The sequence below is a fragment of the Streptomyces capitiformicae genome, from assembly GCF_002214185.1.
In the GTDB taxonomy this organism is placed as follows: domain Bacteria; phylum Actinomycetota; class Actinomycetes; order Streptomycetales; family Streptomycetaceae; genus Streptomyces; species Streptomyces capitiformicae.
Genome location: NZ_CP022161.1, coordinates 1,544,971 through 1,658,268, shown reverse-complemented (window position 1 = coordinate 1,658,268; position 113,298 = coordinate 1,544,971). Strand labels below are relative to the sequence as shown.

The window sequence follows — 113,298 nt, the reverse complement described above, 5'->3', positions numbered from 1 at the left end:
CGTACCGCGCACGCCGCTGGGCGGGGTCCGTCGGGTCCCAGCGCAGCCCGGTGCCCGGACCGCCCTCGGGGCCCTGGCCGGGACCGCCCGGCCCGCCCTGCCCACCCGGGCGCTCGCCGAAGTGCCCGCCGGCCGAGCGGCCCGGCTGCCGGTCGCTCCACTGACTGCCCCACGGTGAATGACCACCGCCACCAGGGCCGTGACCGCCCCCGTCGGAGTCCTGTCCGCTCGCGGGCCGACGCGGCTGCCAGGGCCGGTCGGGCGCGCCCTCGGGCGGCGGCGCGAACGGGTTGTCGTCGGAGGAACCCGCCCCCGGACCCCGCCCACCAGCGGAGCCCTGGCCCCGTCCGGACTGCCCAGGCTGCCCGGACTGCTCGGGCTGTCCGGCGGCGTCCTCGCTCTCGCGCGGAGGCGTGGGAGAGGAGCTCCGCTCACGCAGCAGGAGCGAAGGAAGGCGGAGGCTGCGGTCCGGCATCAGGAGTGCGTCTTCCCCTTGGTGAGTACGAGGTCGAACAACGACGTTGAACGAGGTTGAGCGATGTGGAACGGCATGGTGCGTACGGCGGTGAAATCTGCTGCCACGGCATGAGCTGTCACTGCGTGAACGCCCCACACACCGACCGCGTTCCCGAGCCCGCTCCTCGCAGACGCTACCTTCCGGCCACGCCCCCGTCCCACGGGGGCCGACCGGTGTGCCGGTATCGTTGCTGACGGTCGGCCGTTTCGTAGACTTCCCCGTATACCGGGAAGCGAAGCATTCGTATGAATGTACAAACGGTCGCCCGCGCATCACCGCTCCCCCGAGAAAGGGCCCCACCGTGGCCGCCAAGCCCGTGGCCAAGCGCCTCGTCGTGCTGGTATCCGGATCCGGCACCAACCTCCAGGCGCTGCTGGACGCCATCGCGACGACCGGCATCGAGGCCTACGGCGCCGAGATCGTGGCCGTCGGGGCCGATCGCGGCGGCATCGAAGGGCTCGCCCGGGCCGAGCGCGCCGCGCTGCCGACCTTCGTCCGCCGCGTCAAGGACTACGGGACGCGCGAGGAATGGGACGCCGCCCTCACCGAGGCCGTCGCCGCGTACGAGCCCGATCTCGTCGTGTCCGCCGGGTTCATGAAGATCCTCGGCAAGGAGTTCCTCGCGCGTTTCGGCGGGCGGGTCGTGAACACCCACCCCGCGCTGCTGCCCAGTTTTCCCGGAGCCCACGGTGTGCGGGACGCGCTCGCGTACGGCGCCAGGGTCACCGGCTGCACCGTCCACTTCGTCGACGACGGCGTCGACACCGGACCGATCATCGCCCAGGGCGTGGTGGAGGTCCGGGACGAGGACGACGAGAGCGCTCTGCACGAGCGCATCAAGGAAGTCGAGCGAAGGCTGCTCGTCGATGTCGTGGGGCGGCTCGCCCGCAACGGCTATCGCATTGAGGGACGAAAGGTAGTTATCCAGTGACCGCCGACAGCACTGTCACGGCCGAGAGCGGCAAGCGGGGCATTCGTCGCGCGCTTGTCAGCGTCTACGACAAGACGGGCCTCGAGGACCTCGCGCGCGGCCTGAACGAGGCGGGCGTCGAACTCGTCTCCACCGGCTCCACCGCCGCGAAGATCGCCGCCGCCGGTGTCCCCGTCACCAAGGTCGAGGAGCTCACCGGCTTCCCCGAGTGCCTGGACGGCCGGGTCAAGACCCTGCACCCGCGCGTGCACGCCGGCATCCTCGCCGACCTGCGCCTCGAGGACCACCGGCGGCAGCTCGCCGAGCTCGGCGTGGAGCCGTTCGACCTCGTCGTCGTGAACCTCTACCCGTTCCAGGAGACCGTCGCCTCGGGCGCCACGCCCGACGAGTGCGTCGAGCAGATCGACATCGGCGGCCCGTCGATGGTCCGCGCGGCCGCCAAGAACCACCCCTCGGTCGCCGTCGTCACCAGCCCGGCCCGGTACGCCGACGTCCTCGCCGCCGTGCGTGACGGCGGCTTCGACCTCGCCACCCGCAAGCGGCTCGCCGCCGAGGCGTTCCGGCACACGGCCGAGTACGACGTGGCGGTCGCCGGCTGGTTCCTCGGGGAGTACGCCGGTGACGGCGAGGAGTTCCCGAGCTTCATCGGCGTGACGTACGAGCGCAAGCAGATCCTGCGGTACGGCGAGAACCCGCACCAGCCCGCCGCGCTCTACACAGGTGGTTGCGGCGGCCTGGCCGGTGCCGAGCAGCTGCACGGCAAGGAGATGTCGTACAACAACTACACGGACACGGACGCCGCCCGCCGTGCCGCGTACGACCACACCGAGCCGGCCGTCGCGATCATCAAGCACGCCAACCCGTGCGGTATCGCGATCGGTGCCGATGTCGCCGAGGCGCACCGCAAGGCGCACGCCTGTGACCCGCTGTCCGCGTTCGGCGGGGTCATCGCCGTCAACCGGCCGGTCAGCAAGGAGATGGCGGAGCAGGTCGCCGAGATCTTCACCGAGGTCATCGTCGCGCCCGACTACGAGGAGGGCGCCCTCGAAGCGCTCGCCAGGAAGAAGAACATCCGTGTGCTGCGCTGCCCCGAGGCGCCCGAACCGGTCGCGGAGTTCCGCCCGATCGACGGCGGCGGCCTCGCCCAGGTGACGGACGTCTTCCAGGCCGAGGGCGACGACCCCGCCAACTGGACCCTGGCGACGGGTGAGGCGCTGTCCGAGCCGGAGCTGGCCGAGCTGGCCTTCGCCTGGAAGGCCTGCCGCGCCGTCAAGTCCAACGCGATCCTCCTCGCCAAGGACGGCGCCTCGGTCGGCGTCGGCATGGGGCAGGTCAACCGCGTCGACTCCGCGAAGCTCGCCGTCGAACGCGCCGGCGCCGAGCGCGCCCAGGGCTCGTACGCCGCCTCCGACGCGTTCTTCCCGTTCCCCGACGGGCTCGAGATCCTGACCGCGGCCGGCGTCAAGGCCGTCGTCCAGCCCGGGGGTTCGGTCCGCGACGAGCTGGTCGTCGAGGCCGCTCAGAAGGCGGGCATCACGATGTACTTCACGGGCACGCGGCACTTCTTCCACTGAGCCGCACCCTGCCGCACAGGGCCCGCCGGTCGTCACCGACCGGCGGGCCCTCGCTGCTCTGTCGGGGCTACGTCGCTACGTCGACCTGCGCAGCGCAGCCCAGGTGTTGACGCCGACGTCGCCGTCGACGGAGAGGCGCTTGTCGCTCTGGAACTGTTTGACCGCGGCGAGTGTGTCCTTGCCGAACTGGCCGTCGACGCCCGCGCTGCCGATGCCGTAGCCGCGGTTGACCAGCATGCACTGGACCTGTGTGACGCGCTTGTTCTCGTCGCCGTACTGGGTCAGTTCGGTGCCGGAGTAGTACGTGCACTGGGTGAGCCACGGCGGATCGGCGGGCTTCGTCGCGGTCTTGGTCGGCGCGGTGCTGGGCGTGTTGCCGGTGCCGCCGCCGGACGTGGCGGTGACGGTGGCCGTGGGCCGGGCCCCGTCGTTGCCGCCGCCGGAGTCGGACGAGCCGTCCTGTCCGTCGTCCGCGGTCGATCCGCCTGTCTCCTTGTCCTCTTTCTCCTGCCGTTCCTTGCCCGACTTGGTGGGGGAGGGGGACGGCGAGGAGTCGGGCGAGGGGGAGGAGGCCGTCTCGTCGTCGGACGCGGTGGTGTCGGAGGTCTCGGATGTCTCGGATGTCTCGGAGGTGCTCGGGGACGAGGAGGCCGTGTCGTCGAAGAGCGGGCCGGTGACCAGGAAGGCGCTCACGGCCACGGCACACACGGCCAATCCCGCGAGGACGGCGAAGTACGGCTTCTTCCGCTTCGTCTTCTTCTCGGCCTGGTTCGCATGGGGCTGCTGGCTCGGAGCCACTGCCGGGTGGGGAGCGGGAGTTGCGGGCGCGCCGTACTGGACCGGTGCGGGTGGGGTCGGGGGGCCGTACGCGCCCGGGGGTGTCGGTGGGCCGAAGGCCGGGCCGGGGGTGGGGGCGGTGACGCGTTGGGTGGGGGTGCGGAAATGGCCTGTCTGCTGGGCGGTGGCGTGGGCCAGGGTCTCGCAGGCCTGGCGTCGTTCCAGCAGCCGGGCGTTCAGGGGCTCCTGCCACGCGGAAGCCCCGTCAGGACTGTGCCCGGCGGCCGTGGCCGCGTCGATCAGTTGCCGTGGGGTGGGACGCCCGCCGGGGTCCTTGGCGAGGCACGCGGTCAGCAGCCTGCCCAACTCGGCGTCCGCTGCGGCGACTTCGGCCATGATCTCCGGCTTGGGCTCCTCGAACGCGACCCGGTGCATCACGTCCACGCCGGTGCCGTCGCCGAACGGGGCGTGCTCGGTGGCGGCGTAGACGAGCGTGCAGGCGAGCGAGAACACGTCGGAGGCGGTGTCGCAGCGGCCGTCCCGCAGATACTCGGGCGACATGTACGCGGGGGTGCCGACCCGGTTGCCGGTGGTGGTGATGGCGCTGCTGTCCACAGCCTGGGAGATGCCGAAGTCGATCACATGCGCGCCCCGCGACGACAGGATCACGTTGGACGGCTTGAGGTCCCGGTGGACGACACCGGCGGCGGTCAGCGCCGTGAGGGCCCGCCCGAGTTCCGCCACCAGTCGCCACATTCCGGCCGGTTCCAGCTTGCCGCACGCGCGGACGGCGTCGGCGAGGTTCAGGCCGGGCAGATACTCCGTGGCCATCCAGAGCAGTTCGTCGTCGAAGCCGGTGCCGAGCAACTGTGGGGCGTACGGCGTGCGGACCCGTCCGTGCACGGTGGCCTCGCGCTCGAACCGCCGCCGGAACTCGGCGTCCTCGGCGTACTCCGGCCGGATCACCTTCACCGCGGCGAGTCCCGGCCGGTCGTCGCCGGGCCGCGCCAGATAGACCCGCCCCATGCCGCCGCTGCCGAGCAGCCCGAGCGGCGCGTACGGGCCGATGTGCGCCGGGTCGGCGGGGCGCAGCGGGGTCCCGCCCGCCTGTTTCAGCGCGGCCTCACCGGACGCAGGTGTGTAGGGCGGCGTGGGCCGCTGGTCCGACATGGATCCCCCGAGTGCTCTTCCTTCTCAATGTGCTCTGGCGTCACGCCAGTTGACGCGAGGCTACCGTGTCGGGGCCGCCGAGTGGCTCGGGCAGGGCGAACGGCACGGGAACGCCACGGAAGGTGAAGCTCCTGTGCGGCTGCGAAGCTTTGCCGGGGCTGGAACGGCGTGGAGTGGGCCGGAATGGCCGATACCCCGGTACAGAGTCCTCTGCTCCGCTGCGAGGGTCGGGAGGTCAGCGATTCCTCAGGGACTCAGGGGGCCCGTCATGTGGAGCAGTTTCCAAAGGATGCGCAGTTTCCAAGGGATGTGCAGTTTCCAAGGGATGCGCAGTTTCCAAGGGATGCGTCGTCTCGCCGTCGTCGGCGTGGCACTCGCCGGCGTACTCGGTACGGGGGCGGCCGGCACGGCCACCGCCGCCGGGGAGGAGACGGCGGTGTTCTGTCCGATCGGGTACGTGTGTCTCCAGCCGTTGTTCGGCTCTCAGCCGGTACTGGTCAGGCAGGGCGACAGAGCCACGTTCAGCCCCGCTCTGCGGGTCACCGAGGTCACCAACAGCACGAGCGTCACCTACTGCGTGACCGGCGGCCTCAACTACGCGCTTCCCGCCGGCGGAACCCAGACCTGGGACAGCACGGTGAACTCCGTGGCACCCATGCCGGTCCCCGGGGCCTGCCTGGCGTGAACGCGCTGAAGGGCCGTACCCCGCGGGAGGGGTACGGCCCTTCAGCGTGCTCGGCGGCTCAGTAGCGCGGGCGGTTGAACCACGCCTTGCCGTTCGCGTTGCCGACGAACACGGCGATCAGGATGCCCAGCACCAGGTGGACGAGGCCGATCAGGAAGAACGGGTAGATGCCCAGCACCGCGGTGATGATGCCGAAGACCAGCGCCGCGACACGTACGCCGTTGCCGCCGGTGTTGAACTTCACGGCGAGCATGATCGCGTAGACGAGCCAGGCCACCGCGAACACGGCCATCGCCCACATGAGGCCGACCGGGATGTCACCGAGCGCGTCCTGGAGCGCGGGGTCCTCGGTGCTGTCGCTGGCCGCGCTCACGGCCGCCGCGCCGATGCCGTACAGGAGAACGCCGATCACCTGGAGGCCGACGATGACCCAGAGCATCACGCGGGCCGAGCTGACCGTGCTGGGCATGGTCATGGGACCGGTCGGGTAGCCGCCGCCGTACCCCTGCGAGACCGGCGGGGCGGTCGGGTAGCCGTAGCCCGGCTGCTGGGGCGGGGTCTGCTGCGGGTAACCGTAGCCCTGGTTCTGCGGCTCCTGCTTGGGCTGGCCGTACGGGTTGTTCGGGTCGCCGAAGCTCATGGCGGGTCTCCTCCGTTGCCTTGTGCGGGGACGCGAGGCACGGTTCGGAGGAATGTCCTGAATTCTTGAACTGGTCACATCCCCCGGCAGTGCCCGCGGCACTGTGTCCCAATCGTTTTATGTGCCCGCCCGGATGTCCAGCCACATTTCACGGGTGTTGTGCAAGTGCAACACGTGCGATCTTGTCGGACACGGGCCGCTGTGTGTCACCGGGTGTGTCCAGGCGTGTCCAAGGGGCGGCCGGATTGGAACCGGGGGCGGGTCATCCGCGAAGATTGGGGCCATGACCGCCCAGATTCTCGATGGCAAGGCCACCGCAGCCGAGATCAAGTCCGAGCTGACCGCCCGTGTGGCGGCGCTGAAGGAGAAGGGCGTCACGCCCGGACTCGGCACGATCCTGGTCGGGGACGACCCCGGCAGCCAGAAGTACGTCGCCGGCAAGCACCGCGACTGCGCGCAAGTCGGCATCGCCTCCATCCAACGCGAACTGCCCGCGACCGCCACCCAGGAGGAGATCGAGGCGGTAGTGCGGGAGCTCAACGAGGACCCCGCCTGCACCGGCTACATCGTCCAGCTGCCGCTCCCCAAGGGCATCGACGAGAACCGCGTCCTCGAACTGATGAGCCCCGACAAGGACGCGGACGGTCTCCACCCGATGAACCTCGGGCGCCTCGTCCTGGGCGAGCCCGCCCCGCTGCCCTGCACCCCCAACGGCATCCTCACCCTCCTCCGCCGGCACGGCGTCGAGATCAAGGGCGCGGAGGTCGTGGTCGTCGGCCGCGGTGTGACCATCGGCCGCCCGATGCCGCTGCTGCTGACCCGGCGCAGCGAGAACGCGACGGTGACCCAGTGCCACACCGGTACGCGTGATCTGGCCGCCCACCTCAGGCGCGCCGACATCATCGTCGCCGCCGCGGGCTCCGCCCACCTCGTGCGCCCCGAGGACGTGAAGCCGGGCGCCGCCGTCCTCGACGTCGGTGTCTCCCGCTCCGCAGAGGGCAAGATCGTCGGAGACGTCCACCCCGGCGTCGCAGAGGTCGCCGGCTGGATCTCCCCCAACCCCGGTGGCGTCGGCCCGATGACCCGCGCCCAGCTGCTCGTCAACGTGGTCGAGGCGGCGGAGCGCAGTGTCGGCTGACGGCGGGGCCGAGGGGCTGCCGGAGGGGCTGTCGGCGAGGAACGGGGGGCCGGCCACGCCTCGGACGTCGGAGAAGGCCGAGGGGCCGCGGACATCGGCCGATGGGCGGACCGAGCCGTCGCGGACACCGGTCGGCGGACGGACCGACGGGTCGGCGGAGCCGCCGGGCGCGTCGGGGCGAGCCGGGAAGCCGGGAAGCTCCGGGAAACCGGGAAGCTCCGGGAAACCGGGAAGCTCCGGGAAACCGGGAAGCTCCGGGAAACCGGGAAGCTCCGGGAAACCGGGAAGCTCCGGGGCGTCCGGGAGCCCCGGAACGTTGGAGAAGGGGAACATGTCGCGGGCCGCGGACGAGATCGAGGTGCGGGACCCCGTGAGTGCTCCCGGCGCCGACGGTGAGCCCGTGCGCACCACCCGCCGGTTCCCGATGTTCACCAAGGACACGGCGCGACCCGAGGGCGGTGGCCGTGCGGCGCCCCGTGGCGCGCCCGCGCCCGCCCGGCAGTGGCCGATCCTCGCCGTACTGTGCACGGTGGCGCTCGGGCTGCTGGTCACGGCGTTCGACGCGTTCCGGGTCGGCACGATCCTGATCGGTGGCGCCCTGCTAGCCGGGGCGGTGCTGCGCTGGGTCGTACCGGACGTCGGCATGCTCGCCGTCCGCTCCCGCTTCACCGACATGGTCACGTACATCGCCCTGGGCACCGCCATCGTGCTCCTCGCGCTCATGGCGCAGCCCAAGCCGTTGCTGGAGATCCCCTTCCTCAAGGACGTGCTGCACTTCACCGTCGAGGAAGAGACGGAGTGAGGGGCGCACACGTGCGACGGCGGCCCATCCCCTCCCCCGAGTAAGGACGGACCGCCGCCGCGATCCACACTCGTGCACGTTGAACGCCCTGTTCAACACCTGTCAGGCCGCTGTGGCACGGAAGTGACCATTCCGCCAAGGTGTCCGTACGGGGCCACGACGACGGCACCCGCGCGTCATCACTCCGGGGCGCGACCCGTCTCACTCCGGGGCGCGACCCGTCCCACCCCCGGGGCGCCGTTGGAATCACTCCACGGCGCCGCCAGAATCAGCCCCGGGGGCGGCGTTCGCGCCAGTGGGAACCGGTCCGCCCGCCACCGTCGTCCCACGCTCAGACCCTTCACTCAGCCCCTTTCAGTCCCCTTACTCCTTACTCCTTACTCAGACCCTTGTCGCCTGGTCGGACCCCCGCCCGAAGCCGAGGAGGCAGCCGATGAGCGCCTGGCAGCCGCTGCCGGACGAACTCCCCCCGGAGGTTCAGCACTTCGTGGAGCAGTTGCGGCTGCTCAAGGACCGCACGGGACTCAGTCTGGTCGCGCTCGGCGCCCGTACCGCGTACAGCAAGTCCTCCTGGCAGCGGTACCTCAACGGCACCCAGCCCCCGCCCCGCCAAGCCGTCGTGGCCCTGTGCCGGGTCGCGGGGGAGGACCCCGAACGTTTCGGGGTGCGCTGGGAGTTGGCCGTACGGGTCTGGCCGCGCCCGGCGGCGGGGGCCGCGGGTCAGGCGACGGACACCGCCGGGGCGGGGTCGGCGGTGGCGGGGGCCGAGGCGGAGGTGTACGAGGACGACCCCACCCTCCCCTGGTGGGACGCCCCCGCCGAGGAACCGAGGACCAGGCCACCCGGCCGACTGGCCCTCTACGCCGCGCTCGCCGTCCTCGCGCTCCTCGCCCTCGTCGGCGTCGCACTGATAGGGGCCGTCACGCTGTCGTGACGGCCCCTGCCTCAACCGGCCCCTGCCTCAACCGGGCCCTCAGCTCCGCCAGTTGTACGCGGCGACCTTCCACTTCGAGCCGACCTTGACGTAGTACTCCCCGTCGAGCCGTTTGAAGGACACCTCGTACGCCACGCCCGTGTACGTGACCTCGCCGTCGCTGTACGGCCCGTACAGGTAGCCGTCGGCCTGCCCGAAGGTCTCCTTGCCGACGATGCCGTCGATGTCCTCCAGACCCTCCTCCTTCTGCCAGTACTTCGTCGCCGAGCGGGTCTTCCAGCCGAAGATCCCGTCGATGTCCGACGCGGTGAAGGTGTGCAGATCCCCGCCGGCGTCCTTCCACTTGGCGCCGTCGGCGTAGAGCACGGTCTGCCACAGCCGCGTCGCGTTGCTCCTGGAGTGCTTGCCGGTGGAGAGCGTGCCCTCGTCGCCCCAGTCGTTGGTGGCGTCGCCGGAGCCGTCGACGACGTACGACCCGGAGGCCGTGGCGAGCGGAGCGGCGGCGCCGAGCGCGAGCCCGGCCGAGGCCGTCACGGCGACGGCCGCGAGCAGCAGCCTGGCCTTGTGTTGCATGTGATCCCCCTGGTCCCTCGGTGTCCCTCGGTGTCCCTCGGTTCGACTCACGTGACTGTGCATGTGTGGTCGTTGTGTCGATGTGTTGACAAGTTCGAGAATTCACCGCCGATCCACTCAACACCAGGGCTAACGTGAGCATTTGGGATGGTCCGGGACGGTCCGGGACGTCCCGCGCGCGGACCGGCAATTCCGCCCGTCAACCCGGGATGCCGGTGGGACACTGGACCACAGACCGGTAGAGGGCGTGCAAAGGTGCATGTCCAGCCCGAAATGCTCCCGCACGCCCCCTTCCCGGGAACTGACATCCCGACCGGGCGCATCCCCATGGGTAGTCCAGAACGGGGCTCCGGAGAGGGGCTTCGGAGAGGGGCTTCGGAGAGAGCCTCGGGCTCGGTCCCGGACCAGGATCAGCGAGGGCATCATGCGCGGCACAGGGATAGTCGGCACGGGGGGAAAGTGCAGAGACGTTCGGGGGGAAGAGGGGGGAAGCAATGCCTCGTTGGAGGGCCTTGCCCGATGAACTCGATCCACAGGTCAGGGAGTTCGCGGGCCAGTTGCGCAGGCTCGTCGACCGCAGTGGAATGAGCATCGCCGCGGTGGCCGACCGCACGGGCTACAGCAAGACGTCCTGGGAGCGGTATCTCAACGGCAGACTGCTCGCGCCGAAAGGCGCGATCGTCGCGCTGGCCGAGGTGACCGGTACCAATCCCATCCATCTGACGACCATGTGGGAGCTGGCCGAGCGCGCCTGGAGCCGCTCGGAGATGCGCCACGACATGACCATGGAGGCCATCCGTATCTCGCAGGCGCGGGCCGCGCTGGGGGAGACGGGCGGCCAGTCGACCGTCAAGGGCGGCAAGAACGGCAGAGCGAGCCGGAGCGCGACCGTGACGCCGGGCGTGGCAGGTCCGGCGGGCGTCTCGCCGACGGTCCCGCCGCAGGCGCAGCCGCCGGGGGAGGAGCGCAGGTCGCGCCCGTCGTACGGCGGTTCGTCGGCCGCCCCGTCCTCCTCGTCACCGGCCCCTTCGCTCCCCGCGTCGCCGTCCTCCGCACCGTCCTCCGCCGCGGGCGCCTCTCGTGTCAGCTGGGGTGCCACCCCTTCGGCGTCGTCCTCGGGGGCGTACGGAGCATCGGCCTCCTCGGTGTCTCCGGCGCGTTTGCCCGACGGCGGGTCGTCGGCTCCGCCCGGTGTCTTCGGTCCGCCGCAGGGCGGTGGCGGTGCCAGGCGCCCCCACGACGGTGACTCGTCGGCCAAGCGGCGGGTGTTCATGTTCCTCGCGGGAGTCGTCGGCGCGCTCGTCGTGATCGCGGCGGCCTTCTTCCTCACGAACGGCGGCGGGAAGGACGACACGGCGGACAAGCCGCCGACGTCCCCGCAGACCACGGGCGTCACGAACCCCGACCTCCCGGACGGCGTCAAGTGCAGCGGCAAGGACTGCGACGGCAAGGACCCCGAGACCATGGGGTGCATCGGCAGCCTCGTGACGACCACCGACGTCAAGTTCGTGAACACGACAAAGGTCGAGGTCCGCTACAGCAAGACCTGCGGAGCGGCCTGGGCGCGCATCACCCAGGCGGCGCTGGGCGACGAGGTCCAGGTGATCGTCGGCAAGACCAGGCAGACGGCGGCCATCGAGGAGGCGAATGACAACATCGCCTACACCCCGATGGTGGCCGTGAAGGACGCGGGCGACGCCACGGCCTGCGTGACGCTGGCCACGGGGCAGGAGGGGTGCACGGGGTAGGCGTCGGTCCTGGAGGTCTGAAATGGGGGCGCGCGGCATGGATCTGCGCGCCCTCCGCGTGCGGAAGGGGCTCGTAACCCCTCGTTATGGGCCGTATCGGAAAAGTAATTGCCGTCGAGGAGGAATGCCTTCCGCGGTCCGGGGCAGGCGGACAGTACCCCCACGGGAATCCGGCCCGCCCGGGAGATCGACATCCCTCTCCCGGCCCGGTACCCCACCTGGCGGCCGCCTCGGTCCACCCCTCTCCCGGACCGGCGGCCGCCTCTTTCGGTCCATACGCGGCATGCTGTGGGGTGGGCCACATGAACCCGGACGTCCGGGCTCCCGGATGCGCGATAGCCTGACCAACGATCTCTCTTGACGCCAAGAGATCGATCGTTTGTACGTCCCACCAGGGGCAGGGACGCCCCACCGCCAGCTGTCATACGGAGAACGCCATGACCCGCACTCCCGTGAACGTCACCGTCACCGGCGCGGCCGGCCAGATCGGTTACGCCCTGCTCTTCCGCATCGCATCCGGCCAGCTGCTCGGCGCGGACGTGCCGGTCAAGCTGCGCCTGCTGGAGATCACCCCGGCACTGAAGGCCGCCGAGGGCACCGCCATGGAGCTCGACGACTGCGCCTTCCCGCTCCTTCAGGGCATCGACATCACGGACGACCCGAACGTGGCCTTCGACGGCGCCAACGTGGCCCTGCTCGTCGGCGCCCGCCCCCGCACCAAGGGCATGGAGCGCGGCGACCTGCTGGAGGCCAACGGCGGCATCTTCAAGCCGCAGGGCAAGGCCATCAACGACCACGCCGCGGACGACATCAGGGTCCTCGTCGTCGGCAACCCGGCCAACACCAACGCCCTCATCGCCCAGGCCGCCGCGCCGGACGTTCCGGCCGAGCGCTTCACCGCGATGACCCGTCTGGACCACAACCGCGCGCTGACCCAGCTGTCGAAGAAGACGGGCGTCCCGGTCTCCGAGATCAAGAAGCTCACGATCTGGGGCAACCACTCCGCGACCCAGTACCCCGACATCTTCCACGCCACGGTCGCCGGCAAGAACGCCGCCGAGGTCGTCAACGACGAGAAGTGGCTCGCCGAGGACTTCATCCCGACCGTAGCCAAGCGCGGCGCCGCCATCATCGAGGCCCGTGGCGCCTCGTCGGCTGCCTCCGCCGCCAACGCCGCCATCGACCACGTCTACACCTGGGTCAACGGCACCGCCGAGGGCGACTGGGTCTCCATGGGCATCCCGTCCGACGGTTCCTACGGTGTGGCCGAGGGCCTCATCTCCTCCTTCCCGGTCACCGTGAAGGACGGCAAGTACGAGATCGTCCAGGGCCTGGAGATCAACGAGTTCTCCCGCGCCCGCATCGACGCCTCGGTGCAGGAGCTGACGGAGGAGCGCGACGCGGTCCGCGCCCTCGGCCTCATCTGAGCAACTGCCCCTCCGGTCAGCCTCATAGGTCGCTCGCACAGGCTCTGTCCCCGGTTTCGCCGGGGCGGGGCCTGTTCGGCGTGTTACGGGGCTCAGATGCTGCTCAAGTCCCTTGAGCGGCACAGATGTTGTCGCCCACGATGATCCACATGTTCGGACTCACTTCCTCCCGCAAGGACCAGCTCGTGCTCTTCGTACGGGACCCGGACGCCATCGCCGAGACCGTACGCCGGGCCCTCGCCGAGGCGACCCCCGAGGAGCGCCCCGGTCTCGAACGCGCCGTCGAGCTCATCGAGGAGGCCGTCGCCACCTCCGACCAGGCCCTGCGGGCCCGCTGGGTGAAGGAGCGCCTGGCGGAGGTCGGTTACACGGGCCCGGTCGACTCCGTGGCGGCCATCAAGGCCCTGCGCGCCGCGGAACCGGGCCTCAGTCTCAGCTCGGCCGTCGCCCTGGCGAAGTCCGCGGCGGCGTTCCAGAAGTAGCCGACACGACCCGGCGTACTGGCGCATCGGCGCATCGGCGCATCGGCGCATCGGCGTATCCGCGTATCCGTGTATCGGCGTATCCGTGTATCGGCGTCACCGAGCAAGCCGCTTCTCGAAGAAGTGGGACGCGTACACGTCGTCGTTGTACCGGGGGATCTCGGTGTACCCGCACGCCCGGTACATCGCCTGGGCCTCCGCCAACGCGGCGTGCGTATCGAGTCGTACGACGTCGAAACCGCGCTCGGCGGCCTGCCGCTCCAGCCCTTCCAGCAGGCGGCGCGCGAGCCCGAGCCGTCGGGCCTCGGGGCGCACCCACACATGCTTGATCTCCCCGACCCCGGGCTCGAGCGTACGCAACGCACCGCACGCCACGGGCCGCCCCTCCTCGTACGCGACGAGCAGAACCCCCGCGTCCCCGGAGACCTCGTGCGGCGGGACGAGGGTGGCCGGGTCGTACCCCTCGGGAAAGCGTGCGTCGATGTCGGCGGCGTACGCGTCGAGGCACGCCCGGGCGTCGGCGGAATCCCCGTCGACGACCTCGACGCGGATCGCGGCCAGCCGCAGCAGCCGCTGCGCGGCCCTCAGGGCGCCGGTCAACTGCTCCCGCTGCTCCGCGCTCAGCCCCCGCAACAGCCCCTCGGCCAGCGCGTCGGACCGCCGATTCTGCTCCGCGACCTCGACCCGCCCCGCCGGTGTCAGCTCGGCGACCCGTACCCGGCTGTCCTCGGCATGGACCCCGACCCGAACCAGCCCCTGCCCTTCCAGCGACTTCACCATCCGACTCAGATACCCGGCGTCCAGCCCGAGCCGGGTACGCAGCTCACGGAGCGAGACCCCGTCCTTTCCGGCCTCACCGATCTCGAACAGCATCCGCGCCTCGGCCAGCGGCCGGTTCTGTCCGAGGTAGTGGTCGTCGAGGGCCCCGATCCGCCGGGTGAAGTACCGGTTGAACCGGCGCAGACTGCTGACATGCTTGGTCTCCATGGTTCTTTGACTTTAGTCAAAGAACCATGGAGGTGTCGATGGTTGGTGATGGCTTCAGATCTTCTCCAGCTCGCTCTGGAGCTTCGATACGTCGATCGAGTCGTCCGCCGACGGAGTCTCGGAGGGGACTGGCTCGTCGTAGTCGGTGAAGGCCATGGTGAGGTCGGTGTCGTCGCCCTTCTCGGTGGCCTTGACCAGGTGGTGGTCGGAGTCGGTGGTGATGTAAAGGGTGGTGGTCGTGCCGTCCTTCACGGAGGAGACGGGGATGACCTTGTCGCCGTCGACCGTCGTTTCGGCGCCCTTCTTCAGGGGCTCGGTGCCGGTGGAGTCGTCCTCGGTGACCTCGTCCTGGAAGGCGTCGAGGTCGCAGGTGTCGGCCATGCCCTTGAGGAGGGCGTCGGAGGTGGAGCCGTGGATGTAGCGGTTCTTGAAGAGCTCGGCGGCCGCCTCGCCCTCGGCGCCGGGGATCTGGGCCTTCCAGAAGTCGGCGTCCGGCTTCATCCACACCTCGTCGCCCTGTTTGACGATCTCGACGCTGCCGCCGTCGGAGCCCATCTCCATGGAGCCGGCGCAGTTGCCGTCCTGGTCGAGGGCCAGGTCCATCGAGGTCGGCCGGGTGGAACTGGTGTCGACGCCCGGGCTCTCGTCCTTGAACTCGAGATGCACTGACTTCGCCTCCCGCAGAGCTTCCTGCGCCCGGTCGGAGAGCTCCTGCGCACTCGGGTCCTCCACGTGGTCCGGGTACGACGGGGAGGGCGAGAGGAAGAGGGCTGCGGCCACCGCCGTACAGGTCACCACCGCTCCGGCGACGACTCCGTCATGCCTGGTCATGGCGTCACCTCCGCGTGGTGCGGCCCACTCTTCAGCGTAGGTTTCGCCCAGGTCCTTCGCATTTCCGGCGGGGATCCGGTTGGCCGATGCATGGAATCGATCACTAGTGTGGGCGCCGGTAAAACGCGGACAAGCCGACGGCCGGTCACGGTGCACCGGCCCGGTATGGCAGGGCATCAGCCCGACGGGGGAGCACACATGGGAGAGCAGCGCAGGCGCCTGCGGTCCAGCACGGTCGTACTCGGTGGGATGGGCGTCGTCGCGGCGGCCCTCACCTCCTGCGGATCCGACCCGGACCGCCGGTGCGTGGACCGCGACAGCTACGACATCGTCAACGGCTACAAGATCATCGCCGACAAGAACTGCAACTCCACCTCCTCCTCGTCGTACAGCAAGAACCGCAAGAGCAGCAGCAGCGGCAACCGTAAGCAGGCCGGCTCGGCCGACGCCGCCTGGTACTACGACGCCGATGTCAGCGGCAAGTGGGCCGACGACGGCACCTTCAGCCGGAGCGAGGCCGTCGACCGGGACGGCTTCGGCTGCTCGGGCTCCGGCTCCAGCGGCGGCTGACCCCGAGGGGAGGCAGAGCCATGGAACGCCGCACCATCGAGCCCCGCCCGGGCTGGCAGGAGACGGTCGAGGAACAGGGCCTCATCTACCCGCTGACCCGGTACCCGGACGGCTCCCTGCGCCCCTACTGGGACGAGAGCGCGTACTACGTCTTCTCCCTCCCCGAGGTCGAGGCCCTGGAGGAGGTCGTCGAGGAACTGCACGGCATGTGCCTCGCCGCCGCCGCGCACATCGTCGACAAGGGCCGCTTCGCCGACCTCGGCATCACTGATCCACGTCTCGCCCACCTCGTCGCCGAGGCGTGGCACCGGCGCGCCGAACTCCCGTCCGTCTACGGCCGTTTCGACCTTCGCTACGACGGGACCGGCCCCGCCAAGCTGCTGGAGTACAACGCCGACACCCCGACCTCGCTCGTCGAGGCGGCCAGCCCCCAGTGGTTCTGGATGGAGGAGCGCTTCCCGGGCGCCGACCAGTGGAACTCCCTCCACGAACGCCTCGTCGACGCCTGGAAGAAGCAGTCCCACCTCCTTCCACCGGGCAGCCCCCTCTATTTCGCGCACTCCGCCGCCGACGAGCTCGGCGAGGACCTGATGACGGTCGCCTATCTGAAGGAGACCGCCGAACAGGCCGGCCTCGACACCGACTGGATCTCCATGGAGGACATCGGCTGGGACCGCCTCTCCGAGCGCTTCGTCGACAAGAAGCTCCGCTTCATCCGCAGCATCTTCAAGCTGTACCCCTGGGAGTGGCTCACCACCGACCGCTTCGCCCCGCACGTCCTCGCCACCCTCGACAACGGCGGCGGCACCGGCACCACCCTGTGGATCGAACCCGCCTGGAAGATGCTCCTCAGCAACAAGGCACTCCTCGCCGTCCTCTGGGAGCTGTACCCCGACCACCCCAACCTCCTCCCCTCCTATCTCGACGGCCCCCGCGAACTGGCCGCCACCACCGGCTACGTGGCCAAACCGCTCCTCGGCCGTGAGGGCGCCGGCATCACCGTCCACGACCCCGGAACCGATCCCGTGCTCCGCGAAGAACCCTGCTGCTACCAGCAGTTGGCTCCCCTCCCCGCCTTCGACGGCAACCGCGTCGTCCTCGGCGCCTGGGTCGTCGAGAACGAGTCGGCCGGCCTCGGCATCCGCGAGTCCTCGGGCCTGATCACGGACGAGTACGCCCGCTTCCTGCCGCATGTGATCCTGTGACCCCCCCCGTGGCGGAACGCCCTCGTTCGGATGGTGGACGTCCGCGCCCGGTGCTTCTGGCCGCCCGATAAGGTGAACGCCGGGTCGTGACTGGCGCGCTGGGATGGGACGGACCATCGGGGAGCGGCCCGGGAAAGATGAGTGCCGTGCGCCTGGGCCGTACCGTGAACGCTGAACGCAACGTCCGGAGGTCCCCATGTCAGCCGAGTCCCTCTCCAACGAGTCCACAGCCTTCCGTGCCGCCCTCGATGTGATCCGCGCCGTCGAGCCGCGTGTGGCCGACGCGATCGGCCAGGAGGTCGCCGACCAGCGCGAGATGCTCAAGCTGATCGCCTCCGAGAACTACGCCTCCCCGGCCACGCTCCTGGCGATGGGCAACTGGTTCAGCGACAAGTACGCCGAGGGCACCATCGGCCGCCGCTTCTACGCCGGCTGCCGCAACGTCGACACCGTGGAGTCCCTCGCCGCCGAGCACGCCAAGGAGCTCTTCGGCGCCCGCCACGCCTACGTCCAGCCGCACTCCGGCATCGACGCCAACCTCGTCGCCTTCTGGTCCGTCCTCGCCGACCGTGTCGAGGCTCCCGCCCTGGAGAAGGCCGGTGTCCGCCAGGTCAACGACCTCTCCGAGGCCGACTGGGCCGAACTCCGCCAGGCCTTCGGCAACCAGCGCATGCTCGGCATGTCCCTGGACGCCGGCGGCCACCTCACCCACGGCTTCCGCCCGAACATCTCCGGCAAGATGTTCGACCAGCGCTCCTACGGCACCGACCCCGCCACCGGGCTCATCGACTACGAGGCCCTGCGCACCTCCGCCCGTGAGTTCAAGCCGCTGATCATCGTCGCCGGCTACTCCGCCTACCCCCGTCTCGTGAACTTCCGGATCATGCGCGAGATCGCCGACGAGGTCGGCGCCACGCTCATGGTGGACATGGCGCACTTCGCGGGCCTCGTCGCCGGCAAGGTCCTCACCGGCGACTTCGACCCGGTGCCGCACGCCCAGATCGTCACCACGACCACTCACAAGTCGCTGCGCGGCCCGCGCGGCGGCATGGTCCTGTGCGACGACTCCCTCAAGGACCAGGTCGACCGCGGCTGCCCGATGGTCCTCGGCGGCCCGCTCCCGCATGTCATGGCCGCCAAGGCCGTCGCCCTCGCCGAGGCCCGGCAGCCCGCCTTCCGGGACTACGCCCAGCGCATCGTCGACAACTCCCGCGCCCTCGCCGAGGGCCTGATGCGCCGCGGCGCCACCCTGGTCACCGGCGGCACCGACAACCACCTCAACCTGATCGATGTCGCCACCTCCTACGGTCTCACCGGCCGCCAGGCCGAGGCCGCGCTGCTCGACTCCGGCATCGTCACCAACCGCAACGCCATTCCGGCCGACCCGAACGGTGCCTGGTACACCTCCGGCATCCGCATCGGTACGCCCGCGCTCACCACGCGTGGTCTCGGCACCGCCGAGATGGACGAGGTCGCCGGGCTCATCGACCGGGTCCTCACCACCACGGAGCCCGGCACCACCAAGTCGGGCGCCCCTTCCAAGGCCCAGCATGTGCTCGACGCCAAGGTCGCGGACGAGATCTCCCGCCGGGCAACCGACCTCGTGGCCGGCTTCCCGCTCTACCCGGAGATCGACCTCGGCTGACGTCGGCCTCTGGCGAGCATGGATCGCACGGCACCCGGCGGTGCGGCTCGGGGAGGGCGAGGTTTCGCTCACCGGCGCTTGCCGGGTGCCGCTGCGCCCACCCTCCCCCACTCTCGGCCTCGCTCGAGCGGGAGGCACCCCCATCGCTCCAGCGGCACGACTGCCCGCAGCTAAGCGGTCGGACCGCAGCTAAGCGGTCGGACCGCAGCTGTGCCCTGTTGTTCAGGCGTCGATCAGCTCCTGACGTGGCGGTCCGGACTCGGTCCGGGCCGCCACGTGGCGTAGGAGCAGGGTGGCGCCGGAGCCCAGGGCCAAGCCCAGCAGCAAGGCGGGTATCGCCCACCACGCCCGGTCCCACAGGCTCGGCTCGCTCGCCTTCGTCGACGGCGGTTCGGTCTGTGCCGGGCTGTCCGACGGTTGCCCCGTCACCCCGAGGCCGGTGAGCAGCGCCCGCACAGCCTCCGGGGCCTCGGCCTTGTGCCAGACGCCGGGGTCCGACGAAGCAGCGGCGTCCTCAGGGGTCAGTGTCGTGTGGATCCAGACCTCCCGGCTGTCGGGCACGGCCAGGAACACCCGGTCCACGCGCCAGGGCGATATGTCATGGGCCATCCAGGTGGCCGTGACCGAGTCGCTTGGCTCCTGCCTCCACTTCTGCCCCCACTTCGGCTCCTCCTCCCTGCTCTGGTCGAGCTCGCGGCCCGCTGGGGCGAGGAGCTTCTCCAGGCGGCCGTAGGCCTCCTCCGTGTGGTACAGCGATGCCGTCCGCTCGCTGGTCGACGAGGCCAGCAGCACGCTTGTCGGTCCGCCCGCCGCGGAGGGCGGCGCCCCCAGCAGTACCAGGGCGAAAGCGGTCATCAACGCGCTGACCACCGCCGCCAGTTGACGCAATCCACGCATCCGACACCCCCCGATCGGTCCCGGTGCGGCCCTCCCGCACTCGCAGTGTCATTCCTGGTACACCGCCCGACGGGCCGGGGTTCCCATCGGAGACCAACCAATTTTCCGGGCCCGCACCAGGACCCGGAGACACCCGTCAGCCCAGCGACTCCGCGATGTCCTTCGCCCGGCTCTTCGACTCCACGCCCTCCAGCCGCAGCGTGAACTCGTCCCGGTGCACCCACAGGAGAGTGGGCCCCGCCGTCCGCTCGGAGCGGGTGAAAAGGGTGCCGTCCTCCGAGGTCATCCAGAAACGGAGCAGATGCGGCTCGGGGAACCACAGCGCCTCGTACGGGCCCGTGCTCAGCTCGACCCACTCCAGCTTCTGCCGACCCGCCACGCTCTTGCCGTACTCGGGTGCCAGCCGGGCCGCGTACTCGTCGAGCCGGATCGTGCGCCCCCGTTCCTGCCAGCACAAGGTGATCACGAAGCGGTCCTTCGGTGCACGGCTGACGGACACCGCGTCCGGAGTGCCCAGCGCATCCGGCACGAGGGGTGCGAACCCCGCCCGCCGCCCGGCCTCGGCGAGCGGGACCGGGTCCGTGCAGTCAGGCACCCGCGCTCCCGGTGACGGGGTCGCCGACGGGTCGTACCGCACCTCGACCCCGCCGAACTGGAACCAGTCGGCCACCGCCGCCCGTACCGGAGGGGTGAGGACGAGGGCCGTGAGCAGCCCGCACAGCACGGCGGTCAGCGCGCGCCACCGGAGCCGGGCCCACCGGCGGACCGCCCGCAGCCGCTCACCGGCCCCCGGCGGCTCAGCCACCGGAGTCGGTACCCGCTCGGCGAGTATCTGCTGCAGGACGCGCTCGACCATCGTCTCGCCCGTCTCGTCCCCGTCGGCCCCTGGTCGGTCCAGCGACCGTCCGAGTGCCCGCAGCTCCTGGGGCAGCCGGGAGACACGCCCGACACGCTCCGCCGCACCGTCCGTACCGCCGCGGACGCTGTCAGTGCCTCCCTCCCGGGGCGTGCCACCGTCGCCGTACGACTCACTCACCCTCATCACCCCCTTTCCTCCGTCCAAGGAGCTTGCCCGACACCGAAGACTTCCCAGGCCCCGGAGACTTCCCAGGCCCCGGAGACTTCCCCCGCCCAAGGGAACTCCCCGGTCCAAGGGAACTCCGCTGCTCGAAGGACTCGCCCGGTTCGAATTCCGGCAGCAGACGCCCCAGCTTGCGCAGGGCGCGGCTGAGCCGGGACTTCACCGTGCCCCGGGGCCAGCCCAGGGCTGCGGCCGTCTCGGGTTCGTCCATCTCCAGCAGGTAGCGGTAGGTGACGACCAGCCGGTGCTCCTCGCTCAGCTTCTCCAGCGCGCCCAGCAGCGCGACACGCCGCTCTATCTCCAGCGCGGCGACCGCCGGGTCCGCCGACGGCGGTATCAGCGGCTCGGCCTCCACGAAGGCCGCCTCGCGGTCGGCCAGGGACCGCTGACGCCCGGCCGTCCGCACTGTGTTCCTCGTCTCATTGGCCACGATCGACAACAGCCACGGCCGGAACGCCGCGCCGTCCCGGAAGCGGCCGAGGGAGCAGTACGCCTTGAAGAAGGCCTGCTGCACCACGTCCTCCGCGTCCGAACCGGCGCCGAGCGCCCGGGCCGCCCTCAGCGCGATGCCCGTGTGGGCGCGCACCAGCTCCGCGTACGCCTCCGGCTCTCCGGCGCGTACGCGTGCGATCACCGCGGCCTCATCGACGATGCGGCCCCCCTCCCGCGTTCTCACAGAATTGGTACACCGCCGGAGCCGGATCGGTTCCCACCCGTGTCACATCTGTTTCCGGTCGGTTCCGGAACGGGCCGCCACACCTGAGAGAATGGTGAACATGGCCTCAGATCGACCCCGCGTGCTCTCCGGCATCCAGCCCACCGCCGGCTCGTTCCACCTCGGCAACTACCTCGGCGCCGTGCGCCAGTGGGTGGCCCTGCAGGAGTCCCACGACGCGTTCTACATGATCGTCGACCTGCACGCGATCACGGTGGCGCAGGACCCGGCTGACCTGCGCGCCAACACCCGGCTCGCCGCCGCCCAGCTGCTCGCCGCCGGTCTCGACCCGGAGCGGTGCACGCTCTTCGTCCAGAGTCATGTCCCCGAGCACGCCCAGCTCGCCTGGATCATGAACTGCCTCACCGGCTTCGGCGAGGCGTCCCGCATGACCCAGTTCAAGGACAAGTCCGCCAAGCAGGGCGCCGACCGCGCGAGCGTCGGCCTCTTCACGTACCCGATCCTCCAGGTCGCGGACATCCTGCTCTACCAGGCCAACGAGGTCCCGGTCGGCGAGGACCAGCGCCAGCACATCGAGCTCACGCGCGACCTCGCCGAGCGCTTCAACGGCCGCTTCGGGCAGACCTTCACGATCCCGAAGCCGTACATCCTGAAGGAGACGGGGAAGATCTACGACCTTCAGGACCCGTCGATCAAGATGAGCAAGTCGGCATCGACCCCAAAGGGGTTGATCAACCTGCTCGACGACCCGAAGGCCACCGCCAAGAAGGTCAAGAGCGCGGTCACCGACACCGACACCGTGATCCGCTTCGACATCGCCGAGAAGCCGGGCGTCAGCAACCTCCTGTCCATCTACTCGACCCTCACCGGAGCGGGTATCGCGGAACTGGAGGAGAAGTACGTCGGCAAGGGCTACGGTGCGCTCAAGACGGACCTCGCCGAGGTCATGGTCGAGTTCGTGACGCCCTTCCGGGAGCGCACCCAGCAGTATCTTGACGACCCGGAGACGCTCGACTCGATCCTGGCCAAGGGTGCCGAGAAGGCGCGTGCCGTCGCCGCGGAGACCCTCTCCCAGGCCTACGACAAGGTGGGCTTCCTGCCCGCCAAGCACTGAGCCGCACCACCACGACACCCGAGCGCCGATCGCACCACCGGCCGCACCACCGACAGCGCCGTACATCACTACGGCTGCGCCTGCCCGGAACACCGCCGTGGCCGTACAGTCGATAGCCGGTGGCGCGCCTCGGCGGGGTCGTGCGACCCGACCCGCACGGCAGCGTCGTACGAGACGAGTACACAAGTATGTACGACACAAGTACGTACGGCACAACCACAGATGACAGACACGGACGCATGACACGACGACAGGAGACGACGTGGGGACCGTAACGATCGGTGTGTCGATCGCGGTCCCGGAGCCCCATGGCAGCCAGCTCCAGGAGCGGCGCGCGGGCTTCGGCGACGCCGCGGCTCACGGTATCCCCACGCATGTCACGTTGTTGCCGCCGACGGAGGTCGAGGAGGCGGATCTGCCGGCGATCGAGGCGCACCTCAGCGAGGTCGCGGCCGCCGGTCGGCCCTTCCCGATGCGGTTGTCCGGTACGGGAACCTTCCGGCCGCTGTCGCCCGTTGTGTATGTGCAGGTCGTCGAGGGGGCCGAGGCCTGCGCGTGGTTGCAGAAGCAGGTCCGGGACGCGTCGGGGCCGGTGGCGCGCGAGCTCAACTTCCCGTACCACCCGCACGTCACGGTGGCGCACGGCATCTCCGAGGAGGCGATGGACCGGGCGTTCGAGGAGCTCGCCGATTATGAGGCCGAGTGGCCTTGTGACGGATTCGCGCTCTACGAGCAGGGCGCGGACGGGGTCTGGCGCAAGCTCCGTGAGTTCGCCTTCGGTGGGTCGGTCGTGCCGCCACAGCCGGGCGCTCCGTCGGGGGACACGTCGCTTCCGGCCCACTGACGGGTTACAGCGGCAGTCGACGGAACAACCCCCTCGGGACGTGCCGCAGTGCCGACATCACCAGGCGCATCGCCCCCGGCACCCATACCGTCTCCGAGCGGCGGCGCAGGCCCAGTTCGATGGCCGTCGCCACCGCCTCCGGGGTGGTCCCCAGGCGGGTCTCCGGGTGGCCGTCGGTCATGCGGGTGCGGACGAAGCCGGGGCGTACGACCATGACGTGGACGCCGGTGCCGTGGAGGGCGTCGCCGAGGCCCTGGGTGAAGGTGTCGAGGCCCGCCTTGGCGGAACCGTAGATGAAGTCGGAGCGGCGGGCGCGCTCGGCGGCGACGGAGGACAGGACGACGAGTGAGCCGTGGCCCTGCGCCTGGAGGGCCCGCGCGCAGACCAGGCCGGCCGACACGGCGCCGGTGTAGTTGGTCTGGGCGACCCGTACGGCGGCCATCGGGTCGCGTTCGTCCCTGGCCTGGCCGCCGAGCATGCCGAAGGCGAGCAGCACCATGTCGACGTCCCCCTCGGCGAAGATCTTGCCGAGGGTCATCTCGTGGGACCCGGGGTCGAGCGCGTCGAAGGTGATGGTGTGGGTGTCGGCGCCCAGGCCGCGCAGATGGGCGGCCGCCTTCTCCAGATCGGGCGACGGGCGACCCGCCAGCCACACCGTGCGGGTGCGCCGGGCGATCAGGCGGCGCGCGGTGGCGAGCGCGATGTCCGACGTACCGCCGAGGACCAGCAGGGACTGGGGGGTGCCGAGGGCGTCCTTCATGACAGCTCCTGGGGAGGATGGGTGGGGGCAGGGGGTTCCAGGGGGTTCCAGGGGGTTCCAGGGGGTTCCAGGGGGTTCAGAGGGCGAGGCGGCGTGCCATGTCCGAACGAACACCCCGCGGGTCCAACTCCCGGCATGGTTCGCGGGATTCGGGCAGCCGCAGGTACAAGCGGCAGCCGTAGGTACAAGCGGCAGCGTTCGGTACAAGCGGCAGCGTTCGGTACAAGCGGCAGCCGTAGGTACAAGCGGCAGCCGTAGGTACAAGCGGTCGGAGGAGGCTGCGGCTGGCATGCTCGCGACCGTATCGCCGTAAATGTCCGTGCGGTGGGCGCACCGGCACGGCTGCTCCGCCGCCTCACCGAAATGGGTGATTGATGGGTTGTCGGTCAGGACCGCCGTAGTTCCCGGCCCTTCGGGGTACTCGGGTCATCCGGCCCCCGGGCCGTGACGCTTCGGGTCACTACGACGAGGGCAGAGTCGGATCATGGACTGGCTGAAAAAGCTTCCCGGGGTCGGCCCCTTGGCCGAGCGTTTGATGGCCACGCACGCGTGGCGGTCGTACGAACGGCTGGAGCGGGTGAAGTGGACACGGCTGGCCGCGGCGATGACCTTCATCAGCTTCCTGGCGCTGTTCCCGCTGCTGACCGTGGCCGCCGCCATCGCCGCGGCGACCCTCGGCAAGGACCGGCAACAGGAGCTGGAGGACAAGATCGCCGACCAGATCCCCGGCATCTCCGACCAGCTCGACATCGGCGGCCTGGTCGACAACGCCGGCACCGTCGGGATCATCGCCGGCGCCCTGCTGCTCTTCACCGGCATCTGGTGGGTCGGCGAGATGCGGGGCTGTCTGCGCGCGGTGTGGGAGAAGCCGGACCCCGACGAGAACCCCGTCCTGGCCAGGGCCAAGGACGCGGGCGTCCTCCTCGGCCTCGGCGGCGCGGTCCTCGTCTCCCTCGTCGCCTCCACCGTCGCCTCGTCCATGGTCGGCCGGATCGCCGACCAACTCGGCATCGACCGGGACGGCTGGGGCGGCGTCCTCCTCCAGATCGCCGCCTTCACCGTCGCCGTACTGGCCGACTTCCTGCTCCTCCTCTACGCCCTCACCCTGCTGCCGGGCGTCCAGCCACCCCGCCGCCGCCTGATCGTGGCCGCCCTCCTCGGCGCCGTGGGCTTCGAACTCCTCAAACTCCTCCTCAGCGGCTACATGCAGGGCGTCGCCTCGAAGAGCATGTACGGCGCGTTCGGAGTCCCCGTCGCCCTGTTGCTGTGGATCAACTTCACGGCGAAGCTGCTGCTGTACTGCGCGGCATGGACGGCAGAGGGTTCCGAGGAAGCACCGGCCGATGAAGGGGCGCGGGGCTGTGACACACGCGGCTCCGCCGCGCGGGCGCGACCAGCCACCAACGACCGGCAGCCCGCGACCGGCACCAACTAGGCAGACGCTCCCCGGTCCTTACTCCCAGGCCACTTCCGATTCACCAGATACGCCCCACCGGCCAGCAACACCAACACACCGCCGGTGATCCCCAGCGCAACCCCAACTCCGCTGGACCCTTCGGCGGTACCCGCGGCCACGGCCTTGCCCCCCGCCCCGCCGGAGGCAGACGCGGTGGCCTTCGGCTGAGCAGTCGACTCGGCGTCACCATCGGAGGTATCCGTGTCGGCCCCCTTGGGCGGAACAAGCTCCCCCACCGGGGTCGCCTTCCCCGCCGCCTTGAACCCCCAGTCCAACAGGCTCGCGGTCTCCTTGTAGACCTGGTTGTGCTCGTCCTTCTCCGGGTGCATGACGGTGACGAGCAGCACCCGCCCGTCCCGCTCCGCGACGCCGGTGAACGTCGCCCCCGCGTTCGTCGTGTTGCCGTTCTTCACACCCGCGATGCCCTGATAGGCGTCGAGACCACTGGCACCCGTGAGCAGCCGATTCGTGTTCTGGATCTCGAAGGAGGAGCGGGTCTTCTTCCCGTTCTTGCCCTTCTTGGTCGCACCCGGGAACTGCGCCCGCACGGTCGAGCAGTACTCCCGGAAGTCCTTCTTCTGCAGCCCCGACCTCGCGATCAGCGTCAGGTCGTACGCCGACGAGACCTGCCCCTTGGCGTCGTACCCGTCCGGGTTGACTGCGTGCGTGTCGAGGGCCTGGAGCTCCTCGGCGTGCGCGTTCATGTCCGCGACGCTCTGCTTGACGCCGCCGTTCATCGCGGACAGGACGTGCACCGCGTCGTTGCCGGAGCGAAGGAAGACGCCGAGCCACAGATCGTGGACGGTGTACGTCTCGTTCTCCTTTATGCCGACCATGCTGGAGCCGGAGCCGACGCCCGCGAGGTCGGCGTTGACGACCTTGTGCTTCTCGTCCTTGTTGAACTTCGGCAGCAGCGTGTCCGCGAACAGCATCTTCAGCGTGCTCGCCGGTGCCAGTCGCCAGTGCGCGTTGTGCGCGGCCAGCACCTCGCCCGACTCGGCGTCCGCGACGATCCACGAACGCGCGCTGATGTCCTTGGGCAGCACGGGCGCGTCGCTGCCCAGGTTCGCCTGCGTACCCGGCTTGCCCAGCAGTTCACCGCCGACGGTCGACATGGTCGCCGGGGGAGTCGCGGACGGCGAGGCGCTCGAACTCGGTGTCGAACTCGGTGTCGGATCGGCGGCGAACGCGGCCGGGGCGAACGCCAACGACGTCATGGACGTCAACGAGAAGGACACAGCAGTGGCGGAGGTGACCAGCAGGGAGCGCCTGGCGGTCTTCTTGGAGGCGGGCACGATCGAGAAAGTACATGGCTCCCACCGGTAAATCCCACCGCGGTGCCCGGTGGCGCGCAGACTCGTACTCGCACCCCCGTCCCCGCGCGCACCCCGGCGCGAGAACCGCGCGGGCGACGGCGATACTGAATCCATGAAGCTCAGCCGCCCCCTCTCCTGGTTCCTGCTCGCCTTCGGGGTGTGGAGCTGGGTCATCTGGATCACTTTCGTCAAGAACCTGTGGAAGGACGGGAGTGGGCTCGCGTTCGACGACGCGGGCGACCCGACGGCGTACTTCTGGGTGCATCTGACGCTCGCGGTCGTCTCCTTTGTCCTTGGGACGGTCATCGGGGTCATCGGGTTGCGCGGAGTGCGCGCCCTCCGGAAGACGGCATAGCGGGGAGCACGGCGCCATGGTCGTAGTTTTCGTTCTCGTGGCCGTGCTGGTGCTGGCCGCCTTCGCGGCCCTGCACTGGTACGCGTGGCGCCGTCTGGTGCGCGACACGACACGCGGGCCGGGGCTCGCACGGCGCGTGGGCACCGGCGTGTTCATCGCCGGTCCGCTGCTGATGGTGGCCGGCTTCGTCGCCGAGCGGGGCGGCGCCCCCTTCTGGTTGCAGCAGACGCTGACGTGGCCGGGCTTCATGTGGCTCGCCCTCACGCTGTACCTCCTGCTCGCCCTGCTGGCGGGGGAGCTCGTACGGCCCCTCGTGCGCCGCCTGGTGGCCCGGCGCGCCCCCGCCCCGGCCCCCGCCCCCGTGGAGCAGCCGGAGCCAGTCGTACGCGAGCCGCAGCCGGTCCCGGCGGGTGCGAAGCCCACGGAGCCGACCGACGACCTCGCCGAGTCCGCGTCCGCCGACCCCGCGTCCGCCGAGTACGCGTCCGCCGAGCCCGCGCAACCGGCCGCGAACGCCTCCAACGCCCCCTCGCTCGACCCCTCCCGCCGCCTCTTCGTCTCCCGCGTGGTCGGCGGCGCCGTCGCCGCCGCGGCCGTGGGCACCGTCGGCTACGGCACCTACGGCGTCGTACGCGGCCCCAAGGTCAAGCGCGTCACCGTGCCGCTGGCGAAACTCCCGCGCGCGGCCCACGGTTTCCGGATCGCGGTGGTCAGCGACATCCACCTCGGCCCGCTGCTGGGCCGGGGCTTCGCGCAGAAGGTCGTCGACACGATCAATTCGACGCAGCCCGACCTGATCGCGGTCGTCGGCGACCTGGTCGACGGCAGTGTGGCGGACCTGGGCCCGGCGGCGGCGCCCCTCGCGGGTCTGAAGGCACGGCACGGCAGCTACTTCGTCACCGGCAACCACGAGTACTTCTCCGGCGCCGAACAGTGGGTCGAGGAGGTACGGCGACTGGGCCTGACCCCCTTGGAGAACGCCCGCCGGGAGCTGCCGTACCTCGACCTCGCCGGCGTGAACGACGTGGCGGGCGAGGACGAGGGCATGGGCCCCGACTTCGCGAAGGCGCTCGGCGACCGGGACACCTCGCGGGCCGTCGTGCTCCTCGCCCACCAGCCCGTCCAGATCCACGACGCCGTCGACCACGGCGTCGACCTCCAGCTCTCAGGTCACACCCACGGCGGCCAGATGTGGCCCGTGAACTACGTCGCCGCAGCCGTCAACCCCACCCTCGTGGGCCTCGAACGCTACGGCGACACCCAGCTCTACGTCACCCGCGGCGCGGGCGCGTGGGGGCCGCCGGTGCGGGTGGGGGCGCCGTCGGACATCACGGTGGTGGAACTGGCGTCGAAGCAGGCATGAGCGGCCGTCAGTTCTTGTGTGACGGGCCGTCAAGAAGTCCTGGCGGGCGTCAAGTAGCGCTCTCGGTGAGTTCTTTATCAACTAAACAAGATCCCTCTTCCCCCCACACAAACCCCTGTGGTTAGGTGATCCGCGCCACCTCGCAACCACTGTGCGTCGTGGACCGGGTGGGGGTCTTGGGAGGGGCGCCGTGCAGTCGGTTCGCTTGCGGATTCTCGCGTCGCTGCTGGTGCTGGCGATCGCGGCGGTGGGCGGCTGGCAGCTCATGCCGGCCCAGCGGGACGAGAACAGGACGATCACGGTCGGCACGACCGACACGATCACCTCGCTCGACCCGGCCGGGGCGTACGACGCCGGCTCCTGGGCCCTGTTCGGCAATGTCTTCCAGTCGCTGCTGACGTTCGAACCGGGCGCCGCCACCCCCGTCCCTGACGCGGCCCGGAGCTGCGAGTTCGTCGGCAACGCGCTCACCGTCTACCGCTGCACCCTGCGGGACGGGCTGACGTTCCCGAGCGGGCGCACGATGACCGGCCTGGATGTGAAGTACTCCTTCGAACGGGTCCTGCGCATCAACTCCGACGCCGGCCCCGCCTCGCTGCTCGACACCGTCCAGTCGGTCAGCGCGAGCGGACTGTCCGTCAGCTTCCGCCTCTCCGTGCCGGACGCCACGTTCCCGTTCAAGCTGGCCACCGGCGCCGGGGCGATCGTCGACCGCACGAAGTACCCGACAGACCGGCTGCGCACCGACGGCGGCGCCGACGGAACCGGACCGTACGTCCTGACCTCGTACGAGAAGGACAAGCAGGCCGGCCTGCGGCCCAACGACGCCTACCAGGGCGCCGTCCAGGACACCGGCGGCCCCGTCCTCGTGCGCTACTACGAGGACTCGGCGGCGCTGGAGGCGGCGTGGACGGCGCGGCAGGTCGACGTCGCCACACGGGCACTGCCGTCCACCGTGCCGGCCGGGCTGACGGCCGGCGCCCCCGACCAGCGGGTGACGGAGGCCGACAGCACCGAGACCCGCAATCTGGTCCTCGACGTACGTGCGAGCTCGCCCCTTCAGGACCGCCGGGTACGGCAGGCGCTGGCCTCGCTGGTCAACCGGGAGAAGCTGGTCGCCGACGTCTACGGGGGCACCACCGACCCGCTGTACTCGCTGATCCCGACCGGCGTCACGGGGCACACGACCTCGTTCTTCGACACGTACCCCAAGCCCGACCCCCAGCGGGCCCGCGAACTGCTCGACGCGGCCGGGGTGGACATGCCGGTGCGCCTCACCTACGGATACGCAGAAGGCCGGGAGTCGGCCGCCGCCGAGGCCGCCGAGCTGAAGTCCCAGCTGGAGGCGAGCGGGCTGTTCGCGGTCACGACGAAGGCGTACGAGCGGACGGACTTCCAGCGGCGTTACGCCGCCGGGGAACTGGACGCGTACGCCGTCGGCCGGGTCGCCGACTACCCCGACCCCGACGCCTTCAGCGGGCCCCTCGTCGGCACCGGCGGCTCCCTCAAGAACGGCTACAGCAGCGGGGTGGCCGACCGGCTCATCCAGGACAGCCGCCGCTACGAGGACCGCAGCGGGGCCGCGGCCGCATTCCGGCAACTGCAGGAGGTCGTGGCGCAGGACGTGCCGCTGATTCCGCTGTGGCAGCGCAACGAGTACGTCCTCAGCACCGAGGACGTCGGCGGGGCGCAGCATCTGTCGGACGGGACCGGCGTGTTCCGGCTGTGGAGGCTGGAATGGATATGACGGCCGTGGATCAGCCGCGGATCAGCCGTGGATCAGCTGTGGATCAGCTGTGGATCAGCCGTGGATCAGCCGCGGGTCAGCCGCGAATCGGCCGCGGGTCAGCCGCGAATCGGCCGCGGATCCGCCGTGGCTCGAAGTGGATATGACAGGCGTCCTGTGACAGCTGACGCGAAGTCGCGGGAGCGACCTTCGCGGGAGTGACAGAGAGCGCTCACGCACCGCATCTTCGTGTGTCGGGGACGTGGTTGGCGTGAGGAGCAAACGTGTTGAGACGCAACTCCTTCCGGCTGCCCCGCCATCCGGCGTCCGTGGGGCTCGCCCGGCGACGCGTACGGGATCACCTGGCGGCCTGGGGGCACGGCGACGGTGACCCGGCGCTGGAGGACGTGGTCCTCGTCGTGTCGGAGCTGGCGACCAATGTCGTACGCCACGGGCCGTTGCTGGAGCGGGAGTTCGAGGTGGCGGTGACCGCGCTGGCGGACGGGTCCTGTCTCGTGGAGGTGTCGGACGAGGGGATGGCCGTGCCTCGGCTGCGGGAGGTGGGGGAGTGGGAGGAGACCGGGCGGGGGCTGCTTCTCGTGGAGCATCTGGCGGTCGCGTGGGGGGTGTGGAGTCGAGGGCGGCACGGGAAGACGGTGTGGGCGTTGGTGGGGGTGCTGTGACGCCACGGGCTTACTGTGGCCGCGGCAGTGTCACCGTCGCTTTCAAGCCATCACCCCGAGCCGTACCGGGACTTAGTGATCACCCGCCCTGCCCCTTGCCCCCCGGATCCGGCAGCACCTTCGTCATCCCTGGCAGGAAGTCCGTGAACAGCTCGTGCACCTCATGGACGAGCGGCCGCAGCACCCGGAACCGTGCCAGCGAGACCCCCCTGGTCGTCAGCCGCGCGCCGCGTTCGGCGAGCCGGTAGCTGCGCTCGCGCCCCTCAGTCCGGTCGAACACCCAATACAGCACGAGCCCCATCTGGGAGAGCCACATCAACTCGGGGAGGACGTCCCGGAGTTCGTCCGGCACCTTGGCCTTGGCTCCGGCCAGCACCTCGCGGTGGAGGTTGATGGCCTCCTCGCGCGGCCCCTGCGACTCGGGGGAGAAGGGACTGAGAGGGCTGTCCGGGTCGGCGGCGTTCTTGAAGAACTGGGCCGCGAACTCGTGGTATGGCTCCGCCACGTCCAGCCACACCTTCAGCACCCCGGCGATCCGCGCCTCCAGGTCCTTCTCCCGCTCCAGTACCGGCCGCACCGCCGCCAGGTGCTCGGCGCCGATCCGGTCGTAGAAGCCCTGGATCAGGTGCTCCTTGCCCGCGAAGTAGTAGTACGCGTTCCCGACGGAGACCCCGGCCTCCTTGGCGATGGCCCGCATGGTCGTCTTGTCGTACCCGCGCTCCTGGAAGAGCCGCAACGCGGTCTCCAGGATGAGCGCGCGGGTCTGCTCGGACTTGGCGGAGCCCTTGGGGCCGGGCTGCTCCGCGCCGTCCCTGGGGCCGCCGGACTCCGCGTCGCCTCGGGCGGCCGAGGGCTCCGCCGCCGACGAGGGCTCGGTTCCGGGCTGCGGGCTGAGGCTGTCGTTCACTGCGGGCACGGGCAGAGCCTAACGAGTCGGGCAGGTGCCGCTTCCACAGCCGTCGGCCGGGGAGTACGTCCACCCGGACCGCCGGTCGTACTCCCACCCCTCCAACTCGGCCCCGCCGATCCTGCCGGGCGGCCGGTGCGCCCCCCGCCACTTCGCGGCGGCGAGCACCGCGCCCCGGGCCAACCGCGCCCCTGACGGGGTACTCAGCCGGTGGGCGAGCGGTCGGTGCCCGCGCAGCGCCCACAGACAGACGATCCAGGCCGCCGACCCGCGATAGATCTGTCCGCCGTCCCCGACAACGGTGATCTCCTCCAGAGTCGCCCGATGATCGAGCGAGGGAAACCGCCACCGGGCCTCCTCGGACCCGGCCGGCACGAACCGCAACGGCACGAGCTGCCGCTGCCGCCCCAGCCAGTCCCGTACGAAGGCGCAGAGGCCGCACTGGGCGTCGTACAGGACGGTGAGCCCGCGGACGGGGACAACTGGGGTGACTGGGGCGATCGGCGTGACCGGGCTGACCGGGACACGCTCGGCGCCCCGGCCCCCGGTGGCTTCGACTGCGGCCACCATCGACGTCACGCCCCGACCGGAGGGGCCGCGGGAGCCCCGGGAACTCCGGGAGTGACCCAGCCCTGCGGCGCGACCGGCGGCACCTGCTCCCGCTCCATGACCCCCCGCCGCCGGAACTTGTTCAGCACGAACACGTTCCCGAGGTGCAGCGCGCCGAGCACCAGCAATACGACCCCGAGCTTCGCCGAGACCGCCTCGAACACCTCACGCGGGCTGTCGATCGCCCCGTCCGTGTTCAGGTACAGCGCCACGAACCCCAGGTTCACGAGATAGAACCCGACGACCAGCAGATGGTTCACCGCGTCCGCGAGCTTCTCGTTCCCCCGCAGTACATCCGCGAGGAAGATCCGCCCGTTCCTGCTCAACGTCCGCGCCACCCAGACGGTCAGCCCCACGCTGACCAGCAGATAGATGACGTATGCGACGACCGTGAGGTCCATGCCCCCACCCCTTCTTGAACACGTTCAAAACGCTGTGGTGAGACTGTAGCGCTGTTTTTGAACGTGTTCAAGCGAGTGGTGGCTCGGGTGAGGGCAGCCGGTGTCACGCTCACGTGGTGCGCGCCAACTCCGGCCGCTTGCTGTAGTCCGTGAGCCCGATGACGTTCCCCCACGGATCCGCGAACTCCACGGTCCACCCGGTGGCGACGGGAAACGGCGGATCGAGGGGCTGCACCCCGGCCGCCGCGAGGGCCCGCGCGGCGGCCCGTGCGTCCCGCACCTCCAGCCACACCCGCGCCGAGGCCCACATGGGCGGCCGGTGCCGCAGTTCCTCCTCGACCCGGAGTAGCACTCCGGGCGTCTCCTTGCCCACCTTCAGTAGGGCGATCTCCGCCTCGTCCAGTCGAAATGCCACCTCGAACCCGGCCCGCTCATAGAAGCCGACCGCTTCGCCGAGGTCCCCGACCGGCAGCAGGACGTTGTCGAACCCGAGCAGTTCGTACGACTCATCATCTGACATGTCGTCAGATTAGACCCTCCGGCGACTCCCGAACGGGTGTCCCGTGAGCTGGTCACTCGTTGGGCTGAGCCATCCGTCATCCGTGCTGGGTACGCTGCGGGAGCAGTCGAGACTCCGTCGCATGGGAGCAGCCATGGGCCCCGTATCCGACAGCGAACCGGACGATGGACTCGACGGCGAGCCGGAGTACCGCTGGCCGATCCCGCCCCCCGAAGGCTGGGCCGCCGACGACCTCGACCGGATCCCGGGCCTCCCGCCGCACACGGAGTTGATCGACGGGAGTCTCGTTTTCTGGAGTCCGCAGACTCGGTTCCACTCGCGATGCATGCGTTTGCTGGAGAACGCGCTTCTGGAGCAAGCACCGGACTATCTCGATGTCATCCGAGAGATGACAATCAAGCTGGATATCAGGAACCGGCCGGGGCCGGATGTCCTTGTCTTCCCCCTGGAAGCGAACACCGGGCCCAAGCGGACTTGGTACAAACCGGAAGACATCGTGCTTGTTGTCGAGGTCGTCTCAGTCGACTCCTTCGAACGCGACCGCGACGTCAAACCACGCAAGTACGCCGCGGCAGGTGTCCGGCACTTCTGGCGGGTGGAACAGGACGAGGACAAGGGCCTCCCTGTCGCTTACGTCTACGAACTCGACCCGGCCACGAAGTCGTACGCCCTCACCGGCATCTTCCACGACTGCCTCAAGGTCACCGTCCCCTTCGACATCGAGATCGACCTGACGACCATCAATCGACGCCCAGGTCCTCCGAGGTAGGGAACCCGCTCGGCACCGGCACGCAGACAAGGGGGAGGGCCGACCGCGCACTGCGGTCGGCCCTCCCCTCGCCGTGACCGTGCCCTCAGCCGATGGCGATCCGGTTCTTCCAGTATTTGCTGGCGCCGACGATCTCCGTGCCGGAGCCCGGGAGCGTCGTCCTGCCGCCCGCGTAGAAGCGGACCGAACCGTCGGAACGAATGGTCCAGACGTCGGGGATGGAGTCCCCATTGGCATCCGGTGTTCCGATCAGCAGGGGAACGTTGGCGACCGACCAGCCGGCGGAACCGTAGTCGCTGTCGTTGCCGCCCGCGGAGTCCCCGGCGGAAGCCAGCGAATCCAGGTCGACTCCGCCCGCGCTGTCGGCGATGCCCTTGCGGAGTATCAGCTTGGCCGCGGGGTCGGACCGGTAGACGAGGTCGGTGACTCCGTCGCCCGAGATGTCCTGCACGGTGACGAGGTCGCGTGCCACCCAGCCCGATGACCACAGCCGGGTCGCCTGGTCGATGGTCGCCCCGTGGTAGCCGGTGAAGATCCACAGCTCGTCGCCGATGGTGGCGAAGAAGTCCGTCCGGCCGTCGCCGGTGGCGTCGCCCGCGGAGACGAACTGGGTCAGACTCGCCGGGCTGGGCGCACCGTCCGGCAGCAGGATCTCCACCCGCTTGTCGATGTTGACCGCTCCGTACCCGTCACCGGGGTACACCCACAGCTTGTCGCCGAGCCGGACGACGAGGTCCTGGAGGCCGTCACCGCCGTAGATGTCGCCGTTGTGGGTGATCAGAGCGCCCTTGAAGTGACCGGAGGGTGCGCCTTCGTACGGCGGTAGGTTGTCGCCGTTCGGGTCCTTCTTCCGATTGGCCTGGTAGGCCCCGGGCATCGAGTGGTCCAGATCGCCGGAGCCCTTGGTGAGGTCGCTGACGGCCTGGGACGGGTACAGGGCGAGGTCGCCCGCCTGGGTGACCACCATCAGGTCGGGCAGCTTGTCACCGGTGAAGTCGCCGGGTGCGTCGGCCTGGTCGCGAGGGGTGACGTAGAAGAGGTACTTCGTCGGCTGGGACACGTTGCCCGCGCCGTCCACGGCCCGGACGTACAGCACGTTGGGGCCGGCGGTCGTTGGCTTGGCGTTCGCCAGGATGGCGCTGACACTCGTTGCCGTACCTGCTGTGCGGTTCAGGTGGAACGGGTAGCTGGGCGCGTTGAAGCCGTACTCGTAGCGCACGACGTCCGTGTTCAGGGCACGCACAGTGAAGGAGCCGGGCGTACCGAACTTCTTGGTGCTCCACACGGAGTCCTCGCCTCCGCTGCCGAAGCCGTTCTCGGCGCGGTCCGCGTTGGGGAAGTCGGTGGAGCTGACCTTGGGCGGCTTGGGCGCGGCGGTGTCGAGGACGAACCGGCAGGGCGTCTTGGCCGGGTGATAACCGGAGGTGAGTCTCCCGTCGTCGCGGGCCTGCACCCGCCACGAGTAAACCGTGCCGTTCGTCAGCTTGCCGGTGGAGAAGCCAGGGGTGGTCTTCAGCGCGAGACCCTTGTCCTTGCCCACCAGGACCTTGCCGACGGAGCCGAGCAGATCGCCGGTGCTGTCCCACTTGCCCGTGGGCCAAAGGTCGAAGTCGAAGAAGTCCAGGTTCGCATCCTTGTCGGACGCCTTCGCGGTGAAGGTGAGGCTTCCGGACCCCATGCGCACATACGGCTCGGTGGTGGTGCACCTGGCGTCGGGGCCGAGGTCGAGCGACCCGGGAACCACGGCCGGTCTGCGGTTGTACTCAAGGTCCACGACGGGCGGGAAATCACCGTTGGCCTGGAATTTCTTCCACGCGTACTGCGAGTTCTCGTCCCGGGCCCGCATGCCGAGCGTGAGGGTGTCGGCGCCCTTGTCGGCACGCTGCTGCGCGGCCTTCTTGACGTCGAACGACTCCCACGCGTCCCGGCACCCGGACTTGTAGCCATGGGCGAAGCTCTTGGTCGCGACCTTGTTGCCGTCGTGCAGCTTGGGCGCGTTCTTCCAGTTGGTACGCCCGTTGATCTTTCCGGTGACGTGCACACTCATCGCGCGGGCGCTGCACGACCAGGAGTACGTCTCCAGCATGTACAGCTTGGCACTCTTGATCTGCGTGCCCTTGAGGTCCTTGTCGAAGGCGATGTTGAAGTACGAGCGCGAGGTGCCCCAGGTGTCCGACTCGAAGCCGACCCGGGCCTCGTGCGTACCGCCTTTGTTGAAGCCCTTGCCGTTGTAGAAGGTGGCGTTGGGGTGGCGGCTGTACGCGGTGGTCCAGTTCTGGACGTGCTTCTTCACCGACGGGTCGACGAAGACGGGGTACTTGGTCGCAGAGTCGTTGAGGAATGCCTGGTCGGGGGTGAGTACCCAGTTCCCTCCGGACAGATCGGTTTCGACCAGCTCACCGCGCGAGTCCGGTGAGGGGCCGTCGAGCCCGGGCAGGCTGAGCGTGGCCGCCGACCCGCTCCGCGTCGGCGCAGGCGTCGGCTCGGCCGGGGCGGACGGCAGGGGGGACTCCGAGACCGCGGGGGCGGGATCATCGGCGGCCGCCGGGAGTGTCTCGGGGGTGGTGTCGCCCTGCTCGTCGGTCTCGATGAGTTCGTCGGTGGGGCTCGGGTTGTCGCTGGGTTGCTCGGTGGTCGAGTCGCTGGGCTCGGGGCTCTCCGACGAGGTCGGCTGCGCGGTGGCGCCGACCTCGCCGTCGGTGACCGCCGGGGAGCCGCTGCTGTCCCACATCAAGGGTGTGGGCGACATCGCGACCTCGTCGCCGTCGCCGTTCTCGGCGGCCAGGACGCCGGTGATCGGGTCGAGGCGGAAGGCCAGGTCTGCGGACGTGATGCCATAGGTGAGTTGTTTGGCTCGTGGATCGGCCGCGGCCTGCCGGTTCTTGAGGACGAGCAGCTGGGCGAACCCGTCGTCGTCGGCGGTCAGGACGAGGTCGGCGCCGGGGAAGATCTCCGGGTACAGCGCGCGCGAGCCGTCGATGATCGGGGTGGGGACCGTGCCCGGCCAGGTGAGCTGGATGGTGTGGCCGTCAACGGTAAGGGCGACCAGAGGGCTCGCAGTCTCGGCGTCGGTGGCACTCCGTACGCCCTTGACCAGGGAGACTCGGTGGACGCCGGAACGGGAGGCACGCTGGTCCCGCCTTTCTGCCCCCTGTGCCTTCGAGCCGGCCGAGAACACCACCCGCGTGTTGGTGGCCCCGGGCACCCAGCCGTCATCGGTGCGGTGGAGGTCGTAGTCGATGTCCTTCCACTCACCGCCCACCTTGGCCCGGATCGGAGAGGCATACAGCTTCTTGGCCATGGTTCCGCCGGGCCGCGCCCATGTGGTGGAGTGCGCGGTGCGCAGCTCGGTGACCTCGACGGACTTGCCCGTCTTCGCGGCGCGCCTGATCGCGGCGGCCTCGGTGACCGGCTTCGCGTTCCGGTCATCCCCCGACCTGTCGCGCGAGCCGGGGCCGTCCAGACCGAGGCTGACGAAGGTGATACCGGTCGCGGCGAGCGTCACGGTCAGTACGGCGGCTGTGGTCCGTCTTCCGGGCACACGACGCCAGTTGCGCTCCTTGCGCGTCATCGGGCGACTTCCCCTTCCCCCCTTGGAACCGGCTCGAGACAGGGCCCGGCCGGGCCAGCCGATGATGGCTCATCAGTGAGCCGCCGTCACGCTTTGCACGGGGCGGGGCCGATTGAGTCGATCAACGGATGAGTCCGTAAAGGGAGTTGGACACGCGGGAGGATAACTGCTGTGTCTGGCCCACCGATTCGGGTGAAGCGGATCAAAGCATCTGGAAGTGGCCTTGATTTGGAGGTCATTTGAGAGAGGCCCGCTGGAATGCCTGGTTGATGGCGGACGGGTTACGGCTTCCCTTACCTCGGGTTTATGCGACTTCCTGCTTCACTGGCCGTTACATCGCGTTACGCACCGTGGCGATCATCACATCCGTACAAGTGATCTAGCGGAACTTCGCAAGGGCGACACAGAATCTCCGAATCTGATACGCCATCACGCGTGGTCTGTTCCTGGCCCGCCTTGAGTGGTCCGGGGGGACCTCGCCGTGTTCGGTCGCTTCTCGCATGTCCGTCGTCGTCGGCTGCGCTGCCTACGCACGGTCCTCGTGCCCTCGATCAGCGCCGCCCTGCTCGTGGGCCTGCTCCCCGCAACCTCGCTGGCTCTGCCACCCGACCCGACGGTTGCCGAAAAGGGCCGCGAGACGCTGGACCTGGAGGCTCTCGACCAGGAAGAGACCGTCGCGGGCGATGTCGTCAGCAAGGACCTGGAGACCCTGAAGACCGAGGTCCCCGCGGACCTGGAACGGGCCCCAACAGGCACGGCCACGCCGCCGGCTCCCGACATCGGCTCGGTCACCTTTGGCTCGACGGCGAGTGCGACCCAGGCCAGTGCCACCGCTCAGCAGGCAGACCTCACCCCTGTCGACGACCTCCCCGTCAGCCTCGGCCAGGCCCCGGACCAGGCGGCCCCCACGGGCACCTGGGACGTCCAGGTCTACGACCGCACCGCCGCTGTCTCCCAGGGCGTCGACGGTGCCGTCGTCAAGGTCCAGGCCCCGGCGACCGGTTCGGTCCCGATCTCGGTCAAGCTCGACTACGCCAAGTTCAAGAACCTCTACGGTGCCGACTGGGCCTCCCGGCTGCGCTTCGTCCAGTTCCCCGAGTGCTATCTGACGACGCCCGACGTCGAGGCGTGCCAGGAGTACGAGGAACTGGAGACGGTCAACGACACCAAGACCCAGTCGATCACGGCGACGGTCGACACGGCGGCGGACGGGACGGTCACCCCGGCCTCGGCCACCAAGTCCGCGGAATCCGACCGGCCGTCCATCGCCCAGGCCTCCTACACCACCTCTGTAACCCCGGTCGCCGCCACCGGCGACTCCGCCGTCGTCGGCGCGGTCGACTCCGGCGGCGGCGCGGGCGGCACGTTCAAGGCCACGCCCCTGGCCTCCAATGGCAAATGGGAGGCGGGCGGCTCCTCCGGCGCGTTCAGCTGGTCGTACCCGCTGACGATCCCGGCCGCCCCCGCCGGCCCGTCTCCCAACGTCACCTTCACCTACAACTCCCAGTCGGTGGACGGCCGTACGGCGGTCACCTCCCCCCAGGCCTCCTGGATCGGTGAGGGCTGGGACTACGACGCCGGTCACATCGAACGCCGGTACCGCTCCTGCCAGGACGACCGCAAGAAGATGAAGTCCGGCACCGCCAACAACACGGCCAAGAAGGACAAGACGTCCGATCTGTGCTGGGTGTCGTACAACGCGGTGATGTCGCTGGGCGGTAAGACGACCGAGCTGGTGCGGGACGCGGCCGCCGGCAGCAACCCCGAGACCGACACGGAGATCTACCGTCCCGCGAGCGACGACGGCACCCGGATCGAGCGCCGTACGGGCGGCACCAACGGCGACAACAACGGCGAGTACTGGATCGTCACGACCACGGACGGCACCAGGTACTACTACGGCCTCAACCAGGTGGGCGGTGGTCACGCCGACACCAACTCGGTCTCCACCGTCCCCGTCTTCGGCAACCACCCCGGCGAGCCCTGCCACGCCACCGCCTTCGCCGACTCCCGCTGCGGTGCCGGCAAGAAGCAGGCCTGGCGCTGGGGTCTGGACAAGGTCGTCGACGTGCACGGCAACACGCTGGTCGTCACGTGGAAGCAGGAGACGAACCACTACGCCGTAAAGAAGAAGTTCAAGTCCCCCGAGCAGTACGACCGTTACGCCTACCCGACGACCATCGAGTACGGCATGCGTTCGGACCTCACCAAGCCGTCCGCGACGGTCGAGTTCGGCGTGGCGCAGCGCTGCCTGAAGTCGGCCACGGCATGTGACGCGGCGAACTTCGCCAAGACCAACGACCAGGGCGAGTACCGCCCCTGGTGGGACACCCCCGGCAACCTCAACTGCAAGTCCACTTCGAAGCTGTGCCCGGCCTTCCCCTCCTTCTGGACGCAGATGCGCCTGGACTCGGTGACGACGAAGGCGACCCGCGCCGGCCAGAGCGGCCTGGGCAAGGTGGACACCTACGAACTCCATCAGTCCTTCCCGGAGGACTGGTACTACTCGTCCCCCGGCCTCTGGCTGAACTCGATCACCCGCCGCGGCTTCGCTCCCGGCGACACGACCGGCACGCTCCAGCACAAGGACGGCGTCAGCTTCGGCGAGTACACGGTCGGGTCGGAGTCTCCGCTGAAGGACCGTCTGCAGGACCGCCAGCTCCCCAACCTGGTGACGAGCGGTTCGAAGGACCAGCGCCCGCCCTTCACCCGCCCTCGCATCGGCACGGTCGCCACCGAGCACGGCGGTGACATCGAGGTCGAGTACACGGGCGGCTGCGCCACGGCTCCGGCCGAGGACCAGGGTAAGAAAAACGACACCTGTTACCCGGTGCGCTGGTCACCCGACGGCGACGAGAAGACACCCGCGAAGTCCTGGTTCAACAAGTACGTCGTCGACTCCGTGACCGAAACCGACAAGGTCACCTCGCGGGGCAAGCCGATCCACACCAGGTACACGTACACGGGCCCCGGTTGGGCAAAGACCGACGACGAGTTCACGCGCCCGTCCCTGCGCACGCACAGTGTCTGGCGCGGATACCGCCAGGTGGCGGTCACCAAGGGCAGCAAGACCGATGGGGCGACGCAGGAGCAGTCGTATTCCGTGACCCGGTACTTCCAAGGCGTCGGCGGCGAAGTCAAGGACTCCAGCGGCAAGTACACACTGGTCACCGACGACGCACAGCAGTACGCCGGCATGACGGCGGAGAGCCTGACCTATCTCGACTCCGACAAGGGAACCCCGAAGAACCGCACCCTCAACTATCCCTGGTCGAAGCAGACGGCGTCCCGGCCCCGCGAGGCCGAGGACGGCACGGACATGGATCCGCTCCTCGCGTACCGCAGCGGTGTCAAGCGCACCGACGTCATTCAGACGGTCGAGTCGAGCTGGCAGGCCGTCCGGACGCTGACGACAGTCGACGACACATACGGCGTGCCGATCGAGGTCGAGACCGCCGTGGTCAAGCCGGACGGCTCCGGCGAGTCCTTCTCCAACCGGACCTGCACCAAGACGTCGTACATGCACAACACGTCGGCATGGCTGATCGGCCTGCCAAAGCAACAACGGACCACGGGCACAACGTGCGCGGCGCATGACACCGCCGACCCTGCGACGAAGCTCATCAAGGCGGTACGCAACAGCTACGACAACCTGCAGTACGGGGAGACGCCGACGAAGGGGCTGGTCACCTCCGCCGCCGGCATCGACGGCACCGGCACCTCGTACTCGATCGTCACCAAGTCGACGTACGATCCCCTGGGCCGGATCCGCACCCTCACCAAGCCGGGCGCCGGTACGACGGAGACGCAGTACACCCCCGCAGACGCGGGTGGCCCCGTCACGTCGGTGAAGGCGATCAACGCCAAGGGTCATGCCGTCACCACGACCTTCGATCCGGGCCGAGGCCTGGCGCTGACCGTCACCGACGCGAACGGGCGGGTCACGCGCAACGAGTACGACGCCCTCGGCCGCTTTGTGAAGGGCTGGTCGCCATCCCGTTCCTCGGGTGGCACGTCGCCGAACGTCGAGATCGCGTACCAGCCGGCGACCGCCACCTCCGATGAGACCCGGCCCGCAGCCGTCACGACCAAGGCGCTGAAGGACGACGGCACTTACAGCCGTCAGGTGACCATCTACGACGGCCTGATGCGCCAGGTCCAGACCCAGTCGGAGGCCCACGGCCCCGGCCGAGTTGTCACGGACACCACCTACAACGACCATGGCCTGGTCGACGAGCAGACCAGTGCGTACCTCGCGAAGGGCGAGCCGGCCGCCGAACTCTTCGACCCCAAGTCGAAGTCGCTGATCCCGAGCCGGGTCATGTACCGGTACGACGGCCTGGGGCGGCCGGTGAGGCAGTCGACGTACCACGATCCCGGGGTCGCGTACGTGACGCGGACGGAATACGCCGACACGAGTACATACGTGGACCCGCCCGGCTCCACGACTCCACGGACCCGAACCTTCACAGACGCCCTCGGCCGAGTCACCTCGATCCGCCACTACAAGGACGACAGCGGCACGGACCAGGGCCGTACGACTGTCTACGGATATGACGACCGCGGCTACCGCGACAAGGTCACCGATTCGGCCGGAAACGCATGGACGTACACGTACGACGCCCGCGGCCGAGTCACCTCCACCACCGACCCCGACGTGGGCAAGACCGACACCTGGTACGACGAGGCGGACCGTCCCTACAAGGTGACCGACGCCGAGTCGAGGACGACGTACACGGAGTACGACGACCTGGGCCGCATCAAGTTCGTACGTGAGGGATCGGAGACCGCCACTCCGGTCAAGTCGTTCACCTACGACTCCCTCCCGGGCGCGCTCGGCCAGCCGGTCGCCTCGACCAGGCACACCGCGAACGGCGACTACATCAGCCGCGTCACGGGCTACGACACCGAATATCGCCCCACGGGCTCGGAGACGGTGATCCCGGCCAATGCCCTGACGACGGGTGTCTCTGGCACCTACAAGTACGAGTACACGTACACCCCGACGGGCAAGCCGCGGACGGTCACCCTGCCTTCCGTGGGCGGCCTGGCACGGGAGAAGGTCGTCACCCGCTACAACAGGGACGGCCTCGCCGAGTCGACCTCCGGTCTCGCCTGGTATACGTCCGACGTCACCTACTCACCGTATGGCGAGCCCCTGCGAACGGTGTCCGGCTCGCAACCCAACCGCGTCTGGACGACCAACTTCGTCGACCCGCACACCGGCAGACTCCAGCGCACGCTCGCCGACCGGGAGACCGCCGGCCCGCACCGCATCTCGGACAGCTACTACGCGTACGACAAGTCGGGTCTCATCACGTCCAACGCGCGTCAGCTGTCGGAGACTTCGGGCGACACGTGGGACACGCAGTGCTTCACGTACGACGTGATGGGCGAACTTGTCAACGCTTGGACGTCGAACATCACCCCGGCAGGAAACGGCACCGGCTGCAAGTCCGCGAACGGCACGACCTGGGGCCCGCGCACCGATTACGCGGCCTCGTCCGGCCCGGTGGCCGACGCCCCGGACACGGCATCGGACGCGTCGAGCCCGGACGCCTCTCTGACATCGACGCTGGCGGCGACAGCCCCCGCCTCGGCCACGGTCTCCACGGGCGCGACCGCCTACCACCAGTCCTTCACCTTCGACTGGCTCGGCAACCGCGCCAAGATGATCGAGCGCGACGCGACGGACGCGACGAAGAGCGTCACCTTCACGTACGGCTACAACCCCGAGCAGCCGCACACGATGACGTCTATCGGGTCCAGCCCGGCGGGCAAGGAGAGCAGTTACCGCTACGACCTGGTGGGCAACACCGAGTTCCGCGACCTGCCGTCCGGGGCGCAGGACCTGACCTGGACGCACGAGAACAAGCTCGACACGATCACGGTCGGTGGCAAGAAGACGACGTACGTCTACGACGCGGCTGGCACCCGCCTCCTGGAGCACTCTCCGTCGGGCTCGACGCTCTACTTGGGCGAGACGGAGGTGACGACGGACGGGGCGGGTGCGATCACCCGAGCGTCGCGGTCCTACGCCCAGTCCGGCGCCCCGATGGTGACCCGCACCGCGACCAACAGTGCGACGACGGGGCACCAGCTGTCCGTTCAGCTCGCTGATCATCTCGGCACGACTAACACATCGGTGGCGCTTGCGAGCGGCCAGGCGGTCACGCGCCGCGCCTTCAAGCCGTACGGCGAACTCCGCGGCCCGAAGCCCGCGTCGTGGCCCAACAAGCGCGGCTACATCGGCGTCGGCATCGACGACACGACCACGGGCCTGACCCACATCGGCGCCCGCGAGTACGACCAGAATTCGGGCCGTTTCATCTCGGCGGACCCGATCCTCAACATCGCGGACCCGCTTCAGATGAACGGGTACGCCTACTCCAACAACAGCCCCGTTTCCCGCTCGGATCCTACGGGCCTGGAGTCTTGCTACCCGAATTACTGCTCTGGGAGCAACGGAACAAACGACGAATACCAGCCCGCCAAAGACCCCGCTTCGGATTGCTACGGAAGCTCCCAACCGGGCTGCGGAAAGGGGTGGTCGGATATTGGCAACGGTGCCTCCACGGTGCCGCCAAAGAAACTGGTGAAGGCGTACCAGCAAAACTACCCGACGTACGGCCAGTTCTATCGGGTCAATGGGCAATGGGCCAGTTGGTTGAGCTACGAGCTCAACATGGAGCTCTATTTCCGCGAGCGCTGCAGCTTCAGCATGAACAACGCCTGCGTGGATCTGAGGAATTTCTACGAAGGATGGAAACACGTCAAGGGAATCGAAACCGTTGACACTTGTCCCATCTGCGGCAACATCGGCTTCGATCTCATCCTCAACATGGTCGGAGGGAAGAAGCCCGGCGGAAAGCTGGCGAGGCCAAAACCCCGGGGCTGCCTCAAGTGCTTCCTGGCCGGTACCGACGTCCTCATGGCCGACGGCAAGACCAAGGACATCGAGGATGTGAAGGTCGGTGACAAGGTACTCGCCACCGATCCGGAAACCGGAGAGTCCGGCCCGAGACGAGTCACCCATCTGATCGTCACGGAACACGACAAGTACTTCAACGAGCTGTCCATCGCCACGGAAGACGGCATCGAGAAGCTCACGGCCACTCACGAGCACCCCTTCTGGTCGCCCTCCGAGCACGCCTGGATCGACGCATCAGCCCTCGAACCAGGCATGACCCTGCTCACTGACGAGGGCAACACAGTCATCGTCACGAGCAACCGCCCCTTCACCAAGTACGCTCGCACGTACAACTTCACCGTCGATGACCTGCACACGTACTATGTGCTGGCGGGCGAGACGCCGGTCCTGGTTCACAACAGCAACTGTGATCTTCCTGAGGGCTACACCTCCTCTCCTGCATTGAAGGGTGACCCCTATCATCCTGATTCGGTGGCCGCGCGCAGTGCGCAGAACCGAGAACTTTACGCCGGTACGCTAAGGGATCGCGCGGGAGCTCTGGGGTACAACAGGAGAATTGCGCCCCAAAAGGCGCCGTTCAACTCGCACGGACAAGACGTATTCTTCAACGGCAAGAACTACATCACTCCCGATGTCGATGGGCACAACGTGTCTGGGGGCTGGAAGGTATTCAGCCGTCGAGGCGACAGGATTGGCACCTATGATGCAGATCTCAACTACATCAAGAACTGACGCGTTCTCTATCGAGGTTGCATCGGATCGGCCTCCGGCCGCCTTGCTCCAAGAGGCCGGAGCGACCGGCAGGATCACTGTTGGTGACTTCGCGGAGTCGTTCTACATGGATCTGTCCTACTGGAGCATCGAGGAGTACCAGCGTAGTTGGCGCGATTCGCTTCAGGTGATTTTCGACGGGAAAGAAAGGGACTCCTGTCTCGTTGCTTCGATCACCAATCCGGAAGCCAGCAATTTCATCTTCTGTTGGCCGCTTTATAGGCGAGGGGAAGATGTGATTATCCAGAACTCGATCATCTTCCTGGATGAGCTGGAGAGGGATTTCGACCCTCTTGAGCCGTGGTCCTCAGTAAGGTCACGACTCACTGTCGATGAAGACGGAAATTCCATCTCCGAATGGCGGACCAGCGTCTCGGCGGTACGTGAGTTCCTGGGTGGGTGCCAAGGTTCGTAGTCGTTCAACTCGCAAATCTGAAGCCCCATCAGACGGCGTCTGGTGGGGCTTCAGAGGGTCTTGACGGCAGTAGTTGACGGCAACGTCAGCGGACGGACGCGGCGCAGGGCGGTGGTTCGTCGCCGTCGGCGTTGACTGTCTCGGTGTTTGTCAGGCCGTCGAGTGCGGTGCCGAGAGCATCGATGGCTTGGCGCTGGAGCCGGAGCCTCACGTGGGCGTAGACGGTGGCTGTGACACCGATGTGGGCGTGGCCGAGGAGTTCCTTGATCACGACGAGTTCGACTCCCTGCTCCAGGAGCAGCGTCGCGGTCGAGTGCCTGAGGTCGTGAAATCGGATGCGGCGGAGGTCGGCCTTGCGGAGGAGCGTGGTGAAGGTGCGGGTGAGGTTGGTCGGGTCGATCGGCCTGCCCTGCGGCGTGGCGAACACGTACCCGCTGTGCTGCCACGCGGTGCCCGCGGTATCCCGCTCGCGCTGCTGCTGCTCTCGGTGGTGCTTCAGCGACTGGAGGCAGCGGGCGGGGAGGGCGATGCGGCGCTCGGAGGCCCGGGTCTTGGTGGGCAGCGTGGTGAGCCCGCCTGCGCTGGTGCGTTGCAAGGTGCGGCGGACGGCGGCCGTGCCCCGGCCGAGGTCGAGGTCTTCCCAGCGCAGGCCGAGGAGTTCGCCTTTGCGGAGTCCGGTGTGGAGCGCGAGTTCGAACAGGGCATGGAGTCGGTGTCCGCGCGCGGCTGTGAGGAATTGGCGGGCTTCGTCGGTGGTGAGGGGTTCGAAGCGTCGGGGGCGAGGTGTGCCGGTGCGGACGTTGCGGGCGACGTTGCGCGGGATCTCCTCCTCGCGCACGGAGTGCTCCAGGGCGGACTTGAGTACGGAGTGGATGTAGGTCAGCGTCAGTGGAGAGAGCCGCTTGGAGCAGCACGATCCGACGGCGCAGCAAAGGGGCTCATCACGCCCTGCATCGATGTCGCGCACGCAGCACTGGCAGGTGGTGCGGAGCTGGTTGAGCCAGGTGCGAACGTCCTTGGCAGAGAGCTTGGCGAGCTTCTTCTTGCCCAGGCCGGGGACGAGGTAGCGGTGGACGCAGGTGGTGTAGCGGGTGTGGGTGTTCTCGCGTAGCTGGTGGACGGCGACGGCCTCCAGCCAGTAGGTCAGGTATGCGGCCACGCTGCCTTGAGCGGAGGGGACGGGAAGGCCGCGGTTGCTGGTGGCGATCTTCTCGGTGAGCTTGGCCAGGGCTTCCTTCCGGGTGGTGCCGTAGACGCGGACGCGGCGACGGGTGTTGCCGGGGGCGAGGACGTATCCGGCGGCTTCCCAGCGGCTGTCCTTGCGTTGGTAGACGGTTCCGTCGCCGTTGGCGCGCACGCGGCGGGAGGCGGGGGTGTCTCGGGGTGTGGTCATCAGGCGGCGGCTTCCTGTTCGAGTCGGGTGCGGATGAAGTCGGTGAGGGCGTGGGTGGGGATGCGGCGGGCGCGGCCGAGGGTGATGGAGGCGAGTTGCCGGGTGCGGATGAGGTCGTAGACGGCGGTGCGGCTGAGCTGGAGGCGGGCCATGACCTGGGGGACGGTGAGGAGTTCGGTGCTGGCGGTCACGCGGCGGCCCCCGGCCGGTCAGCGCTGGTCAGCCGATCAGTGGAGTGACCGGCGGAGTGACCCGGGCGGTCACCGGAGCGTTCCGAGCGGCGGGTTCGGGTCGGTTGTTCGGGCCGGGTCTGCCGTTTCGCGGTCAGGAGGTCGGCGAGATGTTCGAGTTCGGGGAGAAGGCCGGTTCCGGCGTACTGCCAGTGGGAGATGACCAAGGTCGTGTCCGGGCCCACGTGCTGACCGACGATGTTGCGGTGACCGGCTGCCAGGTCGGTGGAGTGTCCGGCGCGGTCACCGACCGGACTGCCGCCCGTCTGGTCAGACTGCGTCTCAGCCGATGCCGGGGCTGGTGTCTGGGGGTCGGGTTGACCGGCTCGCCAGGCGGTGCGTTCGGCTCGGAGGTGGGCGAGGGTGGTGGAGTAGTGGCGGGTGCGGGTGGAGAAGTGGCCTCGGAAGCCGAGCATGTGGGCCCATTGGCGCAGGCGGAGGTGGGCGTGTCGGCGGTTGGTGGCGAGGTGCCAGGCGGTGTGGATCATGCGGCGGGCGTGGTCGGTGATGTTGTGGGTGGTGAGTTCGGCGAGGAGTCGGAGTCGGCGGTCGAGGGTGCCGGTGGTGGTCTCGGCGCCTTTGGTGGCGTACTTGGCGATGTAGGCGGCGACGTGTCGGTCGGTGACCGGGCCGCCGCCGGTGAAGTCCGTACTGCGGATCGCCCGGATGTCGATCTGCCGCCCGAACCGGAACACCAACCGCCTCGCCCGGTCTGAGTCCTGGGGCGGAGACGCGGGGACGTACCCGGCGGGCTGCGGTTGCTTCGGCGGTTCGCCTTCGTGGTGGACGCGGGTGCGTTGGGCGGCGCCGCGGACGGCGTGGTCGAGGAGTTGGGTGGTGGCCCAGGCGGGTGGTGGGCTGGTAGGGCCTGTGGGTCCGTCGAGGCGGATGACGGCGTGGAAGTGGACTTGGCCGCGCTTCTGGTACTCGGCGACCTTTGCGTACGAAAGAGTGGCGTGGTGCCGCAGGTCCCGCTGCGTCAGCCCCGCCGCCTTCGCTATCTCCCGCCGCAAGTGGGTGGTGAAGCGTGCCCACAGGGCCGGGGCGTGCGCGTTCCACAGGACCGCGCCGGTGTAGTCGTAGCGCTCGGGGTCGAGCGGGGTGCCGAGGAGCGGGTCGTCGTCGGCGTGGACCTGGCCGCAGTGGCAGCGGCCGGTGTCGGGCTGGTTGTGGACGGACCCGAAGCCGGGCGCGGTGAGCGTGGCGAACACGCGCGGGTGCACGGCGACGCTGGTGGGGACGGTCTTGCCGCCGCGTAGTCCGGCTGCGATGAGTTGGTAGGTGTCATAGCGGTAGACGGTGGAGCAGGCGGGGCAGCGGGTGGCACGGCGGTTGCCGCAGCGGACCAGCAGTTCGCCCGCCGGGAGCCGGCCGGAGTCGAAGTGGTCGAGGACCTCGCCGGTTCCGGCGTCCAGGCGGGTGCGGTGCCCGGCCAGGCGGATCGGGTGCGCGCATCCGCCGAGGGTGCTGATCTGTCGTGCGAGGGGTGCGAGTTGGCCGGTGGCGGCGAGCTTCGCCAGCTTGGCGGTGAGCCGGGCGCGGCGCTCCAGCGCCGACCGCCCTGCCGGTGAGGCGGTGGCATCCGCCGGGCAGGTCGGTGCCGCGAGCGGCGACGACGGACGTGAGGCGGCTGGAACGGTCGTGGGGTACGGGAGTTGGAGCTGTGCGGGCATGCGGGAAGGGGCCTTTCGGTGGGAGCGCGGAAGCGGTACGGCGCGGGGCACATGGGCAGGCCGAAGTGATCGGCTCACAGGGGAACGGGGCGCCTCGGAGTTGGGCGCGGGGGCCGGACCAGAGGGGGCTTGGTCGGCGGGGCGCGGTGGTGATCACCGGCGGGTGCGTGACGTTAACATCGGCCCACAGGCGCATTCAAGTGCATCCCTCCTCATTCCTTTCTGTGGGCGGTGGGACGCGGGTAGTGTGGGGCCGGTTTCCCGGTTTGGCCGGGCCGGATTGTGCTGGTAGAGGGCGTGGAAGGCGGGGGTGACCGGGCGTGGCGGCGAGGCGCGGGCGCAGGCGGGCGGGCAGCGGGGTGCCGCTGACGTTCGAGGTCATCGCCGAGACCCTGCGCGAGCGCATCCGCTCCGGGGGGCTGCGGCCGGGGGACGCGTTGCCGACGCAGGCCGCGTTGATGCGGGAGTTCGGGGCGGCGAGCCTGACCGTGCAGAAGGCCATGGCCCTGCTGAAGCAGGACGGGTGGGCGGTCTCCCGCCCCGGCAAGGGCGCCTTCGTCGTCCACCGCGACTACCCCGACGGCGCCGATGGCCCCGACGGTCCGGAGGCAACCGCACCCGCCGGCGGGACGACGGCCCGCGTCGAGGCACTGGAACGAGCGCTGGCCGAGGCCGCTCAGCAGATCGCCGACCTTCGTGGCCGCGTCGAGGCCTTGGAGTCGGACGTCAGCGACCGGGGCCACTGACCCGCCGAGGCGCGCGGCCCGGGGCGTGCGTTCAGATTTTCTCTTCGAGGTTCAAGGCGGCGTCCGCCCGTCTGAGCTGGCCGCTGTCGCCGACAAACCTGCCGTTCAATCGGGAGGCCGGCTACGCCGCAGGCGGTGAGCCGCCCCGGCAGTCGGGGGTGATCCGGGGCTGCCGGAGCGGCAACCTGCCTGGTCACCGGGCTGACCGTAACGGGGCTCCTGGCGGAGCAAGTTGTCGCCCACGACCGTCCTACGGCCGGATCGCGGGCACAGGGCCGGCCAGGGGGCCGACCCTCACGCCCGCCGCCGGACTCGCCGAGGGCGGTGGTCGGCGGTGCCTCCGGCGGGGGCGAAGCTCCCGGCCGCCCGTCGGGGGCTGACTCCTCCCGCCCCGGCCCCGCGCCGCCAGACTGGGCGACGCACCAGCCCGGCCGTGCGCTGCCTCTCCCGCTCGGGCCCGATCCTGCCGAAAGAAGGCCGACCCTGCACCGCCTCGGCAGGTTGCCGCTGGTTTGCGGGCGGCGCTGTGGCAGCAGGACGAAGGGGGGGAGTACGGGGGTGTGCGACGCTGGAGTGGCTGCGGTCGCGGCGACGGCACACGACCTGAACTACGTATTCGCGCTCTCGCACCCCGTGTCATATATCATCGGCGATATGGACAGCGGGCGGTACTCGATCGAGATCGAGCCGGAGGTACGGCTGTGGCTGGAGAACATTCCCGCCCATCACTACAAGCAGGCCGAACGCGTCGCTGACCTGCTCGCCGAGCAGCCCACCACCCTTGACGAACCGCACTCCCGCCACCTGGGCGGCAAGCTCCGCGAGCTGCGCTTCCGCCTGGGCGATGCCCATCAGCGGATCACCTACTGGCTGGCGCCCGGCCGACGTGTCGTGCTGCTCACCGTGTTCCGCAAGACCAAGATGCGCGAGCAGGCCGAAGTGGACCGCGCCCACGCCGCACAGCAATTGTGCGAGGCAGAGCATGAAGCCGCCGCCGAGCACGACCTCTACAGCCGCAACCTCAAGGAGTCTCGATGAACCACAGCGAATGGAGGACCCGTCGCCACCGCCGGCTGCTGGGCGAACACCTGGACGCCGACCCCGAGTACGACCGGGTCTACGAAGAGGCCGGCCTCGCCATGAAGTTGGGCAAGGCCGTCTACGACCGGCGTCAGCAGCTGGGGCTGAGCGAGGCCGATCTCGCCGAGCGCATGCACGTCGACGTCGATGACATCGAGGGCATCGAGACGGCCACCGAGCTGCCGCCCATCGCGGTCATCATGCGCCTGGCCCGCGCACTGGACCTCACGGTGGACGTTCACCTCGCCGGCGGAGACGAGCCCACCGTCACCATCGTCGCCCCAGCGGCCTGAGGCGGGGAGGAACCATGCAGGACCCGCCTTCCGCGCTCGCCCGTGAGCTCGGGCAACTCGTCCACGACCGGCGCATCGAGCTCGGGCTGTCCCAGGCCGAGCTGGCCGAGCGGTGCGGGATGAAGCAGCCACAGATCTCCCGCTTCGAAGGCGGCGGGACCGTGCCCACGCTTCCCCTCCTGCGCCGCCTGGCTCAGGCTCTCGGCGCCGACCTGACCATCAGCCTCACCCCGCACGACAAAGCCGCTTGACGCGAATTCTGAATTCCTGGAATTTCCCAGGCGGTGCAGACCCCTGACGGCAGTAGTGACGGCAACACCAGCAGACTCCAGCGCACGAGCACGAACATCCGGGGACTGTCAAATGGCCCGCTGACCGGCAAACTTGCAGGTAGGAGCGGCGTGGCCTGCACACGTACTATGTGCTGGCGGGGGCCACTCCGGTCCTGGTTCACAACAGCGACTGTGGTAACAGGCCCGACGCGCCGGATCCCGACGGAAATATCGTCTACCGGGCGCTGGCTGAGAATGAGGATCCGGCAATGGGATTGACCGCTCGGGATCCAAGTAATGTGGGGGTCAGTCCTCTATCCCATGTCGCCGGAAAAAAGATGACCCCGTGGATATCTACAACAAAGAATCCTGCTATTGCATTCGGCAAGTACAATCAGGGTCATGGGGTGGTTGCGATCGATCTGAGGCGCATTCCGCATAGGTATGTTGATATTTCTTCGGGCCCCTTCCCGTCGAGTCCGAGACATAGTTCCTATGCGAGGAAGGACTCAGAGGTCTTGGTGTGGAATAGCATTCCGGCGGGAGCCATAGTCGGGCACTGGTCGGGAGGATGAACATGGATGACTTGATAGAGCTTCTGGACGAGGCGTGGGATGATGAATCCGGTTTTCTCGGCAAGCTTCGGTCCGGAGAGTTTGATCTAGATGCTGGTGAAGCTTACGTAGCTTTGCTTTCTCGGATTCCTCCAATTGGCGAGACTGTAGAATCGAGACTGGTGCAACTTATCTGGTTCGCTCCTATGTTCATCGAGTGGCAAATGGAGCGGGCCGCTAACAGCGAGGATGAGCTGAGACAGTTGACCCGCATTGCAACCCAGGTGCACGAAGCCGTTTCTGGCGTTCTCGGGATCCCTTAACTCGGTTCGCTACCTCTGGTCTGTAATGGCTATGAGGCAGTGAAGGTTGAGTTCTGTATGAATTGGCGACATGAGGGGTCCTGTCGGATATTTTCCGGCAGGGCCCTTGTATTTTTTACGGAGCGTGTCGGAACTGGAGTTTGTGAGGGAAGTTGGGGCCAGCACGCGTCCCGAGCACCGCGCCGTGTCCGCGTGCCTCCGGGACGGAACGGCTCCGGCCCCCGTCGAGTGGACGGGGGCCGGAGCGGTACAACCCGGGGTGATCCAGGCGTACATTGCGAGTTGTCACGCACGCAATGGGAGCCAGTATGCCCGACCACATCGAGAAGCACATCGGGGCCCGTATTCGCGAGTTCCGCGCCATCCGAGACTTCAGTCTGGCCGATCTGGGCCGCCTCGCCCATGTATCCACCAGTCAGCTCAGTCGAGTCGAGAACGGGGAACGACCGGCCAGTCCGTCCGTTCTCGCCGCTGTAGCCCGCGCGCTCGGCGTCACACTGTCCGTGCTGCACGGGCAGCCCTACGTCCACATGCTTCAGAAGGACCAGCTCGATCGGCTGCTCGCGCCCATCAGCAGTGCCCTAGACGCATGGGACATCCCGCCGGACGACGACACACCGCTTCGCCCGCTCGACGAGGTGGCGGAACGGACGACGCAGGTCGCGAAGCTCCGCGCCGCTGGTGAGTTCGGCGGCGTCGCTGAGGCGCTGCCGGAGCTCATCTCCGACACCGCGGTGGCCGCACAGACGCACACCGCTCCTGGCCGGGACCGCGAGCGGGCCCATAACATGCAGGCCGAGGTCGCACGCACCACGGCGATCATCGCCTACCGGTTGGGCTTCATGGACCTCGCGCGTCTCGCGCTCGCGCGTATGGCCGTGGCCGCGCCCCACTCCGGGGACCCCCGGCAGGTCGCCGTCGAGCGCTACGAGCGGGCAGTCATTACCCATGCCGAGGCATCCCGGCCCGACCGGGGTGTGGCATTGATGAAGCAGGCCCTTCGGGACCTCGACGACGACGGCGATCCTTCGACGATGGCCGTACGGGGGACGCTTCTGCTCCGCGCCTCGGCTCTGTCCGCCGTGCAGCGGGACCACGCCGCCGCCGACGACTGGCTGGGGCAGGCGAACGAACTTGCCGAAGCTGCCGCCCAGGCCGACGCGGCGTCAGACCCGCCTGGCACGCGGTACGCCCTGGCGTTCGGCGATCTCAATGTGGCCCTGGGGCGGATCGACGTGGCCATGTACCGAGACGACCACGAGGAGGCGCTGCGCGTTGCCTCCGAGGTGCGGTTGCCGGATTCCTACCAGCCGACCCGCGTAGCCGGATTCCTGATCCGCAAGGCCGGCGCGGAGGCATGGACGGCCCACTACGACGAGGCGCTGGAGTCCCTGGAGAAGGCACGCAGGAGCGCGCCCCAACTGACCCGCTACCACCCGGAGGTTCACGAGACCGTCGGGACGCTCCTGCGCGCCCGTCGACGGGCCCCGGACCCGCTGCGCGAGTTCGCACAATGGAGCGGTGTGTAGCGAAACAGACACACTGAGTCAAGGCCTCGGTGTCCCAATCTTGGGGAATCCGGGGCCTTGTTCTGTTGGCACGCTCGATCTGTAAGCAGAGACCCCGGCGGCCGGGCAGGGCCCCGGGGCGTGGCCAACGCTGCGAAGGAGCGTCAACAGTGCACCTTGTATCACGGCTGCTCGAACACGGGAGAGCACTCCTGCTCCTGCTGTTTGGATCCGCCCACCGCGGTCGCGGTGCGGCGCCGGCCCCCGACAGCCCGGTCCCCTCCGTGGGCGTCCCGTCGCCCGCTGCGCTTAGGGCGTGCCTCGCCAGGGCGCGCCACCGTCGGGCTCCGCATCTGTGGCCGCCGCAGGAGTCGCCGGTCGTCGAGGCGGACGTGATTGTCGCGGTTCTCGTGCGCGCATACGTGCCGCCCGAGAACGATCGGACCCGCCGTCTGGCCTCTCCGGCGGGGAGGGCCTGGTGACGATGACCCCGTACGAGCCGCGTGTCGGTGACACCGTGGAGGACACCAGCAGTAAGCGGTACGGCAAGGTGATGGGCTCCGAGGGCCCGTACGTGCAGCTTCGGCCCATCGGGGGTGGGCGCGAGTGGGACGCGCGGACGGACAGACTCCGTTTGCTCACCCGCGCTGAGGCCCTGCGCGCGGGGGTAGCGGCGGCCAATGCCCGGTCGCGGGGTGAGCGTCCGTGACGATGTCCGCGGTCGACGCCGCGTACCGTGCGCTGATTCACCACAGCCCCGGATGTCCGGACTGCCGCTCACTCCGTGACGAGGACGGCAGATCCACCGGCCAGTGCGAGACGGCCGACGCCCTGCTGACGGCGTACCAGCGCGCCCAGCGTGAGGCTCGCAACGAGGCCCGCGACAAGGAGACCAAGTGACCTGCGCCCGCTGCTGGCAACCGATCACGCCCGACGAGGTCCACGACATGTTTGTCCCCGATTCCGGATCGGTGGCCAAACCCGCCGTGTACTTCCACGCGTGGCCGTGCCCCGAGCCTCCGGCCCGGACCGCCCCGCCGCCGGTCCCGGAGGGACTGTAAAGGGGCGAGTGATCAAGACTCCGCCCCGGCTTCCCTGAACCCTGGACAGGTCGAGTAGCCGGGGTGGACCCATACAGTGCCTCGGCGGGCGGATCCCGGGCTCAGGTTCCGCAACCGCCCACCCGTCGACTGCTCACCGCGATGTCGTCCATCCGCATCTCGTACGACGACGGGGTGGGGCCGGCCTGGTACAACTGCCAGCCCAGCTTGAGCTTGTCGAAGGTGGGGAAGACGAAGTCGTCGGCTGTGCCGCCGTGGTTCTTCGTGGAGACGGTCAGGTCGGGCTGTTCCACTCCGTCGAAGTAGACGGTGACACGGTTGTCGGTGGCGTCCAGGTGGAACTCGACGCACTGCCACGTGTCGGCGACGGCCGGGGCAGAGGTCTTCCAGGCCGTCCAGTCGCCGGTCGGGCCCAGGTCCGAGCCGACGCCCCAGAAGTTGCCCTTGTCGGTGGGGGCGTACTGGCCGCCGAGCGGGCGGACGAGGGTGGGGGAGTCGGAGCCGGAGGCTTCTGCGAGGGTCCAGTGGGCCCAGAGGGGGGCTGTCGGGAACACGGCCACGCGCAGGCGTACACGGGCCCAGAAGCTGTTGCCGGGCGGGGCGAGGTCGGGCAGGACGACGAAGGCGCGGCCGTTGCCCTCCGTTCGGATACGGAGTTCGCGGCCGCGTCCGTCGGTGCTGGGTTCGACGGTCAGCGTGCCGCCCGCGGCGTCGGTGGTCCAGCCCCGGCCCCGAGTGACCGGGCCGAGGGGGAGGTGGTTGAAGTTCTCCCGCACGAAAGTCTTGCCGTATGCGTCGTGCGGAGCGGGCGTTGCCGAGGCAGTGGGGGGTATCGCGATCAGGACCGCGGCCGCGGCCGACAGTGCGGCCGCGGCTTTCCTCAGGATGGTCATGGGGACAGTCTGCAACCAACTGCTTTACTGATCCCAGCAGTTGCATGGTTCCAGCCAGATGCCCCTACCCTGTTCCCGCACTACTGCGGGAAGCTCGGCGCCAGACTCAGCTCCGTCACGGTTCCGGTCGTGATCCCCGAAGCGCCCGCCCGGAAGTACAGGCTCATGCTGAAGTTCACGCTCGCGGCCAGGAGGTCCTTGTCACCATCGCCGTCGAGGTCGCGCAGGCGGACGGCGGACCCGAACATCTCGCCCTGCTTGGGGTCGCCCGGCACCCCTGCCGTCGCCCGGGTGAACCACTGGGAGCCGGTGCCGGTCAGGCCCTTCTTGCCGCCACGCAGGATGTGGACCCCGCCCGCGTCCGACGCTGAGCCGACCTTCTCCCCGCAGACGCCGACCGCGAGGTCCGGGTAGCTATCTCGGTTCGTGTCGCCTGCGGACAGGGCGTACCCGAAGCAGTCGCCCTTCGACGCCGCCGTCGCGATCCCCGAAGTGGCCTGCGTGAGACGGTACTTCGTGGTCGGTCCGGTCTTGCCGCCGCGTACGACGACCACCGAGCCCGCGCTCTTGTTGTACGGCACATCGCTGACGGCCAGTTCTCCGTAGCCGTCCTTGTCGAAGTCCGCTATGACACCCGTCGGGTCGTAGTCGGGCTCCGAGTTGTTGATGGCGACCACCTTGCTGCTCGGCTTGATCGTCTTGCCGCCGCGCAGGAACCAGGCGTACTGGATCATCTTGTCCTTGCGGTAGCCCTGGCCGAGGACGTACAGGTCGGTGGCCTTGTCCTTGGTGACGCGCCCGGCGACCAGCCCGGTGATTTCGAGGACATCGGTCATCGGGGTGGGACTGTGCTTGGTGACCTTGCCCGTCGTACCGGACTTGGCGAAGCCGCCCCGGTAGACGTAGACGGTGTCGCTGCCGTCGGCGACCGCCAGGTCCGCCTTGCCGTCGCCGTTGAAGTCGCCGGTCTCCAACTCATTGCCGAACGCGGGGTGGGACATGGCCTTGACGGGGAGCCGGGTGGCCTTGGTGCCGAGGCCGGACTTCGCGCCCCACATGATGGTGACGGCTCCCGCGCTGACCTTTCCGCCCACCTTCTCTGAGCGGTCGGCTACGGCGAGGTCCGCGTATCCGTCCCGGTTGAGGTCGGCGGCGGCCAGGTCCTCGCCGAAGCCGTCGACGTAACCACCCGCGTCACCGGAATTGCCCGGTACACCCGCGCTGTTCTGCGTGAACGTCTTGAACGTGGTGCCGGGACCGGTCGCCGTCCCGTACGTCACCGTGAACGAACCGTCGCCGGTGGTCGCGTAGTCCTGGTAACCATCGCCGTTGAAGTCATCGGCGTGCTTGGCGGCTGCCGCGTCCGCGTTCGTCACCGAAAGGGTGAGCAGTCCGCCGGTCAGCGACATGGCCGCGGCCGTCGCGAGAGCCAGGCGGAGATACCTGCGCGTGAACATGCGTCTCCTGAAGTGTGCGCGGGGCCGCTCTGCGCGACCCGCGCCGGTCTGGGGGTGCCTGTTGGAGTGGAGCGGAGTGGATGTGGATACGGACGGCGTGGGAGCAGCGCACCCACGCCGCCGTCGCGCTCCTCAGGGCTCCACCGGGAACAGACGTACAGGAGAGACCCACAGCGACACGTGAGGGTTGTACGGGACGCGAGGAATTCAGGGGCGCAAGGCGCTTGTGCTACGCCACGACCACTCGAGTCCCGTTGAAGTTCGCGACAACCTCCAACTCCCCGCCCAGCGCCTCGACATAGGCCGCCACCGTCCCCACCTCGGCGGACCCGGTCCTGCCGCGCTCGATGGCGGACACCCGCTCCTGCCTTACATGCATCCGGTCGGCCACTTCCCGTTGGGTGAGCCCGAGTTGTCTGCGCATCTCCGCGAGACGATGCGCACGTGCCTCGGCGACCATGCGCCGGGCACCTGCTGCGATCACGTCCAGGTCCTCGGTGTCGAAGACCTCTTCCTTCACCTCGTCCCATGAGTGAAAGCTGGTCATCGCCGTCCCTCCTTCTGTCGGCGCCGGGCCAGGTAGTCCAGCCACTCGGTATATCGTTTCTCGGCCAGAGGAATCGCCCGGCGGTACCACTCTGTCCATTGCCCCGCTTTGTCGCCTGCCACGAGCAGAACCGCGCTGCGCTCGGGGTCGAAGGCAAACAGGATCCTGATCTCCGTGCCTCCCGTCGAACCAGGTCGAAGTTCCTTGAGATGGTGCATTGCGGAACCTTTGATCCGGTCCACCAGTGGGCGTCCGAGATCCGGGCCTTCCTCCATCAGCGCCTGGATCGCCTGCCCCACGAGCCGTGCCGTAGCGCGGTCGTCCTTACGCAGTTCATGCAGCCAGTCGCGCACCTCTCCGGTCACTTCAAGATGCCAGATCATGATCATTCACTGTGTAGTATGTGTGCATACTAGTATGCTGGAGTACTGGCCGCCACTCGTGTCGAAGGATGGGTGCCGATCACTCGATGGAGTGGCCCTTGAGTCGGCCACCCCGCCCCGCTGTCAGTGGGTCCCCTGCTTTCCCCCATGACGACGGTGATGTTCGTCAACGGGACGACGCGTGGGATGCCGGCGAGAGTCGGGGGCTCGAACTCGCCGGGGAGCGGGTGGGGATGGGGGAGTTGATCCGGAGTCGGGTGCTTCAGGAAGGCCGTCAAGAGCGTGCCTGTGGCCGTGCGGAACGAGCACGCCGGCGAGCTCAAGGAGCTCAAGGCCGCCGTCAAGGACATCGACGAGATGCTCACCGCGCAGAGCGAGCGGCTGGACCGGCAGTTCCTCGCGCGGCGCACCTGGGCGTACCAGGCGTGGCGCGAGCGGTATCTCGACCATCCGCTCGTCGGGACGCTCGCCCGCCGGCTCCTCTGGGTCGTCGACGGTACGGCGGTCGGGTTCGCCGACGGTGGGCTGCGGGCGCTGAACGACCAGCCGGTGACCCAAGGGGAGAGAGTCGAGCTCTGGCATCCAGTCGGCCGGGAAGCCGCCGAGGTCGTCGCCTGGCGGGACTGGCTGGAGGGGCACGGGATCACCCAGCCCTTCAAGCAGGCCCACCGCGAGGTGTATCTGCTCACCGACGCCGAGCGCGCGACCGGCACCTACTCCAACCGGTTCGCGGCGCACGTCCTGCGCCAGCATCAGTTCAACTCCCTCGCCGCGCTCAGAGGCTGGCGCAACAGGCTCCGGCTGTGCGTGGACGAAGCGGCTCCGCCGGCGAGCCGCGAGCTGCCGCGGTGGGGGCTGCGCGCCGAGTACTGGAACGAGGGCGACGGCCACGAGCACGGGGTGGACACCACCGACCCCGGCGCCTATCTGCGGCTGCGGACCGACCAGGTGCGCTTCTATCCGATCGACGCTCCCGAGAACTTCGCGCCTGCTACGGCGGCGAGTACGCCATGTGGCCGCGTGACGGTCGGAATCCGGTCGGTCCCGTCCCGATCAATGAGATACCGCCACTCGTCCTCTCCGAAGTCCTGCGCGACGTCGACCTGTTCGTGGGGGTGGCAAGCGTCGGCAACGACCCGATGTGGCAGGACGGCGGGCCCGGCGGCCGGTTCCGCGAGTACTGGACGTCGTTGCTTCGGCGCGCTGAACCAGAGCGCCGAGACCCGTCGCGCGCTGCTGGAGCGGCTCGTGCCCCGGCTCGCGATCGCCGACCGGTGCACACTGGAAGGGCGGTTCCTGCACGTCAAGGGCGAGCGGCACACGTACCGGATCCATCTGGGGTCGGGCAACATCCTGATGTCACCGAACGACCGGTACCTGTGCATCGTGCCGAAGTCGGGCTCAGCGAGCGGGAACGGGAACCGAATGCCCGCGACGGGCTATCTCCCCTATGAGGGCGATCGCATGCTCGCGGTCATCCTCAGCAAGGCGATGCTGCTTGCCAAGGACACGGAGATCACGGACCCGACCATCCTCAGCCAACTGTGACGCCGAAGTAACAACTTCTCTACGGGGCCCCTTCTCCTGCAATATGACGGACAGCCCATATTCAGCCGCTCAAGCAATCAACGCGCAGGAGTCAGTACCGTGACCGAGCAGCCTCAGCAGCCCGCTCAGCCCCCGCAGCCGCCGCAGCCCGGATACGGGTACCCCGCCGCCCCCGGCCAGGCACCGGGCGCGAACCCCTACGGCGCTCCGCAGGGTGGATACCAGAAGCAGGACGCCGCGCCGGGCTACGGGTACCCGCAGCAGGGGGGCTACCCGCAGGGCGGCTACCCGCAGCAGGGCGGCTACCAGGCACCCCCGGGAGCCGGCGGCGCGTACACGGGCGACCCGAACGCCCCCTACGGCTACGACCCCTACGGCCGCCCGTACTCCGACAAGTCGAAGATCGTCGCCGGCATCCTCTCGCTCTTCCTGGGCTCCTTCGGCGTCGGCCGCTTCTACATCGGCCACGTGGGCCTCGGCCTCGGACAGCTCTTCACCTGCGGCGGCTTCGGCATCTGGGCGCTGGTCGACGGCATCATCCTGCTGACCAGCAGCAACACCACGGACTCCAACGGACGTGTCCTGCGTGGCTGAGCGCGGCCTCTCCGCCCTCCGGCACCCGGCGGCGGCCCCCCTCGCGGTGGCCGCCGCCGGCCTGGCGGGCGCCGCGTATCTGTACGGCACCAACCCGCACGAGCCCGGCCATCTGCTGCCCCAGTGTCCGTTCCGCTATGTCACGGGGCTGTTGTGCCCCGCCTGCGGCGGCACCCGCATGGTGTACGACCTGATGCACGGCCAGTTCAGCGCGGCCTGGCACGACAACCGGGTACTGCTGCTCGCCGCGCCCTTCGCCCTCGCGCTGTTGGGCCGCTGGTGCGTCGAGGGGCTGCGCGGCCGCCGCTGGCGCCCCGAACTCAAGCCCCGCACCCAGGCCTTGATCCTGGGCATCGCGGTGACATGGACCGTGGTCCGCAACCTCCGCTGAGTCCTGCTGAGTCCTGCTGAGTCCTGCTGAACCCTTCTGTCTTCCTTTCTTCCGTTCCCCTAAATCCCTTACGTGGTGTTTATGTCGCCTAGTTGTAGCAACTTGGCTGGAAACGGATCACGGAACAGGAACGATCGCTCGAATCCCCTCCCATAGACCCCACAACACTCCATACGCTGCAACGGCAACAGGGGGGATGACGGGGGACACGTCGTGCTCGAAGGTGCCGCTGTTCGCCATGCCTTCCCTCCTGGAATCTCCCCCCGGAGCAATCCGCTCCGGTTCTTTTCAGTCAGTACATCCAGGAGCAACTTCATGACCGTCCCCACCCCTGACGCCCCCTTCGGCTACGACCCGCAGGGCCGTCCGTACTCCGACAAGTCGAAGATCGTCGCCGGCGTTCTCCAGCTCTTCCTGGGCGGCCTGGGCATCGGTCGCTTCTACGTCGGTTCCGTCGGCGTGGGCGTCGCGCAGCTGCTCACCTGCGGCGGCTTCGGCATCTGGGCCCTGATCGACGGCATCATGTTCCTCACGAGCAACGACCGCACCGACTCGCAGGGTCGCGTCCTGCGCGGCTGAGGCCACAGGGCTCACAGAGCCCGACAGGGCTCGGTGGGGCAACACGCTGAGGGCCCCGCTCCTTTCCAGGAGCGGGGCCCTCAGCGTCGTACGGAACAGAAGATCAGAAGCGGCGCGTGATCAGCGCCCGCTTCACCTCCTGGATCGCCTTGGTGACCTCGATACCGCGCGGGCAGGCGTCCGTGCAGTTGAAGGTCGTGCGGCAACGCCACACGCCGTCCTTGTCGTTGAGGATCTCCAGGCGCTGCTCACCGGCCTCGTCACGCGAGTCGAAGATGAAGCGGTGGGCGTTCACGATCGCGGCCGGCCCGAAGTACTGGCCGTCGTTCCAGAACACCGGGCACGAGGACGTGCACGCCGCGCACAGGATGCACTTGGTCGTGTCGTCGAAGCGCTCGCGGTCCTCGGCGGTCTGGAAGCGCTCGCGCGTCGGCTCGTTGGTGTCCTTCGTGATCAGGAAGGGCATCACGTCCCGGTACGCCTGGAAGAACGGCTCCATGTCCACGACCAGGTCCTTGAGGACCGTGAGGCCCTTTATGGGCTCGATCGTGATCGGCTTCTCGGGGTTGATGTCCTTGATGAGGGTCTTGCAGGCAAGGCGGTTCTTGCCGTTGATCCTCATCGCGTCCGAGCCGCAGATGCCGTGGGCGCAGGAGCGGCGGAACGTCAGCGTGCCGTCGACGTCCCACTTGATCTTGTGCAGACCGTCGAGGACGCGCTCCTTGGGGTCGATCTCCAGCTGGAAGTCTTCCCAGGTCGCCTCGGCCGCGACCTCCGGGTTGAACCGGCGCACGCGGAACGTGACGGTGATGTACGGAGAGGCCGGAGACGACGCATCAGGGGTCTCGGCCTTGTCCAGAACAGGGGTAGCCATCAGTACTTACGCTCCATCGGCTGGTAGCGGGTCTGGACGACCGGCTTGTAGTCGAGGCGGACGGTCTCGGAGCCGTCGTCGCCGACCTCGCGGTACGCCATGGTGTGACGCATGAAGTTGACGTCGTCGCGGTTCGGGTAGTCCTCGCGGTAGTGACCGCCGCGGGACTCCTTGCGGGCCAGCGCGGAGACGGCCATGACCTCGGCCAGGTCGAGCAGGTTGCCCAGCTCGATGGCCTCGAGCAGGTCGGTGTTGAACCGCTTGCCCTTGTCCTGGATCGCCACGTTCTTGTAGCGCTCGCGCAGCTCGGTGATCTTCTCGACGGCCGTCTTGATCGTCTGCTCGGTGCGGAACACCATGACGTTGGCGTCCATGGTCTCCTGCAGCTCACGACGGAGGTCCGCCACGCGCTCGTTGCCCGTGGAGTTGCGCAGCCGCTCGATCTGCTCGACGACCAGGGACTCCGGGTTCTCCGGCAGCTCGACGAAGTCGGCCTTCTGGGAGTACTCGGCGGCGGCGATGCCGGCGCGGCGCCCGAACACGTTGATGTCCAGGAGCGAGTTCGTCCCCAGGCGGTTGGCGCCGTGCACGGAGACACAGGCGACCTCACCGGCGGCGTACAGACCCGGGACGACGGTGGTGTTGTCGGCCAGGACCTCACCCTCGACATTGGTCGGGATGCCACCCATGGCGTAGTGCGCGGTCGGCTGGATCGGGATCGGGTCCGTGTAGGGCTCGATGCCGAGGTACGTCCGCGCGAACTCGGTGATGTCCGGGAGCTTGGCGTCCAGCTGCTCCGGCGGGAGGTGCGTCAGGTCCAGGTAGACGTGGTCGCCCTCGGGACCGCAGCCGCGGCCCTCGCGGATCTCCGTGTAGATGGAGCGGGACACGACGTCTCGCGACGCCAGGTCCTTCATGACCGGCGCGTACTTCTCCATGAAGCGCTCGCCGTCCTTGTTGCGGAGGATGCCGCCCTCACCACGGGCGCCCTCCGTCAGCAGGATGCCCATGCGCCAGATGCCGGTCGGGTGGAACTGGAAGAACTCCATGTCCTCCAGCGGCAGCCCGCGACGGTAGACGGCGGCCTGGCCGTCACCGGTCAGCGTGTGCGCGTTCGACGTCACCTTGAAGAACTTGCCGCAGCCGCCGGACGCGTAGATCACGGCCTTCGCCTGGAAGACGTGGATCTCACCGGTGGCGAGTTCGTACGCGACGACGCCCGCCGACTTCTTGATGCCGTCGACCTCGGTGATCAGCTGGTCCAGGACGTAGAACTCGTTGAAGAACTCCACGCCGTGCTTGACGCAGTTCTGGTACAGCGTCTGGAGGATCATGTGGCCGGTGCGGTCGGCCGCGTAGCAGGACCGGCGGACCGGGGCCTCACCGTGGTTACGGGAGTGACCGCCGAAGCGGCGCTGGTCGATCGTGCCGTTCGGCGTGCGGTTGAACGGCAGGCCCATCTTCTCCAGGTCGAGGACGGAGTCGATGGCCTCCTTCGCCAGGATCTCGGCGGCGTCCTGGTCGACCAGGTAGTCACCGCCCTTGACCGTGTCGAAGGTGTGCCACTCCCAGTTGTCCTCCTCCACGTTGGCCAGCGCGGCGGCCATGCCGCCCTGCGCGGCGCCCGTGTGGGAGCGGGTGGGGTACAGCTTGGTCAGCACGGCGGTACGGCTGCGCTTCGTGGACTCGATGGCCGCGCGCATACCGGCGCCACCGGCGCCGACGATGACGGTGTCGTACTTGTGGATCTTCATGATTCTCGCAACCCCGTGCCTAGCGGATGTTCGGGTCGAAGGTGAAGATCACCAGCGTGCCCAGCAGGATGGTGAACACCGTGGCGGTGTAGAGCAGGCCCTTGAGCCACAGCCGGGTGCTCGCGCGCTCCGCGTAGTCGTTGATGACCGTGCGCAGGCCGTTGGCGCCGTGCAGCATCGCGAGCCACAGCATCAGCAGGTCCCAGACCTGCCAGAACGGGGACGCCCAGCGGCCCGCGACGAACGCGAAGCCGATCTTGGAGACGCCGCCGTCGAGGACGAGCTGGATGAGCAGGTGGCCGATGACCAGGACGACCAGGACGATGCCGGACAGTCGCATGAACAGCCACGCGACCATCTCGAAGTTGCCGCGGGTCGCCTTCGGGGTCTTCTTCGTCCGCTTGCGCGGCGGCTCGATGAGCGGAGCCGGGTTCTCGGGGCTGTAGCCCGACAGCTCGCCGGCGCCCTCCACGGGGCCGATGCCGGATGCGGTGGTTTCAGTGGTGGACATCTGCATCATCCCCCGAAGACTTCACGAGCGGCGTGGCCGAGGACGGGGTACAGAGCCCCGGCCATCAGCACGACCCAGACGCCGACGACGGCCCAGAGCATCGTCTTCTGGTGGCGCGGGCCGTTCGACCAGAAGTCGACGGCGATGACCCGAAGGCCGTTCAGCGCATGGAAGAGGATGGCGGCCACGAGGCCGTACTCCAGCAGAGCGACGATCGGCGTCTTGTACGTGGCCACGACGTTGTCGTAGGCCTCGGGGGAGACACGGACGAGAGCGGTGTCCAGCACGTGTACGAACAGGAAGAAGAAGATGAGGACGCCGGTGACTCGGTGAGCCACCCAGGACCACATTCCTTCCCGGCCGCGGTACAGCGTTCCAGCCGGCACGGAAGAACCCTCCGGGAGCGGGGATTGGGGCCGGCCGGCTTTCTGTGTCGGTCTGACCCGGCCGGGTACGGTCCACCGGCCCCGGCCATGGTAGCCACGTCGCTGCGCTTGGCTTAAGCCGGGTATGGGGGTGTGATCAAACTGGCATGCAAAGGTGCGCGTAAGGGCTAGTGCGGGGCGGCTACTGGGGTGGGGGTGCCTGGTTCGTTGCCGGGTGCGGGTTCGTTGTGGCTGGTCGCTCCCCCAGTCTCGGCTTCGCTCGACCGGGGGGACCCCCATCGCGGCGGAGCCGCAGATGTCACAGCCCCGCGCCCCTTCAGTGGTGTTGATCCGCGGCTGAAAAGGTACCCAGCAGGCTGGTCAGACGTTCTCTGGCCAGGCGGCGTAGTTGCTCCGCCGCCACTGTTCGCTCCTCCTCGGGGTCGTTCGCCAATCGTGACCTGATGCCCTCCAGGGCCCGGTCGAGGAGTTCGGACGGAGGGACGTCGTCCACGGCGATCACGAATACGTGGCCGAAGCGGGCCTCGTAGGCGGCGTGGGCGGCGTTCAGGGCTGTGTGGGCCACTTCGTAGGTGTCCGCCGGGAGGGCCGGGAGGGATTCGCCGGCGAGGGCCTCGGCCAGGTCGGCGGGCGTCAGGTCGTACGCGGCCTCGTCGGAGGCGGCGAGTAGGGCGTCGAGGTCGGGGTAGGGGCGGTGGGCCGTGAGGCGGTGGGACCAGCGGAGGCTGCGGAGGCAGGTGAGGAGGGTCTGTTCGACGGCCTCGGCGGGGGCGTGGTTGAAGTGCTCCAGGGCCGTGGCGTTCGGGGTGCGGACCTGCTCCGGTATGGCGACCTGGCCGGGGAGGTGCGGGAGACGGTGCGGAGGCAGCGTGGGTCCTCGGCGGTGCGTAGGGGTAGGCAAGGCGGGTGGTGCGAGAGGGGTTACCACGTTATCGAGGCGGGTCATGTGCTGTCTGTTCGATGCCCGAAATTCACCCGAACGGGAGAGTTTCGGCACCTGTGGTGGACGGGGCGGGCGGTGGGACGTCGTAAGTTCGAAGAGGGGGGTGCGGGAGAGCAGGGGACGCGAGGAAGGGTGCTTGAGATGTGGCGGATGCTGACCGGGGCCGGGAGCGCCTCGTGAACCGTGGGCGGCGCCGGGCGCCCCGTGGGAAGACGGCGATCACCTCGAAGGGGTTGCTTCTCGGCACGGGTGTCGCCCTCGCGGGTGGGGCGGTCGCCGTGGCCGTGACCGTCTGGCCGGGCGGTGACACCCGGGCGCCGAGCGGGTCGCAGCCGTCGGAGTCGCGGTCCTACGTGAGGGACTCCGCAGGTTCCCCCTCCCCGTCTCCGTCGCCCTCGCGCACGTACCCGCTGTCGCGGAAGCCGCAGACCATTCCGGCCGTACGGCAGCACGAGGCCGCCCGGGGCCCCGGCTGGAAGCCCTCCGACGGGGCCAGGGTCGTCGTCGGGAACAAGGCGCTGGCCGACGAGGGACGGCTGACCGCTGAGGAGCTGGGCCTGGCGTACGCCGGCGAGGTGGCGCCCCGGGACGGGGACGTCGAGCTGGCGCTCACCGGGTCGGGGCGGTCCGGGTCGGAGGCGTACACGCTGACGGTGAAGGACGGCCGGGTGCGGATAGCCGCGCCCACCGAGGCGGGCGTCTTCTACGGGACCCGCACCCTGAAGCAGGAGGTGCGCGGCGGCGGTACGGCGCCGGAGGGTGTCGTACGGGACGAGCCGGCCAAGCCGCAGCGCGGGTTCATGCTCGACATCGCCCGCAAGCACTTCACGGCGGGCTGGATCGAGGACCGCATACGCGAGCTGGGCGACCTGAAGTACAACCAGCTCGGCCTGCACTTCTCCGACGACCAGGGCTTCCGCATCGAGTCCACGAGCCACCCCGAGGTGGTGTCGCAGCAGCATCTGACCAAGGCCCAGGTGAAGGACATCCTGGCCCTCGCGGAGAGCCGGCACATCGAGGTCGTACCCGAGATCGACTCGCCCGGACATCTGGGGGCGGTGATCGCCGGCAACCCGGGGTTGCAGCTGGTGAACGCGCAGGGCGTGGCCGCGCGCGGGGCCGTCGACATCTCCAAGCCGCAGGCCGCCGAGGTCGTCGACGACCTGCTGAACGAGTACGCCGAGCTGTTCGACGGCCGCTACTGGCACCTCGGCGCCGACGAGTACCGGGCGCTGATGGTGTCGAACCCCGAGGCGTCGTATCCGCAGCTGGCCGCCGCCGCGCGGCAGAAGTACGGCGCCGGCGCGACCGTCGAGGACCTGGCGACCGGCTGGCTGAACGACCGGGCCGCGGTGATGCGGGGCCACGACCGGACCGTGCGGGCCTGGAACGACGGGTTCTTCCGGGGCGGGTCGGTCCAGGCGGACAAGGCGATCCAGGTCGCGTACTGGACCGGTAAGGAGATCGGGGCCCGGCCGCCGGTCGAGTATCTGAGCGCCGGGCGGCAGGTCGTCAACTACAACGACGAGTTCCTGTACTACGTCCTCGGCGAGCCGAACCAGTTCTTCTACCCGACCGGGCAGCGCATCTACGAGTCGTGGACCCCACGGGTGCTGCGCGGCACGACCGCGGTCTCCGCGAGTTACGACGACCAGATCCTCGGCGGCGTCTTCGCCGTCTGGTGCGACCTCGCCGACCGACAGACCGAGGCGCAGGTGGCCGCCGGTGTGCGCATGCCGCTGCGGGCGCTGTCGCAGAAGCTGTGGGATCCGGCGAAGCCGGGGATGTCCTGGGCGGAGTTCCGGGAGCTGGCGGGGCGGGTGAGCTGAGCTTCCCGGGTGGGGAATCGGGTGGACGCGCGGGGCGGGTGCACCGTATGTTCCGCCTGATTCCGCTTGCCGAGCGTGAGGTTCTGGGGAGAGTCGGGCTCGGATTCGACCACACGGGGGGACCTTCATGACCTGCACGCGGTGCCGGCAGTTCGAGTCGGCGCCCGGAGGAGCACTGTGCCGGGCCTGCGAGGCCGAGGATCTGCATCCGGACGTGGGCCGGGCCCTGCCGCAGGCCCCGCCCTTGGCCGCGGGCATGCCCATGGTTCCCCCGGCCTGGCTGCGGTCACCGGTGGGGCTCGGGCGGGCGGTGGCGATCCTGCTCGGGGCGGTCGCCGTCGCCGACCTGGTCTCGGTGTGGGCGGACCTCGCGCTCCTCGATGTGATGGGCCGCGTGGCGGACGACGGCTGGAGCGCGGCCCTCGCGGACGACTCCGACCGCGCCGACGGGCTCGTCGTCCTGGCCGGTCTCCTCCAGACGGTCACCTACATCGCCACGATCGTCGTCTTCCTGATCTGGTTCCACCGGGTGCGGGTCAACGCCGAGGTGTTCCAGCCGTTCGGGCACCGGAAGAAGCGGGGCTGGGCGATCGGGGGCTGGTTCGTGCCGGTCGTGAGCCTGTGGTTCCCACGCCGGATCGCGATCGACTGCTGGGACGCGAGCAGCCCTTGGGACAAGCCCAGGTCGCACGCCCTCGTCAACATCTGGTGGACGCTGTGGCTGCTCAGCTTGGTCGCGGGGGAGTTCGGGGACCGGACGTACATCTTGGCGGAGACAGTCGAGGAGTACCGGTCGGCCGCCGAGCGCATGCTGTTCGCGGACACGCTGGAGATCGTGGCCGCCGTCTTCGCGGCCCTCTTCGTGCTGGCCCTCACCCGCATGCAGGACGACAAGGCCAGGAGTGGGCCGCGTGCGCCGGAGCCCGTTTCGGTGTGAGTCCGTCTCCGCACGACCGGGCGGACTGCGCGATTCCGGGGGCGGACTGCCGTGCGGGTGTGGTGTATTCCCGGCATGGGGTACTGGGGGTACTACGTCGTGGGCAGAAGTGAGCGGCCGCTCGCGGAACTGGACGCGTTGGCCGGGGCGGCCGGAGGCATGCGGTTGCGTACGTCGGCGGCGGGCGGGTGGCAGGTGTGGGAGTACCCGAGCGGCGACGAGGACGCCCGGGGCGTCGGGAACATGAACACCCTTGCCCTGGAGACCGGGGCGCCCGCGTTGTTCGGATACGTCATGGGCAGCGACTGTGTGGTCGTCGAGGCCGCCGGGCCCGAGAGCGGGGCGTGGACCACCTGTCTCGCGCGGGGAGCCATGGCCGAGTACCTCGGGGGCGACGTCGAGGACTACTTCCTCGAACCCCGTGACGCCGCCGAGCGGGCCGTCTCCTGGGCGGCGGAGGCGGGGCGGGTCGTCGCCGAGCAGCCGTTGGTGGACGTACTGACCTCGGACCCTGGACCGGCGGACCCCTTGGCTGAAAACATCCTCTTCCGGTTGCTCGACCGGCTCGGGGTCGTGCCTCTGTGACACGGCCGGGCCGTCGCACGCAGTAACGTTCGAGCGAGATCGAGGGAGGCGTGATGAGCCTGGTGGAGCTGATCGCCCAGGCCGACGAACGCGGTCTGACGGCAAGCGGGTTGGCTTGTTTGGACCGTTGCGTGCCGCTTCTCGGGGGCGACGACGAGGTTCTGCGGCCGCTGTGGGCCGGTCTGGTGGACGACGGGGTGGACTGGGGGGAGCGGGTGGTGAAGGTGCGGGGTGAGCTGGAGGCCGCCGCTCCGCCTTCCGGTTCCGCTGAGTCTTCTGCTGAGTCTTCCGGCGAGGACGGGGAAGTCGTCGTGCTCGCCCGGCGGATGCTCGATGCCGTTCCCGATGAGCGGTCCGTCGACGGGTTGCGGGAGTGGGCGGAGGTGTGTTCCGTCGCCGCGCTGCGGATTCATCAGCTGCTCGATCCGTTGGACAAGGGGGGCGCCGAGACCGTGGGGGCCTGTCGGGAGGGCCGCACCGAGGGGGTGGGCCACCTCGTCTCTGCCGAACTTCGGCGTCAGGTCGTGGTGTTGGAGCTGCTCGCGGAGCATGGCGCGGTGGGTGTCCGGCAGGCGCTCAGTGTGTCGACGGAGGGACGGCGGGTGCTGCGGGCGGTTGTGTCGCGGCGGGCTCGGCGGGGTTAGCGGGGCTGCGGCGTAAACCTCGTTTCCTGAGCGGGTCCTGTGGGTGTCCTGGGGGCGGGTGTGGTGGTCCTGCACCGGTGTCGGGGACGCGGCGGAATCGTGTGACATCCCTTGAGCGGCGGGCGCTCTTCCGAGTGTGAGCGCACAACAGACATTCAGTTCCGTCAGTTCCGTCAGTTCTCAGCGCGGCTTCGGGAATCGGTCCGGGCACGTGGCCAAGCCCGTGCGGTGGGCCGCGGATGCCGTGGCGATGATGCGGGAGGGGGCGCGGGTGCGCCTCGACTACTCGGCGGAGAGTCTGTGGCGGGTGGATCGGATGATCGAGGAGATACGGCAGGAAGGGACGCCGTACGCCGCCGTGGAGACGGTGTTGCGGGGGTTCGGCGCGTACGGGGGTGAAGTGGTGGTGCGGTGGGCCGGGGGCGAGTGGGTCGAGGCGCAGGGGGCGCACTGGGTGCGGACCTGGGACGGGCGGCTGTGGGATCCCTTCGAGGAGGCGCGGCGTTGCTTCGCCGGTGACGGGTCCCTGCGGTTGCTGTGCCGCGATGCGATGGCCTCCGGCTGACCTCGGATTTTTCTCGCCCCCGCCGCCCCTACCCTTCCCCACTCTCGGCTTCGCTCGAGCGGGGGGACCCCATCATCCCCAGGGGCTGCGCCCCTTCGACCCCCCTTCGCCTGAGAGCTCGGTCCGGTCGGTGCTTGTGGCGAAAACCCGGGGGGCTACGGGGTCACGAGTTGGCCAAGGCGGGCGCCCGTCGACGTGGCCAGTTGCGTGAGGCCGCACGAGGAGGTTGTGGCCGAGGTCGCCGAGCCCGGCCGTCTCGATGTCGTACGCCATGAGCGCGCGGATCAGGGCCGGGGACTCGGCACAGCTGACGATCGGAGGGCGGGTGACGGTGGAGGGGAGAGGGCTGGGGGCACGGCCACCGGGCTGGCCACCGGGCTGGTCAATGGGCTGGTCAATGGGTCTGCCGCGTAGGCCGCGTTGCTCATGCGCGTGGCGCCGGGACCACCGTTGCTCGTGCCCCCGCTGTCGAGCCCTCGGTACCGCGCCTCTGCCGCCGTCACCCCGGGGTCGACCAGATGGACCTCAAGTCCCTTCGGCACCCCGGCGGTCGACGACCCCGTCGGCGGCGATCAGCCGCGCCTCGGCGCCGTCGCCGAGGCCGACCCAGAGCGGCTCCGACGACTCCCGCGTGCCCTCGGTTTCCAGAGTCCGCCAGCCGCTCCACTCGCCGGTCGCGGCGCTGCGGGTCCGCACCTGCGCCGTCCCGTCGAGTTCGGTGGTGGCGCCGGTCCAGGAGACGTCGACGAGGGAGAAGGGCTCGGTGCCGGTGCGCGCCAGGGTTCGTCCGCCGTCGCCTGTCATCGCCAGGTCGTGCACCTCCACCGGCCGCTGGGTCCGGCTGTGGAACGTGCCCGTCCCGTCCTGGGGCCCGGCCGCGGCGTACGACACGACGCCCGCGCTGCCCGCCACGACGGCACCCGGCGTCAGCCACGCCCTCCGCTTCACACTCAGCGTGTTGTACGCATGGCCCCCGTGTGGCTCATGTCACGGAAGGGGCAAGGATCCCCCTTCCGGGTGATCTTCGGTGTTGATCGCTCGACGCTCTGTGACACTTCCGCGAGGCGCGACGCAGATGACCGTGGGGGCCTGGCGACGGTCGGGGCGGGTCCCGGCAACGCGATCTCGGTACGGACTAGGACAGCTCTTGGGCCAGGCAGGGGAACCTCGCCGCGTGCAGGCGTACGACGGGGAACTGGGCGTGGCCGTCGCGCGGGCCCAGGACGGGGACGAGGCCGCGTTCGCGGTGGCGTACCGGCTCGTGCAGCCCGGGCTGCTGGGGTATCTGCGCGGCATCGTCGGGGACGACGCGGAGGACGTCGCCTCGGACGCCTGGCTGGAGATAGCGCGGGACCTCGGGCGGTTCAAGGGCGACGGGGCCGGCTTCCGGGGCTGGACCGCGACGATCGCCCGGCACCGGGCCCTGGACCATCTGCGGCGCCAGAAGGTCAGGCCCCGGGCGACCGCCCTGGAGAACGACCTGCTGGAACTGCCCGGCACCCACAGCACCCACGACCAGGCCCTGGAGACCCTCTCCACGGAGCGGGCCCTCGGCCTGATCGCGAGGCTGCCCCGTGAACAGGCCGAGGCCGTCCTGCTGCGTGTCGTCGTGGGCCTGGACGGCCCTGCCGCCGCCCGAGTCCTCGCCAAACGCCCGGGCGCGGTCCGTACCGCCACCCACCGGGGACTGAAAAGACTGGCCCAGCTGCTCCGTACCGAGGGTGTGACGGATGACGACCCCCAGACGCTGGGGGAGTCGGGATGAACGGCAGCGGCGGCGGCCGTCGCTGCTGCAACAGCCACGCGAAGCACGGCGACAGCGAAGGGCGCGAGATGCCGTCGGGCAGGGCGGAGACGGACATGGGCGAACGACAGGACGGCCACGGCCGGGGCAGGGACGGCCACCGGGCCACGAGCGACGCCCTCTCCGCCCACGTTCCCTCCATCGACGCTCTCCTCGCCGCCGCCGTACGCGGCCGTCCCGAGGCCCACAGTGAGGGCGAGGCCCGTGCCGTCGCCGCCTTCCGCGAGGCCCGGGCACAGGGCAAGCGCACCGCGCGCACTCGGCGCCGCGACGACTGGCGCCCCAACGCGCGGCGCCGCGTCCTGCTCTCGATGCGCACCACCCTGGCCGTCCTGCTGGCCAGCCTGACCCTCGGCGGAGTCGCCTTCGCGGCGATCGGCTCGGCCGCACGCGACGACAACGGCAGCGGCGACGGGGACGGACACGGCGAGCGGGACCGGCGCACCGGGACGTCGTACGAGGTCCCCGTCCCGCCCGGCGACACGGACCACCTGGGCACGGACCGGCCCGCGGATGAGCGTCCCCCGAAGGCCGGGGACAGCGACGGGAAGACCGACGGGAAGACCGACGGGAAGACTGACGCGAAGACCGACGCGAAGACCGACCCGGACACCGGGAAGAAGCACGAGAACCCGGCCGAGGACAGAGGCAAGGCCGAGCGCCGGGCGCGAAGTGCGGAAGGCAGGGAAGGCGCGGAGCAGAAGCCGGACAAGGCTGGACGTCCGGGCAACCCCCCGCACACGCCACACACGGAAGCCGAGCAAACCAAGGCCGCCAAGGACGCCGAGGCAACGCGGCCGGAGAAGAAGTAAGGCCGGCGTGCTCGCAAGACCCCCGTACTCGCAAGACACCCGGCCGACTCCGCCGATGGCAACGGTCGGGGCCGCCACCCCCCACAGGAGAGGCCCCGACCGTCGCGCGGCACGGGCCGCGCGGCGACCCGTACTACCTACAGCGCCGCGCCTGCGTTTTCTGTCACACCCCTCCGCATCACGGGTTAGTTGCATGTTCTACGGACGTGGACGAGCAGAGGTTTCAGGCCGTAACGTGCCATTCGCGCCGGATCGCGGACGACGTCCACTGCTTGACTACCGGTGAGGGTTGAGACCGCAACCATTGATTGAGGAACCACGACGGCGAGAACCCGGTCCGCGAAAGCGGCGCCGGTTCAGGCGCAAAGAAGGGCGCGCGGGTGCTGGGGGACGACGCGGAGCTGACCGCCGCGGTGCTTGCGGCACAGGACGGGAACGAGACCGCCTTCCGGACTGTGTACCGCGCCGTGCACCCGCGGCTGCTCGGATACGTACGGACGCTGGTCGGCGATCCGGACGCGGAGGACGTCACCTCCGAGGCCTGGCTGCAGATAGCCCGTGACCTGGAGCGGTTCAGCGGTGACGCCGACCGGTTCCGGGGCTGGGCGGCCCGGATCGCCCGCAACCGTGCTCTCGATCACATACGCATGCGCGGCCGCCGCCCCGCGATAGGCGGCGACGAGACCGAGCTCACCGGCAAGCCTGCCGAGTCCGACACGGCGGGCGAGGCGATGGAGGCCCTTGCCACCGACCGCACGCTGTCGCTCATAGCCCAGCTGCCGCAGGACCAGGCGGAGGCCGTGGTCCTGCGGGTCGTGGTCGGCCTCGACGCCAAGACCGCCGCGGAGACGCTGGGCAAGCGCGCGGGCGCCGTACGGACCGCCGCGCACCGGGGCCTGAAGCGGCTCGCGGAGCTGATCGGGGAGAATCCGGAGGTGGCCTCGGAGGCCGATCCGGAATCCGGCGAGACGCTGGACGCCGTACCCCCACCGAGAGAACCGCGTACACGCGCGGCTACGTCCGCGGGTGTGACGCATATGCGTCCGCGGACGCAGAAGGACATGTGATGGCCGACGAGCAGTACAGGTGGCTGAACCGCGATGCCGCGGAGCGGCTGCTGGGTGGTGAGCCGCTCGAAGCCGTCGACGCCGACACCCGTGCCCAGGCCGACCGGCTTGCCGGGGTGCTCGGCGCACTGGCCGCCGAGGCGTCACCGGCGTCCTCACCGAGTGCCGAACTCCCGGGCGAGGAAGCCGCGTTGGCCGCCTTCCGCTCGGCGCGTACGGCTCGCGCGGCCCGCTCGGGCCAGGAGGGCGTGGCCGACGCGCTCGATCGCGGCAGTCGTACGCACGCCTCGGCGGCTGTCGCCGACGCCGGACTCGTACGCCTCGGTCGGACCGAGGCCGAGGGCGGCAGGGCCCGTTGGGGCCGACCGGTGCGGTACGGGCTGGCCGCGGCGCTGGCGGCCGGGATGCTCGGCGGGGTCCCCGTGGCCTTCGGCACGGGCGCACTGCCGAGTCCGTTCCCCGACGACGAACCGGAACCCTCCGTCTCCATCTCCGCCGCCGAGCCCGACCGGCCGTTCCTGTCGCCCTCACCGAGTGACCCGCAGGCGGAGGGCGACGGCAACGACGAGGCGCGGGGCGAGCCGACGCCCCAGGACACCCTGGGCGGTTCGGCACAGGACGGCGAGGGCGACTCGGGTGGCGACGACGGCACCGACGAGGACGGCGAGCCCGACGCCTCGGGGCAGAACCGGGGCTTCTCCCGGGAGTGGTGGAACGGCGTGGTCTCCGCATGCCGCGACGTACGCGACGGCAAGGGCCTGGACACCGACCGTCGGCGCGGCCTGGAGGACGCGGCGGGCGGCAAGGGCACCGAGCACCTGAAGAGGTACTGCGACGGACTCCTCGCCGGCCGCGAGAACCCCGGCACGCGGTACCCGCCGGGCACGGGCACGGGCGGGGATTCCGGTACGTCCGACTCCGCCGGTTCCTCGGGCGGCGGCGAGAAGGACACGCGGTCCGGGCTCGACCCCGATGACGACGACGAGGGCGACTCGGACGACGGCAACGGCAACGGCAACGGCAAGGGCAAGGGCGACGGCAAGGGCAAAGGGAAGGGCAGCGGCGGCAGCGGTGGCAACGACCACCGTGGCCAGGGTGGCGTCCTGACCGAGGTCACCGGCACAGATCGGCTCTGACCTGCGCTTTCGTATCCGTTTCGGATCCGTCCAGATTTTTTTGCCGCAGCGGGTAACACTTTCGGCCCTCATAGCGCAGTAATGAGTGAGCCGACTGGTCATCGGCCGTCGCACTGAGCCGGGGTTCCCCCCGTACCTACGGCTCGTGCACCTTGGCGCGGGCGGGACACGTTCCCCCGGTCCCGCCCGCGCCCCGTATCCCCCGTGATTCCCCCGTGGTCCCCCGTGACCTCGCACCTCCTATGACGCGTCCGGCGCCCGCCATCTATGCGCCGTGTGACGCACGTCACCCTCCCTCGCCCCCTGGGTGTGCGTCACCAAGAGACGACGACCTTGTCCCCGTTCCTGACCTGCGCGAACAGATTCGCGATCGCCGCCTCGTCGCGGACGTTGACGCAGCCGTGCGAGGCCCCGTAGTAGCCGCGGGCCGCGAAGTCGGAGGAGTAGTGGACGGCTTGGCCGCCGCTGAAGAACATCGCGTACGGCATGGCGGTGTCGTACAGGGTCGACCAGTGGTCGCGGGACTTGAAGTAGACGTGGAAGACGCCCTCGCGGGTGGGCGTGTACTGCGAGCCGAAGCGCACCTCGACCGTCGTCAGCGTTCTGCCGTCCACCATCCAGCGCAGGGTGCGGCTCGTCTTGCTGATGCACAGCACCCGGCCCGTCATACAGCGCGGGTCCGGTGCCGCGGCCGGCTGGCCGCCGTACGCGTACAGGTCCCACTTGCCCGGCTCCCGCGTCATGTTCAGCAGCCGCGCCCAGGTGACGCTGTCCGTCTGCCCGGTCCTCGGCAGCCCTCGCTTGCCCTGGAACCCCTTGACCGCCTGGACGGTCAGATCGTCGTACGTGCCTGTGGGGCCCACGTAGAGCCAGGCGACCTGCCGGAGCCGGGCCTGGAGTTCGCGTACGTCGAGCCCCTCGTCGCCGCGGGACCAGAGGACCTTGGGCGGTGTCGGGGAGGGGGAGGCGCTGGGCGGCGCCGTTCTCGTGGGCGCCTGCTCGCCGCCGCCCTCGTCACCGGCGGCCTTGTCGCCGTCGTCCTGCCTCGGGTCGCTGTCGCCGGGCGGGGCCGCCGTCTCGATGCGCACCGGCTGCCGCTGGCCGCTCTTCACGTCCATCACCTGGGCCGTGCAGCCGCCGGCCACGACGAGTGCCGCGAGTGCGGCCACCGATCTCCGCATGTCCTTGGTACGCATCGGTTCCCCCGTCGTCTCAGTCGTCCTCCTCCAGGTTTCCCGGGAGTGACCCGTCGCGAACAAAGGGGCATCGTTGTGAGCAAGGTCCCAGCGTGGGGCTCTCCATCCGGCGTACGGCCGCCGCTACAGTCCGTCGCGAGGGTCGTCTACCGGTGAGTAACAACGAGTCGTCGAGCAACGCGGAGGCACACACCATGGCGCGCGAGTCGGAGTCCGGACTGCCCATCGAGCCGGTGTACGGGCCGGACGCACTGGAGGGCTGGAATCCGGCGGACAAGCTGGGTGAGCCGGGCGCGTACCCCTTCACCCGTGGTGTCTACCCGTCGATGTACACCGGCCGCCCCTGGACCATGCGCCAGTACGCCGGTTTCGGTACGGCCGTGGAGTCCAACGCGCGCTACAAGCAGCTCATCGCCAACGGCACGATGGGTCTGTCGGTCGCCTTCGACCTGCCGACCCAGATGGGGCACGACTCGGACGCGCCCATCGCGCACGGCGAGGTCGGCAAGGTGGGCGTGGCGATCGACTCGGTCGACGACATGCGGGTGCTGTTCGACGGCATCCCGCTGGACAAGGTGTCGACGTCGATGACGATCAACGCCCCGGCGGCTCTGCTGCTCCTGCTGTACCAACTGGTCGCCGAGGAACAGGGCGTCGGCGCGGACAGGCTGACGGGCACGATCCAGAACGACGTGTTGAAGGAGTACATCGCGCGCGGCACGTACATCTTCCCGCCGAAGCCCTCCCTGAGGCTGATCGCGGACATCTTCAAGTACTGCAAGGCCGAGATCCCCAAGTGGAACACGATCTCGATCTCCGGCTACCACATGGCCGAGGCGGGTGCCTCGCCCGCGCAGGAGATCGCCTTCACCCTCGCGGACGGCATCGAGTACGTCCGTACGGCGGTCGCGGCGGGCATGGACGTGGACGACTTCGCGCCCCGCCTCTCCTTCTTCTTCGTGGCCCGTACGACGATTCTCGAAGAGGTCGCCAAGTTCCGCGCGGCGCGGCGTATCTGGGCCCGGGTGATGAGGGACGAGTTCGGCGCGAAGAACCCGAAATCCCTGATGCTGCGCTTCCACACCCAGACGGCGGGCGTCCAGCTGACAGCCCAGCAGCCCGAGGTGAACCTGGTCCGGGTCGCCGTCCAGGGCCTGGCGGCGGTGCTGGGCGGCACCCAGTCCCTGCACACCAACTCCTTCGACGAGGCGATCGCGCTCCCGACGGACAAGAGCGCGCGGCTCGCCCTGCGGACGCAGCAGGTCCTCGCCTACGAGACGGACGTGACCGCGACGGTCGACCCCTTCGCCGGCTCCTACGCCATCGAGCGGATGACGGACGAGGTGGAGACGGCCGCGCTGGAGCTCATGCGGAAGGTCGAGGACCTCGGGGGCGCGGTGTCCGCCATCGAGCACGGCTTCCAGAAGAGCGAGATCGAGCACAGCGCGTACCGGATCGCCCAGGAGACCGACTCCGGCGAGCGCGTGGTCGTCGGCGTCAACCGCTTCCAACTCGACGAGGAGGACCCGTACGAGCCGCTGCGGGTGGCCCCCGCCATCGAGGCCCAGCAGGCGGAGCGGCTCGCGAAGCTGCGGGCGGAGCGGGACCAGGCGGCGGTGGACTCCGCCCTGGACGCGCTGAGGAAGGCGGCGGAGGGGGAGGACAACGTGCTGTATCCGATGAAGGATGCGTTGCGGGCCAGGGCGACTGTGGGTGAGGTGTGCAATGCGTTGCGGGAGGTCTGGGGGGCGTACGTTCCCTCGGATACCTTCTGAGCTGGGTGATTCCCTCGAATGGGTGATCGAGGGCGGAAAGGGTACGTCCCCGGCTACGCTCGTGGAGAGTGTTCCCGAAAGGAGGGTGCTGCGGCTGTGATGCTGCACGAGTCGTCGCTTGCCGACGCTGCCGACCTGGCTCTGGGAGGAGCTGCCTGGGCACCGGGTGGAAATCCTCACGGGAGCATTTGATCAAGGCCAGGAAGGCTGGGCTCAAGTACGTGACGGGCATCGGCCTGTGGCTCCCTACTGGGCCGGATGACTACGCCGTGCCGGACTTCTCGCTTGTCGACGCGGACTACAGGGACGCGTTGGTCGAGAAGAACTGCTACGCGCCGCATGTCTTCCACCTCGTGTTGGAGGTGACATCCTCCAACTGGACGAACGACACGGCCACCAAGGTCGATATCTACGCCCGGGCCAACATCCCCGCCTACCTCATCGCCGACCGCAAACATGACGAGGTCCTCCTCTATCAGAACGCGGTCGACGGCAAGTACCCCGACCCAGTCCGCTACAAGCGAGGCGAAACCGTCCCGGTCCCGGAGTCCGTCGGTATCACCCTCGACCTCTCCGTGGACACCCTCCTCGACGGCGACGACTGACCGTCCGAAATCGGAATGTCGTACCTCCGTGCGACACTCCCTTCCATGCTCGGTGTCGTCGATCTCCCGACCTATCTCGTGGGCCTCGTCCTGATCGTTCTCCTGCCCGGCCCCAACTCGCTGTACGTCCTCTCCGTCGCCGCCCGGCGCGGGATACGGGCCGGGTACCGGGGCGCGGCGGGTGTCTGGTGCGGGGACACCGTCCTGATGACGCTCTCCGCCGCCGGGGTCGCCTCGCTGCTCCAAGCGAACGCCGTGTTGTTCGGGATCGTGAAGTATGCCGGTGCCGGATATCTGTCGTGGCTGGCGGTGGGGATGCTGCGGGCCGCCTGGGGAATGTGGCGGAACCGGCATGAGCGGACGGCCGAGGACGGGGCCGGTGACGGGGCCGACCAGGAGGAGCGGCCGTTCCGGCGGGCGTTCGTCATCAGCCTGCTGAACCCGAAGGCGATCCTGTTCTTCGTCGCCTTCTTCGTGCAGTTCGTCGACCCGGGGTACGCCTACCCGGCCCTTTCCTTCGTCGTCCTCGGCGCCTTCGCGCAGCTCGCGAGTTTCCTGTACCTGAGCGCGCTGATATTCGGCGGCACCAAGCTGGCCGCCGCCTTCCGCCGCCGGAAGCGGCTCTCGGCGGGAGCCACCTCGGCGGCGGGGGCGCTGTTCCTGGGCTTCGCGGTGAAGTTGTCCCTGGCGAGTGCCTAGGGGCATCGGCCTTACTTGTTGGCGGCCGCCCGCTTGTTCGCCTTCGCTCGTACGATCGCCCGGGTCACCACCGGCGGGAGCAGGTCCACCGCGAGGCGGCGGGCCGCGCTCCTCGGGGGCTTGGCCGGACGGGGCTGGGGCTTCGGGGCCGCGGCAGCCGGGGTCGGCTTCGGTTGAGGGGCCGGCTTGGGCTCCGGTGCCGTCCAGTGGCGGGAGTTCGGGAAGGCCGGAGCCTTCATGCCCTTGGACTTGAGGCGGATGATGCGGTGCCCGGCGGCCTGCTGGTTGCTGAGGTGGCAGTCGTCACGCTGCCCGATCATCTCCAGGAGGGCGTCCTGGATGGGCTCGGCGTCGCCCCAGGTGCCGTAGAGCTTCTGGGTGCTGATGCAGATGGGGTTGAGGCCCCGGTTGAGCACGGCCTCCCAGGCGGCGATGGAGACGCCGGGGGTGTGCTCCGAGCGGAAGTCGTCGAGGACGACGATGCCGCCCGGGAGCAGGATGTCCTGGGCGGCGGTGATGTCTCCGTAGACGTGCTCGTAGAGGTGCGAGGCGTCGATGTGCACGAAGCGGCAGGAGCGCGGCTTGACCTCGCCGGGGACGATCGAGCTGGGCCCCTGCAGTACGCGGGGCAGCTCGTCGTGGAAGGAGAGGTAGTTCGCCTCGAACGCCCGCCGGGTCAGCGTGCTGCGGTACGACTTGTTCGCCTCCGCCGCGTTGGCGTCGTCCGGCGCGTCGCTCTCGAAGAGGTCGCACACGGTGTAGGCCTCGCCCTCCTGGAGATGGTTCCCCAGGAAGATCGCGCTCTTGCCCATGTAGACGCCGACTTCGAGGAGATCGCCTCTGTCGCCCGCGTCCTCCTGCCGGGTCAGGACCCAGTCGAAGAGCAACTGGTCGAGAACGGGGAACCACCCTGGTACGTCGTCGAGTACCTGGGGCAGCTTGGTCGTGCCGTGCGCAGTGGTCTCAGTGCTCATGAGAAAAAGAGGGCTCTCTGGCGTGGGCGAGGCGAACAGACGAACGGGGCTCAGGAACCTATGAGATGCCTATGGTCGGGTCAAGGACTCTCCGTACTCTGTCCACCTGGGGATGTAAAAACTTGTTCATGGGTGAACAGTCGGCCAATTCTCGGTTCATCTCCGGCGTCCTTCGAGTGGCTTGCGTTACCTGACGTGTCATCAAGATCGCTTCTGATCAAGCGACTTGCGTAGTAGCGGGCCCAGCGGCCGTTCCACGCCGTGGTGCAGCAGCCAGGCGAGCAGAAGCATCACCGCGACGGTGAGCGCGAGTGTGAGGGACGACGGGATTCCGAGGCGCTGGTGCAGGATCTGCACGACGGGCCAGCCCAGGTGTTCGTGCACAAGGTAGAAGGGGTAGGTCAGGGCGCCCGCGGTGGTCAGCCAGGGCCAGTTCACCCGGTCCAGCCAGCCGAGCGCGACCGCGCCGACGGCCACGAAACCGACGGTGACGGCGAGGACGATGGCGAGCTGGGGGCGGTAGGAGAAGAAGTCGTCGTTCGGCGCGTGCCAGATCTCCTGGACCGTGTGGTACTGGCTCAGCAGCAGGCTGAAGACCACGATCAGCCAGGCGGCGGTGTCCCGGCGGTCCCGGTGCACGAGGTAGAGGCCGATGCCGCCGATGAACAGGGACGCGTACTCCGGCATCAGGACCATCTGCACGAGCGGCTCCTTGGACGCCCCGGCCAGCGTCGCGGCGAGGGTCCAGCCGCCGCAGAACCAGATCACCCGTCTGCGGGTGACCCCGGGAACGACCACGCACAGCGCGAACAGGACGTAGAAGCGGACCTCGGCCCACAACGTCCAGCACACGCCCAGGACGCGGTCCGCGCCGAGCGGCATCTGGAGCATCGTGAGGTTGACCAGGAACTCGCTGGACGACACCCGGGCGAAGGCGATGCCCGGCAGGGCGAAGACCGCCGCGACGAGGATCACCGCCGCCCAGTACGCCGGCAGCAGCCGGGCCGCGCGGGAGGCGAAGAACGACTGGACCGAACGGCCCCAGCCGCTGGCGCAGATGACGAAGCCACTGATCACGAAGAAGGCCTGGACGCCGGCCCAGCCGTAGGCGAACCAGGTGTGGGCGGTCGGGAACTGGACCGCCGGTGAGGTGCCCCAGGCCTTGCCGATCTCCCCGTCGCGGCCTCCGTAGTGGTAAGCCGCGACGGACAGGGCGGCGAGGAGCCGCAGACCGTCGAGGGCGCGCAGCCGCGGTGCGGGACGGCCGGAGCGGCCGGTGCCGCGCACCGTCGGCGTCGCGGAAGCGGTGGTACGGGTGGTGGCGCTCGCCTCCGGTGAGAGCTTCGGAAGCGTGGTGCTTTTCGCGGTCACTCGGGGCTCACCCCAGAGTGGCTCGCTTGAGGGACCGGGCCCGGCGGGCGACTCTTCGTACGGTGGCGTTGCGCGGGATGAACGCGAGCTGGACCGGGATGCCGCCGGGCAGGCCCAGCGAGGTGAGACGGCGGCGCTTGAAGTAGCGCAGGGTGTGCGCGTTCAGGCTCTTCGTCAGGTACGACTCGGCCTCCGCCCGCAGCGACGGGTAGATCTTCGACTGCATCGCGTACCCCACCGCCCGCACCAGGCGGTTGAGGTCCGCCACGGACAGGCCCGGCTTCTGCGAGGCCACCGCGGCCTTGTCGCCCAGCTCCGGCAGCAGCGCGTCCACGACGGTGACGGGCACCCGGTTGCTGTTCTCGTACGGCGCGAGCCGGTCCAGCAGGGTGGAGGTGCCGACGCGGGCGACCGGCAGACCGTACAGCGCGGAGGCGGTGAGCAGGGCCGTGGAGAAGCAGCCGACGACCAGCGCGGGACGCATCCGCTGGTAGAGGACCTCGGCGAGGACCGGCGTGTCGAGCACCGTCAGATCGGCGCCGAGTCGCTCCGCCTCCTTCTCCAGCCCGCGCGACCAGCGAGCCGGGGCGCTGGGGTGCGGCTTGAACACGACCTTGGTGTGCCCGAGCGCCACCGCGCCCTTGAGCATCCGTACATGGAGGTCTTCCTCCTCCTCGGCGGTGAGGATGCCGAGCGCGGAGAGGTACTGGCCGAGCAGCAGCGCGGGCTCCTCGATGGCGGGCAGCGTGTCACCGGTCTCGACCAGCTCCGCCAGCACCTTCACGAAGGCGTCCGTCGGCACGATCTCCGCCCCGACGCCGAACTCGGTGAGGAGGAGGGGCTTCAGGCCCGGGACCAGGTCCAAGTGCAGCAACCGGTCGATACGCGTTCCCACCAGCGGGTCGATCTTGTTGCGGGTGGGGCCGTAGCTCATCAGGCCGTCCGCGTACACGGTCACGGGCGCGCCGGTGAAGATCTGGGTGAAGCCGAGCGCCGGGTGGACCTGGATGGACTCCACGGCCAGCTCGACGTCGTCGTCGCCCAGGTTCCACAGCAGCCGCAGATACCGCTCCCAGAGGACGACATCGTCCATGCGGGGGGACCAGCCCCCCGGGTGGAACGGCGAGATGGTCTCGTTCCAGGAGATCACGTCGTCGAAGCGACTGCGCAGCTGCTCGAAGCCGGGCATCTCGTCCAGGGCGGGGGCCGTCTCGGGCGTCGCCGCGTTGTTGGAGATCAGCAGGATGCGCCGGGAGGCGGGGCGGAAGCACTCGGTGTCCAGGGCGGCGGCCAGCGTGGCCGTGCCGTACAGCGTGGACGCCATGAAGATCTGCGTGGTCACGCGGCGACCCCCGCTCCGGCGGGACGGCGGCGCAGCCGGCGCAGCCGCGTGGCGCGCTGGACGTCCATGGAGTCGAGGGCCTCGTCGAGCACGTCCTGCGGCATTCTGCGCAGCGCGACCGCGCTCATCGACTTCAGTTTGCGTGCCACCGCCGGCTCGAACCTTTCGATGGATCCCAAATGGTGGGAGATAATCGCGCAGTAAGTGCGCACGGCCTTGGGGAGAAGTTTGTCCGCGTCCCGGTCCTGCGCCGTTTCCGCGATGACCTGGTCGAATGCGCGAATGAAATCGAGCTGCCGCACGTCACCGATCTGCGTGAGCGACGACGCGACACCGCGGCGGTAGTACACGCCCAGCAGGCCCACGGTCGCGAAGGACTCCGCCTCCCGGTGCAGCTTCCAGATCCACGGCCGGTCCTCCGCCGTGCGCAGCCCGTGCGTGAAGTGCAGCACCCCCTTGTCGACCAGCCGGCGGTGGTAGATGCCCGCCCAGGCGTACGCGTAGTCGACGGAGGTGGAGCGGTCGGCGGGCAGGATCGCGTCGCGCGGATTCATCACGACGCCCCGCCGCCCGTTGGGGACGCGGTGGATCGAGCGGGCCCGCCCGGTGCACTGGACATGGTCCGTGCGCACGAAGTCGCAGCCCAACTCCTCGATGGCGGACAGGAGTTTGGGGAAGTAACCGGGGGCGAGCCAGTCGTCCCCGTCGAGGAACGTCAGGTACTCGCCACGCGCGTTGTCGATGCCCGTGTTGCGCGCGGTCGCCAGCCCTCCGTTCTGCTCGTGTCTGACATACACCGCGCCTGGCAGCTCGCGCTCCGCGCGCGCGAGAACGTCCGGTGTCTCGTCGCGCGAGCAGTCGTCGACGAGGATGAATTCGAAGTCCTCACGCGCGTTGGCGCCGAGGCTCTTCAGAGTGTCTGGCGCGTATTGCTGCACGTTGTAGAACGGCACGATGACGGAGAGCTTGACCACGCAATCAGGTTAGGCTGTCGTCCGGCATTCATCTTGACCGCCCGCTTGATGTTACGTGAACGACACGTGGCGGTCCTGTAAACCGGGGGGGTTTTCTTGCCGTTCGTGACCTGATTCGCCATTTGGCGATGTGCTGTTAACCCTTTGTTGCCTTCAGGTTGGGCGGATCAATGGAATCGCTTCCTAGCGTCTTCGGCGTGCCAGCAAGTACGCCAGCAAGCTCGACGAGACCCCTGAGGGTCGCCGTCCTCGCGGATTCCGACACCCGGTGGAAGTGGGGCGCGCTCACCGCGAAGCGCATCGCCCCGGAACACGGGGGTGCCTCGGAGATCCGTCTGGACGGGTTCCTCCTGCGTGGCCGGGCCACCCCTACCGCCCGCCAGCTCGACGAGGTCGGCGTCCGCGCGGACTCACTCCGCGAGGTGACCGCCGTCGAGTTCCTGCGCGTCATGGGAGCCGAGGAGGCGGCCGGGTCGTACGACGTCGTCGTGCTCGCCCTCGTCGGCGGGGGCGTCCAGGCGATGCTGCACGGCCTCAAGAACGCCTGGGGCGCGCGCACCAAGCGGCCCGTGATCGTCACCGGGTACGTCGGCGTCGTATACGAAAAGCTCGCCGACGGCCTGCTGCTGCGGCACGGCGCGGACCTCGTCCTCGCCAACTCCCGCCAGGACGCGGACCGTTTCCGCGCCGTGTACGAGGGCGTGGGCGCTGACGCCTCCTCGGTCACCGAGGTCGCACTGCCCTTCCTCGGCGGCAAGCCCTACGCCGGCCGGAACGACCCGTACACGGTCGTGTTCGCCGTACAGCCGTCCGTCCCGGACAACCGCAAGGACCGTACGTACCTGCTGAACCGGCTCATCAAGCACGCCCGGAAGCACCCGGAGCGCCAGGTGCTGCTGAAGCTGCGCTCCAAGCCGGGTGAGCACACCACGCATATCGAGGAACTCCCGTACCAGAAGCTGGCGGAGAAGCTCCCCGGTGGCCTGCCGGACAACTTCCGCCTGTCGTACGGGAACATGGGCGAGGTCCTCGACACCACCGACCTGCTGGTCACCATCAGCTCCACCGCCGCGCTGGAGTCCCTGCACCGCCGTATCCCCACCGTCGTCCTCACCGACCTCGGGATCCGCGAGACGCTCGGCAACCACCACTTCGTGGGCTCCGGCTGCCTCGCCTCCTGGGACCAGCTGGACGCCGGGCACGAGCCGGTGCCCGACCCCGAGTGGGTGGCCCGGCAGGGCGTCGTCGCGGACGGCTCGTACGCCACCGCCTTCGACGCCGCCCGCGACCGCATCGCCAAGCTGGTCGCGGCCACCGAACTCCCGCCCCTCACGCCGTACTACACGACCGTGACCGCGCCCGGCTATCTGCCCGGCATCCTCGCCCGCCACCACCTCGGCCCCGACGGCAGCCCGCTGCCCGGGGCGCCCGCCGCCGACAAGCAGGCCGGGCCCGTACGGCAGATCGTGCGCCGGGCGGCGCGCGGCGCCTACCGGCACGGGGTGCAGCGCGTGGCGCCCGTCATCCGGCGGATGGGGGAGCTGTGAGCCGCCGCCCCTCCACCGCTTCGCAAGCACCGCAAGGAGCACCAGCCATGTCCCACCCGGAAGCGGGCCCAGCTACTTCCGCCTCGGCGACGGGCCCCGGGACGGCCCCGCGCCGTGTCGTCGCCGTCATCCCCGCGCGCGGCGGGTCCAAGGGCGTCCCCGCGAAGAACCTCGCGCCCGTCGGCGGTGTTCCGCTGGTCGCCCGCGCGGTCCGCGAGTGCCTCGCCGCCGAGTTGGTGACGAACGTGGTCGTCTCCACGGACGACCACGCCATCGCCGCCGCCGCCCGTGAGTCCGGAGCCGAGGTCGTGCTGCGGCCCGCGGCCATCGCCGGCGACACCGCCACCTCCGAGGCCGCGGTCCTGCACGCCCTGGACGCCCATGAGGCCAAGCACGGCGTCGCGGTGGACGTGGTCCTCCTGGTCCAGTGCACCAGCCCGTTCATCCTGCGCGAGGACATCGACGGCGTGGCCCGCGCGGTCGTGGAGCACGGCGCCGACACCGCGCTCACCGTCGCCCCGTTCCACGGGTTCATCTGGCGCGACACCGCCGACGAGTTCACCGGCGGCGAGACGGGCCGCGTCGGTGAGGCCGTGGCCGGCGGTGGCGCGCCGGGCGTGGCCGACGCCGCCCACGGGCCCGCCGCCGGGCTTGGTGCGGCCCCGGCCGACGACAGCCACGCCACGTCCGCGCTCACCGCCGGGGGCTATGGCGTCAACCACGACAAGTCGTTCCGCCCCCGCCGTCAGGACCGCCCGCAGGACCTGCTGGAGACCGGCGCCGCCTACGCCATGGACGCGGCCGGCCTGCGCAAGCACCAGCACCGCTTCTTCGGCCGTACGGAACTCGTCCGCACCGACCCCGCCCGGGTCCTGGAGATCGACGACCCGCACGACCTCGCCCGCGCCCAGGCACTCGCGCCGCTCTTCGACGCGAACCGCCCCGGCGCCCTCCCGACCGCCGCCGACATCGACGCGGTCGTCCTCGACTTCGACGGCACCCAGACCGACGACCGGGTGCTGATCGACTCCGACGGACGCGAGTTCGTCTCCGTGCACCGCGGCGACGGACTCGGCATCGCGGCCCTCCGCAAGAGCGGCCTCACCATGCTCATCCTGTCCTCGGAGAAGAACCCGGTGGTTGCCGCCCGGGCCCGGAAGCTGCAGATCCCGGTGCTCCACGGCATCGACCGGAAGGACCTCGCACTGAAGCAGTGGTGCGAGGAACAGGGCATCGCGCCCGAGCGCGTGCTCTACGTCGGCAACGACGTCAACGACCTCCCGTGCTTCGCCCTCGTGGGCTGGCCCGTGGCGGTCGGAAGCGCCCACGACATCGTCCGCGGCGCCGCGCGCGCGGTCACCACCGTCCACGGTGGCGAAGGCGCGATCAGAGAGATCGCCGGCTGGATCCTCGGTCCCTCTCTCGACTCTCCCGCCCCCCTCGACAGTTAAGGAAACGTCCCGCCATGAGCACCAACTCCCGTCTGCGCACCTTCGGTTCGAAGACCGCCGGCCCCGGCCAGCCCGTCTACGTCTGCGGCGAGATCGGCATCAACCACAACGGTGAGCTGGAGAACGCCTTCAAGCTGATCGACGTGGCCGCCGAGGCCGGCTGCGACGCCGTCAAGTTCCAGAAGCGCACCCCCGAGATCTGCACCCCCCGTGATCAGTGGGACATCGAGCGCGACACCCCCTGGGGCCGCATGACCTACATCGACTACCGCCACCGCGTGGAGTTCGGTGAGGACGAGTACCGCCAGATCGACGAGTACTGCAAGGAGAAGGGGATCGACTGGTTCGCCTCCCCGTGGGACACCGAGGCCGTCGCCTTCCTGGAGAAGTTCGACGTCCCCGCCCACAAGGTCGCGTCCGCGTCCCTGACCGACGACGAGCTGCTCCGCGCCCTGCGCGCCACCGGCCGCACGGTCATCCTCTCCAGCGGTATGTCCACCCCGAAGCAGATCCGCCACGCGGTCGAGGTCCTGGGCAGCGACAACATCCTGCTCTGCCACGCCACCTCGACCTACCCGGCGAAGGCCGAGGAGCTCAACCTCCGCGTCATCAACACGCTCCAGGAGGAGTACCCGAACGTCCCGATCGGCTACTCCGGCCACGAGACGGGCCTGCAGACCACGCTCGCCGCGGTCGCCCTCGGCGCCACCTTCGTCGAGCGTCACATCACCCTCGACCGCGCGATGTGGGGCTCCGACCAGGCCGCCTCCGTCGAGCCCCAGGGCCTGCAGCGCCTGGTGCGCGACATCCGCACCATCGAGGCCTCCCTCGGCGACGGCGTCAAGAAGGTCTACGACTCCGAGCTCGGCCCCATGAAGAAGCTGCGCCGCGTCACCGGCGTCGTCGCCGAGGCGGAGATCGCGGCGGCCGCGGGCGAGCCCGTCAACGTCTGACGCCGTAGCTGCGGGCAGTCGTGCCGCTGGGGCGATGGGGGAGGGTGGGCGCAGCGGCACCTCGTAGCGCCGAGCTGTGCAGCCCAACCCAGCCCAACCCAGCCCAGCCCAACCCAACCCAGCCCAACCCAGCCCAGCCCCGCCCCAGCACCGGGTGCCCGCCATATCGGCGGCACCCGGTGCTGGGGCACCCTGCTCCCCCCGGCCCCTGAAGATCCGTACTCACGGAAGCGACGGACACACGTCGATGAGCCCTCGCGCCGGAACCGCCGGCACCCACACTCTCGCCTTCGTCGAGAGTCCGGTACAGCTGCTGAACGTGCTGGAGTGGGCGCACGCCCATGCCTCCGGCGTGGTGGAGGCCCCCGGCGCGGGGCTCACCCTCGTCGTCCTGTCACCCAACGACCCCATGACCCGGGGGCAGTTGCGCCGTATGGCGGAGCTGGCGCGGGACGAGGGCCACGAGGTGCGGTGGGAGGAGGCACGCGGCGGTACGGCCGCCCCGTTCCGCACGGTCGGGGGCCTCGCCCCCCTCCTGCGCGCCGCGAGCCGCATCGTCCTGGGAGACCCCTTCTCCCGCTACGTCCAACTGCTGCTGACGATCACCAAGGCACCGGACGTCGTCGTCGTGGACGACGGCACCGCCACCATGGAGTTCGTCTCCCAGCTCGCCCGCGGCGAACGCCTTGTCCGCTGGCACCGCAAGGGCGGCCGCCCCGGCCCCCGGGACCTGGTCTTCGCCCCGGTCTCCGCCAAGGCCCGCAAGCGGCTGACCCCGACCGCCGGCCGGCGCGTCGAGGTCTTCTCCTCCATGCCGATCGAGGAGACCCCCGAGGGCGTCACCGTCACCGCCAACGCCTTCGCTTGGACCCGCGCCCGCTTCGGCCCGCCTCGCGTCACCAAGGGCGCCGACCTGGTGGGCACGTCCCTCGTGGAGACGGGTGTGGTGGACGGCGACCGCTACCTTGAAGCCGTCCGCTCGCTGGCGAGAGCGAACGGCGCGGCCCGCTACTTCGCCCACCGCCGCGAAAACGCCGAGAAACTCCACGCCCTGGCGACCGAGACGGGCCTGGAGATAGTCCGCCCCGACCTCCCCCTGGAACTCATCGCCCGCCGCGGCCCCATCGGCCGCACGATCCTGAGCTTCCCGTCGACGGTGGTCCACACCCTCCCCCTGGCCCTCGCCGGAACGGACGTACGCGTCGCCGTCTGCGACATCGACCCCACCTGGCTGACGGAGAACGCCTCCCCCCGGGCTCAGGGCTTCCTGTCGGGCGTCACGGGGACGGCGCGGGATGTACACCGGTTGTCGTCGGTGGCGCCGATCTAGGGCGTGTCTGGAGTTGTGATCTGGGCTCGCGGGGCGTGGCACGCACGCTCGCCGCGTTGCCGAAATGCCCTAGTAGCTCCGCTACGAGGGTCTTCCGGCGCCTTGCGATCGCACGCACCGCGCCCCGCTCCCTGATCCACATCACAACTCCAGACACGCCCTAGCGCAGCCGTGCATCTCATGCTTCCGAGTGACGTCCGTCACTCGGAAGCATGCTGAAGTGACGTCTCTCACCGCACGTACGGCCGAGGTGTTGGTCACAGGCGGAGCCGACAGGCGCCTGCGCTGAAGCCGAGGGCGTACGCGGCCTACGTTTCGTCCTCCCGCCAGGTGAATCCGGCCAACCCGGACGACGCCCCCGTCTCCTCCGCGACCGCCCCGCCCCGTGCGCGCAGCAGCCAGATCGCCGAGGCCAGGGCCCAGCCCACCAGCGTCATCAGGACCAGGGCGGCGAGGACGAACCCCGCCGTGCCGAGCATGCCGAACCTCGCCAGCATCCAGGGGATCTGCTCCTCGCCGCAGCCGCACGCCACCATGATCCGTCACCCCTTCGGCCACCGACTCGATGACCGCAGACTGCCCGCGAACCCCGCGCCGGGCGCCCCACGTAGCCGAACAGTCACCCGGTGGTGATGGTTCCGGGATGGGTGAGTGGCGCGGACGTGGTATGCGTGGAGGGTGGGAATCGTTCGGGCACCCCCGGACGTTTAGATGTTGGGAATCGCGGGCAACCCCGGCGTTCCCTGAGGGACGCTCCGGGTACCCCGGTCGATGGCGTCCCGCTCTTCGAGGTCTGCCCGCCCCGAAAGGCGGACGGGTATACCCATCCCTGCCAATACGTATGCGTAGTGCGGCCGGAAATCTTCGCCTCACGGGCTGATTTTTTGTTGATCGTGGGTTGGACGGCCGCCCGATCGCCCTACTCTTCAGAGGGTGAAGCAACTGATGTCCCGAGAGTCCGAGGCCGATCTGCCAGGGGAAGCCGAAGCCGCGCTCCCCGGTACGTTGCCGGAAGCCCTGCGTGCCGAACTCGTCGCGTTCCGACGTGACTTGCACATGCACCCGGAGCTCGGCAACCAGGAGTTCCGTACGACCGCCGCGATCAAGGCCCGCCTGGAGAAGGCAGGGCTCCGGCCGCGCGTGCTCGACACCGGAACCGGGCTCATCTGTGACATCGGCGACTGGGACGGCACCCGGTCGGCCCTCGCGCTGCGCGCCGACATCGACGCCCTGCCCATCCCGGACACCAAGGTGGACTGCGACTACCGCTCCACTGTCCCGGACCGCGCCCACGCCTGCGGCCACGACGTGCACACCACCGTCGTCCTCGGCGCCGGGCTCGTCCTCGCCGAGCTGCACAGGCAGGGGCAGCTGCCGCGACCCGTACGGCTGATCTTCCAGCCCGCCGAGGAGGTCCTCCCGGGCGGCGCCGCCGACGTGATCAAGACGGGCGCGCTCGACGGCGTCGGGCGGATCATCGCTGTCCACTGCGACCCCAGAGTCGACGCGGGCCGTATCGGACTGCGCCACGGGCCCATCACCTCGGCCTGCGACCGCCTGGAGATCTCGCTCGACGGCCCCGGCGGCCACACCGCCCGCCCCCACCTCACCACCGACCTCGTCACCGCCGCCGCCCGCGTCGTCACCGATGTGCCCGCGCTGGTCGCCCGCCGGGTCGACGCCCGCAGCGGGCTCTCCGTGACCTGGGGCCGCGTCGAGTCGGGCCACGCCCCGAACGTCATCCCGCAGCACGCCGAGCTCTCCGGCACCGTGCGTTGCCTCGACATCAACGCCTGGCGGCAGGCGCCCGACCTGGTGCACGAGGCGATCGCCGAGGTCGCGACCATGCACCGCGCCAAGCCCGAGATCAACTACATCCGGGGCGTCCCGCCGGTCGTCAACGACCCGGTCGTCACCGAGCTGCTCCACGACGCCATGTCCGCCCGCCGCGGCCACAAGTCCATCGAGGACACCGAGCAGAGCCTCGGCGGCGAGGACTTCTCCTGGTACCTGGAGCACGTCCCGGGCGCCATGGCCCGCCTCGGCGTCCGCCGCCCCGGCGACCTCACCGTCCGCGACCTCCACCAGGGCGACTTCGACGCCGACGAGCACGCCATCACCGTAGGCGTCGAGCTGTTCACCGCGGCCGCCCTCCTCCACGCCCGCATGCAGCTGATCGACGCGGCGGCCACCGCCGGATAGGCGTCGATCCCTTCCGGTTGCGCATCACCCAACCCTCGCGGCAGCCTGGTGCGCGTGTCCGTACGGCCCCGTACGGCACGCGCATCATCACGCTCAAGCCACCCACGGACACGGAACGCGAGGGACAGGAGAGGGGCTCCACCCCAGACGTCCCTTTCGATCCCATGGTTCACGAGGATGTAACCGGCCATCGGCACGAATGGATAACGGCCTGTCGAAACCCCGTTCCCAGGAGTGTCTACGCGCGTTAATGTGCGCCGAACTGAGCACCCGGCTGCGGGTCTGTGGACAAGATGGGGAACTTCAAGATGCGTCGGATTTCCAAACTGACCCGCGTCGCGGTGGGGGTCGCGTCGCTGGCGCTCGCCGCCACGGCCTGTGGTGGAACCAGCAGCGAGAGCGGCAACGGCGGCGACGAGACCGGGGGCGACAAGGGCCTCGCCATCGCCTACGACATCGGCGGCAAGGGCGACCAGTCCTTCAACGACGCCGCGTACGCGGGCCTGGAGAAGGCGAAGAAGGAGTTCGGGTACGACACCCGGGACATCGAGCCCACCGAGGGCGAGACCGACGCGGACAAGGAGCAGCGCCTGGCCTCCCTGGCCAAGCAGGGCTACAACCCCGTCATCGGCGTCGGCTTCGCGTACGGCCCCGCGATGGAGGCCGTGGCCAAGGACTACCCGGACACCACCTTCGGCCTCATTGATGCCGAAGTGAAGGCCGACAACGTGGCTTCCCTGCTGTTCGCCGAGAACGAGGCCTCGTACCTCGCTGGTGTCGCGGCCGCCAAGGCCACCAAGACGAACACCGTGGGCTTCGTGGGCGGTGTGGACATCCCGCTCATCCACAAGTTCGAGGCCGGCTACAAGCAGGGCGTCGAGGACACCAGCGGCGGCAAGGTCAAGGTCATCTCCCAGTACCTGACCCAGACCGCCGAAGAGGGCGGCTTCTCCAGCCCTGACAAGGGCAAGGCCGCCGCCGAGGGTCAGATCGAGAAGAAGGCCGACGTCGTCTACCAGGCGGCCGGTCTCTCCGGCCAGGGCGTCATCGAGGCCGCCGCCAAGGCGAAGGTCTGGGCGATCGGCGTCGACTCCGACCAGTACAACCAGGAAGCCCTCGCCTCCTACAAGAACTACATCCTCACCTCCGCCCTCAAGGACGTCGGCGGCGCGGTCTACGCCCTCGCCAAGTCCGTCGAGGACAAGAAGCCCCTTACCGGCGCCCAGACCTTCGACCTCAAGGTCAACGGCGTGGGCCTCTCCGACACCAACCCGGAGTACGCCAAGATCGAGGGCCTCTCCGCCGCGGTCGACAAGGCCAAGGCGGACATCATCGCGGGCACGATCAAGGTGAAGACCGAGTAGTCACGCATCTCTGAGTGCTGAGCAGCGGGCGGGTGTCCTCGGACACCCGCCCGCTTCGCCTTTCCGCTGCTGGGTGCCAGTCGCGCCCTTTCAGGGGCGCGGGGCTGTGACATGGCGGGGCTGTGACATATGCGGCTCCGCCGTGTGGGCGCGACCAGCCCCAACGCACCTGCAGCCGACACTCGACCGGCAAACCCCCGCACCACCCCCGCCCCACGTTGGAACACGGCCCCATAACAACGTGGTCCCCCAGCCTTTCCCGGAGGGTCTACGCGCGTTACCCTCGGCGAAAGCCAAAGGCGCCGAAGCTGTGACGCACCACCCGAGCAGTACCCCCCGGCGCTTGTACGACAGGAGCACCAAAACATGCGCCGGGTTTCCCGCCTCGCGGTCGCAGGCGCAGCGACCGCCTCCCTCGCCCTCGTCCTCTCCGCCTGCGGCGGCACCTCGACGGAGGCGTCCTCCTCCTCCGCCGGTTCCGAGGGCGACAAGGGCCTCGCCATCGCGTACGACGTCGGCGGCAAGGGCGACCAGTCCTTCAACGACGCCGCGTACGCGGGCCTGGAGCAGGCGAAGAAGGAGTTCGGGTACGAGACCCAGGACATCGAGCCCACCGAGGGCGAGACGGACTCCGACAAGGAGCAGCGCCTGGTCTCGCTGGCGAAGCAGGGCTACAACCCGGTCGTCGGCGTCGGCTACGCGTACGCGACGGCCGTGAAGGCGGCGGCCGAGCAGTACCCGGACACCACCTTCGGCATCGTCGACGACTCCACGGTCCAGCTGGACAACGTCGCGGACCTGGTCTTCTCCGAGGAGCAGGCCTCGTACCTCGCCGGTGTCGCGGCGGCCAAGGCCACCAAGACGAACACCGTGGGCTTCGTCGGCGGTGTGGACATCCCGCTGATCCACAAGTTCCAGGCGGGCTTCGAGCAGGGCGTCAAGGACACCAACTCCAAGGCCGAGGTGCTGACGCAGTACCTGACCCAGACGGCCGAGGAGGGTGGCTTCTCCAGCCCTGACAAGGGCAAGACGGCCGCCGAGGGTCAGATCGAGAAGAAGGCCGACGTCGTGTACGCGGCCGCCGGTCTGTCCGGTCAGGGCGTGATCGAGGCCGCCGCCGCCAACAAGATCTGGGCGATCGGCGTCGACTCCGACCAGTACCGGCAGGAAGCCCTCGCGAAGTACAAGGACTCCATCCTGACCTCGGCGACGAAGGACGTCGCCAAGGCGGTGTACAACCTTGCGAAGTCGGTCGAGGACGGCAATCCCGGGACCGGTATCGTCAGGGGCGATCTGAAGACCGGCGAGGTCGGCCTCGCCGAGTCCAACCCCGAGTTCAAGAGCAACACCGAGCTCCAGGAAGCCATCAGTACGGCCAAGGAGAAGATCATCAGCGGCGAGATCAAGGTCAAGACCAGCTGACCCAGCTGTACCACGAGCAGTCGCGCGACTCCAGGCATGTTCAGGCGCCTTCGGAGCCGCCGGTAACCGCGGGGTTACGTGCGCTCAACGGGGTACGGGGAACATCGCTCCCTGTGCCCCGTTGTCTACCCGGCACCGCTGGGGCGTCGCCCGCTTTCGATGCCGTAGGGGCGCTACGCGCGTAGACGACCCCCTTTCCCAGGAGAGTGCGCCATCAACGCGTCCAGCAGCCCTCCGGCCGACGCGGCGGTCAACGGTCAGGTGACCGCCGTCGAACTCGCCGGGATCACCAAGCGATTCCCGGGTGTCGTCGCCAATCACGACATCCATCTCACCGTCCGCCAGGGCACCGTCCACGCCCTCGTCGGGGAGAACGGCGCCGGCAAGTCGACCCTGATGAAGATCCTCTACGGCATGCAGAAGCCGGACGAGGGCACCATCGCGATCGACGGCGAGCAGGTCTCCTTCTCGTCCCCGGCCGACGCCATCGTGCGCGGCATCGGCATGGTGCACCAGCACTTCATGCTCGCCGACAACCTGACCGTTCTGGAGAACGTGGTCCTCGGCAGCGAGAAGCTGTACGGCATCGGCGCCAAGGCCCGCCGCAAGATCAAGGAGATCTCCGACCGGTACGGCTTCGGGGTGCGCCCCGACGTCCTGGTCGAGGAGCTCGGTGTCGCCGAGCGCCAGCGCGTGGAGATCCTCAAGGTCCTCTACCGCGGCGCCCGCACCCTGATCCTGGACGAGCCCACCGCCGTCCTGGTGCCGCAGGAGGTCGACGCGCTCTTCGCCAACCTGCGCGAGCTCAAGGCGCAGGGCCTGTCGGTCATCTTCATCTCGCACAAGCTGGGCGAGGTGCTGTCGGTAGCCGACGAGATCACCGTCATCCGCCGCGGCACGACCGTCGGCACGGCCGTCCCCGCCGAGACCACCCCGCGTCAGCTCGCCGAGCTGATGGTCGGCAGCGAGCTGCCCACCCCGGAGACGGCCGAGTCGACGGTCACCGACCGCCCCGTACTGACCGTCGAGGACCTCCGTCTGGAGACCGCCGGCGGCAAGGCGCTCCTCGACGACATCAGCTTCACCATCCACGCGGGCGAGGTCCTGGGCCTCGCCGGTGTCGAGGGCAACGGCCAGACCGAGCTGGTCGACGCGCTGATCGGCCTCAAGCACGCCGACTCCGGCACCATCACGCTGGCCGACGACGTGATCACCGCCTGGCCCACCCGCAAGCGCCGCGAGCAGGGCGTCGGCTACATCCCCGAGGACCGCCACCGGCACGGTCTGCTGCTGGAGTCCCCCCTCTGGGAGAACCGTATCCTCGGCCATGTGACCGAGCGGCCCAACGCCAAGGGCGTCTGGCTCGACCCGAAGGCCGCGCAGGAGGACACACGCCGGATCGTCGAGGAGTACGACGTCCGCACCCCCGGCATCGACGTCACCGCCGCCTCCCTCTCCGGCGGCAACCAGCAGAAGCTGATCGTCGGCCGCGAGATGAGCCACAAGCCGCGCTTCCTGATCGCCGCCCACCCGACGCGTGGCGTGGACGTCGGCGCGCAGGCCCAGATCTGGGACCAGATCCGCGAGGCCCGCCGCGAGGGCCTGGCCGTGCTGCTGATCTCCGCCGACCTCGACGAGCTGATCGGTCTGTCCGACACCCTCCGGGTGATCTACAACGGCAGGCTGGTCGCCGACGCCGACCCGGCCACCATCACCCCCGAGGAGCTGGGCTCCGCCATGACCGGCGCCGCCACCGGCCACCTCGAACACGAAGAGACCCCCGAGACCCCGGGCAAGGCTCCCGAGTCCCCGGAAGACGAGGCCCGCTGATGAAGAAGTTCGACAAGGAGCGCGTGCTCCTCGCGGTGGCCGGACCGGTCCTCGCGCTCGCCGTGGCCTTCGTCCTGACGGCGATCGTGCTGCTCGCCTCGGGCAAGAACCCGGTCGAGCCGTTCTCGATCATGTTCGAGCAGGCCTCGTTCTCCGACATCCAGGTCCGGATCATCAACCAGGCCTCGCTGTACTACATCGCGGCTCTCGCGGTGGCCATCGGCTTCCGGATGAACCTGTTCAACATCGGTGTCGACGGCCAGTACCTGCTCGGCGCCATGATCACCGCGATCGTCGGCGCCCACATGGACCTGCCGGCCGTCCTCCAGATCCCGCTGCTGATGCTCACCGCGATCTTCACCGGCGCCTTCTGGGCCGGCATCGTCGGTGTCCTCAAGGTCACCCGCGGGGTCAGCGAGGTCGTCGCCTCGATCATGCTGAACGCGATCGCCACCTCCGTCATCGGCTACCTCTGGCTGCCGAACGTCTTCGGCGTCAAGGTCGGCAACAACAACACCACCGGCGAGATGGCCGAGTCCGGCTGGGTGCCCGGCTTCGACCTGGGCAAGGCCGGCGAGATCTACGGCCTGGTCATCCTCGCCGCGCTGCTCGGCATCGGCTACTGGATCGTCATCAACCGCACCCGCTTCGGCTTCGACCTGCGCGCCTCCGGCGCCTCGGAGACGGCCGCCGCGGCCAGCGGTGTCGACCCCAAGCGCATGGTGATAACCGCCATGCTGATCTCCGGCGGCGTCGCGGGCCTCGCGGGCCTGCCGATCCTGCTCGGCGACACCCACACCTACAGCCTCAACTTCCCCACCGGCATCGGCTTCCTCGGCATCGGCATCGCCCTGCTCGGCCGTAACGGCCCGGTCGGTATCGCCTTCGCCGCCCTGCTGTGGGCCTGGCTCGACAAGGCCTCGCCCGAGCTGGACTTCCACGACTACGACAAGGAGATCGCGGTCATCATGCAGGGCCTGATCGTGCTCTCGGTCGTCGTCTCCTACGAGGCCGTACGCGAGTGGGGCCTGCGCCGCCAGCAGCGCCGGGTCGGCGCCGAACTCGCCGCGGGCCATGTTCTCGGCGGTCTCGGCGCCGACGGCTCCGCCGACAACAACGTCAAGAAGGAGGTGGCTGGCCGATGACCACGAGCACCACCGCGACCGATGTCAACCAGCCCTCGCTGCAGCCGGCCACCCCGACCGGCCGCAAGCTGTCGCTGCCCGTGCTGCTGCTGGTCATCGCCGGTGTCCTGGCGCTGACCTCGATGGTCCGCCTCATCACCGGCGCGGACGGCATCACCAACGTCAGCCAGATGTCCACCGCCCTCCAACTCGCCGTCCCCATCGGCCTCGCCGGTCTCGGCGGTCTGTGGGCCGAGCGCGCGGGCGTCGTCAACATCGGCCTCGAAGGCATGATGATCCTCGGCACCTGGTTCGGCGCCTGGGCCGGCTTCCAGTGGGGCCCGTGGACCGGTGTCCTCGTCGGCATCATCGGCGGCGCGATCGGCGGTCTGCTGCACGCCTTCGTCACCGTCACCTTCAACGTCAACCACATCGTCTCCGGTGTGGCCATCAACATCCTCGCCCTCGGCGCCACCCGCTACCTCGCCCCCCTCGCCTTCGTGGGCCACCAGGGCGGCTCGGCCAAGCAGTCCCCGGCGGTCGACTCCCTCGGCACCTTCACGGTCCCCGGACTCTCCGACGCGCTGCGAGACCTCAACGCCAAGGGCTGGTTCTTCATCTCCGACATCGCCGGCCTGCTCGGCGGCCTCGTCACCAACGTCTCCTGGCTGACCATCGTCGCCGTCGCCCTGGTCCCCGGCACCTGGTGGATCCTGTGGCGCACCGCCTTCGGTCTGCGGCTGCGCTCCTGCGGGGAGAACCCGGTCGCCGCCGAGTCCCTCGGCGTCAACGTCTACAAGTACAAGTACCTCGCCGTGATCATCTCCGGCGGTCTGGCCGGCCTCGGCGGCGCCTTCCTCGCCATCGTCGCCAACCCCTTCTACCTGGAGGGCCAGACCGGCGGCCGCGGCTACATCGGCCTCGCCGCGATGATCTTCGGCAACTGGATGCCGGGCGGCCTCGCCATCGGCGCCGGCCTCTTCGGCTACACCGACAGCCTCAACCTGCGCGGCGGCTCCGAGAACGTCCACGCCCTGCTCCTCCTCGGCGCGCTGCTCCTGCTCCTCGGCGCCATCTGGATGGCCGTCCGCAAGAAGTACGTCGGAGCCGCGATCACCGCCGTCGTGGGCGCCCTCGTCCTCACCTGGTACGCCGTCACCAACGAGGTTCCCAACCAGGTCGTCGCCGCCACGCCGTACGTCATCACCCTGATCGTCCTTGCGCTCTCCGCCCAGCGACTGCGGATGCCGAAGGCGGACGGCCTGCCGTACCGGAAGGGACAAGGCAAGTGACCGCCGTCGTCGACTGGGAGGAGCTGCGGGCCGTGGCCCGGGACGCCATGTCCCACGCGTACGCCCCCTACTCGGGCTACCCGGTCGGCGTCGCCGCCCTCGTCGACGACGGCCGTACGGTCTCGGGCTGCAACGTCGAGAACGCGTCGTACGGCCTCGGCCTGTGCGCCGAGTGCGGACTGGTCTCGGAGCTCCAGCGCACGGGCGGCGGCCGTCTGACGCACTTCACCTGCGTCGACGGCAAGGGCGAGGTCCTCGTCCCGTGCGGCCGCTGCCGCCAACTGCTGTACGAGTTCGGCGGCCCGGGTCTGTTGTTGGAGACCCCAGCGGGAATCGTGCCGCTCTCGGAGATGCTGCCCCAGGCCTTCGGCCCGGACCATCTCACCAAGTAACTCCCGTGCGGCCCCTCTGAGTTGGCGCTCAGGGGGGCCGCGCACTTTCCGGTCCGATCAGCATCGGATCGCTTTCGGAACCTTCGGAAGGAAAGCCATGACGTCTTTGTCGATGGATGCCATCTCCGTCATCCGCACCAAGCGGGACCGCGGTGAGCTCAGCGACGAGCAGATCGACTGGGTCATCGACGCGTACACCCGGGGCGAGGTCGCCGACTACCAGATGGCCGCCCTCAACATGGCGATCCTCCTCAACGGCATGAACCGCCGTGAGATCGCCCGCTGGACGGCCGCGATGATCGCCTCCGGCGAGCGCATGGACTTCTCGTCCCTCTCCCGCCCGACCGCCGACAAGCACTCCACGGGCGGTGTCGGCGACAAGATCACCCTCCCGCTGGCCCCCCTGGTGGCGGCCTGCGGCGCGGCCGTTCCCCAGCTGTCGGGTCGGGGCCTTGGCCACACGGGCGGCACCCTGGACAAGCTGGAGTCGATCCCCGGCTGGCGCGCCCTGCTCTCCAACGAGGAGATGCTGTCCGTCCTGGACGGCGTCGGCGCGGTGATCTGCGCGGCGGGCGACGGCCTGGCCCCGGCGGACAAGAAGCTGTACGCACTCCGCGATGTGACCGGCACGGTCGAATCCATCCCCCTGATCGCCTCCTCGATCATGTCGAAGAAGATCGCGGAGGGTACGGGCTCGCTGGTCCTGGACGTGAAGGTGGGCAGCGGCGCCTTCATGAAGACTCTGGACGACGCCCGTGAGCTGGCCTCGACGATGGTGGGCCTGGGCACGGACCACGGAGTGAAGACGGTCGCGTTGTTGACGGACATGTCGACCCCGCTGGGCCTGACGGCGGGCAACGCCCTTGAGGTCCGCGAATCGGTGGAGGTCCTGGCGGGCGGCGGCCCCGCGGACGTCGTGGAACTCACCATCGCCCTGGCCCGCGAAATGCTGGACGCGGCGGGCGTGAAGGACGCCGACCCGGCGAAGGCCCTGGCCGACGGCTCGGCGATGGACGCCTGGCGCCGCATGATCGCGGCCCAGGGCGGCGACCCGGACTCCCCGCTCCCGACATCTCGCGAACAGCATGTGGTGAAGGCGGGCGCCTCCGGTGTCCTCACCCGCCTCGACGCCTACGACATCGGCATCGCCGCCTGGCGCCTCGGCGCCGGCCGCGCCCGCAAGGAGGACCCGGTCCAGGCCGCCGCGGGCGTCGAGATGCACGCCAAGCCGGGCGACACGGTCACCGAGGGCCAGCCCCTGCTGACCCTCCACACCGACACCCCGGAGCGCTTCGCGTACGCCCTGGAGGCGGTCGAGGGCTCGTACGACATCGCGGCGCACGGCACGGAGTTCACTGCGTCGCCGGTGGTACTGGAACGTATCGCCTGACCTGGGCCCGCGGCCGGAGGCCGCTGATGTCACGGCCCCATTCGGGTGAACGGGATCGGTGGACCCGCGCCGGTCCCGTTCGGCATGCTGTAGTCGGTGACGCACCGATGGGAGAAAACTGCCATGAGCGCACTCACTGTCGACCACACGACGGCCAGTGGCCACGAGTGGGACGACCTCGTCCGAATCTGGCAGGAGACGGACGCCCCCGAGGGCTGCAAGGTGGAGATCATCGAGGGGATCGTCACCGTGGCACCACCGCCGTCCATTGCCCACAACGACATTGCCGACCGCGTGCAGCGTCGCCTCTATCCGGAGATCCCAGAAGACTGGGGGATCTATCAGACGCTGGGCACGGCTGTACCGTCTCGTGCCGGGCTCTACATTCCTGACCTCGCTGTCGCGCCCAGGGATGCTTTGTACGCCGAAGGAGACGGCAACTACATCCCCGCAGCCGCCGCCGAACTGGTCGTCGAGATCACCTCGAAGTCCAACGCGAGCAACGATCGGATCAAGAAGGCCGCGGGCTATGCCCAGGCAGGAGTGCCCCTGTACCTGCTCATCGACGGCTGGGCCCCGGGCGGTCCCACCGTCACGCTCTACGGGGAGCCCAAGGGTGACGTCTATCGCGTATTGCGCGCGGGCAAGTTCGGCGACGCCATCGAACTCCCTGAGCCCTTCGCGTTCACGCTGGACACCAGTGTGTTCCCGGCCAAGTAGGTTCGTCGGTTCCTGCACGTGACGATCGGGGTGCCGAGGGTGCCGGAGTCGACGTAGCTGGCACAGAGCGCGCCGATCGTCGTACGGCCCAGCCCCAGCCCCGTACGACGCCCACCGCGACGAAGATCCCAGCCGGCGCGTCCGATCGCGTATCCCACACCGACGAAGACCGCGATGACGGCGAAGCCCGTCAACACCCCCTGCACGGCGTCCCCTTGATGATGCGATGGTGGCCGTCGGATATTCAGCATGATCTAGCGCGGAACCCCGGGCGTTCACGCCCGGGAGGAAGCGCTTCTTGACGCTGCTCTGACTCGCGCGGGTGCGCGGGTCTGCGCTATTGACCTCAGCCGGGACATTTCTGGTTCTCGATGTACTCCTTGATGACGGCGAGCGGGGAGCCCCCGCACGAGGCGGCGAAGTAGGACGGCGACCAGAAGTGCTCACCCCACAGGTACTCGCGGATGTGGCCGGGGAACTCCTGCCGCAGGCGCCGGGCGGAGACACCCTTGAGGGAGCCTACGAGTCGGGAGATGGCGACCTTGGGCGGGTAGTGCACCAGGAGGTGGACGTGATCGCGTTCGCCGTTGAACTCCCGCAGCTCCGCGCCGAAGTCGGTGCACACGTCACGCATGACCTCTTCGCAGCGCCGAAGGATCTCGTCGGTGAATGGTCCGCGCCGGTACTTGGGGTGAAGACCAAGTGTGCGTGGAGGGTGTGGACGACGCTACGGCCCCTGCGGATATCGGGGTTTGGCTCCCGGCATGGTGACATAGATCAATGTTTCATCTGTCGGGGATGCGGGGTCGTTGCCCACGCCGACCGGAATGCTTCCCACAACATCGCCACCCGGGGCGAGAGCGTGTGGAATGCGGGACGTGAGTCACACGTCCCTGCCACCCCATAACGGGGTGTCTGGACGGAGGAGTCCACCCCAGCAGCCAGCCGGGCACTACCTCCAAGCCCGGTCCTTCAGGACCGGGTCAAGTTGACCGATGAGTTACGTCCGCCTGGCAGGTCTACCGTTCGTGGACGCCATGACACCCGCTGTACTCGTGCTGGCCGGCCCCCTCACCAGGGACGGGGTGCCGGGGCTCTGTGACGACGTGCGGGCGCTGCTCGACGCGACCGGGGCCGGGACGGTGGTGTGCGATGTCGGGGGGATCGGACCTCCCGGCCTCGCCACCATCGACGCACTGGCCCGGATGCAGCTCGCCGCGCGGCGGGCCGGGGGCCGGATACGGCTGCGGGACCCGGACCCTTCCCTGCGCGCGCTACTGGGCCTCGTCGGGCTTGCCTTCGATGTGGAGGGGGAGGCCGAAGAGGGGGAACCAGCGGGCGGTGTCGAGAAAGCAGTGGAACCCGGCGATCCGGCCCTCTGATATCTCCAGCACCTGCACGGCCCACGCGCTGAAGCCGCCCTGCTCCGGATCCGGCTTGTACTGCGCGAAGCCCGGCAGCCCGTTCACCGCGACCGGCACGAGGTGCGAGCCGGCACAGGGCGCGCCGAGCGTGGTCATGAACCCGGTGATGTCGCTCGTCCCGGTCAGCCACAGATCGAACGGCGGCATCGTCATGACCGCGTCCTCGTGCAGCAGGGCCGTGAGCGCCGCCATGTCGTATCCCTCAAAGGCGGCCACATACCGCTCCAGCAGCTTCTGCTGCTCGTCGTCGAGCGGGTCGGAGACATCGCCCTCCGCCACCTGGCCGTCGCCCTCGGCAAGGGTCGCGCGGGCCCGCTGCAACGCGCTGTTCACCGAGGCGACCGAGGTGTCCAGCAGCTCGGCGACCTCGCTCGCCTTCCACGCCAGCACCTCGCGCAGGATGAGGACCGCCCGCTGCTTCGACGGCAGCTTCTGCAGCGCCGCGACGAACGCCAGCCGCACGGACTCCTTCGCCACCGCGGCCTCGGCCGGGTCGGCGGTCGTCGGCAGCACCCGGGCGTCCGGGACCGGCTCCAGCCAGGTGTTGTCCGGGCGCGGGGCGAGGGCCGCCTGGGCGAGAGGCGTGGACTCGGTCAGATCCATGGGCCGGGCCCGCTTGTTCCCCGCGGTCAGCATGTCCAGACACACATTCGTGGCGATCCGGTACAGCCACGACCGCAGCGACGACCGCCCTTCGAACTTCTCATAGCTCCGCCAGGCCCGGATCATCGTGTCCTGCACCGCGTCCTCCGCCTCGAAGGACGAGCCGAGCATCCGGTAGCAGTACCCGGTCAGCTCGACCCGGTGCTTCTCCAGCCGGGCATCCAGTTCCACCGTCGCCGTACCGTCACTCATGGCCAACCCACCCCTGTGGCTCACTCGCGTCACACGCACCTTTGCGCCAACACTCCGGAAGCTACCGCAGCCCACTGACAATGGCCCGACGAGCGAAAGAACGCGCAGGTCAGAGGCGCTCAGAGTCGTGGGCTGCGGATCTGGGAGGCTCCATTCGTCCGACCGGTCGGCAGTTCACCGCAGTCGTAGGTGTAGAGCCAGGCCGTGGCCTTCTCGTAGAAGAGGCGGACCGCCACCGGCATCACAAGGTCGCGCATCCGCCGCGCGAGCGGACCGGCCGTCTTGGCGTCACGGTTGCTGCCGGCCGCCTTGACCATCTTGGCAATGCGGGCCGAACGGGCAGTCTCGTACGCCGAGACGGCGGCCGCCACCGAGGACTCCGCGGCCACTGACTGCGCCAGGACCAGGGCGTCCTCCAAGGCCATCGACGCGCCCTGACCCGCACCGACGGGGTGTCCGGCATCTCCGAGCAGTGCGATGCGGTCGTTGTGGTGGACCGGGAGCGCGTCGAGCCTGTGCATCAGGGTGGGGCGGTGCAGTTCGACGGTGGCCTCGAGGATCGCGGACGGTACCTGCTCGTGCCGGTAGAGCCCGGCCAGGCGGCGCAGCCATTCCTCGTCGGTGAGGCCGAGCCGCGGCTGTGCGGGGCAGGGGACCTGGGCCGACCACCAGACCCTGTCGCCGGGGGCAGCGAGGTGGATGAAGGTGCCGTTGCGGGCGAACGTCATGTTGAAGATGCCGGGTTCGGTCTCGATGCCATCCGCGATACCCGAGACACTGTAGAGGCCGGCGTACTCAGGGGCGGGCGAGTGCGGGGCGAGCAGCGACCGAGTGGCCGACCGGACGCCGTCAGCGCCGAGGAGCAGCGAAGCCTCCGCCGTACGGCCGCTCGCGAAGACCGCCCGTACGCCCTCCTCGGTGGTGACCGCGTCCACCAGGCGCTCACCGGTGATGATGTCCGCCCCGGCCGCGAGCGCCTCCGCACGCAGCGCCTCGACCAGTGCGCCCCGCATCAGGGTCACGCTGTGCAACTCGTCGCCGCTCATCCGGCCCCGCGGGACCTCACCCAGCAGCTTGCCCGAACTCGACCACATGCGCTGGCCCGGCATGTCGATCCCGGCCCGCTGTACCTGCTCCAGTACACCGAGTGAGCGCAGCACCCGTAGACCGTTGGACGCCAGGCTCAGGAATGAGCCCACCTGACCTGCCGGTTCGGCGTACGCCTCATACACCGTGACCTCCACATCGAGCCGCCGCAGTGCTGTCGCACTGGCCGCGCCAGCCACTCCGCCGCCGATCACGATGACGTTCACACGTGCCCCCTGAATGCTCATTCACTGAATGATGGTTCATCGAATTGGGGTTCACTATGATGGGGGGTCGGCCACACGTCAAGCCCGAGAAGGAGCCCCACCCGATGGGCGTACGCAAGGAGAAGGCCGCCGAGACCGAGGCGGCGCTGAAGGACGCGGCACGGCGTCTGTTCGCCGAGCGCGGCTACCTCGACACGAAGATCACCGACATCACCCGCGAGGCGGGACGCGCCACCGGCTCCTTCTACGCCCACTTCGCGGACAAGAACGCCCTGCTCCAGGCCTTGCTGCAGGACCTGGACGCGCAGGCCGACGCGGAGATCGGCGTGGACGGCCACCCGGCCGATCACGATCTGACCGACCCCGAGCAGCTTCGGGAACATCTGGCCGTGACATGGCGGGTGATCCGCGACCACCTGCCGGTGGTCGTGGCCCTGATGCAGACGAACTTCGCCGGCCCGCCCGTCGAGGGTCGCGCATGGACGAGCATGACCGAGGAGACGAGCACTTTCCGCGAGCACCTGGAGTGGCTCCGTCGGCGCGGCCACCAGCTCCCGGGTGACCCCACACTGATCGCCGCGGCCATGGGGGCGATGGTCTCGATGCTCGGGTTCGCGGTCATCACCGCAGGGGAACGCGGCCCACGCGTCACCGACGAGGAGATCATCGACACCCTTACCGCCCTGCTGCTGCACGGCCTGGCGGGACCCGCGGCAGGCGCGAGCTGACCAGCCGCCACGGCCCGTGGGTCGCGTCGTTCTCCCGTCAGTCCAGGCTCGGCGGCGTCCAGTCGGCGTGGCGGAGAACGGCCCGGATCATCGTGCGGGGCGGGGCCAGGCGGAGGGCCGTGTTGCGTACGGCTACGGCGAGAGGGTGCGTCAGTTGCTGGCCCATCCGGCGGGCCTGACGGGCTGCGCGTGCGACGGACTGGCTGCGTGGGCGGCGTTCGGTGTCGTAGCGGGTGAGGGCCGATTCAAGCGTGGGTTCGGTGGCGAGCGCGGCGGCCAGGGTGGCCGCGTCCTCCAGTGCCTGGCAGGCGCCCTGGCCGAGGTTCGGGCTCATGGCGTGGGCCGCGTCGCCGAGGAGGGCGATCCGGCCCGAGGTGAAGGCGGGCAGGGGCGTGGCCAACTCGTGGATGTCGTGGTGCAGGACGGCCTCGGGCCGGGTGGCGTCCAGCAGCGCGGGGACCGGATCGTGCCAGTCGCCGAAGCGGCGGCGCATCGCGGCGAGGGGGTCCGCATGTCGCACCCCGGGCGGCGAGTTGAGGACCGCGTGCCACTCGGCCCGGCCGTCGGCGAAGGCGATGTGACCGAACTCCGCCCCCTGCCCCCACGTCAGTTCGAAGTCGGTGGGCAAGGTCACCGGATGCTCGGTGATGGCACGTAGGACCGTCGACCCGCTGTAGACGGGGCAGGGGTGACCGGGAAACAACCGGCCGCGCAGCCGACTGCCCACTCCGTCGGCGGCCACGACCAGATCCGCTTCCAGGACGCCACCCCCGACCGGTACGCGCACCCGGCCGGGGCCCGAGTCGTCCACGGACGTCACCTCGGCCCCTACGGCGAGACACTCGGGCGGCAGGGCCTCGCGCAGCAGTCGGTGCAGTACGGCTCGGGGGATGCCGACGATCGGTGTTCCCAGCTCGCGTTCGAGCGCGGCGCCGTCCATCCGGGCCAGCCAGCCGCCGCCCGGCGTGCGCGTGCCCCCGGTGTACTGCGGTCGCACCGCCGTACGCGCCACCGCGCCGACGCCGAGGACATCCAGGGCGCGCAGCCCATTGGCGTGCAGGGAGATGCCCGCGCCCGCGTCGGCCAGGGCGGCGACGCGTTCCACGACCGTTACTTCCCAGCCGATCAGCCGTAGCCCGAGCGCGGCGGCCAGCCCGCCGATGCCCCCGCCGACCACCACCGCGCTGCCGCCCATGCCCGGTCCTCCTCCACCCGTCCTGCCGCTGCCCTTCTACAGATGTAGAAGGAGCGTAATCGGAGATTACTCCGGCTCTCTACAGGTGTAGAAATGGGGGGTGTCCACCGATCGACGTACTCTCCTCGCCGACGTGGCCGTCACCGTGCTCGCCGAGTCCGGGATACGAGGACTGACCCACCGCGCCGTGGATCGCATGGCGAATCTGCCGCCCGGCACCACCTCCGCCTACTTCCGCACCCGCCAGGCGCTGCTCACCGCACTGGTCCGGCACCTGGTCGCTCTCGACCAGGCGGAGCTGCAGGAAATCGGCGAGCGGCCACCGGTGCCGCGGAACACCGATGAATTGGCGGCCGGGCTCGCCGCGTTCGTCGAGCGGCGGCTCACCGGAGAGGGCCGACGGCGTTCCCTCGCGCGCTACGCGTGTGCCATCGAGAGCGTCCACCACCCCGAGCTGCAGGAAATCCTCGTACCGCGCGAGAACGCGGGGCGACAAGTCGTGCACGACTTCCTGACCGCACACGGCCTCACGGATGCCGAGGAGCGCACCATCACGCTGCTGACCTGCGTGGACGGGGTGGTGTTCGATCGTCTGGTGAATGGTGGAAGTGTGTCCGTCCCGGAGATCCACAGGCTGGTGGCGGCGGCGCTGTCGTGAAGCAGTCCTCCACGGCATCCCGTACGGACCTCAGTGGGCCGCCACCAGCCGCTGCGCGCGGGCCGCGTGGGACCCGACGACCGTGATGGCCACGACGCCCGCCACGGCCAGCAGCCCCAGGGCGACCGTTCCGAACCATCCCCCGGTGTGGAAGGCGATCGCGCCCAGGGTGCTGCCCGCGCTGGAGCCCACGTAGTACGCGGACTGGTAGAGCGCCGACGCCTGGGCGCGGCCCTCCTTGGCCGTGTGGCTGACGGCCGACGACGCGGCCGCGTGCCCGGCGAAGAAGCCGGCGGTGATGAGGACCAGACCGAGCAGCACCAGTGCGAGGGAGTCGGACAGGGACACCAGCAGACCGGTGGTCGTCGTGCCGCCCGCGAGGTACAGGGCGCCCCGCCGGCCCAGTCGTCCCACCAGCTTCCCGGCGGTCGACGCCGACGCCGTACCCACCAGGTACACGAGGAAGACCGAGCCGATGATGCCCTGGGGGAGGGAGAAGGGGGCCTCGGCGAGGCGGTAGCCGATGACGGTGTAGACGCCGCCGAAGACCGTCATGAAGAGGGCACCGATGGCGTACAGGCGGCACAGCAGCGGGTTGGCGAGGTGGGCGCGGACCGTGCGGGCGAGCACTGTAGGCCGCAGCGACCCGGCCACGAAGTGCTTCGGCGCGGGCAGCAGCAGCCGGAAGGCCACCGCGCAGCCCACCGCGAGCACGCCGAGCACACCGAGCGCGACCCGCCAGCCCCACTCCTGCGCGACCCAGCCGGTGACGACCCGGCCGCTCATGCCGCCGACGCTGTTGCCGGCGACGAAGAGGCCGATCGCGGTGACGAGGGCCTTGGGGCGGACCTCCTCGGCGAGATAGGCGGTCGCCGACGCCGGAACCCCGGCCAGCGCCGCACCCTGCACCGCCCGCAGCACGACCAGCGCGCCCAGCGACGGCGCGAACGGGATCAACAGCCCGACCGTGACCGCCACCGCCAGCGACACCGTCATCAACGTACGCCGCCCGAACCGCTCCGACAGCGCGCTCATCGGCAGCACGAACAGCGCCAGCGCACCGGTCGCCGCCGACACCGTCCAGCTCGCCGCGCTCGCCGTCACCCCGAAGCCGCCCGAGATCAGCGGCAGCAGCGCCTGCGTGGAGTAGAGAAGGGCGAAGGTCGCGACCCCCGCGAGGAACAGTGCCAGGCTCATCCGGCGGTAGCCGGGACCGCCGGGGGCCACTCGGGAGTCGTAAGCATGCGAACGGTCGGGCGTGGCTGATACGGCGCCCACGGTGGTGGACGCCTCGGTACTGGCGGAAGGCATGCCTCGAAACTACGTACGCCACGGTTCATCCGTCCAATGCACGGAACCTTCATAATCGTTCCCGTGATGCATCAGCAGAGGTCAGAGGCGCGCCTGTCACCGTCCGGTGACACAGAAGACATCGAGGGCAGGGAGAGTATCGAGGACATCGTCCTGCGGCTCGCCCCGCGCCTCGCCTACTTCGCCGGGGTCGCCCGCACCGAGCACGTCACCCGGGCCGCGCAGGAGATGCAGGTCCCGCAGTCGACCCTGTCCCGGGCGATGGTCCGGCTCGAACAGGACCTGGGCGTCGACCTGTTCGCCCGCCGCGGCCGCACGGTCTCCCTCACCCACGCCGGACGCACCTTCCACGCCTCCGTGGAACGCGCCCTCGCCGAGATCGAACGCGCCGCCGACGAGGTCCGCGCCGACGCCGACCCGGCCACCGGCAAGGTCGCCTTCGGCTTCCTGCACACCATGGGCGCCGAAACCGTCCCCGGCCTCCTCCAGGCCTTCCGTGCCGAACACCCCCGCGTCCGCTTCAGCCTCGTCCAGAACTACGGCGAGGCCATGATCGAACGCCTGCGCGCCGGCGAGCTGGACCTCTGCCTCACGTCCCCCGTCCCCGACGCCCCCGACCTCGTGGCCCGCCGCCTCGACGAACAGAAACTCCGCCTGGTCGTCCCCGCCGACCACCGCCTCGCCGCCCGCAAACGCATCCGCCTCGCCGAAGCCGCCGACGAAACCTTCGTCACCCTCGAACCCGGCTACGGCATGCGCCGCATCACCGACGACCTCTGCAAGGAGGCCGGCTTCAAGCCTCGTATCGCCTTCGAGGGAGAGGAGGCGGAAACGCTGCGGGGCCTGGTGGCGGCGGGATTGGGCGTAGCCCTCCTCCCACCTCCCGCAGTCCCCAGGCCAGGGGTCGTGGAACTGACGGTCACAGCCCCGAGGGCCGCCAGAGAAATCGGAGTCGCCTGGCTGGAAGGCCACCCGGACACCCCACCGGTAGCAGCCTTCAAGAAGTTCCTGCTCTCAAGAAGGGGCAACTTGCTGACGAGCTGAGCAGCAGCCGACCAGGGGCGCGGGGAACTGCGCGATCAACCCCCCACCCACCCGCAGCCGCGCCACAAACCCCAGCCGCCCCTCCCGAGGCGTCACCGCCCGAAGCCGGAGGCAGAGGCGTCACCGCCCAAAGCCGGAGGCAAGCGGCATACGCAACCCCAACGGAGGCGGAGCCGCCAACGCATCCTCCACCGGCCGGGAAAACGCCCGCCCGAACAACGCCCCCATCACAAAGTCCGAGGCCAGCGCGTAGACCTCGTCCCGGTACTGCTGCAACCCATGCCGATCCGCATGCACCTCGAACCGGCAGATGTCGGGGTTCGTCTTCTTCGCCCGCGCGGCGAACCGGAACGACAGCTCAGGATCGACCCGCTCATCGTTCGTGCCGTGCACGATCAACACCCGCCGCCCCGACAACTGTTTCACCGGTTCGGGCGGCGCGGCCACATCCTCCTCGGGCAACCAAGGAGCGATGGCCAGCACGGAGTTGACGGCATCGTGCCCACCCGCGTGCAGCGCGGCCCGCGCCCCCATGTGGAGTCCCACCAGGCACACCGGCACATCCCCGTAGCGCCGGACCACCTCGTCCGCGGCCCACTCGGCATCGCGCGCGAGCCGCGCCTCCGTGCCGTGCCAGCCCCGGTAGCGGTAGTGCACGACGTGCGTCGCCAGGCCCTCGCCGCGCCCGGCGCGGGCGAGCCGGCGGCCGAGGGCGCGTACGGAGGCGGTCGCCACCACGGGGGAGGGTCTGCGGGTGGACGCCTCGTCACCGGCCGGGAGGAGCAGGACGACTCCGCCCACCGTGCTCGGCTCCGGGCCGATCGGCCGTCCAAGTCGGGGCGGCCGGACCGGCATTGCTTGGTGCGCCATGACAGAACAGTGTCAGAAGAGATGGTGTACACAACCCGTCCTGTGGGTCACCGTTGGGTATCGACGGCATCGCCCGACAGGCGCTCTACGCGCGTAGGCGTTATCGTGCGAAAATGACGAACCAGACTGACCGGACCGGAGGCACCCCGGACTCGGACCAGATCCGCCGGGCGCCCAAGGTTCTGCTGCACGACCACCTCGACGGCGGCCTCCGCCCCGGAACCATCGTCGAACTCGCCCGCGACAGCGGGTACTCCCACCTCCCGGAGACCGACCCCGACCGGCTCGGCGTCTGGTTCCGCGAGGCCGCCGACTCCGGGTCCCTGGAGCGGTACCTGGAGACCTTCTCCCACACCGTCGGCGTGATGCAGACCCGCGACGCCCTCTTCCGCGTAGCCGCCGAGTGCGCCGAGGACCTCGCCGCCGACGGGGTCGTCTACGCCGAGGTGCGCTACGCCCCCGAACAGCACCTCGACGCCGGGCTCAGCCTCGAAGAAGTCGTCGAGGCCGTCAACGAGGGCTTTCGGGAGGGCGAGCGGCGAGCCAAGGCCGCCGGCCACCGCATCCGGGTCGGCGCCCTGCTCACCGCCATGCGGCACGCCGCCCGCGCCCTGGAGATCGCCGAACTCGCCAACCGCTACCGAGACCTGGGCGTCGTCGGCTTCGACATCGCCGGCGCCGAGGCCGGCTACCCGCCCACCCGGCACCTCGACGCCTTCGAGTACCTCAAGCGGGAGAACAACCACTTCACCATCCACGCCGGTGAGGCCTTCGGACTCCCCTCCATCTGGCAGGCGCTCCAGTGGTGCGGCGCTGATCGGCTCGGCCATGGCGTCCGCATCATCGACGACATCCAGGTCCACGAGGACGGCTCCGTAAAGCTCGGCCGCCTCGCCTCCTACGTCCGCGACAAGCGCATCCCGTTGGAGCTGTGCCCCAGCTCCAACCTCCAGACCGGCGCCGCCCGTTCCTACGCCGAGCACCCCATCGGGCTGCTGCGGCGACTGCACTTCCGGGTCACCGTGAACACCGACAACCGACTGATGTCCCACACCAGCATGAGCCGCGAGTTCGAGCATCTGGTCGAGGCCTTCGGCTACACGCTCGACGACATGCAGTGGTTCTCGGTCAATTCCATGAAGTCGGCATTCATTCCTTTCGATGAACGACTGGCCATGATCAATGACGTGATCAAGCCCGGATATGCCGAGTTGAAATCCGAATGGCTGTTCCGTCAGACGGCGTCCACCAGCGGCTCTGTCGGCGAAGAGAGCTGAACCGCGCACTCGGGAAACGGTCACGTCAACGGCGACGCGGCCGTTTTCCGATGTTTGCCTCCGGCGGGACTTCGGTGTTTACGTTTCGAGCACCGCTCACCACCCGTCAAACGCATTCAAGGACGCATTCAACATGAAGCAGTCTGCTGCCAAGACCCTCGGTGTCGCCGCTCTCGGTGTCGCCTTCGCCGCTGCGGGCGCGGGCGCCGCGAACGCCGCCCCGGGCGTGCCGGGCGCCCCCGACCCCTCCCAGGCCCTGGGCACCGTCTCGCAGGCGCTGCCCTTGGAGAACGTCTCGCAGGCGCTGCCGGGTGCCACCGGGACCGTCGACCAGGGGCAGCGGACGCTCGGCGCCGGGCTTGAGGCCGCGCACCCCGCCGCCGCCCCCGTCCTCGCAGAGGGCCCGGCCGCCCCCGTCGGCGGACTGCTCGGCGGCATCCCCGCCGGTCAGACCCTCCCCGCCGAAGGCCTCGGCCTGAACGGCCAGCCGCTCGGCAGCGGAGTCTGAGGCTCGTACGGACATGGATGGGGCGCATCCCCTGAGGGGGTGCGCCCCATCGGCGTACGCGTCAGTCGTCGCTGCGTGTCAGTCGTCGTCGCGCGTCACCAAGCCGTGCGGGCCTTGCCCTCCGAGGGGAGCAGGATCCACAGGGCTATGTACAGCAGGAACTGCGGGCCCGGAAGCAGACACGACAGCACGAAGATCACGCGCATCGTGGTGGCGGAGGTGCCGAAGCGCCGTGCCAGCGCTGCGCACACTCCGCCGATCATCCGGCCTTCCGCGGGGCGGGCAAGGCGGCTCATGAGGGCTCCTTCGTCGGCGTAGATCGTCGGCCACGGGCGATCCGCGGTCGACCGTGGGGCGGGGCCTCCCGTTGGCCGCCGCTCTCTTTTCCACACCTTCGACGCTACGGTGACGAAGCGGACGAAGCGTCCCTCTATGGAGCTATTCCGACCCTGGGAATCGTCGGGGTCCGACCCTGAGAGGTCTCCGAGGTCTTCTCCCGGGGAAGGTCCGCCCGGACCCGGGTCTCGGCCCGGCGGCGGAGTGCCACCCTGACCACGGGCACGACCGCGAGGTGGGCCAGCCCCACGCCGACCGTGTTCAGCAGGATCGAGTCGATGTCGACGACCTGACCGGGCACCCCGGTCTGCAACAGCTCGATGGCCAGCGACAGCAGCGCCCCGGCCGCGACCGCCCGGGCCAGCGACGCGATCGGCGAGACCGCCAGTCTGCCGTGCGCCATCGGCAACAGCACACCCAGCGGGGCCAGCAGCGCGAGCCCCTCACCGATCCGCAGCGCGGCCTCCGGCCACCCCAGGGCCAGATCCGCTCTGATCCCCGCGAACGGCCGCAGGTTCGCGGCACTCACCCAGGTGACGTCCAGCGGACGCAGCGTGATCCAGGCAACGAGCACGAGATGTGCGACGAGGAGGACACCCCCCGCCGCACGAACACGGACCCCGGCGCTACCGCCGTACGTACCTAGACACTGC

105 protein-coding genes, 5 pseudogenes and 1 riboswitch (1 of these 111 only partly in view) are annotated in these 113,298 nt (G+C 69.4%); of the genes and pseudogenes, 66 read left to right on the top strand and 44 right to left on the bottom strand.

Annotated features, from left to right (window positions below):
- Positions 1–475, bottom strand: partial view of a hypothetical protein gene (locus CES90_RS07430; RefSeq protein ID WP_189782289.1) — the 5' portion only. Its footprint begins 365 nt before the window's first position; 475 of the gene's 840 nt are visible here — the first part of the coding sequence; its start codon is at positions 473–475; its stop codon lies off the left edge, out of view.
- Positions 476–818: 343 nt separating this feature from the next.
- Here CES90_RS07430 and purN point away from each other — a divergent pair, with 343 nt between their 5' ends.
- Entirely contained in the window at positions 819–1,448 is a 630-nt protein-coding gene (gene purN, locus CES90_RS07425; protein WP_189782290.1) for a phosphoribosylglycinamide formyltransferase, read from the top strand.
- Positions 1,445–3,022: a bifunctional phosphoribosylaminoimidazolecarboxamide formyltransferase/IMP cyclohydrolase gene (gene purH / locus CES90_RS07420; protein ID WP_189782291.1), complete on the top strand. Its 1,578-nt coding sequence runs from the start codon at positions 1,445–1,447 to the stop codon at positions 3,020–3,022. The genes purN and purH overlap by 4 nt, the downstream gene beginning before the upstream one ends.
- 75 nt (positions 3,023–3,097) lie before the next feature.
- Here purH and CES90_RS07415 read toward each other — a convergent pair whose 3' ends face one another.
- Complete coding sequence (locus CES90_RS07415; RefSeq protein ID WP_189782292.1) at positions 3,098–4,969, bottom strand: serine/threonine-protein kinase; 1,872 nt, start codon at positions 4,967–4,969, stop codon at positions 3,098–3,100.
- Between the two features lie 325 nt (positions 4,970–5,294).
- Between CES90_RS07415 and CES90_RS07410 the strand changes: the two genes are divergently transcribed.
- The gene (locus CES90_RS07410; RefSeq protein WP_229913732.1) at positions 5,295–5,654 is read left to right on the top strand and encodes a hypothetical protein; all 360 of its coding nucleotides are present in this window, start codon (positions 5,295–5,297) and stop codon (positions 5,652–5,654) included.
- A 58-nt stretch (positions 5,655–5,712) separates the two neighbouring features.
- Here CES90_RS07410 and CES90_RS07405 read toward each other — a convergent pair whose 3' ends face one another.
- Positions 5,713–6,294: a hypothetical protein gene (locus tag CES90_RS07405; RefSeq protein WP_189782293.1), complete on the bottom strand. Its 582-nt coding sequence runs from the start codon at positions 6,292–6,294 to the stop codon at positions 5,713–5,715.
- A gap of 283 nt (positions 6,295–6,577) precedes the next feature.
- Here CES90_RS07405 and CES90_RS07400 point away from each other — a divergent pair, with 283 nt between their 5' ends.
- The 3 genes from CES90_RS07400 to CES90_RS07390 all read left to right on the top strand — a co-directional run bounded on the left by CES90_RS07400 (position 6,578) and on the right by CES90_RS07390 (position 9,168).
- Positions 6,578–7,432: a bifunctional methylenetetrahydrofolate dehydrogenase/methenyltetrahydrofolate cyclohydrolase gene (locus CES90_RS07400; RefSeq protein ID WP_189782294.1), complete on the top strand. Its 855-nt coding sequence runs from the start codon at positions 6,578–6,580 to the stop codon at positions 7,430–7,432.
- A 331-nt stretch (positions 7,433–7,763) separates the two neighbouring features.
- The gene (locus tag CES90_RS49360; protein ID WP_229913733.1) at positions 7,764–8,234 is read left to right on the top strand and encodes a DUF3017 domain-containing protein; all 471 of its coding nucleotides are present in this window, start codon (positions 7,764–7,766) and stop codon (positions 8,232–8,234) included.
- A gap of 433 nt (positions 8,235–8,667) precedes the next feature.
- Positions 8,668–9,168 (top strand): helix-turn-helix domain-containing protein, encoded by a 501-nt coding sequence (locus tag CES90_RS07390; protein WP_189782296.1) that lies wholly within the window; start codon positions 8,668–8,670, stop codon positions 9,166–9,168.
- A 39-nt stretch (positions 9,169–9,207) separates the two neighbouring features.
- Here CES90_RS07390 and CES90_RS07385 read toward each other — a convergent pair whose 3' ends face one another.
- Positions 9,208–9,741 carry a peptidoglycan-binding domain-containing protein gene (locus tag CES90_RS07385; protein WP_189782297.1) on the bottom strand — a complete coding sequence of 178 codons (534 nt, stop codon included), beginning with the start codon at positions 9,739–9,741 and terminating at the stop codon, positions 9,208–9,210.
- A 512-nt stretch (positions 9,742–10,253) separates the two neighbouring features.
- Here CES90_RS07385 and CES90_RS07380 point away from each other — a divergent pair.
- The 3 genes from CES90_RS07380 (at position 10,254) to CES90_RS07370 (ending at position 13,398) form a co-directional block, all read left to right on the top strand.
- Complete coding sequence (locus CES90_RS07380; protein ID WP_373313305.1) at positions 10,254–11,489, top strand: DUF2690 domain-containing protein; 1,236 nt, start codon at positions 10,254–10,256, stop codon at positions 11,487–11,489.
- Between the two features lie 437 nt (positions 11,490–11,926).
- Positions 11,927–12,916, top strand: coding sequence for a malate dehydrogenase (locus CES90_RS07375; RefSeq protein WP_189782299.1), 990 nt, complete (start codon positions 11,927–11,929; stop codon positions 12,914–12,916).
- 149 nt (positions 12,917–13,065) lie between these two features.
- Positions 13,066–13,398, top strand: a complete 333-nt coding sequence (locus CES90_RS07370) for a hypothetical protein (RefSeq protein ID WP_189782300.1) — start codon at positions 13,066–13,068, stop codon at positions 13,396–13,398.
- A 96-nt stretch (positions 13,399–13,494) separates the two neighbouring features.
- Here CES90_RS07370 and CES90_RS07365 read toward each other — a convergent pair whose 3' ends face one another.
- Positions 13,495–14,385, bottom strand: coding sequence for a helix-turn-helix domain-containing GNAT family N-acetyltransferase (locus CES90_RS07365; RefSeq protein WP_189782301.1), 891 nt, complete (start codon positions 14,383–14,385; stop codon positions 13,495–13,497).
- 54 nt (positions 14,386–14,439) lie between these two features.
- Positions 14,440–15,216 (bottom strand): LolA-like protein, encoded by a 777-nt coding sequence (locus tag CES90_RS07360; protein ID WP_189782302.1) that lies wholly within the window; start codon positions 15,214–15,216, stop codon positions 14,440–14,442.
- Positions 15,217–15,414: 198 nt separating this feature from the next.
- Here CES90_RS07360 and CES90_RS07355 point away from each other — a divergent pair, with 198 nt between their 5' ends.
- The 3 genes from CES90_RS07355 (at position 15,415) to CES90_RS07345 (ending at position 18,636) form a co-directional block, all read left to right on the top strand.
- Positions 15,415–15,786 carry a hypothetical protein gene (locus CES90_RS07355; protein WP_189782303.1) on the top strand — a complete coding sequence of 124 codons (372 nt, stop codon included), beginning with the start codon at positions 15,415–15,417 and terminating at the stop codon, positions 15,784–15,786.
- A 20-nt stretch (positions 15,787–15,806) separates the two neighbouring features.
- On the top strand, positions 15,807–16,991 hold the full coding sequence (locus tag CES90_RS07350) for a glutathionylspermidine synthase family protein (RefSeq protein WP_189782304.1): 1,185 nt from the start codon (positions 15,807–15,809) through the stop codon (positions 16,989–16,991).
- A gap of 76 nt (positions 16,992–17,067) precedes the next feature.
- Positions 17,068–17,156, top strand: a riboswitch (ZMP/ZTP riboswitch).
- 31 nt (positions 17,157–17,187) lie between these two features.
- Positions 17,188–18,636 carry a glycine hydroxymethyltransferase gene (locus CES90_RS07345; RefSeq protein ID WP_189782305.1) on the top strand — a complete coding sequence of 483 codons (1,449 nt, stop codon included), beginning with the start codon at positions 17,188–17,190 and terminating at the stop codon, positions 18,634–18,636.
- Positions 18,637–18,858: 222 nt separating this feature from the next.
- Here CES90_RS07345 and CES90_RS07340 read toward each other — a convergent pair whose 3' ends face one another.
- From CES90_RS07340 to CES90_RS07330, 3 genes and pseudogenes are all read right to left on the bottom strand, one after another.
- Entirely contained in the window at positions 18,859–19,533 is a 675-nt protein-coding gene (locus tag CES90_RS07340; protein WP_189782306.1) for a hypothetical protein, read from the bottom strand.
- Between the two features lie 136 nt (positions 19,534–19,669).
- A complete protein-coding gene (locus CES90_RS07335) occupies positions 19,670–20,575 on the bottom strand; it encodes a hypothetical protein (protein WP_229913734.1) in 906 nt (301 codons plus the stop codon).
- A 118-nt stretch (positions 20,576–20,693) separates the two neighbouring features.
- Positions 20,694–21,290: pseudogene (locus tag CES90_RS07330) on the bottom strand (RNA polymerase sigma factor); the annotation flags it as partial.
- Between the two features lie 100 nt (positions 21,291–21,390).
- Here CES90_RS07330 and trpS point away from each other — a divergent pair.
- Together trpS and CES90_RS07320 are read left to right on the top strand one after the other, a co-directional pair.
- On the top strand, positions 21,391–22,404 hold the full coding sequence (gene trpS, locus CES90_RS07325; RefSeq protein ID WP_189782307.1) for a tryptophan--tRNA ligase: 1,014 nt from the start codon (positions 21,391–21,393) through the stop codon (positions 22,402–22,404).
- A gap of 262 nt (positions 22,405–22,666) precedes the next feature.
- Positions 22,667–23,248 (top strand): 2'-5' RNA ligase family protein, encoded by a 582-nt coding sequence (locus CES90_RS07320; protein ID WP_189782308.1) that lies wholly within the window; start codon positions 22,667–22,669, stop codon positions 23,246–23,248.
- A gap of 4 nt (positions 23,249–23,252) precedes the next feature.
- Here the strand turns inward: CES90_RS07320 and CES90_RS07315 are convergent, their stop codons facing one another.
- Positions 23,253–24,008 (bottom strand): decaprenylphospho-beta-D-erythro-pentofuranosid-2-ulose 2-reductase, encoded by a 756-nt coding sequence (locus CES90_RS07315; protein ID WP_189782309.1) that lies wholly within the window; start codon positions 24,006–24,008, stop codon positions 23,253–23,255.
- A 484-nt stretch (positions 24,009–24,492) separates the two neighbouring features.
- Here CES90_RS07315 and CES90_RS07310 point away from each other — a divergent pair, with 484 nt between their 5' ends.
- The gene (locus CES90_RS07310; protein ID WP_189782310.1) at positions 24,493–25,443 is read left to right on the top strand and encodes a YihY/virulence factor BrkB family protein; all 951 of its coding nucleotides are present in this window, start codon (positions 24,493–24,495) and stop codon (positions 25,441–25,443) included.
- Here the strand turns inward: CES90_RS07310 and CES90_RS07305 are convergent.
- On the bottom strand, positions 25,440–26,681 hold the full coding sequence (locus CES90_RS07305; protein WP_332836427.1) for a D-alanyl-D-alanine carboxypeptidase family protein: 1,242 nt from the start codon (positions 26,679–26,681) through the stop codon (positions 25,440–25,442). The two genes, CES90_RS07310 and CES90_RS07305, sit on opposite strands and share 4 nt — an antisense overlap.
- Here CES90_RS07305 and CES90_RS51580 point away from each other — a divergent pair.
- The 5 genes from CES90_RS51580 (at position 26,578) to CES90_RS07290 (ending at position 30,907) form a co-directional block, all read left to right on the top strand.
- Positions 26,578–26,790, top strand: a complete 213-nt coding sequence (locus CES90_RS51580) for a hypothetical protein (protein ID WP_332836448.1) — start codon at positions 26,578–26,580, stop codon at positions 26,788–26,790. The two genes, CES90_RS07305 and CES90_RS51580, sit on opposite strands and share 104 nt — an antisense overlap.
- A 102-nt stretch (positions 26,791–26,892) precedes the next feature.
- A complete protein-coding gene (locus tag CES90_RS49355) occupies positions 26,893–27,135 on the top strand; it encodes an SCO4848 family membrane protein (RefSeq protein ID WP_149828281.1) in 243 nt (80 codons plus the stop codon).
- A gap of 16 nt (positions 27,136–27,151) precedes the next feature.
- Entirely contained in the window at positions 27,152–28,498 is a 1,347-nt protein-coding gene (locus CES90_RS07300; RefSeq protein WP_189782312.1) for a metallophosphoesterase, read from the top strand.
- Positions 28,499–28,688: 190 nt separating this feature from the next.
- The gene (locus CES90_RS07295) at positions 28,689–30,245 is read left to right on the top strand and encodes an ABC transporter substrate-binding protein (protein WP_229913736.1); all 1,557 of its coding nucleotides are present in this window, start codon (positions 28,689–28,691) and stop codon (positions 30,243–30,245) included.
- A 263-nt stretch (positions 30,246–30,508) separates the two neighbouring features.
- A complete protein-coding gene (locus CES90_RS07290; protein WP_189782313.1) occupies positions 30,509–30,907 on the top strand; it encodes an ATP-binding protein in 399 nt (132 codons plus the stop codon).
- Between the two features lie 79 nt (positions 30,908–30,986).
- Here the strand turns inward: CES90_RS07290 and CES90_RS07285 are convergent, their stop codons facing one another.
- The 4 genes from CES90_RS07285 to CES90_RS07270 form a co-directional block, all read right to left on the bottom strand.
- Entirely contained in the window at positions 30,987–31,658 is a 672-nt protein-coding gene (locus CES90_RS07285; protein ID WP_189782427.1) for a TetR family transcriptional regulator, read from the bottom strand.
- Between the two features lie 174 nt (positions 31,659–31,832).
- Positions 31,833–32,384, bottom strand: a complete 552-nt coding sequence (locus CES90_RS07280) for a thiol-disulfide oxidoreductase DCC family protein (protein ID WP_189782428.1) — start codon at positions 32,382–32,384, stop codon at positions 31,833–31,835.
- A gap of 5 nt (positions 32,385–32,389) precedes the next feature.
- Entirely contained in the window at positions 32,390–32,824 is a 435-nt protein-coding gene (locus tag CES90_RS07275) for a hypothetical protein (protein ID WP_189782314.1), read from the bottom strand.
- Positions 32,825–32,933: 109 nt separating this feature from the next.
- Positions 32,934–33,344: a VOC family protein gene (locus CES90_RS07270; RefSeq protein ID WP_189782315.1), complete on the bottom strand. Its 411-nt coding sequence runs from the start codon at positions 33,342–33,344 to the stop codon at positions 32,934–32,936.
- Positions 33,345–33,477: 133 nt separating this feature from the next.
- Between CES90_RS07270 and CES90_RS07265 the strand changes: the two genes are divergently transcribed.
- Positions 33,478–34,113, top strand: a complete 636-nt coding sequence (locus tag CES90_RS07265; protein ID WP_189782316.1) for a Uma2 family endonuclease — start codon at positions 33,478–33,480, stop codon at positions 34,111–34,113.
- Between the two features lie 85 nt (positions 34,114–34,198).
- Here CES90_RS07265 and CES90_RS07260 read toward each other — a convergent pair whose 3' ends face one another.
- Positions 34,199–37,684 (bottom strand): DNRLRE domain-containing protein, encoded by a 3,486-nt coding sequence (locus CES90_RS07260; protein WP_189782317.1) that lies wholly within the window; start codon positions 37,682–37,684, stop codon positions 34,199–34,201.
- A 541-nt stretch (positions 37,685–38,225) separates the two neighbouring features.
- Between CES90_RS07260 and CES90_RS07255 the strand changes: the two genes are divergently transcribed.
- Complete coding sequence (locus tag CES90_RS07255) at positions 38,226–45,347, top strand: polymorphic toxin-type HINT domain-containing protein (protein ID WP_229913738.1); 7,122 nt, start codon at positions 38,226–38,228, stop codon at positions 45,345–45,347.
- A complete protein-coding gene (locus CES90_RS07250; RefSeq protein ID WP_229913739.1) occupies positions 45,316–45,801 on the top strand; it encodes a hypothetical protein in 486 nt (161 codons plus the stop codon). Before CES90_RS07255 ends, CES90_RS07250 begins: the two co-directional genes overlap by 32 nt.
- An 85-nt stretch (positions 45,802–45,886) precedes the next feature.
- Here CES90_RS07250 and CES90_RS07245 read toward each other — a convergent pair whose 3' ends face one another.
- Genes CES90_RS07245 through CES90_RS07235 form a run of 3 tightly spaced genes read right to left on the bottom strand, consistent with a single transcriptional unit; the run spans position 45,887 to position 49,097 of the window.
- Positions 45,887–47,194: a tyrosine-type recombinase/integrase gene (locus CES90_RS07245; protein ID WP_189782319.1), complete on the bottom strand. Its 1,308-nt coding sequence runs from the start codon at positions 47,192–47,194 to the stop codon at positions 45,887–45,889.
- Positions 47,194–47,385 (bottom strand): helix-turn-helix domain-containing protein, encoded by a 192-nt coding sequence (locus CES90_RS07240; protein ID WP_189782320.1) that lies wholly within the window; start codon positions 47,383–47,385, stop codon positions 47,194–47,196. Before CES90_RS07240 ends, CES90_RS07245 begins: the two co-directional genes overlap by 1 nt.
- Entirely contained in the window at positions 47,382–49,097 is a 1,716-nt protein-coding gene (locus tag CES90_RS07235) for a replication initiator (protein WP_189782321.1), read from the bottom strand. Before CES90_RS07235 ends, CES90_RS07240 begins: the two co-directional genes overlap by 4 nt.
- 320 nt (positions 49,098–49,417) lie before the next feature.
- On the opposite strand from CES90_RS07235, the gene CES90_RS07230 reads away from it, so the two are divergent.
- From CES90_RS07230 to CES90_RS07195, 8 genes and pseudogenes are all read left to right on the top strand, one after another.
- Complete coding sequence (locus CES90_RS07230) at positions 49,418–49,843, top strand: winged helix-turn-helix domain-containing protein (RefSeq protein ID WP_229913740.1); 426 nt, start codon at positions 49,418–49,420, stop codon at positions 49,841–49,843.
- Positions 49,844–50,497: 654 nt separating this feature from the next.
- Positions 50,498–50,881: a type II toxin-antitoxin system RelE/ParE family toxin gene (locus tag CES90_RS07225; protein WP_189782322.1), complete on the top strand. Its 384-nt coding sequence runs from the start codon at positions 50,498–50,500 to the stop codon at positions 50,879–50,881.
- Complete coding sequence (locus tag CES90_RS07220) at positions 50,878–51,216, top strand: helix-turn-helix domain-containing protein (RefSeq protein ID WP_189782323.1); 339 nt, start codon at positions 50,878–50,880, stop codon at positions 51,214–51,216. The genes CES90_RS07225 and CES90_RS07220 overlap by 4 nt, the downstream gene beginning before the upstream one ends.
- Before the next feature lie 35 nt (positions 51,217–51,251).
- Positions 51,252–51,467, top strand: a pseudogene (locus tag CES90_RS07215) (helix-turn-helix domain-containing protein); the annotation flags it as partial.
- Positions 51,468–52,065: 598 nt separating this feature from the next.
- Complete coding sequence (locus tag CES90_RS07210) at positions 52,066–52,365, top strand: hypothetical protein (protein ID WP_189782324.1); 300 nt, start codon at positions 52,066–52,068, stop codon at positions 52,363–52,365.
- A gap of 308 nt (positions 52,366–52,673) precedes the next feature.
- Positions 52,674–53,894 (top strand): helix-turn-helix domain-containing protein, encoded by a 1,221-nt coding sequence (locus CES90_RS07205; RefSeq protein WP_189782325.1) that lies wholly within the window; start codon positions 52,674–52,676, stop codon positions 53,892–53,894.
- Positions 53,895–54,357: 463 nt separating this feature from the next.
- On the top strand, positions 54,358–54,582 hold the full coding sequence (locus CES90_RS07200) for a hypothetical protein (protein ID WP_189782431.1): 225 nt from the start codon (positions 54,358–54,360) through the stop codon (positions 54,580–54,582).
- Positions 54,579–54,773: a hypothetical protein gene (locus CES90_RS07195; RefSeq protein ID WP_373313308.1), complete on the top strand. Its 195-nt coding sequence runs from the start codon at positions 54,579–54,581 to the stop codon at positions 54,771–54,773. The genes CES90_RS07200 and CES90_RS07195 overlap by 4 nt, the downstream gene beginning before the upstream one ends.
- Before the next feature lie 262 nt (positions 54,774–55,035).
- Here the strand turns inward: CES90_RS07195 and CES90_RS07190 are convergent, their stop codons facing one another.
- The 4 genes from CES90_RS07190 to CES90_RS07175 all read right to left on the bottom strand — a co-directional run bounded on the left by CES90_RS07190 (position 55,036) and on the right by CES90_RS07175 (position 58,214).
- Positions 55,036–55,827, bottom strand: a complete 792-nt coding sequence (locus CES90_RS07190; protein WP_189782326.1) for a hypothetical protein — start codon at positions 55,825–55,827, stop codon at positions 55,036–55,038.
- Positions 55,828–55,907: 80 nt separating this feature from the next.
- The gene (locus tag CES90_RS07185; protein ID WP_189782327.1) at positions 55,908–57,284 is read right to left on the bottom strand and encodes an FG-GAP and VCBS repeat-containing protein; all 1,377 of its coding nucleotides are present in this window, start codon (positions 57,282–57,284) and stop codon (positions 55,908–55,910) included.
- A gap of 229 nt (positions 57,285–57,513) precedes the next feature.
- The gene (locus CES90_RS07180; protein ID WP_189782328.1) at positions 57,514–57,831 is read right to left on the bottom strand and encodes a helix-turn-helix domain-containing protein; all 318 of its coding nucleotides are present in this window, start codon (positions 57,829–57,831) and stop codon (positions 57,514–57,516) included.
- Positions 57,828–58,214 carry a type II toxin-antitoxin system RelE/ParE family toxin gene (locus CES90_RS07175; protein ID WP_189782433.1) on the bottom strand — a complete coding sequence of 129 codons (387 nt, stop codon included), beginning with the start codon at positions 58,212–58,214 and terminating at the stop codon, positions 57,828–57,830. The genes CES90_RS07180 and CES90_RS07175 overlap by 4 nt, the downstream gene beginning before the upstream one ends.
- Before the next feature lie 267 nt (positions 58,215–58,481).
- Here CES90_RS07175 and CES90_RS07170 point away from each other — a divergent pair.
- The 4 genes and pseudogenes from CES90_RS07170 to CES90_RS07155 all read left to right on the top strand — a co-directional run.
- Positions 58,482–59,762, top strand: a pseudogene (locus CES90_RS07170) (DUF4132 domain-containing protein); the annotation flags it as partial.
- A 99-nt stretch (positions 59,763–59,861) separates the two neighbouring features.
- Positions 59,862–60,356: a TM2 domain-containing protein gene (locus CES90_RS07165; RefSeq protein ID WP_189782329.1), complete on the top strand. Its 495-nt coding sequence runs from the start codon at positions 59,862–59,864 to the stop codon at positions 60,354–60,356.
- Positions 60,349–60,747, top strand: coding sequence for a DUF2752 domain-containing protein (locus CES90_RS07160; protein ID WP_189782330.1), 399 nt, complete (start codon positions 60,349–60,351; stop codon positions 60,745–60,747). The genes CES90_RS07165 and CES90_RS07160 overlap by 8 nt, the downstream gene beginning before the upstream one ends.
- Positions 60,748–61,062: 315 nt before the next feature.
- Entirely contained in the window at positions 61,063–61,326 is a 264-nt protein-coding gene (locus tag CES90_RS07155; RefSeq protein WP_189782331.1) for a TM2 domain-containing protein, read from the top strand.
- Between the two features lie 103 nt (positions 61,327–61,429).
- On the opposite strand, the gene CES90_RS07150 is transcribed toward CES90_RS07155, so the two are convergent.
- The 5 genes from CES90_RS07150 to CES90_RS07130 form a co-directional block, all read right to left on the bottom strand.
- The gene (locus tag CES90_RS07150) at positions 61,430–62,200 is read right to left on the bottom strand and encodes a succinate dehydrogenase iron-sulfur subunit (protein ID WP_189782332.1); all 771 of its coding nucleotides are present in this window, start codon (positions 62,198–62,200) and stop codon (positions 61,430–61,432) included.
- Positions 62,200–63,954 carry a succinate dehydrogenase flavoprotein subunit gene (gene sdhA / locus CES90_RS07145; protein WP_189782333.1) on the bottom strand — a complete coding sequence of 585 codons (1,755 nt, stop codon included), beginning with the start codon at positions 63,952–63,954 and terminating at the stop codon, positions 62,200–62,202. Before sdhA ends, CES90_RS07150 begins: the two co-directional genes overlap by 1 nt.
- A 19-nt stretch (positions 63,955–63,973) precedes the next feature.
- The gene (locus CES90_RS07140; RefSeq protein WP_208921408.1) at positions 63,974–64,465 is read right to left on the bottom strand and encodes a succinate dehydrogenase hydrophobic membrane anchor subunit; all 492 of its coding nucleotides are present in this window, start codon (positions 64,463–64,465) and stop codon (positions 63,974–63,976) included.
- Positions 64,466–64,470: 5 nt separating this feature from the next.
- Complete coding sequence (sdhC, locus tag CES90_RS07135; RefSeq protein WP_189782335.1) at positions 64,471–64,851, bottom strand: succinate dehydrogenase, cytochrome b556 subunit; 381 nt, start codon at positions 64,849–64,851, stop codon at positions 64,471–64,473.
- A 316-nt stretch (positions 64,852–65,167) separates the two neighbouring features.
- Positions 65,168–65,797 carry a 2-oxo-4-hydroxy-4-carboxy-5-ureidoimidazoline decarboxylase gene (locus tag CES90_RS07130; protein WP_189782336.1) on the bottom strand — a complete coding sequence of 210 codons (630 nt, stop codon included), beginning with the start codon at positions 65,795–65,797 and terminating at the stop codon, positions 65,168–65,170.
- 173 nt (positions 65,798–65,970) lie between these two features.
- Between CES90_RS07130 and CES90_RS07125 the strand changes: the two genes are divergently transcribed.
- The 5 genes from CES90_RS07125 (at position 65,971) to CES90_RS07105 (ending at position 70,354) form a co-directional block, all read left to right on the top strand.
- Entirely contained in the window at positions 65,971–67,623 is a 1,653-nt protein-coding gene (locus tag CES90_RS07125) for a beta-N-acetylhexosaminidase (RefSeq protein WP_373313309.1), read from the top strand.
- Positions 67,624–67,750: 127 nt separating this feature from the next.
- On the top strand, positions 67,751–68,560 hold the full coding sequence (locus CES90_RS07120) for a DUF4328 domain-containing protein (protein ID WP_189782337.1): 810 nt from the start codon (positions 67,751–67,753) through the stop codon (positions 68,558–68,560).
- A gap of 75 nt (positions 68,561–68,635) precedes the next feature.
- The gene (locus CES90_RS07115) at positions 68,636–69,145 is read left to right on the top strand and encodes a hypothetical protein (protein ID WP_189782338.1); all 510 of its coding nucleotides are present in this window, start codon (positions 68,636–68,638) and stop codon (positions 69,143–69,145) included.
- 53 nt (positions 69,146–69,198) lie between these two features.
- A complete protein-coding gene (locus CES90_RS07110; RefSeq protein WP_189782339.1) occupies positions 69,199–69,789 on the top strand; it encodes a hypothetical protein in 591 nt (196 codons plus the stop codon).
- 211 nt (positions 69,790–70,000) lie between these two features.
- Entirely contained in the window at positions 70,001–70,354 is a 354-nt protein-coding gene (locus tag CES90_RS07105; RefSeq protein WP_229913742.1) for a hypothetical protein, read from the top strand.
- 525 nt (positions 70,355–70,879) lie between these two features.
- Here CES90_RS07105 and CES90_RS07100 read toward each other — a convergent pair.
- On the bottom strand, positions 70,880–71,302 hold the full coding sequence (locus tag CES90_RS07100) for a hypothetical protein (RefSeq protein ID WP_189782340.1): 423 nt from the start codon (positions 71,300–71,302) through the stop codon (positions 70,880–70,882).
- Between the two features lie 199 nt (positions 71,303–71,501).
- Here CES90_RS07100 and CES90_RS07095 point away from each other — a divergent pair, with 199 nt between their 5' ends.
- From CES90_RS07095 to CES90_RS07080, 4 genes are all read left to right on the top strand, one after another.
- A complete protein-coding gene (locus tag CES90_RS07095; protein WP_189782341.1) occupies positions 71,502–72,119 on the top strand; it encodes an RNA polymerase sigma factor in 618 nt (205 codons plus the stop codon).
- Positions 72,116–72,970: a hypothetical protein gene (locus tag CES90_RS07090; protein ID WP_189782342.1), complete on the top strand. Its 855-nt coding sequence runs from the start codon at positions 72,116–72,118 to the stop codon at positions 72,968–72,970. Before CES90_RS07095 ends, CES90_RS07090 begins: the two co-directional genes overlap by 4 nt.
- Before the next feature lie 380 nt (positions 72,971–73,350).
- The gene (locus tag CES90_RS07085; protein WP_189782343.1) at positions 73,351–74,037 is read left to right on the top strand and encodes an RNA polymerase sigma factor; all 687 of its coding nucleotides are present in this window, start codon (positions 73,351–73,353) and stop codon (positions 74,035–74,037) included.
- Entirely contained in the window at positions 74,037–75,173 is a 1,137-nt protein-coding gene (locus CES90_RS07080; RefSeq protein ID WP_189782344.1) for a hypothetical protein, read from the top strand. The genes CES90_RS07085 and CES90_RS07080 overlap by 1 nt, the downstream gene beginning before the upstream one ends.
- 314 nt (positions 75,174–75,487) lie before the next feature.
- On the opposite strand, the gene CES90_RS07075 is transcribed toward CES90_RS07080, so the two are convergent.
- Entirely contained in the window at positions 75,488–76,369 is an 882-nt protein-coding gene (locus CES90_RS07075) for a L,D-transpeptidase family protein (protein WP_189782345.1), read from the bottom strand.
- A gap of 194 nt (positions 76,370–76,563) precedes the next feature.
- On the opposite strand from CES90_RS07075, the gene CES90_RS07070 reads away from it, so the two are divergent.
- From CES90_RS07070 to leuE, 3 genes are all read left to right on the top strand, one after another.
- On the top strand, positions 76,564–78,144 hold the full coding sequence (locus CES90_RS07070; protein ID WP_189782436.1) for an acyl-CoA mutase large subunit family protein: 1,581 nt from the start codon (positions 76,564–76,566) through the stop codon (positions 78,142–78,144).
- Positions 78,145–78,365: 221 nt separating this feature from the next.
- The gene (locus tag CES90_RS07065) at positions 78,366–78,749 is read left to right on the top strand and encodes a Uma2 family endonuclease (protein ID WP_308437849.1); all 384 of its coding nucleotides are present in this window, start codon (positions 78,366–78,368) and stop codon (positions 78,747–78,749) included.
- A 45-nt stretch (positions 78,750–78,794) separates the two neighbouring features.
- The gene (gene leuE / locus CES90_RS07060) at positions 78,795–79,448 is read left to right on the top strand and encodes a leucine efflux protein LeuE (RefSeq protein ID WP_189782346.1); all 654 of its coding nucleotides are present in this window, start codon (positions 78,795–78,797) and stop codon (positions 79,446–79,448) included.
- Positions 79,449–79,459: 11 nt separating this feature from the next.
- Here leuE and CES90_RS07055 read toward each other — a convergent pair whose 3' ends face one another.
- The 4 genes from CES90_RS07055 to CES90_RS07040 form a co-directional block, all read right to left on the bottom strand.
- Positions 79,460–80,422: a class I SAM-dependent methyltransferase gene (locus CES90_RS07055; protein WP_189782347.1), complete on the bottom strand. Its 963-nt coding sequence runs from the start codon at positions 80,420–80,422 to the stop codon at positions 79,460–79,462.
- A gap of 201 nt (positions 80,423–80,623) precedes the next feature.
- A complete protein-coding gene (locus CES90_RS07050; RefSeq protein ID WP_189782348.1) occupies positions 80,624–81,793 on the bottom strand; it encodes an acyltransferase family protein in 1,170 nt (389 codons plus the stop codon).
- 7 nt (positions 81,794–81,800) lie between these two features.
- Positions 81,801–83,135 carry an alpha-2,8-polysialyltransferase family protein gene (locus tag CES90_RS07045; protein WP_189782349.1) on the bottom strand — a complete coding sequence of 445 codons (1,335 nt, stop codon included), beginning with the start codon at positions 83,133–83,135 and terminating at the stop codon, positions 81,801–81,803.
- The gene (locus CES90_RS07040) at positions 83,132–84,109 is read right to left on the bottom strand and encodes a glycosyltransferase family 2 protein (RefSeq protein WP_189782350.1); all 978 of its coding nucleotides are present in this window, start codon (positions 84,107–84,109) and stop codon (positions 83,132–83,134) included. Before CES90_RS07040 ends, CES90_RS07045 begins: the two co-directional genes overlap by 4 nt.
- A gap of 170 nt (positions 84,110–84,279) precedes the next feature.
- On the opposite strand from CES90_RS07040, the gene CES90_RS07035 reads away from it, so the two are divergent.
- The 4 genes from CES90_RS07035 to CES90_RS07020 all read left to right on the top strand — a co-directional run bounded on the left by CES90_RS07035 (position 84,280) and on the right by CES90_RS07020 (position 89,390).
- Entirely contained in the window at positions 84,280–85,656 is a 1,377-nt protein-coding gene (locus CES90_RS07035) for a DUF6716 putative glycosyltransferase (RefSeq protein WP_189782351.1), read from the top strand.
- 47 nt (positions 85,657–85,703) lie between these two features.
- Positions 85,704–87,107, top strand: coding sequence for an N-acylneuraminate cytidylyltransferase (locus tag CES90_RS07030; protein WP_189782352.1), 1,404 nt, complete (start codon positions 85,704–85,706; stop codon positions 87,105–87,107).
- Between the two features lie 14 nt (positions 87,108–87,121).
- Entirely contained in the window at positions 87,122–88,060 is a 939-nt protein-coding gene (locus CES90_RS07025; RefSeq protein WP_189782353.1) for an N-acetylneuraminate synthase family protein, read from the top strand.
- 247 nt (positions 88,061–88,307) lie between these two features.
- Positions 88,308–89,390 carry a hypothetical protein gene (locus tag CES90_RS07020; RefSeq protein ID WP_189782354.1) on the top strand — a complete coding sequence of 361 codons (1,083 nt, stop codon included), beginning with the start codon at positions 88,308–88,310 and terminating at the stop codon, positions 89,388–89,390.
- A gap of 308 nt (positions 89,391–89,698) precedes the next feature.
- Here the strand turns inward: CES90_RS07020 and CES90_RS07015 are convergent, their stop codons facing one another.
- Positions 89,699–89,926 carry a hypothetical protein gene (locus CES90_RS07015; protein ID WP_189782355.1) on the bottom strand — a complete coding sequence of 76 codons (228 nt, stop codon included), beginning with the start codon at positions 89,924–89,926 and terminating at the stop codon, positions 89,699–89,701.
- 409 nt (positions 89,927–90,335) lie between these two features.
- Here CES90_RS07015 and CES90_RS07010 point away from each other — a divergent pair, with 409 nt between their 5' ends.
- The 9 genes from CES90_RS07010 (at position 90,336) to CES90_RS06970 (ending at position 101,126) form a co-directional block, all read left to right on the top strand.
- Positions 90,336–91,592: an amidohydrolase gene (locus CES90_RS07010; RefSeq protein WP_189782356.1), complete on the top strand. Its 1,257-nt coding sequence runs from the start codon at positions 90,336–90,338 to the stop codon at positions 91,590–91,592.
- Between the two features lie 308 nt (positions 91,593–91,900).
- Entirely contained in the window at positions 91,901–92,956 is a 1,056-nt protein-coding gene (locus tag CES90_RS07005) for a BMP family lipoprotein (RefSeq protein ID WP_189782357.1), read from the top strand.
- A gap of 366 nt (positions 92,957–93,322) precedes the next feature.
- Positions 93,323–94,378, top strand: coding sequence for a BMP family lipoprotein (locus CES90_RS07000; protein ID WP_189782358.1), 1,056 nt, complete (start codon positions 93,323–93,325; stop codon positions 94,376–94,378).
- A 261-nt stretch (positions 94,379–94,639) separates the two neighbouring features.
- Positions 94,640–96,208: an ABC transporter ATP-binding protein gene (locus tag CES90_RS06995; protein WP_189782359.1), complete on the top strand. Its 1,569-nt coding sequence runs from the start codon at positions 94,640–94,642 to the stop codon at positions 96,206–96,208.
- Positions 96,208–97,353, top strand: a complete 1,146-nt coding sequence (locus tag CES90_RS06990; RefSeq protein WP_189782360.1) for an ABC transporter permease — start codon at positions 96,208–96,210, stop codon at positions 97,351–97,353. Before CES90_RS06995 ends, CES90_RS06990 begins: the two co-directional genes overlap by 1 nt.
- Positions 97,350–98,624: an ABC transporter permease gene (locus tag CES90_RS06985; protein ID WP_189782361.1), complete on the top strand. Its 1,275-nt coding sequence runs from the start codon at positions 97,350–97,352 to the stop codon at positions 98,622–98,624. Before CES90_RS06990 ends, CES90_RS06985 begins: the two co-directional genes overlap by 4 nt.
- Positions 98,621–99,016 (top strand): cytidine deaminase, encoded by a 396-nt coding sequence (locus tag CES90_RS06980; RefSeq protein WP_189782362.1) that lies wholly within the window; start codon positions 98,621–98,623, stop codon positions 99,014–99,016. Before CES90_RS06985 ends, CES90_RS06980 begins: the two co-directional genes overlap by 4 nt.
- A 106-nt stretch (positions 99,017–99,122) precedes the next feature.
- The gene (locus CES90_RS06975; RefSeq protein WP_189782437.1) at positions 99,123–100,406 is read left to right on the top strand and encodes a thymidine phosphorylase; all 1,284 of its coding nucleotides are present in this window, start codon (positions 99,123–99,125) and stop codon (positions 100,404–100,406) included.
- 123 nt (positions 100,407–100,529) lie between these two features.
- On the top strand, positions 100,530–101,126 hold the full coding sequence (locus CES90_RS06970; protein WP_189782363.1) for a Uma2 family endonuclease: 597 nt from the start codon (positions 100,530–100,532) through the stop codon (positions 101,124–101,126).
- A 23-nt stretch (positions 101,127–101,149) separates the two neighbouring features.
- Here the strand turns inward: CES90_RS06970 and CES90_RS49350 are convergent.
- Both CES90_RS49350 and tnpA read right to left on the bottom strand, forming a co-directional pair.
- Positions 101,150–101,332: pseudogene (locus CES90_RS49350) on the bottom strand (AEC family transporter); the annotation flags it as partial.
- 140 nt (positions 101,333–101,472) lie between these two features.
- Positions 101,473–101,900, bottom strand: a pseudogene (gene tnpA / locus CES90_RS06965) (IS200/IS605 family transposase).
- A 221-nt stretch (positions 101,901–102,121) separates the two neighbouring features.
- Between tnpA and CES90_RS06960 the strand changes: the two are divergent.
- Positions 102,122–102,508 (top strand): STAS domain-containing protein, encoded by a 387-nt coding sequence (locus CES90_RS06960; RefSeq protein ID WP_229913743.1) that lies wholly within the window; start codon positions 102,122–102,124, stop codon positions 102,506–102,508.
- On the opposite strand, the gene CES90_RS06955 is transcribed toward CES90_RS06960, so the two are convergent.
- Positions 102,401–103,405 carry a sigma-70 family RNA polymerase sigma factor gene (locus CES90_RS06955; RefSeq protein WP_189782365.1) on the bottom strand — a complete coding sequence of 335 codons (1,005 nt, stop codon included), beginning with the start codon at positions 103,403–103,405 and terminating at the stop codon, positions 102,401–102,403. The two genes, CES90_RS06960 and CES90_RS06955, sit on opposite strands and share 108 nt — an antisense overlap.
- A 119-nt stretch (positions 103,406–103,524) precedes the next feature.
- Positions 103,525–104,739, bottom strand: coding sequence for an FAD-dependent oxidoreductase (locus CES90_RS06950; protein WP_229913744.1), 1,215 nt, complete (start codon positions 104,737–104,739; stop codon positions 103,525–103,527).
- A gap of 83 nt (positions 104,740–104,822) precedes the next feature.
- On the opposite strand from CES90_RS06950, the gene CES90_RS06945 reads away from it, so the two are divergent.
- Positions 104,823–105,446: a TetR/AcrR family transcriptional regulator gene (locus CES90_RS06945; protein ID WP_189782366.1), complete on the top strand. Its 624-nt coding sequence runs from the start codon at positions 104,823–104,825 to the stop codon at positions 105,444–105,446.
- Between the two features lie 37 nt (positions 105,447–105,483).
- On the opposite strand, the gene CES90_RS06940 is transcribed toward CES90_RS06945, so the two are convergent.
- On the bottom strand, positions 105,484–106,641 hold the full coding sequence (locus CES90_RS06940; RefSeq protein ID WP_189782367.1) for an FAD-dependent monooxygenase: 1,158 nt from the start codon (positions 106,639–106,641) through the stop codon (positions 105,484–105,486).
- A gap of 100 nt (positions 106,642–106,741) precedes the next feature.
- Between CES90_RS06940 and CES90_RS06935 the strand changes: the two genes are divergently transcribed.
- Positions 106,742–107,299, top strand: a complete 558-nt coding sequence (locus CES90_RS06935) for a TetR/AcrR family transcriptional regulator (RefSeq protein WP_189782368.1) — start codon at positions 106,742–106,744, stop codon at positions 107,297–107,299.
- A 30-nt stretch (positions 107,300–107,329) separates the two neighbouring features.
- Here the strand turns inward: CES90_RS06935 and CES90_RS06930 are convergent, their stop codons facing one another.
- Positions 107,330–108,610 (bottom strand): MFS transporter, encoded by a 1,281-nt coding sequence (locus tag CES90_RS06930; RefSeq protein ID WP_189782369.1) that lies wholly within the window; start codon positions 108,608–108,610, stop codon positions 107,330–107,332.
- A gap of 63 nt (positions 108,611–108,673) precedes the next feature.
- Here CES90_RS06930 and CES90_RS06925 point away from each other — a divergent pair, with 63 nt between their 5' ends.
- Entirely contained in the window at positions 108,674–109,654 is a 981-nt protein-coding gene (locus tag CES90_RS06925) for a LysR family transcriptional regulator (protein WP_189782370.1), read from the top strand.
- 120 nt (positions 109,655–109,774) lie between these two features.
- Here the strand turns inward: CES90_RS06925 and CES90_RS06920 are convergent, their stop codons facing one another.
- On the bottom strand, positions 109,775–110,524 hold the full coding sequence (locus CES90_RS06920; RefSeq protein WP_189782371.1) for an alpha/beta hydrolase: 750 nt from the start codon (positions 110,522–110,524) through the stop codon (positions 109,775–109,777).
- A 113-nt stretch (positions 110,525–110,637) separates the two neighbouring features.
- Between CES90_RS06920 and CES90_RS06915 the strand changes: the two genes are divergently transcribed.
- Positions 110,638–111,801 (top strand): adenosine deaminase, encoded by a 1,164-nt coding sequence (locus tag CES90_RS06915; RefSeq protein WP_189782372.1) that lies wholly within the window; start codon positions 110,638–110,640, stop codon positions 111,799–111,801.
- 133 nt (positions 111,802–111,934) lie between these two features.
- Positions 111,935–112,309 (top strand): ATP-binding protein, encoded by a 375-nt coding sequence (locus CES90_RS06910; RefSeq protein WP_189782373.1) that lies wholly within the window; start codon positions 111,935–111,937, stop codon positions 112,307–112,309.
- Between the two features lie 95 nt (positions 112,310–112,404).
- Here the strand turns inward: CES90_RS06910 and CES90_RS06905 are convergent, their stop codons facing one another.
- Both CES90_RS06905 and CES90_RS06900 read right to left on the bottom strand, forming a co-directional pair.
- Positions 112,405–112,605, bottom strand: a complete 201-nt coding sequence (locus CES90_RS06905; protein WP_189782374.1) for a PspC domain-containing protein — start codon at positions 112,603–112,605, stop codon at positions 112,405–112,407.
- A gap of 134 nt (positions 112,606–112,739) precedes the next feature.
- Positions 112,740–113,219, bottom strand: a complete 480-nt coding sequence (locus tag CES90_RS06900) for a VanZ family protein (RefSeq protein ID WP_373313310.1) — start codon at positions 113,217–113,219, stop codon at positions 112,740–112,742.
- Between the last annotated feature and the right edge of the window lie 79 nt (positions 113,220–113,298).

Bases quoted from the DNA above. Each gene is read 5' to 3' on its own strand.
- CES90_RS07415 (WP_189782292.1), bottom strand. From the start codon at position 4,969: ATGTCGGACCAGCGGCCCACGCCGCCCTACACACCTGCGTCCGGTGAG.
- CES90_RS07410 (WP_229913732.1), top strand. From the start codon at position 5,295: ATGCGCAGTTTCCAAGGGATGCGTCGTCTCGCCGTCGTCGGCGTGGCA.
- CES90_RS07405 (WP_189782293.1), bottom strand. From the start codon at position 6,294: ATGAGCTTCGGCGACCCGAACAACCCGTACGGCCAGCCCAAGCAGGAG.
- CES90_RS07400 (WP_189782294.1), top strand. From the start codon at position 6,578: ATGACCGCCCAGATTCTCGATGGCAAGGCCACCGCAGCCGAGATCAAG.
- CES90_RS49360 (WP_229913733.1), top strand. From the start codon at position 7,764: ATGTCGCGGGCCGCGGACGAGATCGAGGTGCGGGACCCCGTGAGTGCT.
- CES90_RS07390 (WP_189782296.1), top strand. From the start codon at position 8,668: ATGAGCGCCTGGCAGCCGCTGCCGGACGAACTCCCCCCGGAGGTTCAG.
- CES90_RS07385 (WP_189782297.1), bottom strand. From the start codon at position 9,741: ATGCAACACAAGGCCAGGCTGCTGCTCGCGGCCGTCGCCGTGACGGCC.
- CES90_RS07375 (WP_189782299.1), top strand. From the start codon at position 11,927: ATGACCCGCACTCCCGTGAACGTCACCGTCACCGGCGCGGCCGGCCAG.
- CES90_RS07370 (WP_189782300.1), top strand. From the start codon at position 13,066: ATGTTCGGACTCACTTCCTCCCGCAAGGACCAGCTCGTGCTCTTCGTA.
- CES90_RS07365 (WP_189782301.1), bottom strand. From the start codon at position 14,385: ATGGAGACCAAGCATGTCAGCAGTCTGCGCCGGTTCAACCGGTACTTC.
- CES90_RS07360 (WP_189782302.1), bottom strand. From the start codon at position 15,216: ATGACCAGGCATGACGGAGTCGTCGCCGGAGCGGTGGTGACCTGTACG.
- CES90_RS07355 (WP_189782303.1), top strand. From the start codon at position 15,415: ATGGGAGAGCAGCGCAGGCGCCTGCGGTCCAGCACGGTCGTACTCGGT.
- CES90_RS07350 (WP_189782304.1), top strand. From the start codon at position 15,807: ATGGAACGCCGCACCATCGAGCCCCGCCCGGGCTGGCAGGAGACGGTC.
- CES90_RS07345 (WP_189782305.1), top strand. From the start codon at position 17,188: ATGTCAGCCGAGTCCCTCTCCAACGAGTCCACAGCCTTCCGTGCCGCC.
- CES90_RS07340 (WP_189782306.1), bottom strand. From the start codon at position 19,533: ATGCGTGGATTGCGTCAACTGGCGGCGGTGGTCAGCGCGTTGATGACC.
- CES90_RS07335 (WP_229913734.1), bottom strand. From the start codon at position 20,575: ATGAGGGTGAGTGAGTCGTACGGCGACGGTGGCACGCCCCGGGAGGGA.
- trpS (WP_189782307.1), top strand. From the start codon at position 21,391: ATGGCCTCAGATCGACCCCGCGTGCTCTCCGGCATCCAGCCCACCGCC.
- CES90_RS07315 (WP_189782309.1), bottom strand. From the start codon at position 24,008: ATGAAGGACGCCCTCGGCACCCCCCAGTCCCTGCTGGTCCTCGGCGGT.
- CES90_RS07310 (WP_189782310.1), top strand. From the start codon at position 24,493: ATGGACTGGCTGAAAAAGCTTCCCGGGGTCGGCCCCTTGGCCGAGCGT.
- CES90_RS51580 (WP_332836448.1), top strand. From the start codon at position 26,578: ATGGTCGCCGGGGGAGTCGCGGACGGCGAGGCGCTCGAACTCGGTGTC.
- CES90_RS07305 (WP_332836427.1), bottom strand. From the start codon at position 26,681: ATGACGTCGTTGGCGTTCGCCCCGGCCGCGTTCGCCGCCGATCCGACA.
- CES90_RS49355 (WP_149828281.1), top strand. From the start codon at position 26,893: ATGAAGCTCAGCCGCCCCCTCTCCTGGTTCCTGCTCGCCTTCGGGGTG.
- CES90_RS07300 (WP_189782312.1), top strand. From the start codon at position 27,152: ATGGTCGTAGTTTTCGTTCTCGTGGCCGTGCTGGTGCTGGCCGCCTTC.
- CES90_RS07280 (WP_189782428.1), bottom strand. From the start codon at position 32,384: ATGGTGGCCGCAGTCGAAGCCACCGGGGGCCGGGGCGCCGAGCGTGTC.
- CES90_RS07275 (WP_189782314.1), bottom strand. From the start codon at position 32,824: ATGGACCTCACGGTCGTCGCATACGTCATCTATCTGCTGGTCAGCGTG.
- CES90_RS07270 (WP_189782315.1), bottom strand. From the start codon at position 33,344: ATGTCAGATGATGAGTCGTACGAACTGCTCGGGTTCGACAACGTCCTG.
- CES90_RS07265 (WP_189782316.1), top strand. From the start codon at position 33,478: ATGGGCCCCGTATCCGACAGCGAACCGGACGATGGACTCGACGGCGAG.
- CES90_RS07260 (WP_189782317.1), bottom strand. From the start codon at position 37,684: ATGACGCGCAAGGAGCGCAACTGGCGTCGTGTGCCCGGAAGACGGACC.
- CES90_RS07250 (WP_229913739.1), top strand. From the start codon at position 45,316: ATGATGCAGATCTCAACTACATCAAGAACTGACGCGTTCTCTATCGAG.
- CES90_RS07245 (WP_189782319.1), bottom strand. From the start codon at position 47,194: ATGACCACACCCCGAGACACCCCCGCCTCCCGCCGCGTGCGCGCCAAC.
- CES90_RS07235 (WP_189782321.1), bottom strand. From the start codon at position 49,097: ATGCCCGCACAGCTCCAACTCCCGTACCCCACGACCGTTCCAGCCGCC.
- CES90_RS07225 (WP_189782322.1), top strand. From the start codon at position 50,498: ATGGACAGCGGGCGGTACTCGATCGAGATCGAGCCGGAGGTACGGCTG.
- CES90_RS07220 (WP_189782323.1), top strand. From the start codon at position 50,878: ATGAACCACAGCGAATGGAGGACCCGTCGCCACCGCCGGCTGCTGGGC.
- CES90_RS07210 (WP_189782324.1), top strand. From the start codon at position 52,066: ATGGATGACTTGATAGAGCTTCTGGACGAGGCGTGGGATGATGAATCC.
- CES90_RS07205 (WP_189782325.1), top strand. From the start codon at position 52,674: ATGCCCGACCACATCGAGAAGCACATCGGGGCCCGTATTCGCGAGTTC.
- CES90_RS07200 (WP_189782431.1), top strand. From the start codon at position 54,358: ATGACCCCGTACGAGCCGCGTGTCGGTGACACCGTGGAGGACACCAGC.
- CES90_RS07190 (WP_189782326.1), bottom strand. From the start codon at position 55,827: ATGACCATCCTGAGGAAAGCCGCGGCCGCACTGTCGGCCGCGGCCGCG.
- CES90_RS07185 (WP_189782327.1), bottom strand. From the start codon at position 57,284: ATGTTCACGCGCAGGTATCTCCGCCTGGCTCTCGCGACGGCCGCGGCC.
- CES90_RS07180 (WP_189782328.1), bottom strand. From the start codon at position 57,831: ATGACCAGCTTTCACTCATGGGACGAGGTGAAGGAAGAGGTCTTCGAC.
- CES90_RS07175 (WP_189782433.1), bottom strand. From the start codon at position 58,214: ATGATCTGGCATCTTGAAGTGACCGGAGAGGTGCGCGACTGGCTGCAT.
- CES90_RS07155 (WP_189782331.1), top strand. From the start codon at position 61,063: ATGACCGTCCCCACCCCTGACGCCCCCTTCGGCTACGACCCGCAGGGC.
- CES90_RS07150 (WP_189782332.1), bottom strand. From the start codon at position 62,200: ATGGCTACCCCTGTTCTGGACAAGGCCGAGACCCCTGATGCGTCGTCT.
- sdhA (WP_189782333.1), bottom strand. From the start codon at position 63,954: ATGAAGATCCACAAGTACGACACCGTCATCGTCGGCGCCGGTGGCGCC.
- CES90_RS07140 (WP_208921408.1), bottom strand. From the start codon at position 64,465: ATGTCCACCACTGAAACCACCGCATCCGGCATCGGCCCCGTGGAGGGC.
- CES90_RS07130 (WP_189782336.1), bottom strand. From the start codon at position 65,797: ATGACCCGCCTCGATAACGTGGTAACCCCTCTCGCACCACCCGCCTTG.
- CES90_RS07120 (WP_189782337.1), top strand. From the start codon at position 67,751: ATGACCTGCACGCGGTGCCGGCAGTTCGAGTCGGCGCCCGGAGGAGCA.
- CES90_RS07115 (WP_189782338.1), top strand. From the start codon at position 68,636: ATGGGGTACTGGGGGTACTACGTCGTGGGCAGAAGTGAGCGGCCGCTC.
- CES90_RS07110 (WP_189782339.1), top strand. From the start codon at position 69,199: ATGAGCCTGGTGGAGCTGATCGCCCAGGCCGACGAACGCGGTCTGACG.
- CES90_RS07090 (WP_189782342.1), top strand. From the start codon at position 72,116: ATGAACGGCAGCGGCGGCGGCCGTCGCTGCTGCAACAGCCACGCGAAG.
- CES90_RS07080 (WP_189782344.1), top strand. From the start codon at position 74,037: ATGGCCGACGAGCAGTACAGGTGGCTGAACCGCGATGCCGCGGAGCGG.
- CES90_RS07075 (WP_189782345.1), bottom strand. From the start codon at position 76,369: ATGCGTACCAAGGACATGCGGAGATCGGTGGCCGCACTCGCGGCACTC.
- CES90_RS07070 (WP_189782436.1), top strand. From the start codon at position 76,564: ATGGCGCGCGAGTCGGAGTCCGGACTGCCCATCGAGCCGGTGTACGGG.
- leuE (WP_189782346.1), top strand. From the start codon at position 78,795: ATGCTCGGTGTCGTCGATCTCCCGACCTATCTCGTGGGCCTCGTCCTG.
- CES90_RS07055 (WP_189782347.1), bottom strand. From the start codon at position 80,422: ATGAGCACTGAGACCACTGCGCACGGCACGACCAAGCTGCCCCAGGTA.
- CES90_RS07035 (WP_189782351.1), top strand. From the start codon at position 84,280: ATGGAATCGCTTCCTAGCGTCTTCGGCGTGCCAGCAAGTACGCCAGCA.
- CES90_RS07030 (WP_189782352.1), top strand. From the start codon at position 85,704: ATGTCCCACCCGGAAGCGGGCCCAGCTACTTCCGCCTCGGCGACGGGC.
- CES90_RS07025 (WP_189782353.1), top strand. From the start codon at position 87,122: ATGAGCACCAACTCCCGTCTGCGCACCTTCGGTTCGAAGACCGCCGGC.
- CES90_RS07020 (WP_189782354.1), top strand. From the start codon at position 88,308: ATGAGCCCTCGCGCCGGAACCGCCGGCACCCACACTCTCGCCTTCGTC.
- CES90_RS07015 (WP_189782355.1), bottom strand. From the start codon at position 89,926: ATGGTGGCGTGCGGCTGCGGCGAGGAGCAGATCCCCTGGATGCTGGCG.
- CES90_RS07010 (WP_189782356.1), top strand. From the start codon at position 90,336: ATGTCCCGAGAGTCCGAGGCCGATCTGCCAGGGGAAGCCGAAGCCGCG.
- CES90_RS07005 (WP_189782357.1), top strand. From the start codon at position 91,901: ATGCGTCGGATTTCCAAACTGACCCGCGTCGCGGTGGGGGTCGCGTCG.
- CES90_RS07000 (WP_189782358.1), top strand. From the start codon at position 93,323: ATGCGCCGGGTTTCCCGCCTCGCGGTCGCAGGCGCAGCGACCGCCTCC.
- CES90_RS06990 (WP_189782360.1), top strand. From the start codon at position 96,208: ATGAAGAAGTTCGACAAGGAGCGCGTGCTCCTCGCGGTGGCCGGACCG.
- CES90_RS06985 (WP_189782361.1), top strand. From the start codon at position 97,350: ATGACCACGAGCACCACCGCGACCGATGTCAACCAGCCCTCGCTGCAG.
- CES90_RS06970 (WP_189782363.1), top strand. From the start codon at position 100,530: ATGAGCGCACTCACTGTCGACCACACGACGGCCAGTGGCCACGAGTGG.
- CES90_RS06960 (WP_229913743.1), top strand. From the start codon at position 102,122: ATGAGTTACGTCCGCCTGGCAGGTCTACCGTTCGTGGACGCCATGACA.
- CES90_RS06955 (WP_189782365.1), bottom strand. From the start codon at position 103,405: ATGAGTGACGGTACGGCGACGGTGGAACTGGATGCCCGGCTGGAGAAG.
- CES90_RS06950 (WP_229913744.1), bottom strand. From the start codon at position 104,739: ATGAGCATTCAGGGGGCACGTGTGAACGTCATCGTGATCGGCGGCGGA.
- CES90_RS06945 (WP_189782366.1), top strand. From the start codon at position 104,823: ATGGGCGTACGCAAGGAGAAGGCCGCCGAGACCGAGGCGGCGCTGAAG.
- CES90_RS06940 (WP_189782367.1), bottom strand. From the start codon at position 106,641: ATGGGCGGCAGCGCGGTGGTGGTCGGCGGGGGCATCGGCGGGCTGGCC.
- CES90_RS06930 (WP_189782369.1), bottom strand. From the start codon at position 108,610: ATGCCTTCCGCCAGTACCGAGGCGTCCACCACCGTGGGCGCCGTATCA.
- CES90_RS06920 (WP_189782371.1), bottom strand. From the start codon at position 110,524: ATGGCGCACCAAGCAATGCCGGTCCGGCCGCCCCGACTTGGACGGCCG.
- CES90_RS06915 (WP_189782372.1), top strand. From the start codon at position 110,638: ATGACGAACCAGACTGACCGGACCGGAGGCACCCCGGACTCGGACCAG.
- CES90_RS06910 (WP_189782373.1), top strand. From the start codon at position 111,935: ATGAAGCAGTCTGCTGCCAAGACCCTCGGTGTCGCCGCTCTCGGTGTC.
- CES90_RS06905 (WP_189782374.1), bottom strand. From the start codon at position 112,605: ATGAGCCGCCTTGCCCGCCCCGCGGAAGGCCGGATGATCGGCGGAGTG.